We start from the raw sequence: 93,455 nt of genomic DNA on the forward strand, positions 1-93,455 counted from the left end.
GAACGCGAGGCGATCATGACCGAGATCCTGCGCGAGCTGATGGCCGACCCCGAGGCCCGCTCGCGGCAGGTCGCCGTGCTCTATCAGGACTTCACCGTGCGCTGCCGTATGCGGCGCCTCGGCCGCACCCATCTCAGCCTCGACGAGTTCCGCCGCCGGCTCGCGGTGGCCAAGGCCGGCGCAAGCGACGAGCTCCTCGAATCCGAGACCTGGCAGGCAGCTGTCGAGGCCTCGCTCGCCCTGCCGGACGATCTGCACGGGCTCTTCCTGTTCATCGCCCGCGCGGCAATGGAAGGCGCACCCTGCCCCGGCGATGCCGAACTCGCCTCGGTCTATGGCACACATTCGCCCAGCCGCGCCCGGCGGCTCCTCGCCTATATCGAGGAACGCGGGCTCCTGGTCTGCCATGTCGATTTTCGCGGCCAGCGTACGCTCGCTTTGCCGACGCTCGGCATCGAGACGGCGCCCGGCCAGGGCAGCGTCCGCACCGCCGGCATGCCCCGCGGCGCGCGGGGTTGAGGGGCCAGCCGCGTGACGACCGCTGCGCCGCACAACATCTCGAAGCCGCCGCGAACTTGACCAGCCGGCCCCGGACCGTGCATGACCGGAGCCCGAAATCCACGGGCTGGCCATGCGCATCCTGCTGATCGACAACTACGACAGCTTCACCTGGAACCTCGTCCACCTCATCGGTGGGCTCGGGGCCGAGGTCGATGTGCGCCGTAACGATGCGCTGACGGTCGCGGAAGCGCTCGACGACGAGCATGACGCGATCGTGCTTTCGCCCGGCCCATGCACCCCGAACGAAGCCGGCATCTGCCTCGATCTCGTGCGCGAGGGCGCCGGCCGGAAGCCGATCTTCGGCGTCTGCCTGGGGCTGCAATCGATCGGTCAAGCTTTTGGCGGCGACGTCGTTCGCGCCCCTTTGCCGATGCACGGCAAGGTCTCGGCGATCCAGCACAAGGCCCGCGGGCTGTTCCGCGGCATCAACGGGCCGCTGCAGGCGACGCGCTACCACTCGCTGGTCGTGGCCCGCGAGACCTGCCCTGCCGATCTCGAGATCGAAGCGGAGTCCGGCGACGGGCTGATAATGGCCTTGTCGCATCGCAGCCTGCCGGTGCATGGCGTGCAGTTCCATCCCGAAAGCATCGCCTCCGAGCACGGCGCGACGATCCTGCGGAACTTTCTCGACATCGCCGAGCGATGGCAGCGCGAACACGGCGGCGCGGCCCTGGCCGGCGCCGTCTGACCGCGAGACGCCCGCTCGAGCCACTTCTTCTTTTCGACCCCGCTAGGTCGCAATCCACGCAGAGATCCCATGGACGATTTCAAGCCCTTCATCGCCAAGGTCGCGACCGGCGCCTCCCTGTCGCGGGAGGAAGCCCGCGACGCCTTTGACACGATCCTCTCGGGCGGCGTCACCAATGCGCAATCCGCCGCCTTCCTGATGGCGCTGCGCGTGCGGGGCGAGACGGTCGAGGAGATCACCGGCGCGGTCGGCGCGATGCGCGGCAAGATGCTGACGGTGCAGGCCCCGACCGACGCGATCGACATCGTCGGCACCGGCGGCGATTCCTCCGGCTCCTACAACGTCTCGACGCTGGCCTCGATCGTCACCGCCGCCTGCGGCGTGCCGGTCGCCAAGCATGGCAACCGCGCCGCCTCTTCCAAGACCGGCACGGCCGACGTGCTGATGGCGCTCGGCGTCAAGGTGGGGCTCGATCCGGCCGCGACCGAGCGCTGCCTCGCGCAGGCCGGACTCTGCTTCATGTTCGCGCCGACGCATCATGCCTCGATGCGCCATGTCGCGCCGGTGCGCGTCGAGCTCGGCACCCGGACGATCTTCAACCTGCTCGGCCCGCTCTCGAACCCGGCCGGCGTCAAACGCCAGCTGATCGGCGCCTTCTCCGAGACCTGGCTCGAGCCGATGGTGCGCGTGCTGCAGACGCTGGGCTCGACCCGGATCTGGGCAGCGCATGGCTCGGACGGCCTCGACGAGATCACCACCACCGGGCCGACGCGGATCTTCTCGCTGGAGAACGGCAAGATCGAGAGCTTCACGATCAATCCCGAGGATGTCGGGTTGGCCCGCGCCAAGCCGGAGGATTTGCGTGGCGGGGAGCCGGCGCAGAACGCAGCGGCGCTGAGCGCCGTGCTCGCTGGCGAGAAGACGGCCTTCCGCGACATCGCCTTGTTCAACGCGGCAGCCGCGCTTCTCGTCGCCGGCCAGGCCGGCGACCTGCGCGACGGCTTCGCCCGCGCGACCGAAGCGCTCGATTCCGGCAAGGCCAAGGCCAAGCTGGCAGCCCTCGTCGCCAGCTCGAACACGTGAGGCGGCCGTGACCGACATTCTCGCGAAGATCGAGGCCTATAAGCGCCAGGAGATCGCCGCCGCGAAGGCAGCCGTCCCGCAGGCCGAGATCGAGCGCCGGGCGCAGGCCGCCGATCCGGTGCGCGGCTTTGCCGCTGCGTTGGCTGCCAGGCATGAAGCGGGCAAGCCGGCCCTGATCGCCGAGATCAAGAAGGCGAGCCCGTCCAAAGGCCTGATCCGCGCGGATTTCGACCCGCCGGCACTGGCCCGCGCCTATGCGCAGGGCGGCGCCGCCTGCCTCTCGGTGCTGACCGATGGGCCGTCCTTCCAGGGCAAGCCCGAATTCCTGATGCAGGCACGCGACGCCTCCGGCCTGCCGGCGCTGCGCAAGGACTTCCTCTACGAACCCTATCAGGTCTACGAGGCGCGGGCCTGGGGCGCCGACTGCATCCTGATCATCATGGCCGGCGTCGATGACGCGACCGCGCGCGATCTGGAGGAAACCGCCATGGGTCTCGGCATGGACGTACTCGTCGAGGTCCATGACGAGGCCGAGCTCGACCGCGCGCTCGCCCTTAAGAGCCGGCTGGTCGGCATCAACAACCGCGACCTGCGCAGCTTCCATGTCGATCTCGCGGTGACGGAGCGTCTCGCTCCGCGCATTCCCGCGGACCGGATCATCGTCGGCGAGAGCGGCATCTTCACCCATGACGACGTCACCCGCTTGAACCGTGTCCGCGTCGAGACCTTCCTCGTCGGCGAGAGCCTGATGCGGCAGGCGGACGTGGCCAAGGCGACGCGCGATCTCCTAGAAGGCGAAGCCGAGGCCGTCGCGTGAGCAAGCTCAGCCATCTCGACGCGCGCGGGCAGGCCCATATGGTCGATGTCGGCGACAAGGCCGAGACCTCGCGCATCGCGATCGCCGAAGGCTGCGTCGTGATGCAGCCGCAGACGCTGGCGATCGTGCGCGACGGCGATGCGAAGAAGGGGGACGTGCTCGGCACGGCGCGGCTCGCCGGCATCATGGCCGCCAAGCGCACCCATGAGCTGATTCCGCTCTGCCACCCGCTGCTGATCAGCAAGGTCGCAGTCGATCTCCAACTGGACGAGGCCCTGCCCGGCGTGCGCGTACGCGCCGAGGTCAAGATGAAGGGCCAGACCGGCGTCGAGATGGAGGCGCTGACCGCCGTCAGCGTCGCCTGCCTGACCGTCTACGACATGGTCAAGGCGGCCGATCGCGCCATGCGGATCGAGAACATCCGGCTCGTCCATAAATCCGGCGGCAAATCCGGCACGTTCGAGGCCGAGACCTCCGAGGCGGAGACCACCTGATGGCCCTGACTCCGGTTCCGGTCGCACTCAAGGCGCTGCTGGACAGCGTTCCCGCCACGACCGAAGCCGAGTCACTGCCGCTCGCCCAATGCGCCTGGCGCGTGCTGGCGGCGGATGTCGCGGCGCTGCGGACGCAGCCGCCCTTCGCCAATTCCGCGATGGACGGCTATGCCGTGCGCGCCGAGGATCTCGCGCCGGGCAGCGAATTGCACGTGATCGGCGAATCCGCCGCGGGGCGTTCCTTTGCGGGCGCGATTGGGCCGGGTCAGGCCGTGCGGATCTTCACCGGCGCGCCGATCCCCGAGGGCGCCGACACCATCCTGATCCAGGAGAATGCCGACGGCGTCGGCTCGGCCTCGATCCGCGTGCGCGAGGGCGCGCCGAAGGGCAAGTTCATCCGCTCGGCCGGGCTCGACTTCGCGCAGGGCGACGTGCTGCTGCGCGCCGGCCGCCGGCTCGACAGCGCGGCGCTTGGCCTTGCCGCAGCGGCGGGGCATCCGGTTCTGCCCGTGCGCCGCAAGCCGCTCGTCGCGATCCTCGCCACCGGCGACGAACTCGTCCTACCGGGAGAGACGGTAGGGCCGGACCAGATCGTCGCCTCGAACAGTTTTTCGCTCGCGGCGCTGGTCGAGCAGGCTGGCGGCATGGTGCTCGATCTCGGCATCGCGCGCGACAATCATCCCGATCTCGCCGCGCGGATCGAGCAGGCCAAGGCCGCCGGCGCCGATGTGCTCGTAACCCTCGGCGGCGCCTCGGTCGGGGCACATGACCTCGTCCAGGAAGCCCTCACCCGCCAAGGCATGACGCTCGGCTTCTGGAAGATCGCGATGCGACCGGGCAAGCCGATGATGATGGGCCGGCTCGGCCGCATGGTCGCGGTCGGCCTGCCCGGCAATCCGGTCTCGTCCATCGTCTGCGGCCATCTCTTCGTCGTGCCGCTGATCGAGGCCCTGCTCGGCATGCCTGCGCCAGAGCGCGACCGCAGCGAGCCGGGCATCCTCGGTCGTGATATGCCGGCTAACGACGAGCGCGAAGACTATCTGCGCTCCGACCTTGCCTTGACCGCCGCGGGCTTGGAAGCGACGCCGTTCGACCGCCAGGACTCGTCGATGCTCGGCCTGCTGGCGCGCGCCCAAACGCTGGCGATCCGCCCGGCTTTCGCCGAGCCGGCTAAGAAGGGCGATCCCTGCCGCATCATCCGGCTGCGCTGACGAAGCGCAGCCGTTTCGATCGTGGCGTTCTGACCTTGCGCGAGCCCCGGCTTGCGGAACACAACACGAACGTGTAGGGTGTTCGTGATTTGTTTCGAATCTGCGCTATCCGGCGCCGGCGGGGATCATGCTGACACGCAAACAGTTCGAACTGCTTCGCTTCATCCAGGAACGCCTGCGCGAGACCGGCGTTCCCCCCTCCTTCGACGAGATGAAGGATGCGCTCGACCTGCGCTCCAAGTCCGGTATCCACCGCCTGATCATGGCGCTCGAGGAGCGTGGCTTCATCCGGCGCCTGCCGAACCGGGCGCGCGCGCTTGAGATCATCAAGTTTCCCGAGAATACCGGCGGCCAGCCGGCGGCGCGCGGGCGGTTCAACCCCTCGGTGGTCCAAGGCGGGCTGGCCAAGCCGAAGCCCGTCGAGGCCGTTCCCGAGGATGCGCGCGGCACCGTCGCGATCCCGGTCATGGGCCGGATCGCGGCCGGTACACCGATCTCGGCCATCCAGAGCCGCAGCCACAGCGTCGCCCTGCCCGCCGACATGCTGGGATCTGGCGAGCACTACGCGCTCGAGGTCCGCGGCGATTCGATGGTCGAGGCCGGCATCCTGGACGGTGACACCGTCGTCATCCGCAGGCAGGACACCGCCAATACCGGCGACATCATCGTGGCCCTGATCGACGACGAGGAAGCGACCCTCAAGCGGCTGCGCAAGCGCGGCTCCTCGATCGCGCTGGAGGCAGCCAATCCCGCCTATGAGACACGGGTACTCGGCCCGGACCGGGTCAAGATCCAGGGCCGTCTCGTCAACCTGATGCGGCGCTACTGAAGCCGCTCGGCTTCCGCCGGATCGTCGGCGGTCGGCTGGGTCGCAGGTCTGGCCGGCGTTGCCGGCACCGCGTCTAGCTTGCGGTTCCAGGGCCGATCGCTGCCGCTCTGCTCGGCAGCCAAACTGCGCCAACCGCCTCCGCGACGGATGAGTGAGGTCGCGCCGTCGCGGATGAGCGCCATGCGGTCGATCAGCATCGCCTTGCAGGGCGCCGTCCAGGGTATCGACGTGACGACGAGGTCGGCGCGACGGCAATCCTCGATGATGGCGAGGCGATCGCGGGCATAAGCGACGCTGCGCCCCTGCTTGGTCGTGAGCACGCAGCCCTGCGCATCGCAGGCCGCGCCATGGCGAAGCGCCGCGTCATCCGGGTTGCGGCCATCGCCATCGGCGGTGAGCCATTGCTGCAGCACGAAGCGACTCGGCCGCCCGGCAACGATCAGGGTGCCGTCCTTGCCGCGCACGGCTATGCCTGAACCGTCGCGCTCGATCAGGACCTCGGGCTTTTCAGGCTTGGCGGCGACGGCGACGCCAGCCATCAGCGGCAGGATCGCGAGGAAACGCAGCTTCGTCGTCCAGAGCGTAATCCAGAGCAGCGCCGCGGCGAAGCAGGCGAGCGCGGCCGGGCCGAAGGCTGCGACCACCACCGTCGAGTGATCCAGCGTCGCGACCCAATGCGCGAGCTTCAGAACGATTTCGGAGGCCGCACCCATCAGCCACCAGGCCGGCCAGTCCAGCCCGAACGGATAGGCGAGCACGCCGAAGACCGCCGCCGGCATGACGAAAAGCGAGACGAAGGGGAGCGCCAGCGCGTTGCCGAGTAGGCCGAACGGGTTGAAGGTCTGGAAATGATAGGCGCCGAAGGGCGCAGTCGCAGCCGTCGCCAGCAGCGTGGTGACGACGATGCCGATCCCTGCGATCCAGAGCGGACGAAGCGGCCAGGGCAGGACCGGCGGCGGCCGGGAGCGGTCGCGGCTCTCCCAGCGCTCCGCGAAGGCGATCAGCGCCGCCACCGCCCCGAACGACATCTGGAAGCTCGGGCCGAGCAGGGCCTCGGGCTCGCGCAGCAGGACGATGATCGCAGCCAGAGCGAGGTTGCGCATGCTCAGCGCCGGCCGGTCGACGAGGATCGCACCGAGCATGACGAGCGTCATGATGAGCGAGCGCACGGTCGCAACCTCGCTGCCCGAGAACAGGCAATAGGCGGTCGCGCCGATCATCGCCGCAACCGCCGCGATCTTCTTGATTGGCCAGCGCAGGGCGAGGGTCCGCGACAGCGCCAGCAGCGCCCGGACCAGCCAGAAGATCGTGCCGGCGGCGAGCACCATGTGCAGGCCCGAGATCGAGACGATGTGGTAGATGCCGGCCGCGCGCAGGTCGGTATTGGTCGTTTCGGTGATGAGGCCGCGCTTGCCGGTGACGAGGGCTGCGGCCATCGCGCCGGCCTGCCCTCCGCCGCTTTCGGCGATGCGCTGCGTCAGGGCGTTGCGGGCCTGGTCGATGGTCGCGGCCAGCCGCAGTTCGGCCGGTGGCGGGCGCGGCGGCGGCGCCAGCACGATCTTGCCAGGAATGTTGCCGACGGCGCCGAGCCCGCGGAAGAAGGCGTCGCGGCCGAAATCGTAGCCGCCGGGTCGCGCCGGGCCGGGCGGCGGCAGCAGCCGCGCCACGGCGGCGATGTGGTCGCCGGGAGACACCGAGCCGCCGCGGATATTGACGCGAACGCGCTTCGGCCAGCGCTCGGGCTCCAGGCCGGCAATCCCCGTCACCAGAATGACGAGCCGGGCCCCAGCATCCCGCGCCTCGACCGTTTCGACGAAGCCGGTCAACTGGCCAATGCGTGGCCGGTCGAGCATCGGCGCCGCAACGGATGCAGTGCGCCAGGCCGCAGCCGCGAAGCCGGCGAAGGCGGCGGCGACGGCAAGACAGACGAGCGGCGCGAGGCGTCGCTGTCGAAGGCCGAGCGCAGCCGCCGCGGCGAGCGCGAGGCCGATCAGCGGAGCCCAGAGCGCCGGCTCGCGGTCGGCAGCGAAATAGAGGAGGATACCGGCCCCCATCATCGCCGGCAGCCAGAGGAAGAGCCGGCGGCGTTCTGCCTCCAGCGTCAGTGCGTTGAGCGCTCGGCGACGTGATTCTGACAGGGCAAGGCCGAGGACGGGCGGGCGCGACGCAAAGGCCGGCAGCCGCGCCGGCAGGATGCTGGCCCGCGCACCGCGCGCGCCAGCTAAGCCCCCCTGCCCTCGCGGCGCAGACGGCATCGGCCGTTCCCCCATCCCCTGCCGGCTGCGATGTTGCCCTTAACGCAGGCGGCCGGAGCATGTTACAGGGGCCGCGCCGGATGTCATGTCGCCTTCGGCGCGAACCTGCTTTCGGTCCGCGATTTTCCTTTCCCATCTCGTTTCGGGCTCCCAATACGCCCGGCCGGAGCTTTGCTTCATGAGCGACGCCGTCGTCACGCGCTTTGCGCCCTCGCCCACCGGCTTCCTGCATATCGGCGGCGCGCGCACAGCCCTGTTCAACTGGCTCTATGCGCGCCGGCACGGCGGCAAGATGCTTCTGCGCATCGAGGACACGGATCGCGAACGCTCGACGGATGCCGCCATCGCCGCGATCCTCGACGGGCTGTCATGGCTCGGCCTCGATTGGGACGGCGACACGGTCTACCAGTTCGCGCGCGCCGAGCGGCACCGGGAGGTCGCCAACCAAATGCTCGCCGCCGGCACCGCCTATCATTGCTACGCCACGCCCGCCGAGCTCGACGAGATGCGCGAGAAGGCCAAGGCCGAGGGCCGGCCGCTACGCTATGACGGGCGCTGGCGCGATCGCGATCCGGCGACGGCGCCGGCGGGGGTGAAGCCGGTCATCCGGCTGCGCGCGCCCCAGACCGGCGAGACCGTTGTCGAGGACGAGGTCCAGGGCCGCGTCGTCTGGCAGAACGAGAACCTCGACGATCTCGTGCTGCTGCGTTCGGACGGCAATCCGACTTATATGCTCGCCGTCGTGGTCGACGACCATGACATGGGCGTGACCCATGTGATCCGCGGCGACGACCATCTGACCAATGCCGCGCGGCAGACGCAGATCTACCAGGCGATGGGCTGGAAGGTGCCCAGCATGTCGCATATCCCGCTGATCCACGGTGCCGACGGCGCCAAGCTCTCGAAGCGCCATGGCGCGCTCGGCGTCGATGCCTATCGCTCGATGGGCTACCTGCCGGTCGCCCTGCGCAACTACCTGCTCCGCCTCGGCTGGAGCCATGGCGACCAGGAGATCTTCTCGACCGAGGAGATGATCGCGCTGTTCAACCTGTCCTCGATCGGGCGTTCGCCGGCCCGCTTCGACTACGCCAAGCTGGAGAGCCTGAACGGGCTCTACATGCGCCAGTCGCTGGATCGCGACCTGCTCGAAGCGCTGAAGGTGATCCTGCCCGAGATCGGTCCGGCGCGCGGGGCACCTGCGACATTGTCGCCAGAGCTCGAGGCGAAATTCCTCGCCGCCATGCCGGGGCTGAAGGAGCGTGCGAAGACCTTGGTCGAGCTGCTCGAGAGCGCCTACTACCTTTATGCGGCACGCCCCCTCCAGCTCGACGCCAAGGCACAAGGCCTGCTCGATCCGGCCGCGAAGCAACGGCTGACGGGGCTTTCGGAGGCGCTCGGCGCCGTCAACGACTGGTCCGTCGCGGTTCTGGAGGCGGCCGTGCGCGGCTATGCCGAGGCCAACGGGCTGAAGCTCGGACAGGCGGCGCAGCCGCTGCGGGCCGCCCTGACGGGGCGGGCGATGTCGCCGGGGCTGTTCGACGTGATGGCCGTGCTCGGCCGCGAGGAGACCCTGGCGCGGCTCGCCGACCAGGGCTGAGCGGCAAGCTGCACCTCCCGCCCTTCGGCTCGGTTGAACAGCTTTGGCAAATGGTCTAGTGACGCGGCGTGTGGCCCGCGCCGGCTTCCGCCGGCACGGACGCAATATTGCTTGAAAATCAGACGGATGAACCGCTCTTCCACCCTGCCCGCCCCGGAACCGACACGACGTTGTCGTGCCGGTTTGTTCTGAAGTCGGAGAGGCCTCGTGGACAACCGTGGACGGGACGAGCGCGACGACGCCTGAAAGCAGCGAGCCTTGAAAGGATCGGTATCGATGAGCGGAACCAGCAGCCAGCTTCAGGTCGACGGCAAGACCGTCGACATGGCGATCAAGACGGGTTCGATCGGCCCGTCCGTCATCGACATCGGCAAGCTCTACGCCCAGACGGGCATGTTCACCTATGACCCCGGCTTCACCTCGACGGCGAGCTGCGAGTCGAAGATCACCTATATCGACGGCGACGAGGGCGTCCTGCTCTATCGCGGCTACCCGATCGAGCAGCTCGCCGAGCATGGCGACTTCCTCGAGACCTGCTACCTGCTGCTGGAAGGCGAACTGCCGACCGCCGCGCAGAAGGCCGATTTCGACTATCGCGTGACGCGCCACACCATGGTGCACGAGCAGATGGCCCGCTTCTTCCAGGGCTTCCGCCGCGACGCGCATCCGATGGCGGTCATGGTCGGGTCGATCGGCGCGATGTCGGCCTTCTACCATGACTCGACCGACATCTCGGACCCGCATCAGCGCATGGTCGCCTCGATGCGCATGATCGCGAAGATGCCGACGCTGGCGGCGATGGCCTTCAAATACACGGTCGGCCAGCCCTTCGTGTATCCGCTGAACTCGCTCGACTACACCTCGAACTTCCTGCGGATGTGCTTCGCGGTTCCGGCCGAGGAGTACAAGGTCAACCCGGTGCTCGCACGCGCGCTGGACCGGATCTTCATCCTCCACGCCGACCATGAGCAGAACGCCTCGACCTCGACGGTGCGCCTTGCCGGCTCGTCGGGCGCCAATCCGTTCGCCTGCATCGCTGCCGGTACGGCCTGCCTCTGGGGGCCCGCCCATGGCGGCGCCAACGAGGCGGCGCTTAAGATGCTCGAGGAGATCGGCTCCGTCGACAACATCCCGAAATACATCGCCAAGGCGAAGGACAAGAACGATCCCTTCCGCTTGATGGGCTTCGGGCATCGCGTCTACAAGAACTACGATCCGCGCGCCAAGATCATGCAGAAGACCACGCATGAGGTGCTGAACGAGCTCGGCATCAAGGACGATCCGCTGCTCGATGTCGCGATCGAGCTCGAGCGCATCGCCCTCTCGGACAGCTATTTCATCGAGAAGAAGCTCTATCCGAACATCGATTTCTATTCGGGCATCACGCTCAAGGCGATGGGCTTCCCGACCTCGATGTTCACCGCCCTGTTCGCGCTGGCCCGCACCGTCGGCTGGATCGCGCAGTGGAAGGAGATGATCGAGGATCCGTCCCAGCGCATCGGCCGTCCGCGCCAGCTCTATACCGGCGCCGCGTCGCGCGACTACACCCCGATCGGCCGGCGCTGAGCGCGACTGTATCGGCTCAATGAAAGGGGCGCGATGGCTTGCCGTCGCGCCCTCTTTGTTTCGAACGATTTATACGATTGGCGGTGGTGACGCCACGGCCGGCCACGCTAAACTCCGCCACCAATTCAGGGAGGAAGAAGCGTGTCGCAGTTCCACGATCTCAATCGTCGTCATTTCCTTGCAGGCGGCGCGGCTGCGCTGACACTGGCCGGTGGCCAGTCCCAGGCTCAGGCCGCCTTCCCGACCCGCCCCGTCACCATGATCGTTCCCTTCGCCGCCGGCGGCTCGACCGACATCGTCGCCCGCCTCGTCGGCCAGAAGATGAGCGAACTGCTCGGGCAGTCGGTCGTGATCGAGAACCGTGGCGGAGCCGGCGGCAATGTCGGCTCGACTGCGGTCGCACGCGCGACCCCCGATGGCTACACCATCCTGATGGGCACGATCTCGACCCATGCGCTCAACCCGGCGATCCTCAAAAACGTGACGTTCGACGCGGTGAAGGACTTCACGCCGATCTCACTGCTGGCGCTGGTCCCGAACGTCATGGTCGTGAATCCGAGCTTCCCGGCCAAGACGGTCAAGGAGGTGCTCGAGGTGCTGAAGGCCAATCCGGGCAAGTACTCCTACGCCTCGTCCGGCGTCGGCACGCCGCTGCATCTCTCGGGCGAGCTGTTCAAGTCGCTCGGCAAGGTCGAGATGAACCATGTGCCGTATCGCGGCGCGGGCCCGGCGCTGAACGATGTGGTGTCGGGTGCCGTGCCGATCATGTTCGACAACCTGCCCTCCTCCGCACAGTTCATCCGCAGCGGCCAGCTGCGCGCGATCGGCATCACCACCAAGGACCGGGTGCCATCCTTCCCTGATCTGCCGACGATCGCCGAGGGCGGGCTCGAAGGCTACGAGACCTATACCTGGAACGCTCTGTTCGGCCCGGCCAAGATGCCGGCGGACATCGTCGCCAAGCTGAACAAGGCGGCCAACGACGCACTCAAGGACGAGACCGTGAAGAAGCGGCTCGAAGATGTCAGCGCGGTGATCGTCGGCTCGACGCCGGAGGCGCTGGGCGAGCATGTCAAGGTCGAGCTCGCCAAATGGGCGCCGATCGCCAAGGCCTCGGGCGCCGTGGTGGAGTGAGGCGGTCGCCGTTCGCGGGCCGGCCGGCTATGCCGGCTCGCCCGCGAGCAACGCCAGCGCGGCCTCGACCGCGTTGGCGGCGGGGCTCGGCCCGGCGGAGCGCATGATCGTCTCGACCTCGGCGAAGCCCTCGAGCTGCCCGTCGCGATCCGGCCCTTCGTCCAGGGCCGCGAGGATATGCCGGCTCAACGCCTCGGGCGTGACGTCGTCCTGGATGAATTCCGGCACGACACTGCGGCCAAGGATCAGATTGGGCAGAATCACGCTCGGAAGCTTGATCAGACGGCGAGCGATCGCGGCTTCCCAGCCGGCGCCGCGATAGGCCGCGACCGTCGGCACCTGGGCCAAGGCCAGTTCGAGCGTGACCGTTCCCGACGCCGCCAGTGCTGCGCGTGCCGAGCGGATCGCCGCGAGTTTTTCGGCTTCGCCGAGGACGATCTCCGGGCGGATTGCCCAGGCCGACGCCGCTTGGCCGATCTCCTCGCGCAGATGCGCAACCGCCGGCAGCACGAAGCGAACGCCGGGACTTGCGGCCGCGATGCGGGCGACTGCCTCGCCGAAGACAGGCATGAGATGGCGGATTTCCGAACGCCGGCTGCCGGGCAGGATGAGCACCAGCGGCGCCACAATGTCCGCGCGCGCCGCCACCTCCTCGTTGCCTCCGGGCCGGAGCTCGGACAGGCGCTCGATCAGCGGATGGCCGACATAGATCGTCTTCGGCCCATGCAGGCGCTCCAGCGCGGCAGGCTCGAAGGGCAGCAACGCGAGGATGCGATCGATATGGGGGGTCATCCGCCTGGCGCGACCGGAGCGCCAGGCCCAGACGCTCGGGCAGACCCAGTGGGCGATCGGGATGGCGGGCGCGCGGGCGCGGACCTTCTTTGCCACGCGCAGGCAGAAATCGGGAGCGTCGATCGTCAGGAGAAGGTCGGGTTCGAAGGCAGCAATGCCGCGGGCAGCATCCTCCATGCGGCGCAGCAGCAGCGGCAGCCGCGCGATCACCGGGCCGAAGCCCATCACCGCAATATCGGCCTGCGGAAAGAGCGGCACCATGCCCACGTCTATCAGCGCCTCGCCGCCCACGCCTGTGACGACCAGTTCCCGATCGTCGAGGCGCTGCCGGAGGCTTTCGAGGAAACGCAGCGCGAGCGCGTCGCCCGAGGCCTCGCCCGCCACCAGCGCGAGGCGAAAGGGCGGGCTCACGGCGCGACGCCTTCGACGAAGAGGCCGGCCTTGTCCGCCAGCGTGCCGAGCGAAGCTGCATCGCCGATCAGGACGCGTCCGGCCCGCAAGCCGATCCCCGACAAACCGGCGGCCGCGACGTTGCGCAGGGTCTCCGGGCCGATCGCGGGCATGTCCACCCGCAGATCCTGATCCTCCTTCGGCGCCTTGACCAGGACGCCGTCGCCCTTGGCGATCCGCAGCCGCCCGGAGGCGACCAGATCGCCGACGCGGCGGATCATCGCGTCCGTGCCCTCGGCCGCCTCGATCGCGATCACCCGATGGTCGGCCAGGATAGCCGACTGGCCGACGTCGAAGGGCGAGAGCGCGGCCAGGAGCCGGAAGCCCTCGGCAATAATGTCCTTCTGGGCCGCCGAGGCCGCCTTGCGACCGAGAGCCCCGGCAGGAGCCGTGATGCGCGGTGCGATCTCGGCCGGGCCGTGGACGGCAAAACCCTGGCCCTCGAAGAACGCGACGACGCCGCGCAGCAAATGGTCGTCGCCGCCGCGGAAGGCCTTGGCAAAATGCGGCAGGTATTTCAGCGTCGATGCCTCGGGACGCAGCGCGGCGAAGCTCGGCCGCGGCAGGCTGCCGATCAGAACAAGATCGGTGATCTCGCGCCGGCGCAGCTCCTCCAGGAGGCGTCCGAGCTGGCCGAGGCGGTAGCTGCGCAGATCGAGAGCGCCGAAGGCGGCGGGGTCAGCCGCGCCCTCAAGCGCGGCGACGAAGACCTGCCTCCCGCCATCGGCTGCGAGGCCCGCAAGCTGCGGCGGGAAATCGCCGGCTCCCGCGATGATCGCGAGAGGGCCGCGCAGCGCAGGCGAGACTGGCCCTGCGGCTCTCACCGATCGGGCGCGTTGACGTCGCGCGGGATGACGATCGCGCGCTCGCCGCCGACGCGGATGAAATCGAGGATTTCGTGGATCAGCGGGTGGGCGGCGAACTCGGCCGCGACATCCTCGACGCGCTCCGACAGCGTTCCCTCATCGGCGAAGATCAGGCGATAGGCGCGCCGCAGCTCGTTGATCTGCTCGCGCGAGAAGCCGCGGCGCTTCAGCCCGACGAGATTGAGCCCGGCGAGATGAGCCGGATTGTCTCGCACCATGCCGAAGGGGATGACGTCGTTCAGCACGCCTGCGCCACCGCCGATGAAGGCGTGATCGCCAATGCGGATGAACTGCTGCAGGCCCGCGCCGCCGCTGACGATGACGAAGTTTCCGACCGTGACATGGCCGGCGCACATCACATTGTTGGAGAAGATGACGTTGTCGCCGATGCGGGAATCGTGGCCGACATGGGAACCGGCCAGGAACAGGCCGCGATTGCCGATCGTCGTCTCCATCCCGCCGCCCTCGGTGCCGGGATTCATGGTGACGCCTTCGCGGATCGTGCAATCGCTGCCGATCGTCAGGGTCGATGGCTCGCCGTGATATTTGAGATCCTGCGGCGGGTGCCCGATCGAGGCGAAGGGATAGACCTTCGTGCGCGCGCCGACCGTGGTCCGCCCGGCCACCGCGACATGGCTGAGGAGCTCGACGCCTTCATCGAGCACCACCTCCGGGCCGACGGTGCAGAAGGGCCCGATCCTGACGCCCTCGCCGATGCGCGCGGCCGGATCGACGACCGACATGGGGTGAATGCTGGAACTCATCGGGGAACTCTCTCGGAAAGGGCCGACGTGGTCTTGCGGAGCCTCATCGGGCTCAGATGACCATTGCCGAAAGATCCGCCTCGGCGACCAGGGTGCCCTCGACGCGAGCCTCGCCGCGGTAGAACCAGATGTTGCGCTTGCGCGCCATCTTGGTCAGGTGGAAGCGTAGCGTATCGCCAGGCCCCACCGGCTTGCGGAACTTGGCATTGTCGATGGTGGTGAAGAGCACGCTGCGGACCGGCTCGTCACTGCCGCGCGAATTGACCACGAGCACTCCAGCCGTCTGCGCCATCGCCTCGATCATCAGCACGCCCGGAAAGACCGGCCGGTCAGGGAAATGGCCGGTGAACTGCGGCTCGTTGATGGTGACGTTCTTGATGCCGATGCCGGACTCGTCACCATTGATTTCAACGACGCGGTCGACCAACAGGAAGGGATAGCGGTGCGGAATGCAGGCCATGATCCTCTGGATGTCTGCCACACCCAGCGTCGCCGTCACCTCGGTCATCTCTTCATATCTCCCCGCGGACCGTCCGTGCGGCCGCATCTTCGATCCGTTCCGGCCCGCAGGCCAGCGAATCCTGCCGGCAGACAGGCTCAGCCCTCGCCGCGCCCCTCGGTGCGGCCCTTGCCGCGATTGGCGACCAGCGTCTTCAACAGCGCGCTCTCGCGCGCCCAGCTCAGCGCGGGCTGGGCCGGGTAGCCGCCATAGCGGGCACCGCGCGGAATGTCGCCCGCGACGCCGCTCTGGGCCGCAACCTGCGCGCCCATGCCGACGGTCAGATGGCCGGCAAGGCCGACCTGGCCACCGAGCACGACGAAATCCTCTAGCGTCGACGAACCAGCAATGCCGACCTGCGAGACGATGACGCAATGCCGCCCGATCACCACGTTGTGGCCGATCTGGACGAGGTTATCGATCTTGGTGCCTTCGCCGATCACGGTGTCACGGCTGGCGCCACGGTCGATGCAGGTGTTGGCGCCGATCTCGACATCGTCCTGGATGATGACGCGCCCGATCTGCGGCACCTTCATATGGCCGCGAGGGCTCATCGCGAAGCCAAATCCGTCCTGGCCGATGCGGGCGCCGGGATGAATGATGACCCGGTTTCCGATCAGCGTCGCCTGCAGCGAGCAGCCCGGGCCGATCGAGCAATTGCGGCCGATCCGAACCTGCGGGCCGACGACGGCATGCGACCCAACCACGGTCCCGGCGCCAATCTCGGCTCCCGGGCCGATGACCGCACCCGGATCTACCGTCACGCCGGCTTCCAGCACTGCCGTGGCGTGAACGAAGGCCCCGGGCGCGACGCCCTGCGAGCCGAAGACGGAACCGGGTTTCAGCGCCGAGGGGAAGAAGCGGGCCAGCACCTTGGCGAAGGCATGATAGGGTGCCGGCGAGACCAGTGCCGTCGTGCCAGCCGGCACGCGCTCGGCGAAGCGCGCCGAGACCAGACACAGGCCCGCTGCCGTCGCGGCGAGCGCGTCGGTATATTTCGGGTTGTCCATATAGGCGAGGTCGGCCGGGCCGGCATTCTCCAGCGCCGCGGCGCCAGTGACCTTGCGAGCCGGATCGACGCCCTCTGGTAGCGTCACGCCCGAAATGGCAGCGACCTCGCCGAAGTTGAGCGAGGTCGCGAGCGGAAAGAATTGCGGTTCTGACATTGAAAAGATCCGGTGCGGGGCGCCGAGGCGCCCCGCCTCGTCAGAAGCGGGTTCCGCCGGAGAAGCGGAAGGCCTGGGTCCGGTCGCCGCCGTACTTGGCGGTAATACCATTGAGGGTGCCGATCTGCCCGTCATCCTTCGTCAGAGCGTAGGCGTAGTCGAAGCGGATCGGGCCGAGCGGCGACTGCCAGAGCAAGCTGACACCAACCGAAGAGCGGATCATGTTCTTGTCGCGCACGCAGGCAACGTTGCTCTGGTACTGCGAATTCGCCACCACATTGAACTGACGCGCCGCCGAACCGGCCGGGCAGCTCCCAAAAGCGGGGTTGGTAATCGAGCTGGAACCACCGTCGTAATTGAACAGCGTACCGGCATCGGCGAAGACCGCGCCGCGCAGGCCGAGATCGCGCGGCAGGCCCCAGATCGGGAACTGAACCTCAAGCGAACCGCCGAAATAGGTGGTGCCGCCGAGCGCGTTGGCCGTCGGGTCGTTCGTCACGTCGCGCGGGCCGATACCGGACGGCGCGAAACCACGCACCAGCGACGGTCCAAGGAAATAGTGGTCGATCATGCGCAGATCGCCGCTGGTCGCCTGGACGTGACCGCCCTGGACACGGACGAAGCCGACGACGTCGTCGAAGATCTCCTTGTAGTAGCGCGCATCGGCCGAGACGCGCAGGAACTTCGAGTCGCCGCCCACGCCGGCAAATTCAGGCTTCAGCTCGGCGACGAAGCCGTTGCGCGGATTGATGGTGTTGTCGAGCGAGTTGTAGTTGAAGCTCAGGCCCACCAGCGACGTCAGCGTCGAGCCCGCCGCTTCCTTCACCGCGATCGTCGCCTCGCCGTTGGTCAGGCAGTTGTAGATGCCGTCAGCGGGGATAGAACCAGGGAAAGGTCCCGGGGTAATACCGGCGATCGGGTAGCTACAATCGTTATAGGGACGACTGGTCGTATTCGGGATGTCGATCTCGGTGCTGTAGATCGAGTAGCGCGGCGTGATCGAGAGTTCTTCCGTGATCGGGAAAGTCAGGCGGACGGTACCGCCGGTGACACGGCTCTCGAAGCGGCCGGTGTTGTAGTTGTCGCTGAACTTCGAGAACAGGTCGAAGCCCGCGGCGATGCGGTACCCGAGGAAATACGGCTCGGTGAAGGAGAAGTCGACGCCCTGCGTGCGCTGGCCCAGCGTGCCCGCGATGCGGACGAACTGGCCGCGGCCGAGGAAGTTCGACTCCGAGAGCGAGATTTCGCCGATGATGCCGTCCGAGGTCGAGTAACCGCCGGCGATCGAGAACGAGCCGGTCGCCTTGTCCTCGACGTCGATGTTGACCACGACGCGATCCGGAGCGGAGCCGGGCTCGTTGGTGATGCGAACCTTGTTGAAGAAGCCGAGGTTGTTGAGGCGACGCTCGGCGCGATCGACCATCACCTTGTTGTAGGCATCGCCTTCGCCGAGATCGAGCTCGCGGCGAACGACATAGTCGCGCGTACGGGTATTGCCGCGCACATTGATGCGCTCGACATAAACCCGCGGCCCTTCGTCCACGACATAGGTGATGCCGATCAGGCGGCCGGCCTCGTCGCGATCGCCGCGCGGGCGAACCTGAGCGAAGGCATGGCCGCGGCGGGAAACCTCTGTCGTCAGGTTGACGAGCGACTTCTCCACGGCCTCGGCATTGTAGGTGTCGCCGGCAGAGGTGACGACATAGCCCTGAAGCACGGCGGGATCGATGTCGCGCAGGGCCGAATCGACCGAGACGTTGCCGACCTTGTACTGCGGGCCTTCGGTGACGGCGACGTCGATGACCCAACCGCCGGCCGTCTCATCGAAACGAGCGGTGTTGCTGACGATCTGGAAGTCGGCATAGCCGTTCTTCAGATAGAAGCGGCGGATCAGTTCGAGGTCGGAAGTGATCCGGTCCGGATCATAGACGTCGGAGGTTTTGATGAAGCTGAGGAAATTCGACTCGGTCGAGCTCATCAGCCCGCGCAGGCGGCCGTCTGAATAGACCTGATTGCCTTCGAAATTGATCGACTTGATACCGGTCTTGCCGCTCTCGTTGATGGTGAAGACCACGTCCGAGCGGCCGTTCGGCAGCGGCGCGATGCGACCGCTGACGGAGGACAGGCCGTAGCCGGCCCGGCGGTAGACTTCCCTAAGACGCACAACATCGGAATCGATCAGCGCCTGGCTCATCGGGCCGCCGGCCTTGGACTGCACCTGCTGGAGCAGGATGTCGCTCTTCAGGCGGCGATTGCCCTCGAAAGCGACGCGGTTGATCGTGTCGTTCTCCTGCACGGAGATGACCGTCTGCGCGCCGCGGCGGCTGACCTGAACATTGGTGAACAGACCGGTCGCGAGAAGACTCTGGCGAATCTCCTGGGACGAACCCTGACCTACCGCGTAGGAGCGGATCGTCTCCGCATCGACGCGCCTGTTGCCCTGGACAATCACGGCCTGCGCAAACACCACGCCACCGCTCACGGCCAACATGAAGGCCGAAAGTCCGACCGAACGAGAGAGCCGCATTCTGAAGGACCGGCTCTTTTGGGTCGACGTCATCGGGTCGCCTATTCCATTTCTCAGGTCACCACCCCTGTTACGGGGGCCGCAGCCGACAGGCAACAGCATGGGGACATTGCAGTCGAAACGCTTCTACAAAGTTTCCCGCGGGGTGCAAACCAGCATTGTCGTTAACAAATTATTTTTCGCCGCGTCGTTGCCACGGAGCCACGCGCCACGCCGCGATTTCGCCGCAAAGTCACGAGGGAAAACGCCAAATGCGAGCTTCCGCGCCAAATGCGCGCCCTGTGCATCGCCCGGGCTCATCCGGCCCTTCGGTGCGCGGAAAGCTAAAAAAGACCCCAACCCGTTAACGTCCGAGCTCTTGATCTGACGTAACGGCGCCAGTCGGCTCAGGGCTTCGAGGCGGAGCGTTACGCGGTCAGAGCAGCGAGCGGACGTGGACGATATCGTTCCAGGTGACGAACAGCATCAGCATCAGCACAAGCCCGAGACCGAGGCGGAAGCCGATCTCCTGCGCCCGCTCGCTCAATGGCCGGCCCCGCAGTGCCTCGACCGCATAGAACAGCAGGTGCCCGCCATCCAGCATCGGCACCGGGAACAGATTCATCAGCCCGATCGAGACCGAGAGGATCGCAGCGAGGTTGATCAGGCCGAGAAGCCCGGCGCTGTCGGCGACCAGCCCGGAAACCTGCGCGATTCGGATCGGGCCGGAAAGCTGATCGACCGATTCCCGGCCGGTCACCAGCTTCGCGAGATAGTCATAGGTGCGCTCGACCACGTACCAGGTCTCGCTGACGCCGAGCTTCGCCGATTCGAGCAGGCCGAAATGCTGCGTCTTCCAGTCGCTCGCCTGACGCGAGGCCTGAACGCCGAGAACGCCGATGCGCTGCTTGCCGAGCGGCGAGCTCTGCTCGACAAGCGCGGGCGTGACCGGCAGCGTCAACGTACTCCCGGCCCTGTCGACCACGATCGAGAGTGTCTCGTTCGGGCGGGCGGAAATCGCGCGCTGCATGTCCGCGAAGCCGGCGATCGGCCGGCCGTCGATCGACAGCACAAGATCGCCCGCGAGCAGCCCGCCGCGCTCCGCAGCACTGCCGGCGACGACCTGATCGACGCGCGGCGCCAGCACCGGTTTGCCGAAGATATAGGCCGTCGAAGCGAAGATCAGGATCGCGAGCAGGAAATTGGCGATCGGACCGGCGGCGACGATGGCCGCGCGCTCGCCGACCGATTGGGCCGGGAAGGAGCGCTCCCGCTGGCGCGCGGTCATCGTGGCCAGAGCGGCATCGTCGGTGCCGCTCGAACTCGCCTCAGTGTCGCCCGAGAACTTGACGTAGCCGCCAAGCGGGATCAGCGCGAAGCGCCAGCGCGTGCCGTGCCGGTCGTTGAAGCCGAAGAGTTCGCGGCCGAAACCGATCGAGAACACCTTCACGTCGACGCCGCACCAGCGCCCGACGAGGAAATGCCCGAGTTCGTGGACGAAGACGACCACCGTCAGGACGAACAGGAAAGGCACGAGGTAGCCGAGGAGAAAGGCCCCTGCGTTCCAGAGCGTCGCCACGAAATCCATCAAAATCTCCCGATCCGTCGGCTTAGGTGGCAGTGAAAGGCGGCTGGGACAAGAGCGCGCGCGCGCGGCTTCTCGCCTCTTGGTCAATGGCGACTGCGCCCGCGACGTCGGCTGGCGCCGCGAGCCCCGGTTCGGCTCCGGCGCAGACCGCCTCGACGAGCGCGGCGATGCCGGGGAAAGCGATGCGCTCCTCGAGAAAGGCCGCGACCGCGACCTCGTTGGCGGCGTTCAGGATGACCGGCATCGCGCCGCCCTCCGCGAGCGCTGCCATGGCGAGGCCGAGCGCCGGAAAACGCACGAGATCCGGCCGCTCGAAGGCCAGCGGCGCCGAAGCCGCCAGATCGAGGAAACGCGCTGCCGGCGCATCCAGCCTGCCGTCGACACCGAGGCAATGGGCAGCGGCGACGCGCATGTCGGGCAAGGCCATGCCGGCGCTTACCGACCCGTCGCGGAAGGTGACGAGGCCGTGGACGAGCTGCTGCGGATGCACGAGCACCTCCAACTGGCCATGATCGAGACCGAACAGGAAGCAGGCCTCGATCAGCTCCAGCCCTTTGTTCATCATGCTGGCGGAATCGATCGAAATCTTGGCGCCCATCGCGTAATTCGGATGGGCCAGCGCCTGCGCCGGGCGCGCCGCCGCGATCTCGGCCGCGCTCCAGGTCCGGAAGGGTCCGCCAGACGCCGTCAGCGTCATACTGCGGATCGACGAGACAGGCTCGGAGCCGAGGACCTGGAACAGTGCATTATGCTCGGAATCGAGCGGCAGGATGCGGGCACCCACGGCCTTAGCGCGCGCCATCACGGCGGCGCCGGCGCAGACGAGGCTCTCCTTGTTGGCGAGCGCGATGGCCCGGCCCGGCGTCAGCGCGGCAAAGGTCGCCTCCAGACCGGCGGCACCGGAGATCGCGCTGACGACGATGTCGCTTTCCATCGCTACCGCATCGAGCACCGCCGCCCGCCCTGCCCCGCAGGTGATGCCGCTGCCGGCCAGGGCCCTGGCCAGAGCCGGCCCCGCGGAGGCGTCGGCGAGGGCGGCAAAGCTCGCCCCCGTCTCGACAGCGACCCGCGCCAGAGCTTCCGCGTCGCGCCCGGCGACCACGGCGCCGATCTTCAGGCGCTCGGGGTTTTCCGCCACGACCTCGCGCGTCGATCGGCCGATGGAGCCGGTAGCCCCCAGAATCGTGACTGTACGAAGCATGCGATGTTTCAGAACTGGAGATGGATCAGGAACAGCGCGATGCCGGCGAAGACGAGCACCGCCCAATAGCCGTCGAGACGATCGAGGAAGCCGCCATGGCCCGGAATGAGGCGGCTGGAATCCTTGGCGCCGAAGCGGCGCTTCAGCGCCGATTCGAAGAGATCACCCATCTGGCTGAACACCGAGGCGGCGAGCGAGCCGAAGATCACCGGCACCGGCCCGACGAGCGCCGCCGCGCCCGGCGTCAGCGCCCAGACGGCATAGCCGCAGAGCGTACCGGCGATCAGACCGCCGATCGCGCCGGACCAGGTCTTGCCGGGGCTGACGCTCGGCATCAGCCTGGGGCCCCCGAAGCGGCGCCCGGTGAAATAGGCTGCGATGTCGGTGAACCAGACCACGCCAAAGCTCCAGATCACGAGCGCGAGCCCGATTTCGGGAAGCGACCGCAAAGCCGGGACGATCAGGGCGAAGGCGAGCGCATAGGCGACGCCGCAAAGCTCCAGCGCGAGCCGGCCCTTGACCAGGGGCGTCAACACGGCGCCGGCCAGCGCTGCGGCCGCTGCGGCGCCCGCGAGCGCCGGCTGGCTGGCCGAAGAGAAGCCGAGCAGGGTTCCAGCGCCGACCACGCCGATCGCGGCGGCAATCGCATGGTCCCGCCGGACCATGGCGAGCCATTCATAGGCGACGAGCCCGGCGACCAGGATCCAGACGATCCGGAACGGCCAGCCGCCCCAGGCCGTGGCCGCCAGGATCGCGGCAGCCAGCACCAGGGCCGAGACGACCCTGAGGCGCAGTTCGCTGGAACCGGCCTTCCTCCCGCCGGGGGGCGCCTCGCTCATGCGGCGCCTGCGGCGCGGTCGGATGGTTCCGAGAGGCCACCGAAGCGCCGCTCGCGCCGGCCATATTCGGCCAGCGCATCCTCGAAGGCCGCGCGGTCGAAATCGGGCCAGAGCACCGGCGTGAAAACGAATTCGGAATAGGCTGCCTGCCAGAGCAGGAAGTTCGAGACACGCGTCTCGCCGGAGGTGCGGATCACCAGCTCGGGATCGGGAATATCGACGGTGTCGAGGCGCGCTGCAAGCACTCCCTCGTCGATTGCCGCCGGGTCGATCCGCCCTGCCGCCGCGTCGGCCGCGAGCTGCCGCGCCGCCCTGACGATCTCATCGCGCGAGCCGTAGTTGAAGGCGACGACCAGCGTCATGTGGGTGTTGTCGCGCGTCACCGCCTCGGCATGCTCGACCAGCCGGCGCAGATCGGGCGCGAGGTCGTCCCGGCCGCCGATGATGCGCACGCGCACGCCGGCTGAATGAAGCTCGCCGAGGTCCTTCTCGACGAAGCGCTTCAGCAGGCCGAGCAGAAACGAGACCTCGGTCGCGGGCCTGCGCCAGTTCTCGGTCGAGAAGCTGTAGAGGGTGAGAATCCGCACACCAAGGTCGCCGGCGTTTCGAACCGCGCAGCGCAGCGCCTCAAGTCCGCGCCGATGGCCTTCCTGGCGCGGCAGGCCACGCATCTGCGCCCAGCGGCCATTGCCGTCCATGATAATGGCGACATGGCCGGGAATAACGGGGCGTCCCGGGCGCTGGCCTGCTGACATTCTCGATATGCCTCGTTCGGCCTCTTGCCGGGAGATTCTTGCCGGGGACCCTGGCGCGGCGTCCGGCGCGGCGCCGGCGACGTCAGACGCTCAGGATTTCCTTTTCCTTCGTCGCCAGCGCCTGGTCGATCTCGGCGATGTACTGGTCGGTGACCTTCTGCACCTGATCGGACTGGCGCGTCACGTCGTCCTTGGTGAAGGCGCCATCCTTCTCGACCTTCTTGATGATGTCGATGGCATCGCGGCGGACATGGCGCACGGCGATCTTCGACTCTTCGGCGTATTTATGCGCGACCTTGACCATCTCCTTGCGGCGCTGCTCGTTCAGCTCCGGAATCCGGATGCGCAGGACCTGCCCTTCCGTCTGCGGATTGAGGCCGAGATCGGATTCCCGGATCGCCTTGTCCACCGCATTGACCATGCTCCGGTCCCAGACCTGGACGCTAAGCAACCGGGCCTCGGGAACACTGACCGTCGCGAGCTGCGAAAGCGGCTGGCGGGCGCCGTAGGCCTCGACCTGGATGGGGTCGAGCATGTTGGCGGAGGCGCGGCCTGAACGCAGGGAGGCCAGGTCGCCCTTGAAGGACTGGACCGCGCCCTGCATGCGGCGCTTCACGTCGGCGAGATCGAACGTCGTCTGGGCCATCGTCATCTAGACCTTGAACTGGAGCACCGCGCGAAAAGCGAAACCCGGCTTTCCGCCCGCTGCGATGCCACATCGGTGTTGTCATGCCGGGAGTAGCTTAATCGGGCGCGACCATGGCGGCGAGGCCGCGCAGGGTCAAGAATTACATGCTGGAACAGCATTTTCAGGCGCCGGGAGCAAGAGAAAAGCAGCCAATGCGGGTATCCCGCACCGGCTGCGGACCACAAGCCGCCGCCGCCGGGCGGCATCCCTTCACGTCACGGGCGTCCCAAGGGTAGTCTCACCCCCTTGGCAAACCTTGGAGGACCGCCGTGCCGCGCCTGCACCGCATCGTCGAGACCGCGCTCTATGTCGACGATCTCGAACGAGCCCGGACCTTCTACGAAGACCAGCTTGGGCTGGAGCCCCTCATCAAGACCGGGACGCTTTTCGCATTCGACGTCGGGGCTGCAAGCGTGCTGCTGCTGTTCCAGCGCGGAGCCTCGCTTGCCACCCAGAACTCCGCCGGCGGCAGCATACCACCGCATGACGGCAGCGGACCGCTGCACATCGCCTTTGCGATCGACGCGGAAGAGTTCGATGCCTGGGAATCCAGGCTCGACCAGTTCGGCATCGCCGTGGAAGGCCGCATGGAATGGCCCCGCGGCGGCAGGAGCCTCTATTTCCGCGATCCGGACGGGCATCTGCTCGAACTGGTCACGCCCGGCGTCTGGCGCAACTATTGAGGAAGGGCCTCAGGGCGTCACATAGGTTGCCCTGCCCTCGCCGCGCAGAACGGCGGCGAGCGCGCCCTGCTCCGCGATCGAGAACACGACGATGGTCAGGCCGGCGTCGCGGGCGAGCGCGAAGGCGGCGGTGTCCATCACCTTGAGGTCGCGCGTGATCGCCTCGGCATGAGTCAGCGTATCGTAGCGAATCGCGTCCGGGTCCTTTTTCGGATCGGCCGAATAGACGCCATCGACCTGCGTCGCCTTCAGCAGATGGCTGCAGCCGAGCTCGGCGGCCCGCAGGGCCGCACCGGTATCGGTAGTGAAATAGGGATTGCCGGTGCCGCCGCCCAGGACGACGACCTTGCCGTTGGTCATGTGGTCGAGGGCGCGCTTGCGAGCATAGCTCTCGCAAAGAGAAGGCATCGGCACGGCCGACATGGCGCGCGCGGGCGCACCCGCGCTCTCGATCGCGTGCTCCAGCGCCAGCGCGTTCATCACCGTCCCGAGCATGCCGATCGAATCGGCGCTGGTGCGGTCGAGCCCCTTGTTCAGGCCCTGGACGCCGCGGAAGAAATTGCCGCCGCCGACCACGATGCCGATTTCGACGCCCTCGCGCGAAGCATTCGCGATGTCGGCTGCGAGCGCGGTCAGCGTCGCGCCGTCGAGGCCGGATCCCGCCTTGCCGGCAAGGGCTTCACCGGAGAGCTTAACGAGAACGCGCTTGGGCCTCATCAGATCGTCTCCGTGTTGCTGTGCATGGTCGCATCATCCTTGGCGGGACAGGCGAAGCCGCATTGGCTTGGATGTCTTCGGGGCGCCTGCGAATCGCAGCCACCCTCCTTCTACAAAAAAGGCCGCGCAGAGCGCGGCCTTTTTCGTCGATGCGTTGAGGTTGGATCAGCCCGTCGTGCCGCCAGCGGCAGCGACCTCGGCCGCGAAGTCCTGCTCTTCCTTCTCGATGCCCTCGCCGAGCGCGAAGCGGGCGAAGCCCGTCAGCGCCACAGGAGCGCCGACCTTGCCCTCGATCTCCTTGAGCACCTGGCCGACCGACTTCGAGCCGTCATGGATGTAGGCCTGCTCAAGCAGGCAGTATTCCTTGGCATAGCTCTTCAGGCCGCTCTCGGTGATCTTCTCGAGCACATGGGCGGGCTTGCCGGCGTTCTTCTCGGCCAGGATCGCCTTCTCGCGAGCCAGGATCTCCGGGTCGATCGAAGCGAGATCGAGCGCGACCGGGTTGGTGGCGGCCACGTGCATGGCGAGCTGACGGCCGAGCGCGGCCAACTCATCCTGCTTGCCGGTCGACTCCAGCGCAACGATCACGCCGATCTTGCCGAGGCCATCGGCGACGGCGCCGTGGACATAGGAGCCGATGAGGCCGGCCGAGACCTTGAGCTGGGCGACGCGGCGCAGCGTCATGTTCTCGCCGATCGTGGCGATGGCATTGGCGACCGCCTCGTCCACCGTGCTGCCGGTCGGATAGGTGGCGGCCTTCAGCGCCTCGACATCGTCGCCCTTCTCGAGCGCGACCTTGGCGATGTTGGAAGCCAGCGCCTGGAAATCGGTGTTGCGGGCAACGAAATCCGTCTCGGAGTTGAGCTCGGCGACCACGCCCGTGGTGCCCGACAGCGCAACGGCGACGAGTCCCTCGGCGGCGACGCGGCCGGCCTTCTTGGCGGCCTTGGCGAGGCCCTTGGTGCGCAGCCAGTCGATCGCGGCCTCGATGTCGCCATCGACGGCCGAAAGCGCGGTCTTGCAGTCCATCATGCCCGCGCCGGTCTTGTCGCGGAGTTCCTTCACCATCGCGGCGGTGATCGCAGCCATCTTTGTCGTCCTTGTCTGTCAGGCGGCGCCGGATGCCGGCTGGCCGCGGGATCAGGCCGGCCGGTCCCCTATGGGGAAACGCCGACGCTCCGTTTCCGGTCGTCGGCGCTGGTCGGCGTCAATCTAGGTCTTGCAGTGCAGCAACCGGAATGCGACGCGCCGATGACGCGCCGCATTCCGCAGCGATGGATCAGGCGTCGGCGAGTTCGCGAGCCTGGGCGACCCAGCCCTCACGGTCGATCTTGCCGCCGAGCTTCAGGTCGTGGTCGAGCTTGGTGACGTCGGCCGGGGTGGCCGCGGCGATCTGCCAGAAGTGGAAGATGCCGCCGTCGTTGAGCTTCTGGACCGCGTCCGGGCCAGCGCCCGAGAGCTTGGTCAGATCGTCCGGCGCGCCGCGCGGCGCGGTCAGCAGCTCGAAGGCCAGGCCGGTATCGGCCGCGGCCGGCTCGGCGAGAGCATCCTCGACGATCACCGGGCTCTCGGCGGCGCCGAGATCGATGCCATGGTCGCCCGAGGCGCGCGAGATGCCGTCGATGGCCGAGCGCGCGACGAGATCGCAATACAGCGCGATGGCGCGGCCGGCGTCGTCATTGGCGGGAACCGGGAAGGTGATGCCATCCGGATCCGAGTTCGAGTCGATGATCGCGGCGACCGGGATGCCGAGGCGCTGGGCCTCCTTGATCGCGAGCGCTTCCTTGTTGGTGTCGATCACGAAGATCATGTCGGGCGTGCCGCCCATGTCCTTGATGCCGCCGAGCGCCTTCTCGAGCTTATCGCGCTCGCGGGCGAGCATCAGGCGCTCCTTCTTGGTCAGGCCGGTGCCGCCGCCGTTCAGCAGCTCGTCGACCTTGCGCAGGCGCTGGATGGAGGCCGAAATGGTCTTCCAGTTGGTCAGCATGCCGCCGAGCCAACGCGAGTTTACGTAATACTGCGCCGAGCGCTTGGCCGCATCGGCAATGGAGTCCTGCGCCTGGCGCTTGGTGCCGACGAAGAGGACGCGGCCGCCGCGGGCGACGGTGTCCGACACCGCCTGCAGGGCGCGCGAGAGCATCGGCACCGACTGCGACAGGTCGAGGATATGGATGTTGTTGCGCGTGCCGAAGATGTAGGGCGACATCTTCGGGTTCCAGCGATGCGACTGGTGGCCGAAATGGGCGCCGGCCTCGAGGAGTTGGCGCATGGAGAAATCTGGCAGAGCCATGGTCTGTATCGTCCTTCCGGTTGAGCCTCTGGGGTGCGAATGAACCGAGCATGGACTGCAAGGTCACCGGAGCGCCTCGGGAATGAGGCGGTGCTCCCCATGTGGGATGGGCTGCGCCTTACAGGTAAAAACTAGGGAACGCAAGTTAGGTTCGGGTAAGTCCGATGTCGTATCCTCGCCACGATTCGCAAGGCGCCGCATGCCATCCGGGCGCCGACGTCTCTCCTTCATGCTCGTCCGCCAAGGGCCGACGAACAGAAACCGGTAATTGAGACAGTCAGCGCGTGATCCTCGACCTGAAAACCATCTTCGTCACCGGAGCAGTGACCTGTCTGGTCATGGCGATGATGCAACTGCTGGCCTTCGCTACCGGGCGCTTCACGCACTGGCCGGTTTGGTGGGGCCTGAGCAGCCTCGCCATCGGCCTCGGCCTGCTCGGCGGCGCCCTGCGCGGCACGATCCCGAACGTGCTCTCGATCGAACTCGCCAACACGCTGCTTGTCGGGGGCAGCATGCTGGCGGTGCTCGGCGTCCGCAGCTTCGCCGGCCGCGAAATGCCCTGGCTGGCCTGCGCGATGGTCCTGGCCGTGACCTGGACCCTGCTTGCCCTCCTGCCCGGTTCGGAGGGCTTTGCGGCCCGCACGGCCGTGATGGCCTTCGTGATGGCCGCCTGCGATCTCGCCGCGATCCGGGAAGCGGCGCGGCTGGCGCAGCGGGAGAATCTCCGCTCCGCCTGGATCCTGGTCGGGCTGTTCGTGCCGACCGCGATGTTCTTCATGCTGCGTGGCGCGCTCGCCGTCAGGGACAGTGTGGGCACGGTCATGTTTCCGCCGGACCCCGGCATTCAGGGCTGGGGTTCCGTGATCGCCATCGCATTTTTCGTCTTGCGCAGCAGCGCCCTGCTGTTGATGCCGGCGGAGAGGAGCAACAACCTGCTCGCAGCGCTGGCCCAGCGAGATCCGCTTACGGGCGCGATGAACCGCAGTGGGCTGGAGCAAGCGGTCGCGCGGATGGCGACGAAGTCCGCCGGGATGTCGGCACGGGTCTCGCTTCTGCTCCTCGACATCGATCACTTCAAGCTGCTCAACGACACGCTGGGCCATGGCGCCGGCGACGAGGTGCTGCGGGTGCTGTCGCGCACCGTCCACAGCCAGATTCGCGCCACCGATATCCTGACCCGGCAAGGTGGAGACGAGTTTGCGGTCGTGCTGCCCGAGATCGGCGCCCGAGAGGCCGTGCGCATCGCCGACCGCATCCGCATCGCTTTCGATGCGGCCATGTCGAACCTGGAAGGTGCCCCTCGACCGCCTACGCTCAGCATCGGAATCGCGGAGGGGGACTTGGCATCGCATCCCTTCGACGAACTGCTCAGCCGGGCCGATGAAGCGCTCTATCGTTCGAAGCGCCTCGGCCGCAACCGGGTTCAAGCTCAGCTTGTACCGGACGATCTAGTGCTTTGATCCTGCGCCATCTTTTTTCAGCAACCGCATGTCGTGCGGGTCGATGCAGCACGCCGGTCAGCGCAACTCGACGCTTACCACGCCGGGCGCGGCCCTGACCGCATTGGCGATCTGCTGGTTGACGGGATATTTGCCCGGCAACTCGATCTCGACCTCCTGGGCGCCATCGTCGAGGATCATCACGAGCGAGACCTTGCCGTCGGCCTTGGCGCCGTCCGTGCGCGGACGGACGCGTTCGGCGATCGAGGCCAGCGCCTTGTCGTCGCGCAGATAGACCAGGAGATCCTGCTTCTGGCGCGAGGCGAGATCGTCCAGCACCTCGACATCCTCGATGCGCGGGCGGACATCCTCGCCGTCGAGCACCGCCGAGAGGCGCAGCACCAGTGCCCTGCCCGGCTCCAGCAGGTCGCGGTAGCGCTGCAGCCCCTCCGAGAACAGCACCGCTTCGAACTGGCCGCTCGGGTCGGACAGGTTGACGATGCCCATCTTGTTGCCCGACTTGGTGCGGCGCTCCGACTTGTCGATGACCGAGACGGCGACCTTGGCGACACCGGTGCCGTTGACCCGTACCGTCTGCGCGAAATCGGCGAAGCGCTGGACGCGCAACCGCTTCAGCACATGCTCGTACTCGTCGAGCGGATGGCCCGACAGGAAGAAGCCAACAGCATCGTGCTCGCGCTTCAGCCGCTCCGCCGGCGCCCAGGGCTCGACCGGCGGGATGCGGAAGGCCTCCTGCACCATGCCGCCGCCGAAGAAGTCGGATTGACCGGCCGCCGCCTCGTCGCGGGTGCGGTTCGAAAGCGCCAGCATGCCGTCGATCGCGGCCATGGCGCGGGCGCGCTCCGGCTCGAGCGTGTCCATCGCGCCGGCCGCGATCAGCGCCTCGACTGTGCGGCGGTTGACCAGCTTGGTATCGATGCGGCGGGCGAAATCGGCGAGGTCGCGGAAGTGGCCGCCAGAGCGGCGGGCTGCGACGATTGCTTCCACCGCAGCCGTGCCGACGCCCTTGATAGCTCCCAGCGCATAATGGATCGCGCCTTCATGGACATCGAACTCGACGCCTGAGCGGTTGATCGCCGGCGGCAGCACCTTGATGCCCAGGCGCTCGGCATCGCGCCGGAATTCCGAGAGCTTGTCGGTATTGCCCATGTCGAGCGTCATCGACGCCGCCAGAAACTCGACCGGAAAGTTCGCCTTGAGATAGGCCGTCTGGAAGGCGACGACAGCGTAGGCTGCAGCGTGGCTCTTGTTGAAGCCGTAATCCGCGAACTTCGCCAGCAGGTCGAAGATCTCGGAAGCCGTCTCCTTCTTGATCTTGTTATCGATCGCGCCCTTCACGAAACGGTCGCGCTGGGCGTCCATCTCCGCCTTGATCTTCTTGCCCATGGCGCGGCGCAGCAGGTCCGCCTCGCCGAGCGAATAGCCAGAGAGCGCCTGCGCCACCTGCATAACCTGCTCCTGGTAGACGATGATGCCATGCGTCTCAGACAGATAGGGCTCCATGCCCGGGTGAAGATAGGTCGGGTCCTCGAGGCCGAGCTTCCGGCGGCAATAGGTGGGAATATTGTCCATCGGGCCCGGGCGGTAGAGCGCCACCAGCGCGATCAGGTCCTCGATCCGGTCGGCCTTCATCTCGACCAGCGCCTTGCGCATGCCCGCACTTTCCACCTGGAATACGCCGACGGTCTCGCCGCGGGCCAGCATGGCGTAGGTTGTCGGGTCGTCGAAGGGCAGTTGGGCGAGGTCGATCTGGATGTCGCGCTGGGCGATCAGCTTCACCGCGGTGGTCAGGGTCGTCAACGTCTTGAGGCCAAGGAAGTCGAACTTCACCAGCCCCGCCTGCTCGACCCATTTCATGTTGAACTGGGTGACGCGCATGCCGGTGCGCGGATCGACCGAGAGCGCGACGAGCTGTTCGAGCGGCCGGTCGCCGATGACGACGCCGGCGGCGTGGGTCGAGGCGTGGCGGTGCAGCCCCTCGAGCTTCTGGCCGATTTCGAGCAGGCGCGCGACGACCGGCTCCTCCTCGGCGGCGGCCTGCAGCTTCGGCTCGCCCTCGATCGCGTCCTTCAGCGAAATCGGCTTGGCTGGATTCTGCGGGACCAGCTTGGTCAGCCGGTCGACCTGGCCGTAAGGCATCTCCAGCACGCGCCCGACATCGCGCAGCACGCCGCGAGCCAGCAGCGTGCCGAAGGTGATGATCTGCGCGACGCGTTCCTCGCCATAATGGCGCTTGACGTAGTCGATCACCTCTTCGCGGCGGTTCTGGCAGAAGTCGATGTCGAAGTCCGGCATCGAGACACGGTCCGGATTGAGGAAGCGCTCGAACAGCAGGCCGAAGCGCAGCGGATCGACGTCCGTGATCGTCAGCGCATAGGCGACGAGCGAGCCCGCGCCGGAGCCGCGGCCCGGACCGACGGGGATGTCATGGTCCTTGGCCCATTTGATGAAGTCCGCGACGATGAGGAAATAGCCAGGAAACTTCATCCTCGTGATGATCGAAAGCTCGAAATCGAGCCGCTTCTCGTACTCCTCGACCTGATAGCCCTCAGCCGGGCCGTGCTTGGCGAGCCGCGCGGTGAGGCCGGCGCGAGCCTGGGCCGCCAACTCGTCCGCCTCGTCCCGGCCTTCCTCGCCGAAGCGCGGCAGGATCGGATTGCGCTTGCCGACGCGCCAATGGCAGCGCATCGCGATCTCGACAGTGGCCGACAGGGCTTCCGGCAGATCCGAGAAGCGCCGCTGCATCTCGCTGCGGCTGGCGAAGTAATGCTCCGGCGTTACGCGCCGGCGCTCGCCATCCGAGACGAGCCGGCCGGAGGCGACAGCGAGCAGCGCGTCATGGGCATCGTAATCGGCCGGCTTGGCGAAGAAGGGCTCGTTGGTGGCGACGATCGGAAGATCGGCTTCATAGGCCAGCCGCAACAGATGCGCCTCGAGCGCCTTGTCGTCATCGCTGCCATAACGCTGGATCTCGACATAGAGCCGGTCGCCGAAAATCCGTGACAACGCTGCGAGCCGGGTCTGCGCCTGGGCGATCTGGCCGTTGCGCAGCGACAGGTCAACCGGGCCACCATGGCCGCCGGTCAGCGCGATTACCCCGTCATGATGCGAGGCGAGACGCTCCAGATTGGAGATGGGCAGGCCAGCGCCGCCGGTGGCGAGCGCCGCCTCCGTGACCAGCTTCATCAGGTTGCCGTAACCGGCTTCGTTCATCGCCAGCAGCACGAGATGCGGCAACACCTGCTGTACCGGCTTGCGACTACCCTCCGCCTCATCCGCGAAATCGACCGAGAGCTGGACGCCCACGATCGGCTGGACGCCGACACCGACGAGCTTCTCGGAGAATTCGAGCGCGCCGAACAGGTTATTCGTGTCGGTCAGCGCCAGAGCCGGCTGCCCGTCCGCCGCCGCCATCTTGGCCAGCGTGCCGACATTCATCGCGCCTTCGAGCAGCGAATAGCTCGAATGGACATGGAGATGGACGAAGCCGACCTCTGAGAGGGTGCGCGTGTCGCCCGTTTCCCGTGCCATCATCTGCCCTGCGCTGCCATGGCGACTCGATAGCCGCCTTCGAGGGTCTTTATGGAGCCGCGCGGGCGCCTTCGTCCACGCTGCGGATTGTCGCCTTTGTGGATGATCAGACGTTCGGTGCCGAGGCCAGCGCGGCCCAGACCCAGACCATGGCGAAGAACAGTCCGAGTGATGCCAGCTCCGCGATCCCGGCTGCCAATCTGCGCATTACGGTCATGGATGACTCCCTCAGTTCCTGATACGTTCAGATTAATTCATGTTTTGTTCTCGTCAATGCCGAAGCGTAAATTGCGCGGAATGCATGGCACACGCAGTTAACGATCTGTGAATCGATTCCTTATCCGGACAGCACACACAGCGGCAAACCCGCACTAAAGCCGGATTCGCAGGCGGTTGCAGTCCCGGCAGCCTGGCGACCGCGGGCCGTTCGACAAGTCTAGAGAGGCACCACCAGCCCGTCGCGGATCGTCACCTGCCGGTCCATGCGGCGCGCGAGATCGAGGTTGTGGGTCGCAATCAGCGCCGCCAGCCCCGATGCCCGCGCCAGCGCGACCAGCGTCGAGAAGACGTGCAGCGAGGTGTGCGGATCGAGGTTGCCGGTCGGCTCGTCGGCCAGCAGCAGCCGCGGCGTGTTGGCGACGGCACGGCCGATCGCGACGCGCTGCTGCTCGCCGCCGGAGAGTTCGCCCGGGAGATGGTCGAGTCGCTCGCCCAGACCAAGAAAGGTCAGGAGTTCGGCGGCGCGCGCCTCCGCCACCGCCTTGTCGAGACCGCGGATGCGCTGCGGCAGGACGACGTTCTCCAGCGCGGTGAATTCAGGCAGCAGATGGTGGAATTGGTAGACGAAGCCGATCTCGGTGCGGCGCAGGCGGGTGCGCCCCTTGTCGTCGAGCTTCGTCGTTGGCAGGCCGCCGACGAAGACCTCGCCGCCATCGGGCTGCTCCAGCAGGCCAGCGACGTGCAACAGGGTCGATTTCCCGGTGCCGCTCGGCGCGACGAGCGCGACGAGCTCGCCCGGCCAGAGCGCGAAATCGGCCCTGCGCAGCACCTCGAGCGGCGCATCGGTCTGAGGGTAAAAGCGCTCGACCTGCGAAAGGAAAAGCGTCGGGGTCTCGCGTTGCGGTTCGGACATGCGCGTCACCCCATCCTGAGCGCCTGGACGGGGTCGAGTCGCGCCGCCTTCCAGGCCGGATAGAGGGTCGCCAGCAGCGACAGGACAAGCGCCATCAGGACGACGCTGGCGACCTCGCGCCAGTCGATGACGGAGGGGATGTCGCTCAGGAAGCGCACTGTCGGATCCCAGAGATTGGCGCCGGTGACCCAGTTCAGCGCCGCCATGATGGCCTTGATGTTCTTGGCGAAGACGACGCCCAGCGCCAGGCCTGCCATCGTGCCGAAGACGCCGATCGCCGCCCCCGTGATCAGGAAGACGCGCAAGACCGTGCCGCGGGTCGCCCCCATGGTGCGCATGATCGCGATGTCCTCGGTCTTGTCCTTCACCAGCATGATCAGGCCGGAGACGATGTTCAGCGCCGCCACCAGCACGATCAGGGTGAGAATGACGAACATCACGTTGCGCTCGACCTCCAGCGCATTGAAGAAGCTGCGGTTGCGCTGGCGCCAGTCGGACAGGACGAGCGGTCTGGGCGCGTCGGCCTCGATCGCGTCGCGCACGGCCTGCGTGCGGTCCGGGTCATCCACGAAGATCTCGATGACGTTCACGTCTCCTTCGCGGTTGAAATAGGCCTGCGCCTCGGTCAGCGGCATGAAGACGAAGGAGGCGTCGAACTCGGTCATGCCGATCTCGAAGATCGCCTGGATCGGGTAGGCCTTGATGCGCGGCGCCGTGCCGAAGGGTGTCGCGGCGCCCCTCGGCGAGATGATGTTGATCGAGTCGCCGACCTGGAGGCCGAGCGAATCCGCCAGTCGTTTGCCGACGGCGACGCCGGCGGCGGTGTCGAAGCCGTCGAGCGTACCGCGCCGGACATTACCGCCGACGGAGGGCATCGCCTTGATGTCGGCCTCGCGGATGCCGCGGATCAGCACGCCGCCATTGCCCGTCTGCGAGGAAGCCAGCGCCTGGCCCTCGACCAGCGGGATGGCGAACTTGATGCCCGGGATACCCTTCAACCTCATCGAAACGACGTCGTAATCGTCCAGCGGACGATCGATCGGCGTCGCGAAGATGTGGCCGTTCACGCCGACGATCTTCTCCAGCAGCTCCTTGCGGAAGCCGTTCATCACCGACATCACGATGATCAGCGTCGCGACGCCGAGCAGGATGCCGAGGAAGGAGAAACCGGCGATGACCGAGACGAAGCCCTCGCGGCGGCGGGTGCGCAGATAGCGCCCGGCCAGCAGCCATTCGAAGCCGGCGAAGGGGCGCGTCCCCGTCGGGGTTTCGCCTTGGGTTTGCGTCCCGGTCGCGGCGCTCACGCTGCCTTGCCCTTGAAGCGGTCGAGTGCGGCCTCGAGCGAGACCAGCTCGCGCTCGCCATCGGCGCGGCGCTTGATCTCGACCTTGCCTTCGGCCAGCCCCTTGGGGCCGACGATGATCTGCCAGGGCACGCCGATCAGGTCGGCGGTGGCGAACTTGCCGCCAGGGCGGGCATCGGTGTCGTCGTAGAGCGCGTCATAGCCCTTCGCCAGCAGCGATTTGTAGAGCTGCTCGCAGGCGCCGTCCGTCGCGGCATCGCCGGTCTTGAGGTTGAGCACGGCAACGTCGAAGGGCGCGATCTCGTCGGGCCAGACGATGCCGGCATCGTCATGCCCGGCCTCGATCAGCGCCGCTACGAGCCGGCTCGGGCCGATGCCATAGGAGCCCATATGGACGGGCTGGTTCTGACCGTCCGGTCCCTGCACGGTGGCACCCATGGGCTCGGAATACTTCGTGCCGAAGTAGAAGATGTGGCCGACCTCGATGCCGCGCGCCGAAAGCTGCTTGTCGGCGGGAATCTCGCCGTAAGCCGCGGCGTCATGCATCTCCTCGGTGGCGGCGTAGAGGCTCGTCCACTTGTCGACGACGTCCTTCAGCCCCTCGACGCTGTCGAAATCGGTATCGACCGCCGGCGTTTCGAAGTCGAGGTAGTCCTTGTGGCAGAAGACCTCGCTCTCGCCTGTCGAGGCGAGGACGATGAATTCATGGCTGAGATCGCCGCCGATCGGGCCGGTGTCGGCGCGCATCGGGATCGCCTTCAGGCCGAGCCGCGCGAAGGTGCGCAGATAGGCCGTGAACATGCGGTTGTAGGCGTGGCGCGCAGCGTCCTTGTCCACGTCGAAGGAATAGGCGTCCTTCATCAGGAACTCGCGGCCGCGCATCACGCCGAAGCGCGGGCGCACCTCGTCCCGGAACTTCCACTGGATGTGGTAGAGGTTCAGCGGCAGGTCCTTGTAGGACTTGACGTAGGACCGGAAGATCTCGGTGACCATCTCCTCATTGGTCGGCCCGTAGAGCATCTCGCGGTCGTGCCGGTCCTTGATGCGCAGCATCTCCTTGCCATAGGCGTCGTAGCGCCCGCTCTCGCGCCAGAGATCGGCCGACTGGATCGTCGGCATCAGGATCTCGACGGCACCCGAGCGGTTCTGCTCCTCGCGCACGACATTGCTGATTTTGTTCAACACGCGCAGGCCGAGCGGCAGCCAGGAATAGATGCCGGCCGATTGCTGGCGGATCATGCCGGCACGCAGCATCAGGCGGTGCGAGACGATCTCGGCTTCCTTGGGCGTGTCGCGCAGGATCGGCAGGAAATAGCGGGAGAGGCGCATCTGACAAACTCGATGGAGGGCGATGCGCAGCGGATGGCGCATCGAGTCACTTCACCCCAGAGACACCATCGCTCTGCACAAAATGCAAACCAAAATCCGCAGGGCGTGATCGAAGCCGGGACAAAGCGCGGGCACGGCGTCGGAGAGTGCCGGGAAACACCCCGAGCCCTTCCCGAGGAGCCATTTTGGCCGGAATGGCGGTTCGAAGCGGCAACGCAGACCGGCTCCGCGACCGATCAGCGCTGCGCGAAACGCTCCTTCAGAGCGGCAAGCACTGCCTCCGGAACGAAGGGCGCGACATCGCCCCCCATTGCCGCGATCTGCCGGACGAGCGTCGCCGTGATGTAGCGCACGCCGGGCGACGCTGGCAGGAAGACGGTCTGCACCTCGGGCGCCATAACCGCGTTCATGCCGGCCATCTGCATCTCGTAATCGAGGTCGGAGCCGTCGCGCAGCCCGCGGACGATGATACTCGCCCCTGCCCGGCGCGCCGCATCGACGGCGAGGTCGTCGAAGGTCACGACATCAAGCACAGCCCCCCTCGCCGCCAGCAGCGGCGTCGCTACCTCGCGCAGGAGTTCCGCGCGGCGCTCCGCGGTGAGCAGCGGCGTCTTGCCGGGGTGGACACCGATGGCGAGGACCAGCCGGTCGCAGAGGCCAGCGGCCGCCGCGATGACGTCGGCATGGCCGTTGGTCACGGGGTCGAAGGAGCCGGTGTAGAAGGCGGTGCGCGTCATGGACCCAGCGTTAGCTGCTGGGCCCGCGCCCGACAAGCAGGACCGATACGGCCCCGCCGACGCAGGCCAGCCTTCTCTACCGAGACAGCCTCACGACATCGGCATGAGCGCCGCCAGAGCGGCGAGACTGCTGGCCATGACGGAGACGGACACCAGAAGCGAGGCAGCCACCGAATCGCGGCGCCGACCAACAGCACTCAGATCAAACAGCATAGATACCTGCCGAATCAGGGAAATTCTCTCTCAACCTGCCTGATGTCGCGTCTGGGCCGCCAAAGGGCGGGATGATGGCGAAAGCATGGCTTGCGGCCCCTGAGAGGCTTTGACGATTGCCTTCGCGGCGTCTTCACGCCAAAAGCCGGCATGCTCACCATCAACGACATCACCTACCGGCTCGGCGAGCGCCTGCTGCTCGACCATGCCAGTGCCTCGCTTCCGGACGGCTCGCGCGTCGGCCTGGTCGGCCGCAACGGCACCGGCAAGACGACGCTGTTCCGGATGATCACCGGCGACCTGTCGTCGGAAGGCGGCAATATCAGCCTGCCCAAGGGCCGGCGCATCGGCGGCGTCGCGCAAGAGGCGCCGGGCGGGCCTGAATCGCTGATCGAGGTGGTGCTCGCCGCCGATACCGAGCGCGCCGCGCTGATGGCGGAATCGGAGACGGCGACCGATCCGCACCGCATTGCCGAGATCGGGACGCGGCTGGCCGACATCAACGCCCATTCCGCCCCTGCCCGCGCCGCGACCGTTCTGCATGGCCTCGGCTTCGACGAGGCCGCGCAGCAGCGTCCATGCTCGGATTTCTCGGGCGGCTGGCGCATGCGCGTCGCGCTTGCTGCGGTTCTGTTCTCCGAGCCGGACCTGCTGCTGCTCGACGAGCCGACCAACTATCTCGACCTCGAAGGCACGCTCTGGCTCTACGACTATCTCGAGCGCTATCCGCACACCGTCCTCGTGGTCAGCCATGATCGCGAGTTGCTCGATACCTGCGTCGACCACATCCTGCATCTCGATCAAGGCAAGCTGACGATCTATCGCGGCGGCTACACCTCCTTCGCCAAGCAGCGCGCTGAAAAGCAGATGCAGCTCGCCAAGGCCAAGGAGAAGCAGGACGCCGAGCGCAAGCATCTCCAGTCCTTCGTCGATCGCTTCAAGGCCAAGGCCACCAAGGCGCGGCAGGCGCAGTCCCGCGTGAAGCGTCTGGAGAAGATGGAAACGATCGCGACCATCGTCGATCGCGACGTCCAGCCCTTCAGCCTGCCCGGCCCGGAGAAGCCGCTCGCGCCGCCGATGATCGTGCTGAACGATGCCAGCGCCGGCTATGGCGAGCGCAAGGTGCTCTCGAAGCTCAACCTGACGCTGCTACCGGACGACCGCATTGCCCTGCTCGGCTCGAACGGCAACGGAAAGTCGACCTTCTGCAAGCTGATCGGCGGCCGGCTGCCGCCCCTGTCGGGCGAAATGCGCAAATCATCCAAGCTGGAGACGGCCTATTTTGCCCAGCACCAGCTCGACGAATTGCGGCTCGAGGACACGCCGGTCGCGCACCTACGCGACCTGATGCCGGATGCGCCCGAGGCCAAGGTGCGCTCGAAGGCGGCGCAGATCGGTTTTCCCGCCAGCAAGGCCGAGACGCCGGTGAAGAACCTCTCCGGCGGCGAGAAGGCACGGCTGATGCTGGGGCTCGCTGCCTTCGGCGGCCCGCATCTGCTGATCCTCGACGAACCGACCAACCATCTCGACATCGACAGCCGCACCGCGCTGGTCAATGCGATCAACGACTATCCGGGCGCCGTCATCCTCGTCAGCCACGACCGCTTCCTGATCGAATCCTGCGCCGACCGGCTCTGGATCGTCGGCGACGGCACGGTCAGGAATTTCGACGGCGACATGGAGGATTATCGCAGCCTCGTGCTCGGCACGGCGAAGGCCGCCAAGCGCGAGAAGGCGGCGCCAGAGACGGCAGCCGCGGGCGGTAAGTCCGAGGAGCGCAAGGGTGCGGCGGTCAAGCGCGCCGCCCAGGGCCCGCTGCGCCAGAAGCTCAACCTCGCCGAGGCGAAGATCGCCAAGCTGACCGGGCTGATCGAGAAGGTCGACGGGGCGCTGGCGAACGGCGCCTTCGCACGCGAGCCGGAAAAGGCGCTGACCCTGTCGCGGCAGCGGGCGGAGCTGGCGGAAGCGCTCACCGCCGCAGAGGAAGAATGGCTTATGCTGGGCGAGGAGCTGGAGAGCGCGTAAACGAACCTATCGCAGCTTGGCGATCCCGATGCCGTCGAGTTTGGCGCGGTCCTTGATCGATTCCTCGCTGCGCGTCAGGGCCTTCGAGATCGCCTTCAGCGCCATCCCCTTCTTGGCAAGCAGCTTCAGCTTGTCGAGTTCCTCGCCCGTCCAAGGCTGGCGGTGACGTTCAAAACGCTCGGCCACGATCGGCTCCTGCTTGGCCCCAACCAGCCGCCTCAGCCCTGCCCGGGCTTCACGATCCGGCTCAGCCTGTTGTCGGTAAACATATAGATCTCGCGGCCGCCTGGCTCAGCATAGAGCACCTGCGTCTCGCGGTGACCCTTGCCACTCTCGCCGATGAGCACGTCGGTCGGGCGGGTGCCCTTCAGCTTGACCAGCTCGCATTCGGTGATGCCCTCGGCGATGGCCGGCGGCAGCGGGCGGGTCGAGGGATCGAGCGAGACGCCGGCGCTGCACTGTCCGTCCGGCATCAGCGTCGCTTCCTGCGTCGAGGCGCGCGCCGAGACGCTGCTCGTGGTCGTGGTGGTCTGGCCATCGCGCGTATCGGAGGTGAAGGAGAAGCCGCCCATATCGACGGAACATCCGCCGAGAGCGGCGGCACAAACGAGCAGGACAGGCAGTCTCACGCTTTCTTCTCCCAGCGGCCGGTTTCGTCCTGCTGCCAATAGCTGGCGGCAGCGCCCGAGGCCTTGGCCTTCTTCCAATCCTCGCGCGCTGCAGCCAGCGCATCCGGATCGTCGCCGTCGAATATCAATACGACGCGCTCGTAGTCCTGCATTGCGTCGGGAATACGGACACCGTCGGCGCAGATGCGGACCTGGGCCGCGTTAGGATTATGCGCATGCGTCGTCAGGACCACCGCGTTAGTCGCGGCATCGGCCTCCATCGCCGTGACATGGGGCAGGAAGCTCTCGTCCGAATACGTCCAGAGATGGTCGTCGACCGCGCTCAGACGCTCCTGGCTCGCCACCTCGACGACGACCTTCTGGCCGCGCGAAAGCGCCCGGTCGAGAATCGTCGGCAGCACCTGCTCGAGCGGGCGCGACTGGAGGTGGAAGAACAGGATCTCGGCCATCGAAAGCCTTTTCCTTCAGCGACTTGCTGATCTGTCCTGACAGATCGAATCAGCTTTCGTAATGCTCGGCGACGAGGCGGTCGAGCAGGCGCACGCCCCAGCCCGAGCCCCAGGAGCGGTTCGTCTCGGAATTCGGCGAGCCCATGCCGGTGCCGGCGATGTCGAGATGCACCCACGGCGTGTCGTTGACGTGGCGCTGCAGGAATTGTGCGGCGGTGATCGAGCCACCGTGGCGCCCGGCAGCGTTCTTCATGTCGGCGAACTTCGAATCGATCATCTTGTCGTAGGCCTTGCCGAGCGGCAGGCGCCAGACCTTCTCGCCGGTCGCCTCGCCCGCCGCCGAAAGCCGCTCCGCGATCTCGTCGCTGTTGGAAAACAGCCCGGCATGCTCCTGCGCCAGCGCGACCAGGATGGCGCCGGTCAGCGTCGCGAGATCGATCATGAATTTCGGCTTGAAGCGCTCCTGCGTGTACCAGAGCACGTCGGCGAGGACGAGCCGGCCCTCGGCGTCGGTGTTGATGATCTCGATGGTCTGGCCCGACAGCGAGGTGACGATGTCGCCCGGACGCTGGGCATTGCCATCGGGCATGTTCTCGACGAGGCCGATGATGCCGATGGCGTTGACCTTGGCCTTGCGCGCGGCCAGCGCGTGCATCAGCCCGGTGACGCAGGCCGCGCCGGCCATGTCGCCCTTCATGTCCTCCATGCCGGCACCGGGCTTCAGCGAAATGCCGCCGGTATCGAAGGTGACGCCCTTGCCGACGAAGGCGACCGGCTGGGCGCCGCCCTTGGCGCCGTTCCAGCGCATGATCACCACGCGGCTCTCGCGGCGCGAGCCCTGACCGACGCCCAGCAGCGCGCGCATACCGATCTTCTTCAGCTGCTTCTCGTCGAGAATCTCGATCTCGACGCCGAGCTTGTCGAGCTTGGCCGCACGATCGGCGAACTCCTCGGGAAAGAGCACATTGGGCGGCTCGTTGACGAGGTTGCGCGCGATCTCGACGCCGGCGGCGACCGCCTCGCGGGCTTTCAGCGCCTTCTTGACCGGGGCCGGGTCCTCCGCGCGCAGGGTCACCTTGAACGGCTCGGCCTCTTCGGCCTTTCGGCTCTTGGTCTTGTAGAGATCGAAGGCATAAGTGCGCAGGCGCATGCCGAGCGCGATCTCGGCCGCCTGATCGGGCGCGAGCGGCCCTTCCGGTAGCGCCAGGATCACGTCGGCGCTGCGGCCATGACCGAGCCGGCCCGCGATCGCGCCGCCAAGCCTGGCGAAATCGAGCGTGCCGCGCTCCGTTTCCGGACCCACACCGACCACGATGAGCCGCTCATAACCGGCGTCCTGCGGCGCGAGCAGGGTCAGGCCGGCAAGCGCCTTGCCCTTGAAGCGCTCGGCGGCAGCGGCGCGTGCAAGCAGCGCATGGCCACCCTCGCCCAGCCATTCGCCGGCGGCCTCGGGCGGAGTCAGCGTGTCCGACATCAGGATCACCAGGTCCTGCCCGCCGATCGCGTTGAGGGCTTTGATCTCGAGCTTCAGGCGCTGGGACATAATCGGCTCACGATGTTGCGAGGGAGCTTTGGGCGGGGCGAAACAAAGCGGCCGCAAACGATTCCCGTTTGCGCCTTGATTGCGCCTATACCATAGGGTGATTTCCGCGAACCACCAGCGTCGGCCCCTTTCCGCGCTGACCAATCGGAAGCCCAAACGTGCTGCTACAGCGTCTCGACCGCTACATCCTGAAGTCGGCGATGATCGCAACGGTCGTCCTGCTGATCGGGCTGACGAGCGTGATCTGGGTCACGCAGGCGCTGCGCGAGGTCGACCTGATCACCGGCAAGGGCCAGACGGTGGTAATCTTCTTCACCGTCACGCTTCTGTCGCTGCCGGCGCTGCTGGCCGGCATCGCGCCGGTCGCGCTGTTCATGGCGACGCTTTACACGCTGAACCGCCTCAACGGCGATTCGGAGCTGATCGTGATGAATGCCGCCGGCGTGGCGCCGCGGCGGATCGCGCGTCCCTTCATCGTGCTGACGATCGCGGTCTCGCTGTTCGTGGGCTGGATGTCGCTATCGGTGATGCCGGCCGGCTTCCGGATGCTGCGCGACCTGATCACGCTGATCCGTGCCGATTTCGTCGCCAATGTCGTCAAGGAAGGCCAGTTCGTCTCGCTCGATTCCGGCATCACCTTCCATTACCGAGAGCGTTCCGGCGACGCGCTGCTCGGCATCTTCATGCAGGACCGGCGCGACCCGAACCAGCCCTCGATCTATATCGCAGAGCGCGGCCGGACGGCCGAGGTCGAGGGATCGAGCTTCCTGATGCTGGAGAAGGGCACGATCCAGCGCGAAACCAAGAACACCGACACGACCTCGATCATCTCCTTCGAGCGCTATGCGCTGAATCTTTCGGCGCTGTCCGGGGACCCGACCGGCGGTCCGGGCGAAGGCGATGGCGACAAGGTCGTCTACAAGCCGCGCGAACGCTCGACCTGGCAGCTCCTCAACCAGGATCCGAACGAGCAATACTACAAATTCCAGGAGGGGCGTTTCCGGGCCGAGCTGCACAACCGCCTTTCGGCAGCGCTCTATCCGATGGCCTTCATGCTGATCGCCTTCGCCTGCATCGGCGAGGCGCGCACCACGCGCCAGGGCCGCGCCTTTGCGATCCAGGCCGCGATCCTCATCGTCGCGGCGACGCGCATCGGAGCCTACATGGCCTGGACGGCAAGCGTGCGTTCGCCCTTCGCCGCGGCGCTGCTGTACATTCTCCCCGTGGTGGCGATCATTCTTGCCACGGCGGTGATCCTGTATGGCCAGCGCCTGCGGCCGTTCCTCTCCCGGGCGATAGCGCCGTTGGCGGCGCCCTTCAGCGGGCTTGCATCGCGGCTCAGGCGCGCCTGATGCTGCTTACCTCCACCTTCGGCCGCTATCTGACGAAGCAGTTCGCGCGCTCCATCCTGGGCGTGTTCGGCACGTTCTTCTTCCTGATCGGAACGCTCGATTTCGTGGAGTTGATGCGGCGGGCGGGCGATTCGCCGCTGGCCACGACCCCGCTGATCGTCCAGCTCGCCCTGTTTCGCGTGCCGAGCGTGGCCGAGCAAATATTTCCCTTCGCCGTCCTGTTCGGCGGCATGTTCGCGCTGCTGACGCTAAGCCGGAAGCTCGAGCTCGTCGTCGCCCGCTCGGTCGGCATGTCCGCCTGGCAGTTCCTGCAGCCGGCGGCGCTGGTCGCAGGCGTCATCGGTCTGCTCTCGATCCTGGTCTACAACCCAGTGGCGGCCGAGCTGAAAAGCAGGGCGACCGCGCTCGAGACGCGGCTGTTCGTGCGCGCCGCCCAATCCAACAATGCGCCCGATGTCTGGCTGCGCCAGCGGAGCATGGACGGGCAGGCCATCATCCGCGCGGCCGGCTCGCTGCCGGACGGCGACGGGCTGTCGCAGGTCGCGATCTTCAACTTTTCCCCGGGAGGCGGCTTCAGCGAACGGATCGACGCCAAGCAGGCGGTGCTGCATCACGGCTATTGGGAACTGACGGACGCGCGCGTCATCTCGACGACGGACGAGCCGCAGAACTACGGCACCTATCTCTTCGCGACGACACTGGAGCCCGAGCAGGTGCGGCAGAGCTTCACACCGCCCGAGGCCGTCGGGTTCTGGTCGATGCCTGCCGTGATCGATCGGACCCAGCGCGCCGGCCTCGACACGACGCGCTATGAGCTGCGTTATCAGTCACTTATGGCAAGGCCACTGCTGCTGGTCGCCATGGTGCTGGTGGCCGCATCCGTTTCCTTAAGATTTTTCCGGTTTGGTGGCGTGACCAGACTGGTGATAGGTGGCGTCGCGGCCGGGTTCGTGCTCTATGTCGCGACGCAGCTGTCGGAGGAGCTAGGCTCGTCAGGCATCGTCAATCCGGTGGTTGCAGCATGGCTGCCCGCAACCATAGGCTCGATGCTCGGCGCTCTCGCGCTCCTCCATCAGGAAGACGGGTAAATCGTACTGTGCCTATGGTTAATTTTGGATTGAGCGTATGGTTCCCGGCGTAAGGCGCGTGGCTCGATTTGCCGCGGCGACGGCGCTCGCCTCGAGCCTTGCCTATATCCTGGCCATGGCCGGGACAGCTTCGGCGCAGACCCCGCCTGCCCAGCAGGAGCGGATGGTCGTGGATGCGCGCGAGCTCGTCTACGACAATGACAAGAAGACCGTTTCAGCCGTCGGCGATGTGCAGATCCTCTATCAGGGCCGCACCATCGAGGCCGACCGCGTCACCTACGACCAGGCCGGCAAGCGCGTCGTCGCGGTCGGCAACGCCCGCATCACAGAAGCGAACGGCACCGTCATCACCGGCGACCGCTTCAACCTGACGGATGATTTCCGCGACGGCTTCATCGATTCGCTGCGCGTCGTGAACCCGGACAAGACACGCTTCAGCGCGCCCCGCGCTGAGCGCACGGATGGCGAGACCTTCATATTCGAGAAGGGCATCTACACCGCCTGCGAGCCCTGCAAGGACAATCCGGAGAGGCCGCCGCTCTGGCAGGTTCGAGCCGCGCGGATCATCCACAAGAAGGCCGAGCAGACGATCTATTACGAGGAGGCGCGCCTCGAATTCGCCGGCGTGCCGCTGGCCTATGTCCCCTACATGTCGGGACCGGATTCGACGGTGAAGCGGAAGTCGGGTTTCCTGGCGCCGAAATTCCTCAACACAGGCCCACTCGGCTTCGGCGTCGGCCTGCCCTATTTCATCAACCTGGCACCGAACTACGACGTGACCCTGACGCCGACCTATATGACGCGGCAGGGACTGCTCGGCCAGGCCGAATGGCGCCACCGGCTGGCGAACGGCTCCTACTCGATCCGGGCCTCGGGGATCTTCCAGCGGGAAAAGGAAGCATTCCTCGACGCACCGCTCGGAGCCGGTGACGATACCTTCCGCGGCGCGCTGGAGACGAACGGCAAGTTCTTCATCAATCCGCGCTGGTCGTTCGGCTGGAACGCCTCGATGTCGACGGATCGCTGGTTCTACAAGAACTACCGCATCCTCAACCAGGGTCTGAGCGCCACCACCTATCTGCAGGAAGTGATCTCGACCGCCTATCTTAACGGCCAGAGCGCAACGGCCTGGTTCGATGCGCGCGCCTACTACTTCCAGCCGCTGACCTCGACGGACTGGCAAAAGCAGCAGCCGACGGTTCTGCCGGTGATCGACTACAACAAGCGCGTCCACAAGCCGAGTTTCCTCGGCGGCGAGCTGAGCTTCACCGCGAACCTCACGCATCTGACGCGCGATGCGGCTGCGTTCCAGCAGTTGCCGCAGCAGACGAACTATCTGATCAACGGCACCACCAGCAGCGGAACGCCCTATTCCCTGTATGACGGCTGCGCGGTCTACCAGAAAAGCACCTGCCTCATCCGCGGCCTCGCGGGCAATGTTGCGCGGGCTACGGCCGAGGCATCCTGGCGGCGCAACTTCATCGACCCGCTCGGCCAGATGTGGACCCCCTATGCCTCGGTGCGGGCCGACATCTTCTCGATCCGTCCGGACACGACGGGCTACCCGAACGCGAATGTCCGCACGATCGCCGACACCTCGGACGAGGTCTTCGGCCGGGTGATGCCCGCGATCGGCCTGATGTATCGCTATCCTTTCGTCGCCAAGACCTCCTGGGGCACGCATATCATCGAGCCGGTTGCGCAGATCGTGGCGCGCCCGAACGAAACCAATAGTCTGCGCGTCGCCAACGAGGATGCGCAGAGCCTCGTTTTCGACGCCAACAACCTGTTCGAGTGGAGCGGCAAGTTCTCCGGCTACGACCGCGTCGAGGGCGGCACCCGCGCCAATGTCGGCGCGCTCTATACCGGCCGCTTCGGCAAGGAGGGCTTCGCCAACCTGCTGCTCGGCCAATCCTACCATCTCGGCGGGCGCAACTCCTTCGCCAGCGCGGACCTGGTCAATACCGGCCTCGATTCGGGGCTGGATACCGACACCTCGGACATCGTCGCCCGCGCCCAGTACTCGCCCTTCAAGGGGCTGTTCTTCACCGGCGCCACCCGCCTCAACTCGACGACGTTCGAGGCGCAGCGCATCGATGCCGCCGCAACCTATTCGACGAGCGTCATCAGCGCCTCGGTCGGCTATGGCCGCTACGAGCCGCAGCCCAATCTCGGAATCCCACGCCGGCGCGAGGGTCTCTCGCTGAGCGGATCGCTCGCCGTGACGCCGAACTGGCGCCTGCGCGCCGGCGTGCTGTTCGACCTCGACAAGTACAAGCTCGACCGCGAGGTCCGCTACAGCCAGTACACGTCCTGGCTGGCCTCGCCGGGGTCGGCGCTACCGAAATACTCCAATGGCGGCCTGTTCCAGACCGCTTCGACGAGCTTCGGCATCAACTACACCGACGAATGCACGGTGTTCGACGTGAGCTATTCGCAAAGCTATGCCGACCGCCAGTCCGGCGCGACCAAGGACACGCGCACCGTGATGTTCCGGCTCGAACTGAGGACGTTGGGCGAAGTGAGCTACTCGCAGAATCTCGACGCCTCCTCGACCGTCGGCGACGGCGTGTCCTCAAGCAACTGAGCCGAGGCCGGCGGCCGCCCGACAAATGACAAAGGCGGCCACATGACGGCCGACGCAACCATGTCCCTGCCACCGCTCGCCCTGACGCAGGGCGACCCTGCGGGCGTCGGGCCCGAGCTCAGCCTCCTCGCCTGGGCACGCCGGAACGCGCTCGGGCTGCCGCCCTTCGCCTGCATTGCGGATATCGACCATCTGGCGCGGTTGTCGCGCCGGCTCGGGCTGGACGTTCCGCTGGTCGCCTGCGACTGGGATGAGGCCGGCCGTCATTTCGCGACCGCGCTGCCTGTCATCCCGCTCGCCGAGGCGACCGCGGCGGAGCCCGGACGGCCCGCCCCGGCGACGGCACAGGGCACGATCGCCTCGATATCACGGGCGGTAGCCGCGGTGCGGCAGGGTCAGGCCGCAGCGGTCGTTACCAATCCGATCGCCAAATCCGTGCTCTATGCTGCGGGCTTCGCTCATCCCGGCCATACCGAATACCTCGCCCACCTCGCCGGTGACGGCGGCACGCCGCCCATGCCGGTGATGATGCTGTGGTGCGACGAGCTTGCGGTCGTGCCGGTGACGATCCATGTGCCGCTCCGCGCCGTACCGGATTTGCTGACGACCGAATTGATCGTCGAGACCGGCCGCATCGTCGCCGAGGGATTGAAGCGCAGCTTCGGGATCGCGAATCCGCGCCTCGCGCTGAGCGGGCTCAACCCGCATGCGGGCGAGAGCGGGGCCCTCGGCGGCGAGGATGCTGCGGTGGTCGCGCCTGCCGTCACGGCGCTCCGGGCGCTCGGAATCGATGCGCGCGGCCCCTATCCCGCCGACACGATGTTCCATGCGCGGGCCCGGGCCGGATACGACGCGGCGCTCGCGATGTATCACGACCAGGCGCTGATCCCGATCAAGACGATCGCCTTCGACGAAGGTGTCAACGTCACGCTGGGTCTGCCCTTCATCCGTACCTCGCCGGACCATGGCACCGCCTTCGACATTGCCGGCAAGGGGATCGCTCGGCCCGACAGCCTCATAGCGGCACTGAAGCTGGCTGCACGCATGGCCAGGCAACTTGCAAAGGCAGCCGAATGAGCCAGATCGATTCCCTGCCGCCGTTGCGCGAGGTCGTCGAGCGCCACGGGCTGACGGCGCAGAAGTCGCTCGGGCAGAATTTCCTCTACGACCTCAACCTGACCTCGCGGATCGCCCGGGCGGCGGGCCCTCTCGAAGGCGAGGTCATCGTCGAGATCGGTCCCGGCCCGGGCGGGTTGACGCGGGCGCTGCTCGCAAACGGCGCCGGCCGCGTCATCGCAGTCGAGCGCGACCGGCGCTGCCTGCCGGCGCTGGCGGAGATCGCGGCCCATTATCCGGGCCGCCTGGAGGTGGTCGAGGGCGACGCGCTGACGGTCGATCTCGTGGAGCGGCTCGGCGGGAAGCCGGCCCGGATCGTCGCGAACCTGCCCTACAATATCGGCACGCCGCTGCTGGTCGGTTGGCTCAGCCTGGACCCTTGGCCGTCCTGGTGGACGTCGCTGACCCTGATGTTCCAGCGCGAGGTCGCGGAACGCATCGTCGCGACACCTGAGCAGCGCGCCGATTACGGCCGGCTGGCTGTGCTGAGCAACTGGCGCTGCGAGACGAAGATCCTGTTCGACGTACCGCGCAGCGCCTTCGTGCCGCCGCCGAAGATCACCTCGGCGATCGTCCAGCTCCTGCCGCGGCAAGATCCCGAGCCCTGCGATAAACGCCTGCTCGAACGCATCACGCTCGCGGCCTTCGGCCAGCGTCGCAAGATGCTGAGGCAGAGCCTGAAGGCCGTTCTGGCAGAACCTGCCGACTGGATCGAGCAGGCCAGCCTCGCGCCGACGGCCCGTGCCGAAGAAGTGCCGGTCTCGGGCTTCGTCAGGCTCGCCAATACGCTGGCCGAGCGTCTCTGAGGGCGCTGCTCAGGCCAGTTCCTCGGCCAGCAAAGTCGTCACGAAGTCGGACAGCCCGGTGGCGCGCTCGCGCTTCAGACGCTCGGCGGTAAGGATCGACTTGACCGATTCATAGGCGGCCTGGAGGTCGTCATTGACGATGACGTAGTCATACTTGTTCCAGCGCGCGATCTCGTCGCGCGCATTGTCGAGCCGCTTGGCGATGACCTCGGGCGCGTCCTCGGCGCGACGCACCAGGCGCGAGCGCAGCTCTGCCATCGACGGCGGCAAGATGAAGATCGTCACGACATCGGCACGGGCCTTTGTCACGATCTGCTGCGTTCCCTGCCAGTCGATGTCGAAAAGGACGTCGCGCCCGGCGGCCAGCGAGGCCTCGACCTCTTTGCGCGGCGTGCCGTAGCCATTGCCGTGGACCTCGGCCCATTCCAGCAGTTCATTGTGCTGCTTCATCTGGTCGAAGGCGGGCCGCTCGATGAAGCGGTAGTGTACCCCGTCGATCTCGGAAGGCCGCTTGGCGCGGGTCGTCACGGAAACCGAAAGATCGAGATTGTTCTCGGATTTGAGGTTGCGGGTCAGGGTCGACTTGCCCGCCCCCGAAGGCGAGGACAGAATCAGCATCAGCCCGCGGCGGGCCGGGCGCGCGACATCGGCCATCAGCATTCACTCCACATTCTGAACCTGCTCGCGCATCTGGTCGACGACGGTCCGCAATTCGAGGCCGATGCGCGAGAGTCCGGCGTCGCCAGCCTTGGCGCACAGTGTCGAAGCCTCGCGGCCGAATTCCTGCGACAGGAAATCGAGCTTGCGGCCGATCGGCCCGCCCTGGTCGAGCAGCAGGCGCAGCGCGGCGACATGGGCGTGAAGCCGGTCGATCTCCTCGCGGATGTCTGCCCTCACCGCGAGCAGCGCCGCCTCCTGGTGCAATCGCTGCGGATCCAGCGCCTGACTCGCCTCGAGCAGAGCCGCGACCTGCGCCGCGATGCGTTCGCGGATCGCCTCGACGCCCCGCGCCGGATGCTGCTCGGCCTGCGTCGTCAGGCGGGCGATGGTCTCGAGATGACCGGCGAGCACGGTGTCGAGCGCCCGCCCCTCGGCGGCGCGCGCTTCCTTGAGGCCGAGCACGACCGCATCAAGACCCGCCAGGACCGGTGCTTCGATGGCGGTCAGCGCATCCTCGCTTTCGTCGGCGAGTTCGACGACGCCACGTATGCCGAGCAGCCCGTCATAGGATGGCGGACGCACTGCGTCCGAGGCCGGAAGTCGGGCGATCGCCTGCAGCAGCCCCGCCAGCGCCGCCTCGTTGATGCGCGGCCGCGGCGGGCCGGAGTCGCTGGTGATCTGAAGATTGACGTGGAGCGTGCCGCGCGCGAAGGCGCCGGTCAGGCGCTTGCGGGCAGCCTCGGCCAACACTTCGAAGCCGGGCGGCACGCGGACGCGGACATCGAGACCGCGACCGTTGACACTGCGGATTTCCCAGGCCCAGGCGTGGATGCCCACGGTCCCGGCCGTGCGGGCGAAGCCCGTCATGCTCTCGATCGCCATCGCCTCAAGCCTCCGCCGCTTCAATGCGGCGGGACCCTAGTGGCGGGGGCATCGGCGGGCAAGCGCCGCGCCATTCGCCCTCACAGGAAGATGGGGACGACTCCGGACGGGAGTACCGCTCCGGTCAGGGCCGCAGCTCGGGAACCAGCTTCGGCGAATTGAGATCGAAGGTCTTGTTCCGCAGCGGATCGCGTTCCGTGCCCTCCGAGGCGTCGAAGGCGCGGGACGTGCTGGCGCGGCGGATCGCCTCGCCTTCGGCCGGCTGCGGCCCTTCCGAACGGGTATCGGGAGCCGGCGGCGGCTCGACCTTGTCGACCGCGCCGTCCGGCGCAGGCTTGCCCGCCTCGCGACGCCCGGCCTCGATCTGGCGCCAGCGGCCGACATTGCGGTTGTGCTGCTCCAGGCTCTCACCGAAGGCATGGCCACCGGTGCCGTCCGCGACGAAGTAGAGCTCCTTGGTGCGCGAATGATTGACCACGGCCTCCATCGCGGCGCGGCCGGGATTGGCGATCGGGCCCGGCGGCAAGCCGTCGATGACATAGGTGTTGTAGGGCGTCGCCTGGGTGATCTCGTTGCGCTGGATCGGACGGCCGAGCGTGCCCTTGCCGCCGACGATGCCGTAGACGATCGTCGGGTCAGACTGGAGCCGCATCTTGCGGTTCAGGCGGTTGATGAAGACGCCGGCGACGCGCGGGCGCTCATCGGCACGACCGGTCTCCTTCTCCACGATCGAGGCCAGCACGACCAGTTCCTGCGGCGTCTTGATCGGCAGATCGGTGGGCCGGCGCTCCCAGATACGGGCGAGGATCGTGCGCTGGTCTCGCGCCATGCGGTCGATGATCGCCTGTCGGGTGAAGCCGCGCGGGAAGCGGTAGGTGTCGGGCAGGATCGTGCCTTCGCGCGGAACCTGGACGATATCGCCGGTCAGGAGATCGTTCTCGCGCAGGCGGGCGACGATCTGCTCGCTGGTGAGCCCTTCGGGGATGGTGATCGCGTGCTCGACGACCTTGCCGTCGGCGATGATGTCGAGAATCTCGGTCTGGCTGACACGCGCCTTGAACAGGTATTCGCCGGCCTTGAGCTTGGTCCAGTTGCCGCTGGCCAGAGCCGAGAGCCGGAAGGACCAAGGATGCTCGATCATGCCTTCGCGCTGAAGCAGATCGGCAATTTCGGTCAACCCGCTATCCCTCGGGATGATCAGGACGCGATCGTTCGCGAGCGGTCCGGGGGCACGGCTCTGGCTGCCGACCATGGCGATCCCCGCCCCGACCAGCCCCGCGATCACGAGCAGCGCTGTGAACAGCCCGCTCATCATGGCGACGAAAGGGCTGCTGCGGCGGCGGCGACGCGCCTTTGGCGGCGGCGCCGGCGGGGCGACCGGCTTCAGCGCCTCGCTGGGACTCTTCGGGGCAACGCGTGGCGAATCGTTCACAGGTGTAGCGCTCGCACTTCGGACATCGTCAGGGCACACGGTTTCAGCCAGCCAGGCAGCCCCGTAAATTGGCGGCAATCGGCCGATTGCCGATGCAATTGAACCGGATTCACGGCGCCCGTGAAAGCAGATTCGTGCTCCCGCAGGAGCTTGCGCACTCTACTGAACATTATGGCGAAAGCGCGCTGGCAGGAGCGCCTCACGCGCTCCCGGCATAGCGCCGCATCACGAGCGACGCATTGGTGCCGCCAAAACCGAAGGAGTTCGACAGGACGACGTCGATCTCGCGCTTGCGTGCGACATGCGGAACGAGATCGAGATCGGTCTCGACGGAGGGATTGTCGAGATTGATCGTCGGCGGGGCGATCTGGTCGCGGATCGCCAGCACGGAGAAGATCGCCTCGATGGCCCCTGCGGCGCCGAGCAAATGGCCTGTCGCCGATTTGGTCGAGGACATGGAAGGTTTCCTTGCCGCGCCGGCCAGGAGCCGCTCGACGGCTCGCAACTCGATCTCGTCGCCCAGCGGTGTGGAGGTGCCGTGCGCGTTGACGTAGTCGACGTCGCCGGCGGACAGACCGGCCCGGTCGAGCGCCATGGACATACAGCGATAGGCGCCGTCGCCGTCCTCGGCCGGCGAGGTGATGTGGTAGGCGTCGCCCGACAGGCCGTAGCCGAGGACCTCGGCATAGATCCGGGCGCCACGGGCCAGCGCGTGGTCGAGTTCCTCGAGCACGAGGACACCCGCGCCCTCGCCCATCACGAAACCGTCGCGGTCCTTGTCATAGGGGCGCGAGGCCTTCTCGGGTGTGTCGTTGAAATTCGTGGAGAGGGCGCGGCAGGCACAGAAACCTGCAATGCCTATGCGATTGATGCCCGATTCGGCACCGCCCGCCACCATGACATCGGCATCGCCGAGCGCAATCATGCGCGCTGCATCGCCGACCGCATGGGCACCGGTCGAACAGGCCGTAACGGCCGAATGGTTTGGCCCCTTGAGACCGTGCTCGATCGAGACATAGCCCGCGGCAAGATTGATCAGGCGACCGGGAATGAAGAAGGGCGAGAGCCGGCGCGGGCCGCGCTCCTTGACGAGCAGCGCGGCGTCATAAATGCCGCCCAGGCCGCCGATGCCGGAGCCGATGGCTACGCCAGTGCGGATCTGATCCTCATAGGATTCCGGCGCCCAGCCGGCATCGTTCAGCGCCTGGCGGGCAGCCGCCATTGCGTAGACGATGAAATCGTCGACCTTGCGCTGCTCCTTCGGCTCCATCCACTGGTCGGGATCGAAGGTGCCGTCGCTGCCGTCCCCACGGGGAATATGGCAGGCGATGCGTGCAGGCAGATCGTCCACCTGGAAGCCGGTTATCGGGCCGGCGCCGCTCTGGCCGGCGATCAGGCGGGCCCAGGTCGGTTCGACGCCGCATCCGAGCGGCGTCACCATGCCCAGCCCGGTGACGACCACGCGGCGCAACGTAAGAGTGCGAGAAGCCATGTTTCCTCGGCTGAAGGCCGCCCCGGACGGGGCGGCGCTGGCGTTGGATTCGGGCGAAAGCCCGAACGCCCGATCAGGCGCTCTTGGACAGGAACTTGACGGCGTCGCCGACGGTCACGATCGTCTCGGCCGCATCGTCCGGGATCTCGACGCCGAACTCTTCCTCGAACGCCATCACGAGTTCAACCGTGTCGAGGCTGTCCGCCCCCAGGTCCTCGATGAAGTTGGCGCCTTCCACGACCTTCTCAGGCTCGACGCCGAGATGCTCGACCACGATCTTCTTCACGCGCTCGGCGACATCGCTCATGGGTCTCTTCCTTAACGATTGAAAACACGCAGCGCTGGATCGCGCCGCGTATAGGGATCTTCACTCCTGAATCCCACCGCACCAAGTCGGCCTCGGCGGGTCGGAACTCGAAGCCTGCACAAACGCAACAACCGGGTTCCCGTCAAGTCCCCCGCTCCTGCAACGCAGCCCGATGGCGCTAGTTAACACACAGGATAATGGCTGGCGAGAGCATCCGCGCAAGCCTTGGAGCTTGCCAAGAAACCCCAGGAAGCGCCTCAGATCATTGCCATTCCGCCGTTGACATGCAGCGTCTGGCCCGTCACGTACCCGGCTTCTGTGCTGGCGAGAAAGGCGACGGCGGCCGCGACATCGCCGCCTGAGCCGAGGCGTCCCATCGGAACGTCGGCGAGGATACCCTCGCGCTGCTTCTCGTTCAGCGCCTGCGTCATGGGTGACTCGATGAAGCCCGGCGCGACGACATTGACCGTGATGTTGCGGCTGGCGACCTCGGCGGCGAGCGCCTTCGACATGCCGATCAGGCCGGCCTTCGAGGCGGCATAGTTGCCCTGCCCCGGATTCCCCATCGTACCGACCACGGAGCCGATCGAGATGATGCGGCCATAGCGCCGGCGCATCATCGATTTCACGGCCGCACGCGAGAGCCGGAAGGCGGCCGTCAGGTTGACGGCGATGACGCTGTCCCAGTCCTCGTCCTTGAGACGCATGAACAGGTTGTCCTTCGTCACGCCGGCATTGTTCACCAGAATGTCGAGGCCGCCGAGCTTCTCCTCGGCGGAGGGCACCAGCGCCTCGACCGAATCCTTGTCAGCGAGATTGCAGGGGGCGATCTCGACGCGCTCGCCAAGTTCGGCAGCGAAGGCCTCGAGCGCCTCGACACGGGTGCCGGACAGCGCGACGCTCGCGCCCTGTGCGTGGAGCAAGCGTGCGATCGCGCCCCCCAGCCCTCCGGTCGCGCCGGTGACCAGGGCTCTCTTGCCGGTCAGATCAAGCATCGTCTCTCCCTTTCGGCGTTCTGCCGTTGTTTCACCCGTTCAGGGCCTTGTAGCCTGCGATGTCGTCGGCCGTTCCGACCGATACCGACGTTGCGCCCGCGGCGATGCGCTTGATCAGCCCGGCCAACACCTTGCCGCTGCCGACCTCGACGAAGCGCGTCACGCCCGCTGCAACCATCGTCTCGACGCATTCGCGCCAGCGCACCGTTCCCGTGACCTGCGCCACCAGCGAGGCGCAGATCGCGTCCGGGTCGGTGAGCGGCGCCGCACCGACATTCGCCATGACCGGCACGATGGGAGCCTTCATCGTGACCTGCGCCAGCGCGGCCTGCATGGCCTCGGCCGCCGGCTGCATCAGCGCACAATGGAAAGGAGCCGAAACCGGCAGCAGCATGGCGCGCCGGACGCCGCGCTCGCCAGAGAGAGCGATGGCCCGATCGATCGCCGCCTTGGCGCCCGAGAGCACGACCTGGCCGCCGCCATTGTCGTTGGCCACCTCGCAGACCTGGCCATGCGCCGCGTCAGCAGCGATCAACTGTGCCAGCTCGAACTCGGCGCCGAGCAGGGCCGCCATGGCGCCCTCGCCCGCCGGCACCGCCTTCTGCATGGCGTCGCCACGGATGCGCAGCAGGCGCGCGGCGTCGGCGATGCTGAAGGTGCCCGCCGCAGCCAGTGCGGAATATTCGCCGAGCGAGTGGCCGGCGACGAAGGCAGCGTCGCGGGAAAGGTCGAACCCAGCCTCCGATTCGAGCACGCGAACGACGGCGAGGCTGACCGCCATGAGCGCCGGCTGGGCGTTGGCGGTAAGGGTCAGCTCTTCGCTCGGCCCTTCCCACATCAGCGCAGACAGCTTTTGCGACAATGCGGCATCGACCTCGTCGAACACGGCCTTCGCCACCGGGAACGTCTCGGCGAGGGTCTTGCCCATGCCGACGGCCTGTGAGCCCTGGCCGGGGAAGAGGAACGCGGTCGTCATTCGGCAAGCCTCTCGTTCTGGCGCCTTGCGCAGATTCACGGCGCTGTCACACTGCCTTGGACGCCAAGTCAAGCACGGCGCCTGATTATTAGCCGCAGAACCGCTCCGTGCGCACCGATTTAGGTTGCATGATGGCGCCCGAGCCTGTAACGACCGCCTCCTGTTTGTTCGGCCGGAGGCTGAACGGATGGCGCGTGCGTTCTCGCCCAGGCGAGGCCGCGGCGCAGGCTCCCCTCCAGGAAGCCGCCATCCCGTGTCTCCGCCTTCGATGAAATCCTGTCGGGCCTTATCCAGGGCTCGGAGGGCTCCGCGCCGAGCGAAACAGGGTGAAACAAGGAAGGCCAATCATGGCGAAATACGAGCATGTTCTGCTCGCGCGACAAGATGTCAGCGCGCAGCAGGTCGACACTCTTGTCGAGACGTTCAAGGGGATCATCGAGGCGAATGGCGGCTCGGTGCCCAAGGTCGAGTACTGGGGCGTCAAGTCCCTCGGCTACCGCATCAAGAAGAACCGCAAGGCGCATTACTCGCTGCTGAACATCGACGCTCCCGCTGCCGCTGTGGCGGAGATGGAGCGCCAGATGCGCATCAACGAGGACGTGCTGCGCTTCCTCACCATCCGCGTGGAAGAGTTCGAGGAAGGCCAGTCGGCCATGCTTCAGAAGCGCGACCGCGATGACCGCGGCGATCGGGGCGACCGCTTCGACCGTCCCGGCGGCGGCGACCGCTTCGACCGTGGCCCGCGTCGTGACCGTCCGCGTCGCGAAGACGAAGCCACCGAAACCCCTGCCGCGGAGGCCTGATCCATGTCGACTGCATCCGCTGGCGCCCGCCGCCCCTTCTTCCGCCGCCGCAAGTCCTGCCCCTTCTCGGGTGAGGGCGCTCCGAAGATCGACTACAAGGACGTGCGCCTGCTCTCGCGCTACATCTCCGAGCGCGGCAAGATCGTGCCGTCGCGCATCACGGCGGTCTCCGCCAAGAAGCAGCGCGAGCTCGCCCAGGCGATCAAGCGCGCCCGCTTCCTCGGCCTGCTGCCTTACGTGATCCGCTGAGCGGTTCCTGAATACCCGGCGGCGAGCGATCGCCGCCGGTTCCTGATCTGAATTCCACCAGTCGCCCTGTGGTGAAACTCCACCGGGTTCGTTGAGGCGAGATGCCTCTCACCCTGCCCGGCCGATCTGGCCCGGGAGCAGCGGGACAGCAGGACGAAGCATGATACCGGTTGTCGGCATCGGCGCGGGCCTTGTAGCGGCCTTGCTTTTCTCAGTGGTGATCACCGGATCGCCGCTGGCCGTGCTGCTGTATTCGGCCGCCCCCCTCCCGATCCTGATTGCCGCCCTGGGCTGGAACCACCGCGCCGGCCTGTTCGCCTGCGCCGCGGGAGCCGTTGCCGTTGCAGTCGCGCTGAGCGTGCCGGCGGGCTTCGCCTTCGCGCTTATCATCGCCGTGCCGGCCTGGTGGATCGCCTATCTCGTGCTGCTGGCGCGGACGGATGGCGCCGGCACGACCGAATGGTATCCGCTCGGCAACCTGATGGTCTGGATCGCGGCGACCGCGACGATGGCGACCGTCGCCAGCGCGCTCGTCATGACGACCGACTACGAGGCCTATCGCGCAGTCATCGCCCGCATCGTCGAGAACCTGCTGGCCGAGATGGTGCGCAGCAAGATGATCGTCCTGCCGGAAGGCACCACGCAGGCCGAACTCGCTGCCAGCTTCACGCCGCTGCTGGTGCGCGCCGTGCCGCTCGGCATCGGCGCCTCCGTCGTCACGACGATCACCGCCAATCTCTGGATCGCCGCCAAGGCGGTGCAGCTTTCGGGCCGCCTGCCGCGGCCCTGGCCCTTCATTCCCTCGACAACCCTGCCTCGCCAAGCACTGGCGCTTCTGGCGGCCGGCTTCGTCGCTGCGACGCTGGACGGCTTCATCGGCCTGGCCGGCGTCGCCCTGGTCGGCTCGCTTGCCGCCGCCTTCATGTTCAGCGGCCTCGCCATGCTGCACGATCTTTCGCGCGGCCAAGCCTGGCGCACGCCGATGCTGATCAGCGTCTATGTCTCGCTCATCGTGATGCAGGCCGTTCTGACACCGCTGCTGGCGCTCGCCGGCGTGATCGACAGCCTTCTCGGCCTGCGCAAGCGGGCCGCGCTGCCTCCACCGCCTTCCAACACCTGACCAACAAAACAACAGATCCTAAGGAGACATCATCATGGAAGTGATCCTGCTCGAACGCGTCGCCAAGCTTGGCCAGATGGGCGAAGTCGTCCGCGTCCGCGACGGCTTCGGCCGCAACTACCTTCTCGCCCGCGGCAAGGCGCTGCGCGCCACCGAGGAGAACAAGAAGCGGTTCGAAAGCCAGAAGATCGAACTCGAGACCCGCAATCTCGAGCTCAAGTCGGAAGCCGAGGCCGTTGCCGAGTCGCTGGACGGCCTCACCGTCGTGATGCTGCGCCAGTCGGGCGAGTCCGGCGTGCTCTACGGCTCGGTCTCGACCCGCGACATCGCCGAGTCGCTGACCGCCGAGGGCTTCAACGTCGCTCGCAGCCAGGTCACGCTCAACGCCCCGATCAAGACGCTCGGCCTGCACACCGTCCCGGTCGTGCTGCATCCTGAGGTTTCGGTCACGGTCACCGTGAACATCGCCCGCTCGGCCCAGGAAGCCCAGCGCCAGGCCGCCGGCGAGAACGTCACGGCCCGCGAGGAGTTCGACCTCGACGATCTCGGCCTCGAGGTCGGTGCGGCGCTGGCGGAAGCCGGCGACGACGATCGCTGAGCCTTTCAGGTCACGCCATCGAGTCAAGGGCGCCGCGGCAACGCGGCGCCCTTTTTTGTTCTGGCCTGTGAAGTACCGTGGATGGTGAACTTGCTGCTGGCGCAGACTGTCGGAGTGCGGGATTAGAAGGCTCTCCCGACTCGGCCGGCTGACATTTCTCCCACGTGGCCGTTTGTCGGCTTGAAATGTAAGTAACCACTTACTTATCAAGGCAGCCATGGCCACCGCGACCGCCCTCGTCACCCGCCTCGAAAACCGCGAGGCCGAATTCCGCGTTCAGCCTCACAACATCGAGGCTGAGCAGGCGCTGCTGGGCGCGATGCTGGTCAACAACGACGCGTTCTATCGCGTCTCCGACTTCCTGGTGCCCGAGCACTTCTTCGAGCCGATCCACCAACGCGTCTTTGAGCTGGCATCGAGCCTGATCCGGGCCGGCAAGATCGCGACGCCGATCACGCTGAAGACCTTCGTCAATGATCTCGACCTCGGCGAAATCACGCCGAGCCAATATCTCGCGCGCCTCGCCGCCGAGGCGACGACCGTCATCAATGCCGGCGATTACGGCCGCACCATCTATGAGCTCGCGGTGCGCCGGCAGCTCATCGGCGTCGGCGAGGACCTGGTGAACGTCGCCTATGACGCGCCGGTCGACATGGCGCCGCGCGAGCAGATCGAGGAAGCCGAGCGCAAGCTCTACGAACTCGCGGAAAAAGGCCGCTACGAGGGCGGCTTCCAGAAGTTCGACGGGGCGCTCAGGCTCGCCATCGACATGGCGGCGAGCGCCTATCAACGCGCCGGCGGCCTCTCGGGCATTTCCTCCGGCCTGCGGGACCTCGACCAGCGCATGGGCGGCCTGCAGCCCTCGGACCTGATCGTGCTCGCCGGCCGCCCGGCAATGGGCAAGACCTCGCTCGCCACCAACATCGCCTTCAACATCGCGAAGGCCTGGCGCGGCGAACGCCAGACCGACGGCTCGATCAAGACGGTCGATGGTGGCATCGTTGCCTTCTTCTCACTGGAAATGTCGGCCGACCAGCTCGCGACGCGTATCGTCGCCGAGCAATCGAGCATCTCCTCCTACAAGATCAGGCAGGGCCGCATCACCGAGGGCGATTTCGCCCGGCTGACCGATGTCGCGGCGCAGATCGAGAAGCTGCCTCTCTATATCGACCAGACCGGCGGCATCTCGATCGCCCAGCTCGTTGCCCGCGCGCGCCGGCTGAAGCGCCAGAAGGGTCTCGACGTCCTGTTCATCGACTACCTGCAGTTGCTCTCGGGCTCCTCCAAGAACAACCAGAACCGCGTCCAGGAACTGACCGAGATCACCACCAGCCTGAAGGCGCTGGCGAAGGAGCTCGCCGTGCCGATCATCGCGCTGTCCCAGCTCTCGCGCCAGGTCGAGAGCCGCGACGACAAGCGCCCGCAGCTCTCGGACCTTCGCGAATCGGGCTCGATCGAGCAGGACGCCGACGTGGTGATGTTCGTCTACCGCGACGAGTACTACCTCAAGGGCAAGGAGCCGCGCCCCGGCACCGAAGAACACAACAAGTGGCAGATCGAGATGGAGGCGGCCCATGGCGTGGCCGAGCTCATCATCGGCAAGCAGCGTCACGGCCCGACCGGAGCGATCGCGCTTCAGTTCGACGCCGAGGTGACACGCTTCTCCGATCGTGCAGACGACATGCGACTTCCGGACCGCGAATGATGATTTTCGACACGCCCGCCTCCGGCGCCCATGGCGCCACGCTGACCATCGACCTCGGCGCGCTGGTGGCGAACTGGCGTGCGCTCGGCGAGCGTGCCGGGGCGGGTGCGGAAGCCGGCGCTGTGGTCAAGGCCGACGCCTATGGCATCGGCATCGAGCCGGCCGTGACCGCGCTGTCGCGGGCGGGCTGCCGGAGCTTCTTCGTCGCGCATGTTTCCGAAGGCATCCGGGCGCGCGCCGTCGCTCCCGAGGCGCCGGTCTATGTCCTCAACGGGCTCCTGCCGGGCAGCTGCGACGTCTTTGCCCAGCACGAGCTTTCTCCCGTGCTCGGCTCGCATGAGGAGCTGCTCGAATGGGCGGCCTTCCGGCAGACCGGCGCCAATGCGCGGCCCGCTGCCCTGCATGTCGACACCGCGATGAACCGGCTTGGCCTTTGGGCCGGCGAAGGGTTGAACCTCGCCCGCGAGAAGGCGGGCGCGATCTCGGCAGCCGGCATCGGGCTGGTGATGAGCCATTTCGCCTCTTCCGAGGACGAGACCGACCCGGCCAATGCCCGCCAGATCGCGGCCTTCGCCGAGATCGCCGCCGCATTTCCGGGGCTGCCGGCCTCGCTCAAGAACTCCTCGGGGCATTTCCTGAAGGAATGTCCGTCCTACCAGCTGACCCGGCCGGGATACGGCCTCTATGGCGGCAACCCGACGCCCGGCCTGCCGAACCCGATGCGCCCCGTCGTCGGGCTGGAATCTCGGATTATCCAGGTGCGCGAGGTCGAGCCCGGCACGCAGGTCGGCTATAACGGGCGCTGGACCGCCAAGCGGAAGAGCCGGCTCGCGACGATCTGCCTCGGCTATGCCGACGGCTATCCGCGCAATGCGAGCTGGACCGACAAGAGCACGGGCGGCTCGGCGATCGTCGGCGGCGTCGCCTGCCCCTTCGTCGGCTCCGTTTCGATGGATCTGATCATCGTCGACGTCACGGCGGCACCTGTCGCCGCAGCGAAGCGTGGCGAGCCGGCGACGCTGATCGGTGGTGCGCTCGATCTCGAGACGGTCGGGGCCGGTGCCAAGACGATCGGCTACGAGATCCTGACCAGTCTCGGCCGGCGCCATGCGCGGCGCTATGTGGGGCTTTGACGTGAGCGGCGATAGGCGCGTCGTGCTCGGGCTCGACCCGAGCATCACCTGCGAGAGATTCTCGGGTCTGCGCTTCGCTTCGCCCAGAATGACGCCTGATGGCTAAACGCGGCCCGACCTATACCTGCCAGAACTGCGGCGCTGTCTATCACCGCTGGCAGGGCAAATGCGACGCCTGCGGAACATGGTCCTCGCTCTCCGAAGAGGCGCAGGCCGCGCCCGTTCCCGGCGCGCGCGGTTCGTCGGGCAAGGCGCGCGGTCGGGTCTTCGCGCTGGAGAGCCTGAAGGGCGACACCCAGGACGCACCGCGCATCGTCTCGCGCATCGGCGAGCTCGACCGCGTCACCGGCGGCGGCTTCGTGCCGGGCTCGGTGCTGCTGATCGGCGGCGACCCAGGCATCGGCAAGTCGACGCTGCTGATGCAGGCCTGCGCGGCACTCGCCCTGTCGGGTCGACGCGTCGTCTATGTTTCGGGCGAGGAATCGACCGGGCAGGTCCGGCTGCGCGCCGAGCGCATGGGGCTGGCCGATGCGCCGGTCGATCTCGCTTCCGAGACCAATGTCGAGGATATCATCGCGACGCTGGGGCAAGGCACCCGCCCTGCCCTCGTCGTGATCGACTCGATCCAGACCATGTGGTCGGGCGAGGTCGAGAGCGCGCCGGGCACAGTGACGCAGGTGCGCGGCTCGGCCCAGGCCCTGATCCGCTACGCCAAGACCAGCGGCGCCTGCCTCATCCTGGTCGGACACGTCACCAAGGACGGGCAGATCGCAGGGCCGCGCGTCGTCGAGCACATGGTCGACGCCGTCCTCTCCTTCGAGGGAGAAGGTGCCCATGCCTTCCGCATCCTGCGCGGGCAGAAGAACCGCTTCGGCGCTACCGACGAGATCGGCGTGTTCGAGATGACCGGGAAGGGCCTGTCGGAAGTCGGCAATCCCTCCGCACTCTTCCTGGCTGGTCGGGATCAAGCTGCGCCGGGCGCCGCGGTGTTCGCGGGTGTCGAGGGCACGCGGCCGGTTCTCGTCGAGATCCAGGCTCTGGTGGCCCCGACCTCGCTCGGTACCCCGCGACGCGCCGTGGTCGGCTGGGAGAACAGCCGTCTCGCGATGGTGCTGGCCGTGCTGGAAACGCATGGCGGCCTGCGGCTCGGCCAGCACGACGTCTATCTCAACGTCGCCGGCGGTCTGCGCGTAAACGAACCCGCCGCCGACCTCGCCGTGGCGGCAGCGCTGGTCTCTTCGCTCACGGGGGCGATTTTGCCGCCGGAATCAGTTTATTTTGGCGAGATCGCGCTATCGGGCGCGATCCGGCCGGTCTCGGTGGCGGCTGCGCGGCTGCGAGAGGCCTCGAAACTGGGCTTCGAGGCGGCGCTGATGCCGTCCGGCGGCGCCGATGCGGGCGACGGCGGCGGGCTGAACCTGAAGCGATTCGGCCATGTCACGGAACTCGTTGCCGATATCGCCGCCCGCGCGCCTCGCAGAGATGTGAAATGAGGGCGTCGCAATAGTGACGCAGCCGGCGCGAGCGCGTATAGCAAAGCCGATACGGCCAGCCCATATGACGCGGGCCATTCCCGGCACCAACGAAGCGGCTCCTCCATGCCTGTGACCATCCTCGATCTCGTCGTCATCGGCGTGGTTCTGATCTCGGCATTGCTGGCAGCCGTCCGCGGACTGACGCGCGAGGTGCTGGCGATTGCCTCCTGGGCGGCGGCGGCAGCCGTCGCCTGGATCTTCCACCCGCAGTTGCTGCCGGTGGTAAAGCAGTACGTTCCCAACGACACCATTGCGCTGATCGCCGCGATCGCCTCGCTGTTCCTCGTGACGCTGATCGTCGTTTCGCTGGTGACGGCGCGGATCTCGGATTTCGTGCTCGATTCGCGCATCGGCGCGCTCGACCGCACGCTGGGCTTCGTCTTCGGCGCGGGCCGCGGGATCCTGCTCGCCGTGATCGGCTACCTCTTCTTCGCCGCCCTGATGGGCGACAAGAACATGCCGGCCTGGGCCAAGGACGCCAAGGCCAAGCCGATGCTGGAGGAAACCGGCCGCTCGCTGCTGGCCATGCTGCCTCAGGACGTGAACGCCGATTTCGTCAAGAAGCTGCTGAAACCCAAGGGCGAGGGCGAGCCGACCGATGCGCCGGCCGAGGAGCCGCGCCAGCCTGCCGGCACCGACCCGCAGCGCCGCAGCGACGTTCCCAACACCACCGACCGGCAGGCACTGCAGCGCACCATCGACGCCACCCGCCCGACGACGCCTGCCCCAACCCGTCCGTAATTCGAGCGTAGAGCAGCGGCCGTCAACGCCGCATGGAGCCTTGAGAATGATCTCGCAGTCCGGGACTAAGGCCGCCAAAACCGACACCGCTTTCGATCCTTACGCCGACCGCCTGCGCGAGGAATGCGGCGTGTTCGGCATCTTCGGCCATGCCGACGCCGCGGCGCTGACCGCGCTCGGCCTGCATGCGCTGCAGCATCGCGGACAGGAAGCAGCCGGCATCGTCTCCTTCGACGGCACGCGCTTCCAGTCGGAGCGTCGCCTCGGCCTCGTCGGCGATGCCTTCTCGGAAGCCTCGGTGATCGACAAGCTCAAGGGTATGCAGGCGATCGGCCATGTGCGCTACTCGACCACCGGCGAAACGATCCTGCGCAACGTGCAGCCGCTTTTCGCGGAGCTGCATGGCGGCGGCTTCGCTGTTGCCCATAACGGCAACCTGACGAACGGGCTGACGCTGCGCCGCAATCTCGTCCGCGACGGCGCCATCTATCAGTCGACCTCCGACACCGAGGTGCTGCTGCACCTCGTCGCGCGCAGCCGCAAGCCGCAGTTCATCGAGCGCTTCGTCGAGGCGATCCGCCAGATCGAAGGTGCCTATGCCTTCGTCGGCATCACCAACAAGAAGCTGATCGGCGCCCGCGATCCGCTTGGCATTCGCCCGCTGGTGCTGGGCGAGTTGGACGGCGCGCCCATCCTGACCTCGGAGACCTGCGCGCTTGACATCATCGGCGCCAAGTTCATCCGGGAAATCGAGAACGGCGAGGTCGTCGTAATCTCGGAGAGCGGGATCGAGAGCCACAAGCCCTTCCCGGCCATGCCCGAGCGACCCTGCATCTTCGAGTACATCTATTTCGCGCGCCCGGATTCGATCGTGAAGGGCCGCAGCATCTATGAGCATCGCAAGGCAATGGGAGCCCAGCTGGCGATGGAATCGCCGGCGAACGCCGACGTGATCGTGCCGGTGCCGGATTCCGGTGTGCCTGCGGCGCTGGGCTATGCGCAGGCCAGCGGCATCCCGTTCGAGCTCGGGATCATCCGCAACCACTATGTCGGCCGCACCTTTATCGAGCCGACCCAGAAGGTCCGCGAGCTCGGCGTGAAGCTGAAGCATTCGGCCAACCGCTCGGTCGTCGAGGGCAAGAGCATCGTGCTCGTCGACGATTCGATCGTGCGCGGCACGACCTCGTTCAAGATCGTCAAGATGATGCGCGAGGCCGGCGCCCGCGAGGTGCATTTCCGCATCTCCTCGCCGCCGATCACCCATCCCGACTATTACGGCATCGACACGCCGGACCGCGAGAAGCTGCTCGCCGCGACGCATTCGCTCGAGGAGATGCGGCAGTTCGTCGGTGCCGATTCGCTCGCCTTCATCTCGGTCGACGGGCTCTATCGGGCGATGGGCCATGAGCGGCGCGACCCCACCCGGCCGCAATTCACCGATCATTGCTTCACCGGCGACTATCCGACCTCGCTCACCGATGTGATCGGCGAGAGCGCCAAGCAGACGATTTCGCTGCTCGCAGAAGCCGGCTGAGCCCGCGACACGACAATCTCAGCTTCAGCCTTTATCGTGAGAGGGCGCTGAATGCGGCGTCTCGCCGGATGCTCCCGCCGCCGCCGCGGCGAGCTGGAGCATCCGGCGAGACACGCCTGAGGTGCTCCCCAGGATGAGGGCTGAGGATCGGTCCAGGGGGACGAACGAATGACCAAGCCTCTCGAAGGGCGCATCGCGCTCGTCACCGGCGCCTCGCGCGGTATCGGGCGCGCTGCCGCCTTGGCTTTCGCCGCAGCGGGGGCCCATGTCGTCGCGCTCGCCCGCACGACCGGGGCGCTCGAGGAACTCGACGACGAGATTGGCGCGCTCAGGGGCACCGCGACGCTGGTTCCGGTCGATCTCGGCGATGCGCCGGCGATCGAAAAGCTCGGCGCCGCATTGCTTCAGCGCTGGGGCAGGCTCGACATCCTGCTCGCCAATGCCGGCATCCTCGGCCCGCTCTCGCCGCTGACCCACGCCTCGCCGAAGGAATGGGCCAAGGTGTTCGACACCAACGTCACCGCCAACTGGCGGCTGCTGAAGTCGGTCGAGCCCGCGCTGCAGGCCTCCGACGCCGCCCGTGTGATCCTGATGTCCTCGGGCGCGGCCCATAAATGCCTCGCCTATTGGGGGCCGTACTCGATCTCGAAGGCGGCGGTCGAGGCGATGGGGCGGACCTATGCGGCCGAGACCGTGACGACGCCTATGAAGGTGATGATGGTCAATCCTGGGCCGCTGCGCACGCGCATGCGGGCCGACGCGATGCCGGGTGAAGACCCGATGACGCTGAGGACACCGGAAGATCTCGCCCCGCATCTCGTCGCGATCGCCTCGCCTGATTGGGCCGAGACCGGCAAGATCTACGACTTCCCGCAGGGCAAGGTGCTCACCCCGCAGCTGCCGGCCTGATCTTCCTTCTTCCCTCGGCGGGAGAGGATGTCTGCGGAGTAGACGAATAAGGGAAGGGTCGCGCCAGCGGCCCTTTTTCTATTTCGGAGAGGTTCCGCCCTCATCGGTCGGCGCTTCTCGCTGCCACCTTCTCCCCCGAGAAGAGAAGGAAAGGCCTGCTTCAGCGCTTCCCCTTGTCGTAGGGGTTTTCGCCACCGCGCGTGTGCAGCCGGATCGGCGTTCCCGGCAGGTCGAAGCCTTCGCGCAGGTTGTTGACCAGGTAGCGGGTGTAGGACACCGGCAAATGGTCAAGCTGGTTGCCGAAGAGCGCAAAGGTCGGCGGGCGGGCCTTGGCCTGGGTCATGTAGCGGATCTTGATGCGCCGGCCCGCGACCGCCGGGGGCGGATGCGCCGACAACACGCCTTCAAGCCAGCGATTGATCCGGGCCGTCGAGATGCGGCGATTCCAGACGTCATAGGCGGAGAACACCGCCTGCATCAGCCGGTCGATGCCCTCGCCGGCAAGCCCTGAGAGCGGAACGATCGGCACGCCACGCACCTGCGCCAGCAGGTAGCCCGCCTTTTCCTTGAGCTCGGCCAGCAGGCCGTTCTTGTCAGCAACCAGGTCCCATTTGTTCAGGCCTATGACGACGGCCCTGCCCTCTCGCTCGATCAGATCGACCAGGGTCAGGTCCTGCTTCTCGAAGGGAATCGTCGAATCCAGCAGCACGACGACGACCTCGGCGAAGCGGATCGCGCGCAGCGAATCCTGCACCGACATCTTCTCGAGCTTCTCTTCGATACGGGCGCGCTTGCGCATGCCGGCCGTGTCGAAGAGCTTCACCGGCTTGCCGCGCCATTCGTAGTCGACGGAGATGGTGTCGCGGGTGATGCCGGCCTCCGGGCCGACGAGCAGGCGCTCTTCGCCGATCATGCGGTTGACCAGCGTCGACTTGCCCGCATTCGGCCGGCCGATGATGGTGACGCGCAGCGGCTTGCTGGGATCGCTATACGCACCCTCGTCCTCGCTCTCGTCGCGAGCGGCCGGCGCATCGACCCATCTCTTGTCGCCATAGCTCTCGTCGAAGGGCTCCTCTTCCTCAGGCTCGACGTCGACGAAGGGGGCGAGCGCCTCGAGCAGGTCGGAGGTGCCTTCGCCATGCTCGGCCGAGAACGGCACGGGATCGCCCAGCCCCAGCGCATAGGATTCGAAGATGCCGTCCAGACCCTTCTTTCCCTCGGCCTTGTTGGCGAGCAGGATCACCGGCTTGCCGGATTTGCGCACCAGATCGGCAAAGGGCTGGTCCATCGGCGTCAGCCCGAGCCTGGCGTCGATCATGAAGAGGATGACATCGGCCTGGGCGATCGCGGTCTCGGTCTGGGCCCTCATCCGGCCGGCCAGCGAGGCCGGATCGGCCTCCTCGAGGCCGGCCGTGTCGATGATGTTGAAACGCAGATGGCCGAGCGCGGCCTCGCCCTCGCGGCGGTCACGGGTCACGCCCGGCCGGTCGTCGACCAGCGCGAGCTTCTTGCCGACGAGGCGGTTGAACAGCGTCGACTTGCCGACATTGGGCCGGCCGATGATGGCGACGGTGGCGGTCATGGTGTTGTCCAGTCTCAACAGCGTCGTTCCGGGGCACGGGGCCGTTCCGGACATCCATGAATACAGGTCGACGCAAAAAGGAAAGGCCGATCGCCGCTCGACGCGGCTTCGGCCTCTGTTTGCAGGCTGCGAGCTCGACCTCCGGCCGGGCCCTGTTAGATCGAGCTAGTCCTTGATCTGGACGGGGCCGCCGCGCACCAGAGCAAGGTAGAGCTCGGTGCGCTGGCGTAGCACGGCCGGCGACTGCGGATCGGTGACGATGGCATCGAACCAGCGGCCGGCATCCTCGAAGAGATTGGCCTTGAGCGCGGCGATGCCGAGGAATTCGCGGGTCGAATGGCGCCAGACCCCCTGTGGCGTCGCGAGCGGCTCCAGGGCCGTCTTGAGTTCGGCATAGGGCACGAGGTCGACACGCAGCATGCCGGCACGCAGACGCGCGAGGTCGCGATAGAGCGGCAGCAGCGTCGTGTCGTTCGCGAGCCCGTCGAATGCGGTCGCGCCGGCCGCGGCATCGCGCTTGGCCGTCTCGGCGGCGAGGCGGAAGCGGGCGATCTGGCGGTAGCCGGCGGGCGCGCTGGCTGCGAGTTCACCCAGGATCGTTTCAGCTTCCGCGCCGTTGTTGTCCCGCGAGGCCTTCAGCGCCGCTTCCAGCTGCGCGCCGACGGCCTGCGAGGCCTGCTGCTCGCGATAGAGCCAGAACTGCCAGCCGGCCACGGCCAGCACCGCCAGCACAGCGAGGCCGGTGAAGAGCCAGCCATATTTCTTCCAGAGCTGAGCCGCCTTGTCCCGGCGGACTTCCTCATCGATCTCGCGAAAAATATCGGCCATGGTCCGTCACATTCCTTCTTGCCATGCCGGGTAGCATTTTCGCCGGGCGATGGCGAGCCGGAACAGGACTTTCCTTGCGGCCGGTCCGAACTCAGCCGATCTGTGCCCGGTGCAGCAGGCTGCCATCGCCATAGGAATAGAAGCGATAGCCCTGCGCGATCGCATGGGCATAGCCCCGCTTCATCAGGTCGAGGCCGGAAAAGGCCGAGACGAGCATGAACAGCGTCGAGCGCGGCAGGTGGAAATTCGTCAGCAGCAGGTCAACGGCGCGGAAACGGTAGCCCGGCGTAATGAAGATCGCCGTGTCACCGGAGAAGGGCTCGATGACGCCGTCCTCACGCGCCGCGCTTTCGAGCAGGCGCAGCGAGGTGGTGCCGACGGCGACGATCCGCCCGCCCTGCGCCCGCACCGCGTTCAGCGCAGCGGCGGTCTCAGGCGAGACGCTGCCCCATTCGGCATGCATGCGATGCTCGTCGGTGTCTTCCGCTTTGACCGGCAGGAAGGTGCCAGCACCGACATGGAGCGTGACCAGATGGCGCGTCACGCCGCGCGCCTCGAGTGCGCCGACGAGTTCGGGGGTGAAGTGCAGGCCTGCGGTCGGCGCGGCGACGGCCCCGTCGGCGCTCGCATGCATCGTCTGGTAGTCCTGCACATCCGCGGCATCGGTCGGGCGCTTGCCCGCGATATAGGGTGGCAGCGGCAATTCACCGAACCGGGCGATAGCCTCGTCGAGGAAGGCCCCGGCGAAAGCAAAGCGCAGCTCCACCTCCCCGCCTTCGCCCTTGGCGACAACTTCCGCCTGCAAACGGCCGAGCTCACAGGCGATTCCCTCGGAATCGTCTCCGAAAGTGATGGTTTCGCCGAGGCTGAGTTTCTTCGCCGGCCGGGCGAAGGCCAGCCAGCGGTCCTCGCTCTCGCGCTTGTGCAGCATGATCTCGATGCGCGCCGAGGTTTCGCCACGATAGCGCCGGCCATGCAGCCGTGACGGGACCACCCGCGTATCGTTGAGGACCAGCGCATCGCCCGGCCGCAACAGCGAGACGAGGTCGCGGATGCCGCGATCCTCGAAGGGCTCGTCCGCGCCGGGCCTGACGACGAGCAGGCGTGCCGCATCGCGCGGGCTGGCGGGCCTCAGCGCGATGCGGTCTTCGGGTAAGTCGAAATCGAAGAGCCCGACATCCACGATGGCGATCAGGCCAGGTCGGCCATCACCTTCATCGAAACGATCGAGTCGGGATCGCGCACGGGCTCGCCGCGCTTGATGATGTCGACATTCTCCATGCCTTCCACGACCTGGCCCCAGACCGTGTACTGCTTGTCGAGGAAGCGGGAGTCATCGAACACGATGAAGAACTGGCTGTTGGCCGAGTTCGGGTTCTGGGAGCGCGCCATCGAGCAGATGCCGCGGACATGCGGCTCGGCATTGAACTCCTGCGCCAGGTCGGGAAGGTCCGAGCCGCCAGTTCCGGTGCCGTGCGGGCAGCCGACCTGGGCCATGAATCCGTCGATGACGCGGTGGAAGACGATGCCGTCATAGAAGCCCTGACGCGACAGGGCCTTCAGGCGCTCGACATGGTTGGGGGCGAGATCGGGGCGCAGCTTGATAACCACCTTGCCCTTGGTGGTTTCCATGACGAGGGTGTTCTCTGGATCGAGCGACATCAGATCGGCCTTTCGTTGGACGGCACGCGGCCGTGGAAGCGGATGGTCAATGGTCGCCCCGCGATAGCCGCTCCCAGCCCCGGGGACAACCTCATTGGTGTGCAGCCATGCACTGCGGCGACGACCGAATCGGTGAAGCGCTGGCGCAGGCCGGGCTCCGTCCGTTTCGTTTCCCAGGTCACGCGCGGCTGGCCGAAGAGCGTGCCGTCGCGACGCAGGCTGAACCGGACCGTCGCCATAACGCCCGTATCGGGGCCATCGAGGGATGGCGGCATCCAGCAGCGGCGCAGCGCCAGGGCGACGTCGCCGAGGCGGTCGATGACATCGCCATCGAAGGACTTCGTCGTCGGCGCGAGCGCCCCGATGATGCCGGTCTCGCCCGTCCCCGCCGGTGGGCGGGGAGGCCGGACCCGGCGCTCGCCTGAGCCGGGAATATCGTCACTGCCGCCGAAGCGCCCGCCCACGCCCGGCAGGTAGCGCTGCCCGCTCTGCGGCGGCAGCACCGGCTCCTGCGATCCCGATGGCGGCGGCAGGACCGGGTTCTGCGAGCCGGAAGGCGGCGGCAGGCCGAGATCGATGGTGCCCTGCGCGCGGGCACCCGTCTGGACGACGGCGAGCGTGGCTAGCATCACGGCCAGGAAGCCACTCCGCATCGCCCCGCCCTCCGAAGTCCTGGCTTCCTGCCCGGCGCCTTACTTCGCGTCCGCCTGCAGCCGCATGCGGACGATCTTGTCGGGGCCGGTGACCTGGCCGCTGCCGGGGGCGCCCTTCTTGATCTTGCGGACAGCGTCCATGCCCGACACGACCTCGCCGAACAGGGTGTACTGGCCGGTCAGCGAGCCGCACCCCTCAAAACAGATGAAGAACTGCGAATTGGCGGAGTTCGGCGACTGCGAACGCGCCATGCCGACCGAGCCAACCTTGTAGGGCGTCGGCGTGAATTCGGCCGGAATGTTCGGCAGGTCGGAGCCGCCGGTACCGGTGCCGGTCGGATCGCCGGTCTGGGCCATGAAGCCTTCGATGACGCGGTGGAAGACGATGCCGTCGTAAAAGCCCTTCTTCGTGAGCGCCTTGATCTGCGCGACATGCTTGGGCGCGAGATCGGGCCGCAGCCGGATCGTCACCGGGCCGTCCTTGGTCTCCAGGACCAGCGTATTGTTCGGATCGGGTGCCTGCGCCTGGGCAAAGCCGAGCGACGCCAGGACGGCGAGGGTAGCGAGCGAGCTGCGCAGCATGTTCATCTCCGTGGCCGCCGATGGACCCGGCGGGTGTCCTTATCCCAGCGGGTCGTAACGACATCCTTTGGCCGGAACAAGGCGCTACTTGCCGGCGAATGGACCAATGCTGCACCGCACAAGAACGAATGAGAATAATTATGCAAAAAGATGAGGCTAGACGTGCCCAAACTGATGACAGGGCTGCGACGATCGGTTATCACATTCTCGCTGGACACGCTTTGCTTGGTCGAAGCGCCGCGGACCAGGTCTCGGGAGGACAAACGCCCGCCTAGTATACGAGCCGCACGCAAGCAGACGCGCGCCGTTACTGCGGTAAAAACAGACTAGAAAAGGCAAGGCAGCGGCCTTGCCTTTTTTGTTTTTCAGCGATGACTGTAATCCACGATCCGGAAAGCCCGATCCTACAGGTCCAAATTCGCCCAGCCATACCAGACCAGGACGAAAATCGCTGCGGCGATGGCAGTGGTAATCCATGCCTTACGCAACAGCCCGGGCAGGACCGGTGCGCCGGGCTCTGTCCCTTCCGTTACGTCGCCCGCCTCGACCTGGCTGCGCACGCCAAAGGGCAGGACGACGAACAGCACGATCCACCAGATCACGAAATAGACCGCGAGCGCGGCAGCGATCGTCATGGCTTGCCCCCCTGATCGCCATCGCCTGCAAGCGCGATGCAGGAAAAGGCGACGCGCGCCTGCGTCGGAACCCCGAAGCGCGCGGTATGGCGGGCCGGCAGCCCGCCGGGAAAATGCTTTACATACTCGGCGTTGCAGGCGGCATAGTCGGCGGGGTCGGTGATCAGCATCGTCATCTGGACCACGCGGTCGAGCGCGCTGCCCGCCTCGGTGAGAATGCCGCGGATGTGGGCGAGCGCGTTGCGGACCTCGTCGGCCGGCGTTTCGCCGCGATCGATTCCGCGGGCCGGATCATGCGGAGCGGAGTGTCCCGATACGAAGACGAGCCCCCCTGCCCGTGTCGCTGCGCTAAACGGGCGAGGCGAACCTGCTTCCGGCCGGCCGAAAAAATCGATCGGTTCTTGATCCATGTGCATCAGGCCTGCTCGAGTTCGACCAGTGTGCCGGTGAAGTCCTTCGGGTGCAGGAACAAAACCGGCTTGCCATGCGCTCCGATGCGCGGCTCGCCTGTGCCGAGCACCCTGGCACCCGTCGCCTTCAGGCGATCGCGCGCGACGATGATGTCGTCGACCTCGTAGCAGATGTGGTGAATGCCGCCGTCAGGATTGCGTTCGATGAACTTCGCCACCGGCGAGTCGGCGCCGAGCGGCTCGAGCAGCTCGACCTTGGTGTTCGGCAACTCGACAAAGACGACGGTAACGCCGTGCTCCGGCTGCGGAAGGGGTTGCGAGACGCGGGCGCCGAGCGTGTCGCGATAAAGCGCGGTCGCGCCGGCGAGGTCCTTCACCGCGATGGCGACGTGATTGAGGCGTCCGATCATGCTTGCGCTCCCTTGCGGCCGGCTGTCGAGCAGGTCGCTGCCGGTTCTACACCTCGATCACGAGGGCATGCACCAGCGGCTTCTTGCCCCACTCCTCGTTGACGGCACTGCGCAGGCCGCGCTCCAGCGCGTTGCGAAGCGCCTCCGGGTCGCGGCGGCGCGCCTTCGGGATGCCGTCGATCAGTTCCGAGACGGCCTCGGCGACATATTCGTCGAAGGCGGTGCCGTCGCGCGTATAGGGCGGCAGTCCGAGGACGGCGATCTCGGGATCGCCGGCGAGCCCGCCCTTCTCGTCGATTGCGACCGCGACCGAGATCATGCCGACATAGGAGAGCCGGCGGCGCTCGGGAATCGTCTTCTCCAGCGCATTCACCAGCAGGTTGCCGTCCTGGTACAGCCGGCCATGGCTGACCTCGTCGACCTTTCTGGCGCCATCGGCCGAGATCGCGACAACGTCGCCATTGCCGGCGCGCACCACCGATTTGACGCCAAGCTCGCGGGCGAAATGGGCATGCTCGGAGAGATGCAGATCCTCGCCATGGGCAGGGATCACGATCTTCGGCTTCAGCCAGCCATAGAGCCTTGCCATCTCCTCGCGGCGCGGATGGCCGGAGACATGGACCAGATGGGCACGGTCGGTGATGATCTCGATGTTGTCGCGGGCGAGCGCGTTCTGGATCGCGCCGACGGCCTTCTCGTTGCCGGGGATGGTCCGGGACGAGAAGATCACCCGGTCGCCCGGCGAGAGCGTGATCTCGGGGTGGTCGTCGGAGGCGATGCGCGAGAGCGCCGCCCGCGGTTCGCCCTGGCTGCCGGTCAGCAGCGCCACGACCTTGTCGCGCGGCAGGTAGCCATAAGTGTCGGCCGAGCGGAAGGCCGGGATGCCTTCGAGAAAGCCGCATTCGCGCGCGACATCGATTACGCGGTCCATCGCGCGGCCGACGACCACGACCTCGCGCTGGTCGGCCATCGCGGCCTCGGCGACGGCGCGCAGCCTCGCGACGTTCGAGGCGAAGGTGGTGACCGCGACACGCCCCGTGGCGGAATGGATCAGTTCCTTGAGCTTGGCCGCGACATCGGCCTCGCTCGGGCTGATGCCGTCGCGCATGACATTGGTCGAATCGCAGACGAGGGCCAGCACGCCCTCCTCGCCGAGCTCGCGCAGGCGCTTCTCGTCCGTCGGCAAACCGACCTGCGGCGTGGGGTCGATCTTCCAGTCGCCGGTATGGACGACGAGGCCGGCCGGCGTGCGGATCGCGAGCGCGTTCGATTCGGGGATCGAATGGGCCACGGGCACGAACTCGATGTCGAAGGGGCCGAGTGTCACGCGCCCACCCTGGGCAACGACGTTCATCGGCACCTGCGGCGCGCCGGGCTCGGACAGGCGGCGGGTCGCAAGCAGGCCGGCGGCGAAGCGCGTGCAGTAGACCGGCGCGCGTAAGGACGGCCAGAGCGCTGCGAGCGCGCCGATATGGTCCTCATGGGCGTGGGTGATGACGATGCCGAGGAGGTTCGCGCGTTCCTCGATGATGTAGCGCAGGTCCGGCAGCACGATATCGACGCCCGGAACCTCCGGGCCGGCGAAGGAGAGCCCGCAATCGACCAGTATCCATTTCCGCCGCCCCTCCGGCCCGAAGCCGTAGAGCGCGGCATTCATGCCGATCTCGCCGAGGCCGCCGAGGGGAACGAAGACGAGCTGGTCCTGGGAACGAGGCACGGGCAATCCTGACTGGGACGAGGCGCAACGCGGCGCCGGACATTGAGCGGGAGCCCTAACACGCTACGGGGCATGGCTCCATAGCGTCGGCGACGCCGGCAACCACGATGCGGTCAGCGCGGCTCCGCCCCGGCGTTGGGCTGCCCGAAGTAGAGGTCGCCGGCGTCGATGAGGCGACGGCCACCCGCGATGTCGAGTTCAAGGCGCCCGCTCGCATCGATCCCGGCGAAGCGCCCTGTGAACGGCCCCTCGGCCAGCCTGATCGTGATCTCCTCGCCGAGGAAGGCGGCGCGCTCGAGCCAGGCGGCACGGGTCGGGCCGAAGCCGCCGGGCTGAGACCACGCCGCGAAGCGCGCGACCCAGGCATCGCTCAGCGCCGCGAGCACGGCCTCGATGCCGGCCTGCTCCCGATGCTGCTTGAGGAAAGTCGCGGGATAGGGCGTATCGGCCGGGCAGGAGGCGATGTTGACTCCGAGCCCGATAACGACGTCGAGCCGCCCTGCCCGGCTTTCGCCTTCGAGCAGCAGGCCCGAGACCTTGGCGCGGTCGACCAGCAGGTCGTTCGGCCATTTCAGGGCGAGGCGCGGCGCCGAGAGTCCGGTGACCCGCGCCACGGCATCATGAAGCGCGAGCCCGGCAACGAAGCCCAGTTGTGGGGCGAGCGCCGATTCGCAGGGCGCGACAAGCAGGAGGCTGGCGTAGAGATTGCCGGAGGGAGAGCCCCATTTCCGGCCATGGCGCCCACGCCCGGCATTCTGGCTGCGCGCGACGATCCAGAGATTGCCGGCGTCGCCCTGGCCGAGCGCGCGGCGCGCCTCCTCCATGGTGGAGCCGACCTCGTCGCGGACGACCAGCCGGTAGCCAGCGGCGCGGGCCGCTTCACCGAGCATGGACGCGGTCCGCTATTGCTCGCAATGGCGGAGGATCAAAACAGCGACTTCGCCGCCGCATCCGCGGAGTTGAACAGCGGCGCGGGCAGCAGCGACAGCGCCAGCACGAAGAGCGCCGACACCAGCAGGACCGCACGCACGCCGATATCCGCCTTCTCGAAGGCCGGCTTCGGATCGTCGAAATAGATCACCTTGACGAGGCGCAGATAGTAGTAGGCGCCGACGACGCTGGTGACCACGCCGATGACCGCCAGCACATAGAGCTTGGCATCGATGGCGGCGAGGAAGACGTAGAACTTCGCCCAGAATCCGGCGAGCGGCGGGATGCCGGCCAGCGAGAACATCATCATCGACAGCGCGAAGGCCATCCACGGATTGGTGCGCGAGAGACCGGCGAGTTCGGAGATGTCCTCGACGCCCTTGCCGTCCCGGCGCATCATCAGCACGCAGGCGAAGGCGCCGAGCGTCGTGGCGAGATAGATCGCCATGTAGACGAGCACGCCCTGCACACCGCCCGCCGTGCCGGCCGCGAGGCCGACAAGGGCGTAGCCCATATTGGCGATCGAGGAATAGGCGAGCAGGCGCTTGATGTTGCTCTGGCCGATCGCGGCGAAGGCGCCGAGCGCCATCGAGGCGATCGAGATGAAGATGACGATCTGCTGCCACTCATGCAGCGCGCCGGGGAAGGCGCCGACGAAGATGCGCACCACCATGGCCATCGCCGCCATCTTCGGCGCGGAAGCGAAGAAGGCCGCGACCGGGCTCGGGGCTCCCTCATAGACGTCAGGCGTCCACATGTGGAAGGGAACGGCCGAGATCTTGAAGGCGACGCCGGCGGCGATGAAGACGATGCCGAAGATCAGGCCGAGGCCGGGATGGCCGTGCGAGACGGCGGCCGCGATGCCCGAATAGGTCACCGTACCCGTGAAGCCGTAGACCAGCGAGCCGCCATAGAGCAGCATGCCAGAGGACAGCGCGCCGAGGACGAAGTACTTCAGGCCGGCCTCGGTCGACTTCGCGTTGTCGCGGTCGAAGGCGGCGACGACGTAGAGCGCGAGCGACTGCAGTTCGAGGCCGACATAGAGGCTGATGAGATCGTTGGCCGAGATCATCATCATCATGCCCACGGTGGCGAGGACGACGAGGACCGGGAACTCGAAGCGCATCGAGCCGTCGCGCCGCAGCGTCTCCGAGGAGAGCAGGATCGCGGCGGCGGCGCCGAACAGCGTCAGGACCTTGAAGAAGCGAGCGAAGCTGTCGACGATGAAGCCGTCGTTGAAGGTCAGTTCCCTGCCCTCACCGGAGAGCACGAGGACGAGCGACAGCGCAAACAGCGCCAGCGCGATGCCTTCGAGCAGCCGGGTCGAGCGCTCGCCGCGGATCGCGCCGATCAGCACCATCGCGATGGCGCCGATGGCGAGGACGATTTCCGGGAGTGCCGGGCCGAGAGCGGGCAGAGCCATCCTGCGAGACCTTACTGAATGACCAGCATCGCCGTTTTCGCGGCGGTGAGTGCGGCCTGATAATTCTTGATGAGGGCTTCGGTCGGCGCGGCGAAGGCGTCGAGGATCGTGCCAGGACGGATGCCATACCAGATCGTCAGCAGGACGAGCGGCGCCAGGATCGCCATCTCGCGGCGGTCGAGATCGGCGATGTCCTTGAGCTCGGGCTTCACCAGCTCGCCGAAGACGACGCGGCGATAAAGCCAGAGCGCGTAAGCCGCCGAAAGGATCACGCCCGAGCAGGCGATGAAGGCGACCCAAGGGTTGGCCTTGAAGGCGCCCATCAGCGTCAGGAACTCGCCGACGAATCCGGCCGTGCCCGGCAGGCCGACATTGGCCATGGTGAAGACCATGAAGATGACAGCATAGACCGGCATCCGGTTCACCAGCCCGCCATAGGCGGAGATCTCGCGGGTGTGCATTCGGTCATAGATCACGCCGACGCAGAGGAAGAGCGCGCCCGAGACCAGCCCGTGGCTGACCATCTGGAACATGGCGCCCTGGATGCCCTGGCTGGTCATCGTGAACAGACCCATCGTCACGAAGCCCATATGGGCGACCGACGAGTAGGCGATCAGCTTCTTGATGTCCTCCTGCATCAGCGCCACCAGCGAGGTGTAGACGATGGCGATGACCGAGAGCGCGAAGACGAAGGAGGCGAAGTATTCCGACGCCTCGGGGAACATCGGAATCGAGAAGCGGATGAAGCCGTAGCCGCCCATCTTCAGCATGATCGCGGCGAGCACGACGGAGCCGGCCGTCGGCGCCTCGACGTGGGCGTCGGGCAGCCAGGTGTGGACCGGCCACATCGGCATCTTCACCGCGAAGGAGGCGAAGAAGGCGAGCCACAGCCAGGTCTGCATGTTCGCCGGGAACTTGTGCGCCAGCAGCGTCGGGATGTCGGTGGTGCCGGCATTCCAGTACATCGCCATCAGCGCGAGCAGCAGCAGCACCGAGCCGAGGAGCGTGTAGAGGAAGAACTTGTAGGAGGCATAGACGCGCCGCTTGCCGCCCCAGATGCCGATGATTAGGAACATCGGGATCAGGCCGCCCTCGAAGAAGAGGTAGAACAGCACGAGGTCCAGCGCCACGAAGACGCCGATCATCAGCGTCTCGAGGATCAGGAACGCGACCATGTATTCGCGCACCCGCTTCGTGATCGAGTGCCAGGACGCCAGGATGCAGAACGGCATCAGGAAGGCGGTCAGCACCACGAAGGGGAAGGAGAAGCCGTCGACGCCGAGCTTGAACTGGATCGCGTCCGAGACCCAGGCATGGGTCTCGACCATCTGGAAGCCGGGATTGGCCGGGTCGAACTGCGCCCAGGCGACGCAGGCGAGCACGAAGGTCGCGACGGTCGCCGCCAGCGCGGCATAGCGCGCATTGGAGTCGACCGAGGCCTCGTCGCCGCGCTGCGCCAGGATGAAGGCGGCGCCAACCAGCGGGAGGACCAGGAGACCGGTGAGGATACCGAAACCGAACATCATCTCACCCGCGAGCCACGAGATACCAGGTCACGAGCCCAGCGACGCCGATCAGCATGGCGAAGGCATAGTGATAGACATAGCCGGTCTGGAGCCGGACGACGCGGTTGGTGACGTCCACGACGCGGGCGGAGACGCCGTCAGGGCCCATGCCGTCGATGACGAAGCCATCGCCCTTCTTCCAGAGGAACTTGCCGATCCACATCGACGGCTTCACGAACAGGAAGTCGTAGATCTCATCGAAATACCACTTGTTGAGCAGGAAGCGGTACAAGACCGGGTTCGCCGCGGCGAGCTTGGCCGGAACGTCCGTGCGCAGCACATACATATAGAGCGCCAGCGCGAAGCCGATCAGCATCGCGACGAAGGGCGACCAGATCACCCATTTCGGCACTTCGTGCATCTCGTGCAGGATATGGTTGTCCTTGCCCGTGAAGAGCGCGCCCTTCCAGAAGGCGTCATAGGCGTCGCCGATGAAGGCGCCCTTGAACGCGAAGCCGGCGACGACGGCGCCGAGCGACAGCACGGCGAGCGGGATCAGCATCACCAGCGGGCTCTCATGCGGCTTGTGGTCATGGCCGTGGCCGTGATCGTCATGCGCATGATGGTCGCCGACGGCGGGGGCGTGGGCAGCGTGCGCATGCGCGCCGCGCCCGGTCTCCTGCGCCGGGGCCTGATGGTCCGGATGCCCCGGATCGCCGTGCGAACCGATGGCGCGGCCATGGGCGTCCTGGGCATCGCTGTGCTGCGCGGCGTGATCGTCATGGCCGTGGCCGGCCCAGCGCGGCTTGCCCTCGAAGGTCATGAAATAGAGCCGCCAGGAATAGAACGAGGTCATGCAGGCGGCGACGACGAGCAGCACGAAGGCGTAGGAAGCGGCAAAGCCCTTATGCGCGACGGCGGCATAGGCGCTCTCGATGATCGCGTCCTTCGAGAAATAGCCGGCGAGCAGCGGGAAGCCCGTCAGCGCCAGCGTGCCGATGGTCATGGCGGCGGCCGTCAGCGGGATGTGCTTGCGCAACCCCCCCATGTTCCGCATGTCCTGCTCGTGATGCATCGCATGGATGACCGAGCCGGCGCCGAGGAACAGCAGCGCCTTGAAGAAGGCGTGGGTGAAGAGGTGGAAGACGCCGGCCGAATAGGCGCCGACGCCGAGCGCGACGAACATGTAGCCGAGCTGCGAGCAGGTCGAATAGGCGATGACGCGCTTGATGTCGTTCTGCACCAGGCCGACCGTGGCAGCGAAGAAGGCGGTCGTCGCGCCGATCACGATGATGACCGTCAGGGCGACGGGCGCATATTCGAAGATCGGCGACAGGCGGGCGACCATGAAGACGCCGGCGGTGACCATGGTCGCAGCGTGGATCAGCGCCGAGACCGGGGTCGGGCCTTCCATCGCGTCCGGCAGCCAGGTGTGGAGCAGGAACTGCGCCGACTTGCCCATAGCGCCCATGAACAGCAGCAGCGCGGTCAGCGTGAGCGCGTTCCAGTCATAGCCGAGGAAGCGGAAGCTGCGCTCGGTCAGCCCGCCGATCTGCGGGAAGATACTCTCGAAGGCGACCGAGCCCGTCAGCACGAACACCATGAAGATGCCAAGCAAGAAGCCGAAATCGCCGACGCGGTTGACGATGAAGGCCTTCATCGCCGCGGCGTTGGCCGAGGGCTTCTGGTACCAGAAGCCGATCAGCAGATAGGAGGCGAGGCCGACGCCCTCCCAGCCGAAGAACATCTGCAGCAGGTTGTCGGCCGTCACCAGCATCAGCATCGCGAAGGTGAAGAGCGACAGATAGGCGAAGAAACGCGGCCGGTGCGGGTCCTCGTGCATGTAGCCGATCGAGTACAGGTGCACGAGCGACGACACGGTGTTGACGACGACCAGCATCACCACAGTCAGCGTGTCGATGCGGAAGGCCCAGTCGACCTGCAGATTGCCGGAGGACAGCCAGGTCGCGACCTGGACGCGGGTGGTGTCCGCACCGAAGCCGACCTGGAAGAAGGCGACCCAGGACAACACCGCCGAAACCATCAGCAGCGAGGTGGTGACGATCTCCGAGCCGCGCGCGCCGATCAGCCGGCCGAAGAGGCCGGCGATCAGGAAGCCGATCAGAGGGAGGAAGACGATCGCGTGATACATCGGGCGATTCCGGGCGACTTACGCCTCAGCCTTTCATCATGTTGATGTCTTCCACCGCGATCGTGCCGCGGTTGCGGAAGTAGACGACGAGAATGGCAAGGCCGATGGCGGCCTCGGCCGCGGCGACCGTCAGCACCAGCAGGGCAAAGACCTGGCCGACGATGTCGTTCAGGAAGGCCGAGAAGGCGACGAAGTTCAGGTTCACCGAGAGCAGGATCAGCTCGATCGACATCAGGATGACGATGACGTTCTTGCGGTTGATGAAGATGCCGAGCACGCCCAGCGTGAACAGGATCGCGCCGACCGCGAGGTAATGGCCAAGTCCGATCATCAGACCGTCTCCTCCGGAAGAGCGGCGCCAGAGGCGACCTTGCGGACCTCCATGGCGGCCTCTTTGGTGCGCGCGTTCTGCGTCGGGATATCCTGGCGCTTGACGCCGGGGCGCTCGCGCAGCGTCAGCACGATCGCGCCGATCATGGCGACGAGAAGCACAAGGCCGGCCGCCTGGAAGTAGTAGACATACTGCGTGTAGAGCACGCGCCCGAGCGCCTCGGTGTTGGTGATGTCCGCCGGGATCGCCGCGACCGGCGCCTTGATGATCTGCGGGTCGATGACCCAGGCGCCGACGACGAGCAGCAGTTCGACCGCGAAGATGAGGCCGATCAGCGCGCCGATCGGCAGGTAGTTCAGGAAACCCTGGCGGAACTCGGCGAAATCGACGTCGAGCATCATCACCACGAAGAGGAAGAGCACCGCGACCGCGCCGACGTAGACCACGATCAGGAGCATCGCCAGGAACTCGGCCCCGAGCAGCAGGAACAGCCCGGCCGCATTGACGAAGGTCAGGATCAGGAAGAGCACCGAGTGAACGGGGTTGCGCGAGGCCACCACCATGAACGCCGAAGCGACGGTGATGCCTCCGAACAGATAGAAGAAAGCCGCTGCGGCATTCATCTCGGTCAGCCTTTCCGCCCCTGCGGGCGGCTCTCGTTTTCAATCACGCCCGACTCTCGCCGGACGCAGTTTGGAGCGTCTATAGTCAGGCCCGGCAGGCGCGACAACCGCGCGACGGGTCTGGCTCAACCGCGTCATGGTGGGCCCTGAGCCGACCATCTCCTGTCGGAGATTCTCGGGTCTGCGCTACGCATCGCCCGAGAATGACGCCTCATCTCACCGATAGGGTGCGTCCATCGCGATATTGCGCGCGATCTCGCGTTCCCAGCGGGCGCCGTTCGCGAGCAGCTTGTCCTTGTCGTAGAACAGCTCCTCGCGGGTCTCGGTGGCGAATTCGAAGTTCGGCCCCTCGACGATGGCATCGACCGGGCAGGCCTCCTGGCAGAAGCCGCAATAGATGCACTTCGTCATGTCGATGTCGTAGCGCGTCGTGCGGCGCGTGCCGTCGTTGCGGCGCGGCCCGGCCTCGATGGTGATGGCCTGCGCGGGGCAGATCGCCTCGCAGAGCTTGCAGGCGATGCAGCGCTCCTCGCCGTTGGGATAGCGGCGCAACGCATGCTCGCCGCGGAAGCGCGGGCTCTGCGGGTTCTTCTCGAAGGGGTAGTTGATCGTCGCCTTCGGCTTGAAGAAATAGCGCATCGACAGCGCGAACGCGCCGACGAACTCCTTCAGCAGCAGGCCCTTGGCGGCTTGCGCGAGTGACATGCCTCAGTCCTTCCAAACTCAGCCGAGAAGCATCCGGCCGATCAGGTAACCCATTATCGTGGTGGAGCCGACGATCACGACGGCCAGCACCACCTTCATCCGTTCGATGCGCCGCGCGTAGTCGGCGCGCTCCGGCTCCGTCTGCGAGCGGTCGGTGCGCCTGAGCGCACCGACGACCACCCCGGAGACGATCCGGTATTGCAGCATTCCCACCACCAACCCGATCAGCGCGCCGATCGGGCCGGCGAAAGCACTCACTTCACCGGGCCCCAGCCCGTGATCTGGAGCACCAGCGCGACGATCACGACCGAGGCGAGCGAGAGCGGCAGGAAGACCTTCCAGCCCAGGCGCATCAGCTGGTCGTAGCGGTAGCGCGGCACGAAGGCCTTCACCATCGCGAACATGAAGAAGACCAGGCACATCTTGAGCGCGAACCAGAACACGCCCGGAAGCCAGGTGAAGGGCGCGATCGGGAACGGCGGCAGCCAGCCTCCGAGGAAGAGGATGGTCGTCAGCGCGCACATGGTCATGATCGCCACGTACTCGCCGAGCATGAACAGCAGGTACGGCGTGGACGAATACTCGACCATGTAGCCGGCGACGAGCTCCGATTCCGCTTCCGGCAGATCGAAGGGCGGCCGGTTCGTCTCGGCCAGCGCCGAAATGAAGAAGATCACGAACATCGGGAAGAGCGGCAGCCAGTACCAGCCGAACATGCCGGCAGCCCCGTCCTGCGCCCTGACGATCTCGGTCAGGTTCAGCGAGCCGACGCAGAGCAGCACGGTGACGATGACGAAGCCGATCGAGACCTCGTAGGACACCATCTGCGCGGCCGAGCGCAGCGCGCCCATGAAGGGATATTTCGAGTTCGAGGCCCAGCCGGCCATGATCACGCCGTATACGCCGAGCGACGAGATCGCGAGGATGTAGAGCACGCCGACATTGATGTCGGCGATCGCCCAGCCTTCCGCCACCGGGATCACCGCCCAGGCGCCGAGCGCCAGCAGGCAGGAGATGAAGGGCGCCAGCAGGAACACGCCCTTATTGGAGCCCGACGGGATGATCGGCTCCTTGAAGGCGAATTTCAGCAGGTCGGCGAAGCTCTGGAACAGGCCGAAGGGGCCGACGACGTTCGGGCCGCGGCGAAGCTGCACCGCCGCCCAGATCTTGCGATCGGCCAGCAGGATATAGGCGATGAAGACCAGCAGGCAGACCAGCAGCAGCAGGCTCTTGCCGAGGATGATGGCGAGGTCGAGGACGAGGTCCCAGTTCATGGCCGCTTACTCCGCCGCCTGCCGCAGCCGGCCCGAAGCCAGCGCCGAGCACTCCGCCATGATGGCGGAAGCGCGCGCGATCGGGTTGGTCTGATAGAAATCGGTGACCGGCGAGACGAGGCCCGCCTTGTCGGTGCCGCCGCCGAGGCCGGCAAGCGCATCGAGCGTCGCGGCCTCCGCCGGCAGCGCGTCGATCGCCGCGAAATGCGGATGGGCCTCGTAGAGCGCCTTGCGCAACAGGCTGAGCGAGTCGAAGGGCAGCGTCTTGCCGAGCGCAGCCGAAAGGGCACGCAGGATTGCCCAATCCTCGCGGGCATCGCCCGGCGGGAACGTGGCGCGATCGGTCATCTGCACACGGCCTTCGGTGTTCACGAAGGTGCCTGACTTCTCGGTATAGGCCGAGCCCGGCAGGATGACGTCGGCGCGGTGCGCACCCGCGTCGCCATGGGTGCCCTGGTAGATCACGAAGGCGCCGGCCGGCACCTCGATCTCGTCGGCCCCGAGCAGGAACAGCACGTCGAGCGCGCCCGGCGCGGTCATGCCGGCGACGTCGAGGCCACCTTCCCCCGGCACGAAGCCGAGATCGAGCGCACCGACCCGGCCCGCCGCGGTGTGCAGCACGCCAAAACCGTTCCAGCCCTCGGACACGGCGCCGAGCGCCTGTGCCGCTTTTGCTGCGAGCGAAAGCATGGCCTCGCCGTCGGCGCGGGCGAGAGCGCCCTGCCCCACCAGTACCATCGGCCGCTCGCCGGCCTTCTCCGCCTTGGCGGCGAAATCGGCCAGGGTCTCGGCGCCGGCGCCGAGATAGTCGTAGGTGTAGGTGAGATCGGCGCGCTCGCCGATCATCTGGACCTTGAAGTCGCCGCGCAGCCAACGCTTGCGGATGCGCGCGTTCAGGATCGGGGCCTCGCGGCGCGGATTGGCGCCGACGATCAACAGCGAGGTCGCGTTGTCGATCCCCGCGATGCCGGCGTTCAGCAGGTAGGAGGCCCGGCCGAGCTTCGGATGCAGCTTCGTGCCGTCCTGGCGCGCGTCAAGGTTGGCACTGCCGAGCGAGGCGACCAGGCTCTTCAGCGCGAACATCTCCTCGACCGCCGCGAGATCGCCGGCGATGGCGCCGATCTTCTCAGGTGCCGCAGCCTTAACCTTGCCCGCGATCAGCGCGAAGGCCTCGTTCCAGCTGGCCGGGCGCAGCGCGCCGTTCTCGCGGACGTAAGGCCGGTCGAGCCGCTGGGTGCGCAGGCCGTCGACGACATGGCGCGTCTTGTCGGAGATCCACTCCTCGTTCACCGCTTCGTTAAGGCGGGGCAGGATGCGCATCACCTCCTTGCCGCGCGAGTCGACGCGGATGGCCGAGCCCAGCGCATCCATCACGTCGATGGATTCGGTCTTGGTCAGCTCCCAGGGACGGGCCTTGTTTTGATATGGCTTGGAGGTCAGCGCGCCGACCGGGCAGAGGTCGACGACATTGCCCTGCAGCTCCGACGACATCGCCTGCTCGAGATAGGTCGTGATCTCCATGTCCTCGCCGCGACCGATCGCGCCGAGATCGGAGGCGCCGGCGACCTCGGTGGTGAAGCGGACACAGCGCGTGCACTGGATGCAGCGCGTCATCGAGGTCTTGACCAGCGGGCCGATATACTTGTCCTCGACCGCTCGCTTATTCTCGGCGTAGCGGGAAGTGTCCACGCCATAGGCCATGGCTTGGTCCTGCAGGTCGCATTCGCCGCCCTGGTCGCAGATCGGGCAATCCAGCGGGTGGTTGATGAGCAGGAACTCCATCACCCCTTCGCGCGCCTTCTTGACCATCGGCGACTTGGTCAGGACGACCGGCGGCTCGCCGTTCGGGCCGGGGCGCAGGTCGCGCACGCCGATGGCACAGGAGGCCTGCGGCTTCGGCGGGCCGCCCTTCACCTCGACGAGGCACATGCGGCAGTTGCCGGCGATCGAGAGCCGCTCGTGGAAGCAGAAGCGCGGCACCTCGACACCCGCCGCCTCGCAGGCCTGAAGCACCGTATATTCGGCCGGAACGTCGACCTCGATGCCGTCGATGAGGAGTTTGGTCATGGTCTCACTCCGCCGCCATCAGGCGCACGGGCTCGCCGTGCGGGTTGGCGGCATAGTCGTCGATGCGCTGCTCGATCTCGTGACGGAAATGCGCGATCAGGCCCTGGATCGGCCAGGCCGCGGCGTCGCCGAGCGCGCAGATCGTGTGGCCCTCGATCTGCTTGGTAACGTCGAGCAGCATGTCGATCTCGCGCTTCTGGGCGCGGCCCTCGGCCATGCGCTCCATCACGCGCCACATCCAGCCCGTGCCCTCGCGGCACGGCGTGCACTGGCCGCAGCTCTCATGCTTGTAGAAATGGCTGATGCGGGCGATCGCGCGGACGATGTCGGTCGACTTGTCCATGACGATGACAGCTGCTGTGCCGAGGCCCGACTTCAGCTTCGAAAGCGAGTCGAAATCCATCGGCGTGTCGATGATCTGCTCGGCCGGGACCATGCGCACCGAAGAGCCGCCGGGGATCACGGCCTTGAGATTGTCCCAGCCGCCGCGGATGCCGCCGCAATGCCGGTCGATCAGTTCGCGGAAGGTGATGCCCATCACCTCCTCGACGTTGCAGGGCTTGTTCACATGGCCGGAGACGCAGAACAGCTTGGTGCCGACATTGTTCGGGTTGCCGAGCGAGGAGAACCAGGCCGCGCCGCGGCGCAGGATGGTCGGCGCCACCGCGATGGATTCGACGTTGTTCACCGTGGTCGGGCAGCCATAGAGGCCGACATTCGCCGGGAAAGGCGGCTTCAGGCGGGGCATGCCCTTCTTGCCCTCGAGGCTTTCGAGCAGCGCCGTCTCCTCGCCGCAGATATAGGCGCCGGCGCCATGAGCGACATAGAGATCGAAGGGATAGCCGTGGACGTTGTCCTTGCCGATGAGCTTGGCCTCATAGGCCTCGTCGACCGCGCGCTGCAGCGCCTCGCGCTCGCGGATATATTCGCCGCGGATGTAGATGTAGGCCGCATGCGCGCCCATCGCGAAGGAGGCGATCAGGCAGCCCTCGACCAGCGTATGCGGGTCGTTGCGCATGATCTCGCGATCCTTGCAGGTGCCGGGCTCCGACTCGTCGGCATTGACGACGAGGTAATGCGGCCGCCCGTCATTGACCTTGGGCATGAACGACCATTTCAGCCCGGTCGGGAAGCCGGCGCCGCCGCGCCCGCGCAGGCCCGACTGCTTCATCTCGTCGATGATCCAGTCCCGCCCCTGCTCGAGGATGAACTTGGTGCCGTCCCAATGGCCGCGCTTGATCGCCCCCTTCAGGGTGCGGTCGTGCAGGCCGTAGAGATTGGTGAAAATCCGGTCGCGATCTGCGAGCATGATCTGATCCTCACTCCGCCGGCTTGTCGCCGCTCTTGGCGGACTTGGCACGCGAACGGGGCGTCTTAGCTTTAGTCGATTCGGGCTGGCCTTCTGCGGCCGGCGTATCATGGGCCGCGCCGGTCGGCTGCGCAGGAGCGGAAGGCTTCGGCCGGCCGGCAGCAGCGGTATCGGTCGCAGGCTTGGTCGCGGCGGCAGGGGTCGCATCCACCTTGGCAACATCCGCGCCCTTGGCGTCCGTTGCGATGGTCGCTGCCTTCTTGGCCTCGGCCTCGGCGGCAGCCTTGGCGGCAGCAGCTTCCGCCGCGGCCTTGCGCTGGTTCGTGACGCGCTTCTGCCAATCGCCGGCGCCGATCGCCGAGCCGTCGTAGAGCGCCTGGTCCTTCAGGGTCTCGCCGCCGCCTTCGGGCTCCGAGCCGGTGCGCGCATTCTGCGGACCGGGCTTGACCGGGCGACCATGGCGGAGATCCTCCAGCAGCGCCTTGAAGTTCTCCGGCGTCAGATCCTCGTAGTAATCGAAATTGATCTGCGCCATCGGGGCGTTGCAGCAGGCGCCGAGGCACTCGACCTCGAGCCAGGAGAGCTTGCCGTCGGCGGTCACGGTCGATTGCGGGCCGATGACGTCCTGGCAGACCTTCTTCAGCGCCTCCGCGCCTCGCAACGCGCACGGCGTGGTGCCGCAGAGCTGGACGAAGTGCTCGCCCACGGGCTGCAAGTTGAACATCGTGTAGAAGGTCGCGACCTCCATGACCCGCATCGGCGCCATGCCGAGCTTGCGGGCGACCTCCTCGATGGCGGCGCGCGGCACCCAGCCGTGATGCTGCTCCTGGGCCTTCCAGAGCAGCGGGATCACGGCCGAGGCCTGGCGGCCCTCGGGGTACTTGGCGATCTGCTGTGCGATCCAGTTCTCGTTCGCCGCATCGAAGGCGAAGGAGGCGGGCTGGACATGATCGGGGGCGAGACGACGGACGGACATCAGCGGTCTACTTCACCAAAGACGATATCGAGAGAGCCCAGGATCGCGGAGACGTCCGCCAGCATGTGCTTGCGGCACATGAAATCCATGGCCTGGAGATGGGCGAAGCCCGGAGCCTTGATCTTGCAGCGATAGGGCTTGTTGGTGCCGTCGGAGACGAGATAGACGCCGAACTCGCCCTTCGGGGCCTCGACCGCGGCATAGACCTCGCCTTCCGGAACCCGGAAGCCTTCGGTGTAGAGCTTGAAGTGGTGGATCAGCGCTTCCATGGAGCGCTTCATTTCGCCGCGCTTCGGCGGCACCATCTTGCCGTCGAGCGACGAAATCGGCCCGCCGCCATCGGCGGAAAGCAGCTTCTCGCAGCACTGCTTCATGATCGCGACCGACTGGCGCATCTCTTCCATGCGGATGCAGTAGCGGTCGTAGCAGTCGCCATTCTTGCCGATCGGGATGTCGAATTCCATCTCGTCATAGCATTCATAGGGCTGCGACTTGCGCAGGTCCCAGGCGGCGCCGGAGCCGCGCACCATCACGCCCGAGAAGCCCCATTTCCAGCAGGTCTCGAGATCGACGACGCCGATGTCGACGTTGCGCTGCTTGAAGATGCGGTTGTCGGTGAGCAGCCCTTCGAGGTCGTCACAGACCTGCAGGAACGGGTCGCACCATTCCGCGATGTCGTGGATCAGCGAAGTCGGCAGGTCCTGATGGACGCCGCCGGGCCGGAAATAGGCGGCGTGCATGCGCGCGCCGCAGGCCCGCTCGTAGAACACCATCAGCTTCTCGCGCTCCTCGAAGCCCCAGAGCGGCGGCGTCAGCGCGCCGACGTCCATGGCCTGCGTGGTGACGTTGAGGATGTGCGAAAGGATGCGGCCGATCTCAGAAAATAGCACGCGGATGAGCTGGCCGCGGCGCGGCACCGTCACGCCCATCAGCTTCTCGACCGCCAGGCAGTAGGCATGCTCTTGGTTCATCGGCGCGACATAGTCGAGCCGGTCGAAATAGGGCATCGCCTGGAGGAAGGTCTTCGCTTCGATCAGCTTCTCGGTGCCGCGATGCAGCAGGCCGATATGCGGATCGACGCGCTCGACGATCTCGCCGTCGAGCTCAAGCACGAGGCGCAGCACGCCGTGGGCCGCAGGGTGCTGCGGGCCGAAGTTGATCGAGAAGTTGCGGATGTTGTGCTCGGTCATTGCCGGCCTTCCTGCGCAGCGTGAAACTCTGCGATCACCTGCTCGCCCGTCTTGCGCCGACGCTCGCCGACGAATGCATAGAGCTCGGGCTTTTCATCGATGAAGATTTCTTCAGCAAAAGCGAGGCCCACGGCATTGTCGAGGCTGGGGAAAGCCACCGCGACATGCCCCTCGCCGGAACGCTGCCGCCAGAACAGGCTGGTGCCACAGGCGCGACAGAAGACGCGCTCGCCCCATTCCGAAGACGGATAGACACCCAACTGCGTGTCGTCTGCGACCTCGACGTCCGTGCAGGGCACGGTCATCAGCACGCCGCCGCTCCAGCGCCGGCACATGTTGCAGTGACAGACATCCATTTCGCGCTTCTCGGCGACGGCGGCGAAGCGCACCGCGCCGCAGAGGCAGCCGCCCGAGAGTTTTTCCGCCGCGGCCGTCATCACGCCCCCTTCGCTTTTTCATCGCCCGGGAGCACATAGTCCGTGCCTTCCCAGGGCGAGAGGAAGTCGAAGTTGCGGAATTCCTGGTTGAGCTTCACGGGCTCGTAGACGACGCGCTTCTGCTCGTCGTCATAGCGGACCTCGACGAAGCCGGTCAGCGGGAAGTCCTTGCGCAGCGGGTGACCCTCGAAGCCGTAATCGGTGAGGATGCGGCGCAGGTCCGGATGGCCGGAGAACAGGATGCCGTAGAAATCATAGGCCTCGCGCTCGAACCAGTTCGCGGCCGGAAAGACCTCGATCACGGATGGAACCGGCGTCGCCTCGTCGGTCTGGACCTTCACGCGGATACGGTGGTTCGAATAGGGCGCGAGCAGGTGGTAGACCACGTCGAAGCGCTTCTCTCGGCCGGGATAGTCGGCGCCGGCGATGTCGGTGAAGTTGACGAAGCGGAAGCGCCGGTCGCTGTAGAGCGTCCGCATCACCTCCAGGATCGAGGCGGCCTCGGCGTGAACCGTCAGCTCGCCGAAGGCGACCACCGCCTCCGTCACGGCGCCGGGCAGCGCCGCCTTAATCTCTTCGCCGAGTTGTACGAGCGCTTCGCTCATCGTCTCACCTTCGTTGCCCGGCTCCGCGTCATGGTCGGGCTTGACCCAACCATCTCAAGCGGAACTGAGCTCAGCCTTGCCTTGCGAAACCAACCGCGCCTCTCCTGCGAGGAGATGTTCGGGTCAAGCCCGACCATGACGCCGTTGCCTTACCTCTCGATCGTACCGGTGCGCCGGATCTTCTTCTGCAGCAGCAGCACGCCGTAGAGCAGCGCCTCCGCCGTGGGCGGGCAGCCCGGCACATAGATGTCGATCGGCACGACGCGGTCGCAGCCGCGCACCACCGAGTAGCTGTAATGGTAATAGCCGCCGCCATTGGCGCAGGAGCCCATCGAGATGACGTAGCGCGGCTCGGGCATCTGGTCGTAGACCTTGCGGAGCGCGGGAGCCATCTTGTTGGTCAGCGTGCCGGCGACGATCATCACGTCCGACTGGCGCGGGCTGGCGCGGGGCGCGAAGCCGAAGCGCTCGACATCGTAGCGCGGCATCGAGAGCTGCATCATCTCCACAGCGCAGCAGGCGAGACCGAAGGTCATCCACATCAGCGAGCCGGTGCGCGACCAGTTGATCAGGTCGTCCGTAGCCGTGACGATGAAACCCTTATCGGCGAGCTCGCTGTTGATCTCGGTGAAGAAGGGGTCGCGGTGGCCGACCGGCCGCCCGTCGGGCCCGAGGAGGCCTTTCGGCGCGGGCGCAACGAGCGGATCACCGCGGTCGATCGCTGTTGTTGCCATAACTCTTGTCCTCGTGAACCGTAACCGTCAGATCATTCGCGCGCTTCTGGCGTGCGAGGCGACAGTTAGTCCCACTCCAGCGCACCCTTGCGCCACTCGTAGACGAAGCCGACCGTGAGCACCGCCAGGAAGACCATCATCGACCAGAAGCCATACCAGCCGAGCTCTCCGAAGGCGACCGCCCAGGGAAACAGGAAGGCGACTTCCAGATCGAAAATGATGAACAGGATGGCGACCAGGTAAAAGCGGACGTCGAACTTCATGCGGGCATCGTCAAAGGCGTTGAAGCCGCACTCATAGGCCGAGAGCTTTTCCGGATCGGGATTCGAATAGGCGATCAGGAAGGGAGCGACCAGAAGGGCGATGCCGATCACTCCGGCCACGGCCAAAAACAGCACGAGCGGCAGGTAGTCGTTCAGCAGGGACGGCACTTGAAGAGCTTGCATGGACGATCACGCTTCAAAACGGACGGCGGCGGCGCGCCGCGGGTGTCGATTAGACCTTGGATTAGAATGAAGCAAGACTTCGCCGCAGTGCATCACCGCGCGACGGGGTTGAATCTGACGCACACGAAGGTTCCGGACAGAGGACTTGCGGGGTCTGGGCCGCGCCCGCGGCGGATTTTTCGCCATAAGGACCGCTCACGGCTGGCCTAGGTCGGCGCGAGGCGACACACTCGCGACGAATCGATTCCCGCCGCGGCGCCCGCCGCGCTTTCTTGTGAAAGGCGCGCTCATGATCCTGCTTGCCAGGCCCCTTTTCGCCGCGGCATTGCTGATCGCGCCGTTCGCCGCTCCCGTCGATGCCCATGCCGAGTCTCTCGACCTCACACAGGCGAGTTGCGCCGATTTCGCGGCGATGAGCGAGAGCGACCGCACGCAGCTTTCCCTCTGGCTGGCTGGCTACTTCGCCGGAAACGCCATGCGCCCCCTGCTCGACTTGGAGAAGATCGTGGCCGCTCCCGCGGCGCTCGGCGCCCTCTGCGACAAGAGCCCGCAGGCACCCCTGATCGGGCCGGAAACGCGCTCCATCTTCATCACCGCCCCCTGAGCCCATGCCTGTCTTGCGTAACGCCTGCTCTGCCTTCGCACTCGTCTGCGCGCTGCATGTCATCGACGCCGCAGCCCAGGAAGGGCAGATGATGCGGGCGCCGCTGCCGCCGCAGCGCCCCTTCGACCTCGAGCTGCCGGGCAGCCTCGTCCTGCCGCCGATCGTGGTTCCGCCGCCGGCCCCAGCGACCGTCGACCCTCCCCCTCTCAGCCCGACCTCGCCCGCAAGCTCGGAGCCGGATGAAGGCGAGGGACCGGAATGGCCGCAGCTGACGCCAGGCCAAAAGGCCGGCGCCGAACCCGCCTTCGACCCGAACGAAAAGCCGGAAGCGCCGGGTATCTCGACCGACCCGGGAACCTCGATCGAATGCCTGCCGCCACGCTTGAAGGCGATCCTGACCAAGGTCGTCGACAAATACGGAGCAGTTAAGGTGACCTCGACCTTCAGGCCGCCCTTGCGGGCGCGGCGCGGATCCTATCACAGGCGCTGCGAGGCGATGGATTTCCGCGTGCCGGGCGTGCGCCCGCGCAGCGTGATCGAATGGGCGCGCACGCTGCCCGAGGTCGGCGGCCACAAGGTCTACTGGAACGGCATCCTGCACATCGACACCGGGCCACGCCGGCCCTGGTGACACACGGCCGAGATGCCGGGCCTCTGGCGCAGCTGCCGCTAGTCCTCTTCCTCTCGCGGCCGGGCTAAATCGCCGAGGATTTCGCGTTTGCCGGCGTGGTTTGCGGGGCCGACGATGCCCTCGTTCTCCATCCGCTCCATGATCGAGGCGGCGCGGTTGTAGCCGATCTGGAGCCTGCGCTGGATGTAGGAGGTCGAGGCCTTCTTGTCGCGCAGCACCACGGCGACCGCCTGCTCATAGGGGTCGTCGCTCTCGGCCTGACCCATGCCGCTCTTGTCGAAGACGGCGCCGTCCTCGCCCTCACCCCCCTCTTCCTCCTCGGAGGTGACGGCGTCGAGATATTGCGGCCGGCCTTGCGTCTTGAGATGCGCCACGACCTTCTCGACCTCGGCATCCGAGACGAAGGGGCCGTGCACGCGGGTGATCCGCCCGCCGCCGGCCATGTAGAGCATGTCACCCTGGCCGAGCAGCTGCTCGGCACCCATCTCGCCGAGGATCGTGCGCGAGTCGATTTTCGAGGTGACCTGGAAGGAGATGCGCGTCGGGAAGTTCGCCTTGATCGTGCCGGTGATGACGTCGACCGACGGCCGCTGGGTCGCGAGAACCACATGGATGCCGGCGGCG

The 93,455-nt window shown here is 66.7% G+C and carries 89 protein-coding genes (1 of these 89 only partly in view); 30 read left to right on the plus strand and 59 right to left on the minus strand.

The genetic code is table 11. The features are described from left to right. From ASE63_RS05660 to lexA, 7 genes are all read left to right on the plus strand, one after another. Window positions 1-519: the final stretch of an ATP-binding protein gene (locus ASE63_RS05660; protein WP_056797846.1), read on the plus strand. The gene continues 993 nt to the left of window position 1, outside the view; the window shows 519 of its 1,512 coding nt (coding positions 994-1,512); its start codon lies off the left edge, out of view; it ends in the stop codon at window positions 517-519. Between the two features lie 112 nt (window positions 520-631). Then, window positions 632-1,249, plus strand: coding sequence for an aminodeoxychorismate/anthranilate synthase component II (locus tag ASE63_RS05665; protein ID WP_056797849.1), 618 nt, complete (start codon window positions 632-634; stop codon window positions 1,247-1,249). A gap of 69 nt (window positions 1,250-1,318) precedes the next feature. Beyond that, a complete protein-coding gene (gene trpD, locus ASE63_RS05670; RefSeq protein WP_056797852.1) occupies window positions 1,319-2,332 on the plus strand; it encodes an anthranilate phosphoribosyltransferase in 1,014 nt (337 codons plus the stop codon). 7 nt (window positions 2,333-2,339) lie between these two features. Next, on the plus strand, window positions 2,340-3,149 hold the full coding sequence (gene trpC / locus ASE63_RS05675) for an indole-3-glycerol phosphate synthase TrpC (RefSeq protein ID WP_056797854.1): 810 nt from the start codon (window positions 2,340-2,342) through the stop codon (window positions 3,147-3,149). Next, a complete protein-coding gene (gene moaC / locus ASE63_RS05680) occupies window positions 3,146-3,643 on the plus strand; it encodes a cyclic pyranopterin monophosphate synthase MoaC (RefSeq protein ID WP_056797857.1) in 498 nt (165 codons plus the stop codon). The genes trpC and moaC overlap by 4 nt, the downstream gene beginning before the upstream one ends. Next, window positions 3,643-4,854 (plus strand): gephyrin-like molybdotransferase Glp, encoded by a 1,212-nt coding sequence (gene glp, locus ASE63_RS05685; RefSeq protein ID WP_056797861.1) that lies wholly within the window; start codon window positions 3,643-3,645, stop codon window positions 4,852-4,854. The genes moaC and glp overlap by 1 nt, the downstream gene beginning before the upstream one ends. Before the next feature lie 127 nt (window positions 4,855-4,981). Next, a complete protein-coding gene (lexA, locus tag ASE63_RS05690; RefSeq protein WP_056797865.1) occupies window positions 4,982-5,683 on the plus strand; it encodes a transcriptional repressor LexA in 702 nt (233 codons plus the stop codon). On the opposite strand, the gene ASE63_RS05695 is transcribed toward lexA, so the two are convergent. After that, window positions 5,677-7,938 (minus strand): ComEC/Rec2 family competence protein, encoded by a 2,262-nt coding sequence (locus tag ASE63_RS05695; protein WP_056797867.1) that lies wholly within the window; start codon window positions 7,936-7,938, stop codon window positions 5,677-5,679. The two genes, lexA and ASE63_RS05695, sit on opposite strands and share 7 nt — an antisense overlap. A gap of 178 nt (window positions 7,939-8,116) precedes the next feature. On the opposite strand from ASE63_RS05695, the gene gltX reads away from it, so the two are divergent. From gltX to ASE63_RS05710, 3 genes are all read left to right on the plus strand, one after another. Further along, window positions 8,117-9,535 carry a glutamate--tRNA ligase gene (gene gltX / locus ASE63_RS05700; protein WP_056797870.1) on the plus strand — a complete coding sequence of 473 codons (1,419 nt, stop codon included), beginning with the start codon at window positions 8,117-8,119 and terminating at the stop codon, window positions 9,533-9,535. A 276-nt stretch (window positions 9,536-9,811) separates the two neighbouring features. Then, window positions 9,812-11,101, plus strand: coding sequence for a citrate synthase (gltA, locus tag ASE63_RS05705; protein WP_056797872.1), 1,290 nt, complete (start codon window positions 9,812-9,814; stop codon window positions 11,099-11,101). 198 nt (window positions 11,102-11,299) lie between these two features. Continuing rightward, window positions 11,300-12,235 (plus strand): tripartite tricarboxylate transporter substrate binding protein, encoded by a 936-nt coding sequence (locus tag ASE63_RS05710; RefSeq protein ID WP_244491301.1) that lies wholly within the window; start codon window positions 11,300-11,302, stop codon window positions 12,233-12,235. A 27-nt stretch (window positions 12,236-12,262) separates the two neighbouring features. Here ASE63_RS05710 and lpxB read toward each other — a convergent pair whose 3' ends face one another. From lpxB to frr, 11 genes are all read right to left on the minus strand, one after another. Then, the gene (gene lpxB / locus ASE63_RS05715) at window positions 12,263-13,438 is read right to left on the minus strand and encodes a lipid-A-disaccharide synthase (protein ID WP_056797877.1); all 1,176 of its coding nucleotides are present in this window, start codon (window positions 13,436-13,438) and stop codon (window positions 12,263-12,265) included. Further along, window positions 13,435-14,301 (minus strand): UDP-2,3-diacylglucosamine diphosphatase LpxI, encoded by an 867-nt coding sequence (gene lpxI, locus ASE63_RS05720; protein ID WP_056797881.1) that lies wholly within the window; start codon window positions 14,299-14,301, stop codon window positions 13,435-13,437. Before lpxI ends, lpxB begins: the two co-directional genes overlap by 4 nt. Continuing rightward, window positions 14,298-15,107, minus strand: a complete 810-nt coding sequence (gene lpxA / locus ASE63_RS05725) for an acyl-ACP--UDP-N-acetylglucosamine O-acyltransferase (protein WP_056797882.1) — start codon at window positions 15,105-15,107, stop codon at window positions 14,298-14,300. The genes lpxI and lpxA overlap by 4 nt, the downstream gene beginning before the upstream one ends. Before the next feature lie 52 nt (window positions 15,108-15,159). Further along, on the minus strand, window positions 15,160-15,615 hold the full coding sequence (gene fabZ / locus ASE63_RS05730; protein ID WP_056797885.1) for a 3-hydroxyacyl-ACP dehydratase FabZ: 456 nt from the start codon (window positions 15,613-15,615) through the stop codon (window positions 15,160-15,162). Between the two features lie 89 nt (window positions 15,616-15,704). Next, complete coding sequence (lpxD, locus tag ASE63_RS05735) at window positions 15,705-16,772, minus strand: UDP-3-O-(3-hydroxymyristoyl)glucosamine N-acyltransferase (protein WP_056797888.1); 1,068 nt, start codon at window positions 16,770-16,772, stop codon at window positions 15,705-15,707. Between the two features lie 40 nt (window positions 16,773-16,812). Continuing rightward, window positions 16,813-19,263, minus strand: coding sequence for an outer membrane protein assembly factor BamA (gene bamA / locus ASE63_RS05740; protein WP_244491302.1), 2,451 nt, complete (start codon window positions 19,261-19,263; stop codon window positions 16,813-16,815). Window positions 19,264-19,714: 451 nt separating this feature from the next. Then, window positions 19,715-20,866: an RIP metalloprotease RseP gene (rseP, locus tag ASE63_RS05745; protein ID WP_056797895.1), complete on the minus strand. Its 1,152-nt coding sequence runs from the start codon at window positions 20,864-20,866 to the stop codon at window positions 19,715-19,717. Between the two features lie 22 nt (window positions 20,867-20,888). Next, complete coding sequence (dxr, locus tag ASE63_RS05750; protein WP_056797901.1) at window positions 20,889-22,067, minus strand: 1-deoxy-D-xylulose-5-phosphate reductoisomerase; 1,179 nt, start codon at window positions 22,065-22,067, stop codon at window positions 20,889-20,891. Window positions 22,068-22,075: 8 nt separating this feature from the next. Further along, the gene (locus ASE63_RS05755) at window positions 22,076-22,906 is read right to left on the minus strand and encodes a phosphatidate cytidylyltransferase (protein WP_056797903.1); all 831 of its coding nucleotides are present in this window, start codon (window positions 22,904-22,906) and stop codon (window positions 22,076-22,078) included. Further along, entirely contained in the window at window positions 22,903-23,661 is a 759-nt protein-coding gene (locus ASE63_RS05760; RefSeq protein WP_056797906.1) for an isoprenyl transferase, read from the minus strand. The genes ASE63_RS05755 and ASE63_RS05760 overlap by 4 nt, the downstream gene beginning before the upstream one ends. Before the next feature lie 82 nt (window positions 23,662-23,743). Further along, entirely contained in the window at window positions 23,744-24,307 is a 564-nt protein-coding gene (gene frr, locus ASE63_RS05765) for a ribosome recycling factor (RefSeq protein ID WP_056798112.1), read from the minus strand. A 311-nt stretch (window positions 24,308-24,618) separates the two neighbouring features. Here frr and ASE63_RS05770 point away from each other — a divergent pair, with 311 nt between their 5' ends. After that, window positions 24,619-25,032: a VOC family protein gene (locus ASE63_RS05770; RefSeq protein WP_056797909.1), complete on the plus strand. Its 414-nt coding sequence runs from the start codon at window positions 24,619-24,621 to the stop codon at window positions 25,030-25,032. A gap of 9 nt (window positions 25,033-25,041) precedes the next feature. Here the strand turns inward: ASE63_RS05770 and pyrH are convergent, their stop codons facing one another. From pyrH to ASE63_RS05785, 3 genes are all read right to left on the minus strand, one after another. After that, window positions 25,042-25,749 carry a UMP kinase gene (gene pyrH / locus ASE63_RS05775; RefSeq protein WP_056797913.1) on the minus strand — a complete coding sequence of 236 codons (708 nt, stop codon included), beginning with the start codon at window positions 25,747-25,749 and terminating at the stop codon, window positions 25,042-25,044. A 165-nt stretch (window positions 25,750-25,914) separates the two neighbouring features. Continuing rightward, entirely contained in the window at window positions 25,915-26,838 is a 924-nt protein-coding gene (tsf, locus tag ASE63_RS05780; protein WP_056797916.1) for a translation elongation factor Ts, read from the minus strand. A 190-nt stretch (window positions 26,839-27,028) separates the two neighbouring features. Next, the gene (locus ASE63_RS05785; RefSeq protein ID WP_056797919.1) at window positions 27,029-28,039 is read right to left on the minus strand and encodes a 30S ribosomal protein S2; all 1,011 of its coding nucleotides are present in this window, start codon (window positions 28,037-28,039) and stop codon (window positions 27,029-27,031) included. Window positions 28,040-28,323: 284 nt separating this feature from the next. Between ASE63_RS05785 and ASE63_RS05790 the strand changes: the two genes are divergently transcribed. Further along, entirely contained in the window at window positions 28,324-29,499 is a 1,176-nt protein-coding gene (locus ASE63_RS05790; RefSeq protein ID WP_056797924.1) for a GGDEF domain-containing protein, read from the plus strand. Between the two features lie 57 nt (window positions 29,500-29,556). Here ASE63_RS05790 and dnaE read toward each other — a convergent pair whose 3' ends face one another. From dnaE to coaD, 5 genes are all read right to left on the minus strand, one after another. Continuing rightward, entirely contained in the window at window positions 29,557-33,030 is a 3,474-nt protein-coding gene (gene dnaE / locus ASE63_RS05795) for a DNA polymerase III subunit alpha (protein ID WP_056798115.1), read from the minus strand. 436 nt (window positions 33,031-33,466) lie between these two features. Beyond that, window positions 33,467-34,162, minus strand: coding sequence for an ABC transporter ATP-binding protein (locus ASE63_RS05800; protein WP_056797926.1), 696 nt, complete (start codon window positions 34,160-34,162; stop codon window positions 33,467-33,469). Between the two features lie 5 nt (window positions 34,163-34,167). Continuing rightward, window positions 34,168-35,466: a lipoprotein-releasing ABC transporter permease subunit gene (locus tag ASE63_RS05805; protein ID WP_056797930.1), complete on the minus strand. Its 1,299-nt coding sequence runs from the start codon at window positions 35,464-35,466 to the stop codon at window positions 34,168-34,170. After that, window positions 35,463-36,794 carry a proline--tRNA ligase gene (gene proS, locus ASE63_RS05810; RefSeq protein ID WP_056797933.1) on the minus strand — a complete coding sequence of 444 codons (1,332 nt, stop codon included), beginning with the start codon at window positions 36,792-36,794 and terminating at the stop codon, window positions 35,463-35,465. Before proS ends, ASE63_RS05805 begins: the two co-directional genes overlap by 4 nt. 236 nt (window positions 36,795-37,030) lie before the next feature. After that, the gene (gene coaD, locus ASE63_RS05815; protein ID WP_056797936.1) at window positions 37,031-37,531 is read right to left on the minus strand and encodes a pantetheine-phosphate adenylyltransferase; all 501 of its coding nucleotides are present in this window, start codon (window positions 37,529-37,531) and stop codon (window positions 37,031-37,033) included. A 363-nt stretch (window positions 37,532-37,894) separates the two neighbouring features. Here coaD and ASE63_RS05820 point away from each other — a divergent pair, with 363 nt between their 5' ends. Next, on the plus strand, window positions 37,895-39,769 hold the full coding sequence (locus ASE63_RS05820; protein ID WP_056797941.1) for an ABC-F family ATP-binding cassette domain-containing protein: 1,875 nt from the start codon (window positions 37,895-37,897) through the stop codon (window positions 39,767-39,769). Between the two features lie 6 nt (window positions 39,770-39,775). Here the strand turns inward: ASE63_RS05820 and ASE63_RS05825 are convergent, their stop codons facing one another. From ASE63_RS05825 to ASE63_RS05840, 4 genes are read right to left on the minus strand one after another with little or no spacing between them, the layout of a single operon-like run. Then, window positions 39,776-39,955, minus strand: a complete 180-nt coding sequence (locus ASE63_RS05825; RefSeq protein ID WP_056797943.1) for a hypothetical protein — start codon at window positions 39,953-39,955, stop codon at window positions 39,776-39,778. 32 nt (window positions 39,956-39,987) lie between these two features. After that, complete coding sequence (locus tag ASE63_RS28255; RefSeq protein WP_244491296.1) at window positions 39,988-40,398, minus strand: hypothetical protein; 411 nt, start codon at window positions 40,396-40,398, stop codon at window positions 39,988-39,990. Beyond that, complete coding sequence (locus ASE63_RS05835; protein WP_056797946.1) at window positions 40,395-40,847, minus strand: DNA polymerase III subunit chi; 453 nt, start codon at window positions 40,845-40,847, stop codon at window positions 40,395-40,397. The genes ASE63_RS28255 and ASE63_RS05835 overlap by 4 nt, the downstream gene beginning before the upstream one ends. Before the next feature lie 49 nt (window positions 40,848-40,896). After that, window positions 40,897-42,390 carry a leucyl aminopeptidase gene (locus ASE63_RS05840; RefSeq protein WP_056797950.1) on the minus strand — a complete coding sequence of 498 codons (1,494 nt, stop codon included), beginning with the start codon at window positions 42,388-42,390 and terminating at the stop codon, window positions 40,897-40,899. Window positions 42,391-42,548: 158 nt separating this feature from the next. Here ASE63_RS05840 and lptF point away from each other — a divergent pair, with 158 nt between their 5' ends. From lptF to rsmA, 5 genes are read left to right on the plus strand one after another with little or no spacing between them, the layout of a single operon-like run. Beyond that, complete coding sequence (lptF, locus tag ASE63_RS05845; protein WP_244491297.1) at window positions 42,549-43,742, plus strand: LPS export ABC transporter permease LptF; 1,194 nt, start codon at window positions 42,549-42,551, stop codon at window positions 43,740-43,742. Continuing rightward, complete coding sequence (gene lptG / locus ASE63_RS05850) at window positions 43,742-44,830, plus strand: LPS export ABC transporter permease LptG (RefSeq protein ID WP_056797951.1); 1,089 nt, start codon at window positions 43,742-43,744, stop codon at window positions 44,828-44,830. The genes lptF and lptG overlap by 1 nt, the downstream gene beginning before the upstream one ends. A gap of 58 nt (window positions 44,831-44,888) precedes the next feature. Beyond that, a complete protein-coding gene (locus tag ASE63_RS05855) occupies window positions 44,889-47,417 on the plus strand; it encodes an LPS-assembly protein LptD (protein ID WP_056797954.1) in 2,529 nt (842 codons plus the stop codon). Between the two features lie 60 nt (window positions 47,418-47,477). After that, on the plus strand, window positions 47,478-48,494 hold the full coding sequence (gene pdxA / locus ASE63_RS05860) for a 4-hydroxythreonine-4-phosphate dehydrogenase PdxA (RefSeq protein WP_056798121.1): 1,017 nt from the start codon (window positions 47,478-47,480) through the stop codon (window positions 48,492-48,494). After that, a complete protein-coding gene (rsmA, locus tag ASE63_RS05865) occupies window positions 48,491-49,339 on the plus strand; it encodes a 16S rRNA (adenine(1518)-N(6)/adenine(1519)-N(6))-dimethyltransferase RsmA (RefSeq protein ID WP_056797956.1) in 849 nt (282 codons plus the stop codon). The genes pdxA and rsmA overlap by 4 nt, the downstream gene beginning before the upstream one ends. A gap of 9 nt (window positions 49,340-49,348) precedes the next feature. Here the strand turns inward: rsmA and gmk are convergent, their stop codons facing one another. From gmk to fabD, 7 genes are all read right to left on the minus strand, one after another. Continuing rightward, window positions 49,349-49,993, minus strand: coding sequence for a guanylate kinase (gmk, locus tag ASE63_RS05870; RefSeq protein WP_244491298.1), 645 nt, complete (start codon window positions 49,991-49,993; stop codon window positions 49,349-49,351). Between the two features lie 6 nt (window positions 49,994-49,999). Then, the gene (locus ASE63_RS05875; protein ID WP_056797961.1) at window positions 50,000-50,881 is read right to left on the minus strand and encodes a YicC/YloC family endoribonuclease; all 882 of its coding nucleotides are present in this window, start codon (window positions 50,879-50,881) and stop codon (window positions 50,000-50,002) included. A gap of 124 nt (window positions 50,882-51,005) precedes the next feature. Next, window positions 51,006-52,313, minus strand: coding sequence for an endolytic transglycosylase MltG (gene mltG / locus ASE63_RS05880; protein ID WP_244491299.1), 1,308 nt, complete (start codon window positions 52,311-52,313; stop codon window positions 51,006-51,008). A gap of 199 nt (window positions 52,314-52,512) precedes the next feature. After that, on the minus strand, window positions 52,513-53,784 hold the full coding sequence (gene fabF / locus ASE63_RS05885; protein ID WP_056797967.1) for a beta-ketoacyl-ACP synthase II: 1,272 nt from the start codon (window positions 53,782-53,784) through the stop codon (window positions 52,513-52,515). A gap of 94 nt (window positions 53,785-53,878) precedes the next feature. After that, the gene (locus ASE63_RS05890; protein ID WP_056797969.1) at window positions 53,879-54,112 is read right to left on the minus strand and encodes an acyl carrier protein; all 234 of its coding nucleotides are present in this window, start codon (window positions 54,110-54,112) and stop codon (window positions 53,879-53,881) included. A gap of 257 nt (window positions 54,113-54,369) precedes the next feature. After that, window positions 54,370-55,107, minus strand: coding sequence for a 3-oxoacyl-[acyl-carrier-protein] reductase (gene fabG / locus ASE63_RS05895; RefSeq protein WP_056797972.1), 738 nt, complete (start codon window positions 55,105-55,107; stop codon window positions 54,370-54,372). A gap of 31 nt (window positions 55,108-55,138) precedes the next feature. Next, the gene (gene fabD, locus ASE63_RS05900) at window positions 55,139-56,083 is read right to left on the minus strand and encodes an ACP S-malonyltransferase (protein WP_056797975.1); all 945 of its coding nucleotides are present in this window, start codon (window positions 56,081-56,083) and stop codon (window positions 55,139-55,141) included. A 347-nt stretch (window positions 56,084-56,430) separates the two neighbouring features. On the opposite strand from fabD, the gene rpsF reads away from it, so the two are divergent. From rpsF to ASE63_RS05950, 10 genes are all read left to right on the plus strand, one after another. After that, window positions 56,431-56,886: a 30S ribosomal protein S6 gene (gene rpsF / locus ASE63_RS05905; RefSeq protein WP_056797977.1), complete on the plus strand. Its 456-nt coding sequence runs from the start codon at window positions 56,431-56,433 to the stop codon at window positions 56,884-56,886. A 3-nt stretch (window positions 56,887-56,889) separates the two neighbouring features. Further along, entirely contained in the window at window positions 56,890-57,135 is a 246-nt protein-coding gene (gene rpsR / locus ASE63_RS05910; RefSeq protein ID WP_038367644.1) for a 30S ribosomal protein S18, read from the plus strand. A 160-nt stretch (window positions 57,136-57,295) separates the two neighbouring features. Next, window positions 57,296-58,255 carry a DUF2232 domain-containing protein gene (locus tag ASE63_RS05915; protein ID WP_056797981.1) on the plus strand — a complete coding sequence of 320 codons (960 nt, stop codon included), beginning with the start codon at window positions 57,296-57,298 and terminating at the stop codon, window positions 58,253-58,255. A 34-nt stretch (window positions 58,256-58,289) separates the two neighbouring features. After that, complete coding sequence (rplI, locus tag ASE63_RS05920) at window positions 58,290-58,853, plus strand: 50S ribosomal protein L9 (RefSeq protein ID WP_056797983.1); 564 nt, start codon at window positions 58,290-58,292, stop codon at window positions 58,851-58,853. 217 nt (window positions 58,854-59,070) lie between these two features. Beyond that, the gene (locus ASE63_RS05925) at window positions 59,071-60,558 is read left to right on the plus strand and encodes a replicative DNA helicase (RefSeq protein WP_056797986.1); all 1,488 of its coding nucleotides are present in this window, start codon (window positions 59,071-59,073) and stop codon (window positions 60,556-60,558) included. Further along, the gene (gene alr, locus ASE63_RS05930) at window positions 60,558-61,691 is read left to right on the plus strand and encodes an alanine racemase (RefSeq protein WP_056798123.1); all 1,134 of its coding nucleotides are present in this window, start codon (window positions 60,558-60,560) and stop codon (window positions 61,689-61,691) included. Before ASE63_RS05925 ends, alr begins: the two co-directional genes overlap by 1 nt. A 98-nt stretch (window positions 61,692-61,789) precedes the next feature. After that, window positions 61,790-63,184 carry a DNA repair protein RadA gene (radA, locus tag ASE63_RS05935; RefSeq protein WP_056797989.1) on the plus strand — a complete coding sequence of 465 codons (1,395 nt, stop codon included), beginning with the start codon at window positions 61,790-61,792 and terminating at the stop codon, window positions 63,182-63,184. 105 nt (window positions 63,185-63,289) lie between these two features. After that, entirely contained in the window at window positions 63,290-63,967 is a 678-nt protein-coding gene (locus ASE63_RS05940) for a CvpA family protein (RefSeq protein WP_082609694.1), read from the plus strand. A gap of 46 nt (window positions 63,968-64,013) precedes the next feature. After that, on the plus strand, window positions 64,014-65,501 hold the full coding sequence (gene purF / locus ASE63_RS05945) for an amidophosphoribosyltransferase (protein WP_056797992.1): 1,488 nt from the start codon (window positions 64,014-64,016) through the stop codon (window positions 65,499-65,501). Between the two features lie 168 nt (window positions 65,502-65,669). Further along, window positions 65,670-66,410 carry an SDR family NAD(P)-dependent oxidoreductase gene (locus ASE63_RS05950; protein WP_056797995.1) on the plus strand — a complete coding sequence of 247 codons (741 nt, stop codon included), beginning with the start codon at window positions 65,670-65,672 and terminating at the stop codon, window positions 66,408-66,410. Window positions 66,411-66,570: 160 nt separating this feature from the next. Here the strand turns inward: ASE63_RS05950 and der are convergent, their stop codons facing one another. The 27 genes from der to ASE63_RS06085 form a co-directional block, all read right to left on the minus strand. Next, complete coding sequence (gene der / locus ASE63_RS05955; RefSeq protein ID WP_056797998.1) at window positions 66,571-67,992, minus strand: ribosome biogenesis GTPase Der; 1,422 nt, start codon at window positions 67,990-67,992, stop codon at window positions 66,571-66,573. A 165-nt stretch (window positions 67,993-68,157) separates the two neighbouring features. Continuing rightward, window positions 68,158-68,820, minus strand: coding sequence for a tetratricopeptide repeat protein (locus tag ASE63_RS05960; protein WP_056798001.1), 663 nt, complete (start codon window positions 68,818-68,820; stop codon window positions 68,158-68,160). Between the two features lie 91 nt (window positions 68,821-68,911). Further along, complete coding sequence (gene queA / locus ASE63_RS05965) at window positions 68,912-70,003, minus strand: tRNA preQ1(34) S-adenosylmethionine ribosyltransferase-isomerase QueA (protein ID WP_056798004.1); 1,092 nt, start codon at window positions 70,001-70,003, stop codon at window positions 68,912-68,914. Between the two features lie 8 nt (window positions 70,004-70,011). Then, on the minus strand, window positions 70,012-70,482 hold the full coding sequence (locus tag ASE63_RS05970) for a peptidylprolyl isomerase (RefSeq protein ID WP_056798009.1): 471 nt from the start codon (window positions 70,480-70,482) through the stop codon (window positions 70,012-70,014). After that, the gene (locus ASE63_RS05975; RefSeq protein ID WP_056798012.1) at window positions 70,482-71,135 is read right to left on the minus strand and encodes a hypothetical protein; all 654 of its coding nucleotides are present in this window, start codon (window positions 71,133-71,135) and stop codon (window positions 70,482-70,484) included. Before ASE63_RS05975 ends, ASE63_RS05970 begins: the two co-directional genes overlap by 1 nt. A gap of 39 nt (window positions 71,136-71,174) precedes the next feature. Next, window positions 71,175-71,717, minus strand: coding sequence for a peptidylprolyl isomerase (locus ASE63_RS05980; RefSeq protein WP_056798126.1), 543 nt, complete (start codon window positions 71,715-71,717; stop codon window positions 71,175-71,177). A gap of 404 nt (window positions 71,718-72,121) precedes the next feature. Then, window positions 72,122-72,352 (minus strand): DUF1467 family protein, encoded by a 231-nt coding sequence (locus ASE63_RS05985; protein WP_056798015.1) that lies wholly within the window; start codon window positions 72,350-72,352, stop codon window positions 72,122-72,124. Next, window positions 72,349-72,762, minus strand: a complete 414-nt coding sequence (locus ASE63_RS05990; RefSeq protein ID WP_162261724.1) for a RidA family protein — start codon at window positions 72,760-72,762, stop codon at window positions 72,349-72,351. The genes ASE63_RS05985 and ASE63_RS05990 overlap by 4 nt, the downstream gene beginning before the upstream one ends. 5 nt (window positions 72,763-72,767) lie before the next feature. Continuing rightward, entirely contained in the window at window positions 72,768-73,172 is a 405-nt protein-coding gene (gene mce, locus ASE63_RS05995; RefSeq protein ID WP_056798020.1) for a methylmalonyl-CoA epimerase, read from the minus strand. A gap of 46 nt (window positions 73,173-73,218) precedes the next feature. Further along, window positions 73,219-74,889 carry a ribonuclease J gene (locus ASE63_RS06000; protein ID WP_156410212.1) on the minus strand — a complete coding sequence of 557 codons (1,671 nt, stop codon included), beginning with the start codon at window positions 74,887-74,889 and terminating at the stop codon, window positions 73,219-73,221. Between the two features lie 113 nt (window positions 74,890-75,002). Next, window positions 75,003-75,779, minus strand: coding sequence for a biotin--[acetyl-CoA-carboxylase] ligase (locus tag ASE63_RS06005; RefSeq protein WP_056798023.1), 777 nt, complete (start codon window positions 75,777-75,779; stop codon window positions 75,003-75,005). A 35-nt stretch (window positions 75,780-75,814) separates the two neighbouring features. Then, complete coding sequence (gene nuoN, locus ASE63_RS06010; protein ID WP_056798025.1) at window positions 75,815-77,242, minus strand: NADH-quinone oxidoreductase subunit NuoN; 1,428 nt, start codon at window positions 77,240-77,242, stop codon at window positions 75,815-75,817. An 11-nt stretch (window positions 77,243-77,253) separates the two neighbouring features. Beyond that, a complete protein-coding gene (locus ASE63_RS06015) occupies window positions 77,254-78,765 on the minus strand; it encodes an NADH-quinone oxidoreductase subunit M (RefSeq protein ID WP_056798132.1) in 1,512 nt (503 codons plus the stop codon). 4 nt (window positions 78,766-78,769) lie between these two features. Continuing rightward, on the minus strand, window positions 78,770-80,899 hold the full coding sequence (gene nuoL / locus ASE63_RS06020; RefSeq protein ID WP_056798028.1) for an NADH-quinone oxidoreductase subunit L: 2,130 nt from the start codon (window positions 80,897-80,899) through the stop codon (window positions 78,770-78,772). Between the two features lie 25 nt (window positions 80,900-80,924). After that, entirely contained in the window at window positions 80,925-81,233 is a 309-nt protein-coding gene (nuoK, locus tag ASE63_RS06025; protein ID WP_082609698.1) for an NADH-quinone oxidoreductase subunit NuoK, read from the minus strand. Beyond that, window positions 81,230-81,853: an NADH-quinone oxidoreductase subunit J gene (locus ASE63_RS06030; protein ID WP_056798033.1), complete on the minus strand. Its 624-nt coding sequence runs from the start codon at window positions 81,851-81,853 to the stop codon at window positions 81,230-81,232. Before ASE63_RS06030 ends, nuoK begins: the two co-directional genes overlap by 4 nt. Before the next feature lie 216 nt (window positions 81,854-82,069). Beyond that, window positions 82,070-82,558, minus strand: coding sequence for an NADH-quinone oxidoreductase subunit NuoI (nuoI, locus tag ASE63_RS06035; RefSeq protein ID WP_056798036.1), 489 nt, complete (start codon window positions 82,556-82,558; stop codon window positions 82,070-82,072). A gap of 18 nt (window positions 82,559-82,576) precedes the next feature. Next, window positions 82,577-82,816 carry a hypothetical protein gene (locus ASE63_RS06040; RefSeq protein WP_056798038.1) on the minus strand — a complete coding sequence of 80 codons (240 nt, stop codon included), beginning with the start codon at window positions 82,814-82,816 and terminating at the stop codon, window positions 82,577-82,579. Beyond that, window positions 82,813-83,832: an NADH-quinone oxidoreductase subunit NuoH gene (gene nuoH / locus ASE63_RS27090; RefSeq protein WP_056798040.1), complete on the minus strand. Its 1,020-nt coding sequence runs from the start codon at window positions 83,830-83,832 to the stop codon at window positions 82,813-82,815. Before nuoH ends, ASE63_RS06040 begins: the two co-directional genes overlap by 4 nt. Before the next feature lie 6 nt (window positions 83,833-83,838). Beyond that, window positions 83,839-85,899: an NADH-quinone oxidoreductase subunit NuoG gene (nuoG, locus tag ASE63_RS06050; protein WP_056798043.1), complete on the minus strand. Its 2,061-nt coding sequence runs from the start codon at window positions 85,897-85,899 to the stop codon at window positions 83,839-83,841. Window positions 85,900-85,903: 4 nt separating this feature from the next. Then, the gene (nuoF, locus tag ASE63_RS06055; protein WP_056798046.1) at window positions 85,904-87,208 is read right to left on the minus strand and encodes an NADH-quinone oxidoreductase subunit NuoF; all 1,305 of its coding nucleotides are present in this window, start codon (window positions 87,206-87,208) and stop codon (window positions 85,904-85,906) included. Between the two features lie 10 nt (window positions 87,209-87,218). After that, a complete protein-coding gene (gene nuoE / locus ASE63_RS06060; protein ID WP_056798049.1) occupies window positions 87,219-88,184 on the minus strand; it encodes an NADH-quinone oxidoreductase subunit NuoE in 966 nt (321 codons plus the stop codon). Then, window positions 88,184-89,374, minus strand: coding sequence for an NADH-quinone oxidoreductase subunit D (locus ASE63_RS06065; RefSeq protein WP_056798052.1), 1,191 nt, complete (start codon window positions 89,372-89,374; stop codon window positions 88,184-88,186). Before ASE63_RS06065 ends, nuoE begins: the two co-directional genes overlap by 1 nt. Next, entirely contained in the window at window positions 89,371-89,811 is a 441-nt protein-coding gene (locus tag ASE63_RS06070; RefSeq protein WP_056798055.1) for a GFA family protein, read from the minus strand. Before ASE63_RS06070 ends, ASE63_RS06065 begins: the two co-directional genes overlap by 4 nt. Further along, the gene (locus tag ASE63_RS06075; RefSeq protein WP_056798058.1) at window positions 89,811-90,416 is read right to left on the minus strand and encodes an NADH-quinone oxidoreductase subunit C; all 606 of its coding nucleotides are present in this window, start codon (window positions 90,414-90,416) and stop codon (window positions 89,811-89,813) included. The genes ASE63_RS06070 and ASE63_RS06075 overlap by 1 nt, the downstream gene beginning before the upstream one ends. Window positions 90,417-90,565: 149 nt before the next feature. Then, a complete protein-coding gene (locus tag ASE63_RS06080) occupies window positions 90,566-91,150 on the minus strand; it encodes an NADH-quinone oxidoreductase subunit B (protein ID WP_056798062.1) in 585 nt (194 codons plus the stop codon). A 65-nt stretch (window positions 91,151-91,215) separates the two neighbouring features. Then, complete coding sequence (locus ASE63_RS06085; RefSeq protein WP_156410217.1) at window positions 91,216-91,581, minus strand: NADH-quinone oxidoreductase subunit A; 366 nt, start codon at window positions 91,579-91,581, stop codon at window positions 91,216-91,218. A gap of 304 nt (window positions 91,582-91,885) precedes the next feature. Between ASE63_RS06085 and ASE63_RS06090 the strand changes: the two genes are divergently transcribed. Further along, a complete protein-coding gene (locus tag ASE63_RS06090; RefSeq protein ID WP_156410213.1) occupies window positions 91,886-92,200 on the plus strand; it encodes an HdeA/HdeB family chaperone in 315 nt (104 codons plus the stop codon). A gap of 4 nt (window positions 92,201-92,204) precedes the next feature. Further along, entirely contained in the window at window positions 92,205-92,831 is a 627-nt protein-coding gene (locus tag ASE63_RS06095; RefSeq protein ID WP_056798073.1) for a D-Ala-D-Ala carboxypeptidase family metallohydrolase, read from the plus strand. Window positions 92,832-92,869: 38 nt separating this feature from the next. Here ASE63_RS06095 and ASE63_RS06100 read toward each other — a convergent pair. Then, on the minus strand, window positions 92,870-93,455 hold a 586-nt coding region (locus ASE63_RS06100; protein ID WP_162261725.1), incomplete at its 5' end, for a DNA translocase FtsK.

This window comes from Allobosea sp. Root381 (assembly GCF_001429395.1).
Classification (GTDB): domain Bacteria; phylum Pseudomonadota; class Alphaproteobacteria; order Rhizobiales; family Beijerinckiaceae; genus Allobosea.

What these genes read in the sequence shown, in the direction of transcription:
- ASE63_RS05665 (WP_056797849.1), top strand. Translation starts at nt 632, where the DNA reads ATGCGCATCCTGCTGATCGACAACTACGACAGCTTCACCTGGAACCTC.
- trpD (WP_056797852.1), top strand. Translation starts at nt 1,319, where the DNA reads ATGGACGATTTCAAGCCCTTCATCGCCAAGGTCGCGACCGGCGCCTCC.
- glp (WP_056797861.1), top strand. Translation starts at nt 3,643, where the DNA reads ATGGCCCTGACTCCGGTTCCGGTCGCACTCAAGGCGCTGCTGGACAGC.
- lexA (WP_056797865.1), top strand. Translation starts at nt 4,982, where the DNA reads ATGCTGACACGCAAACAGTTCGAACTGCTTCGCTTCATCCAGGAACGC.
- ASE63_RS05695 (WP_056797867.1), bottom strand. Translation starts at nt 7,938, where the DNA reads ATGCCGTCTGCGCCGCGAGGGCAGGGGGGCTTAGCTGGCGCGCGCGGT.
- gltX (WP_056797870.1), top strand. Translation starts at nt 8,117, where the DNA reads ATGAGCGACGCCGTCGTCACGCGCTTTGCGCCCTCGCCCACCGGCTTC.
- gltA (WP_056797872.1), top strand. Translation starts at nt 9,812, where the DNA reads ATGAGCGGAACCAGCAGCCAGCTTCAGGTCGACGGCAAGACCGTCGAC.
- lpxA (WP_056797882.1), bottom strand. Translation starts at nt 15,107, where the DNA reads ATGAGTTCCAGCATTCACCCCATGTCGGTCGTCGATCCGGCCGCGCGC.
- fabZ (WP_056797885.1), bottom strand. Translation starts at nt 15,615, where the DNA reads ATGACCGAGGTGACGGCGACGCTGGGTGTGGCAGACATCCAGAGGATC.
- lpxD (WP_056797888.1), bottom strand. Translation starts at nt 16,772, where the DNA reads ATGTCAGAACCGCAATTCTTTCCGCTCGCGACCTCGCTCAACTTCGGC.
- bamA (WP_244491302.1), bottom strand. Translation starts at nt 19,263, where the DNA reads ATGTTGGCCGTGAGCGGTGGCGTGGTGTTTGCGCAGGCCGTGATTGTC.
- rseP (WP_056797895.1), bottom strand. Translation starts at nt 20,866, where the DNA reads ATGGATTTCGTGGCGACGCTCTGGAACGCAGGGGCCTTTCTCCTCGGC.
- dxr (WP_056797901.1), bottom strand. Translation starts at nt 22,067, where the DNA reads ATGCTTCGTACAGTCACGATTCTGGGGGCTACCGGCTCCATCGGCCGA.
- ASE63_RS05755 (WP_056797903.1), bottom strand. Translation starts at nt 22,906, where the DNA reads ATGAGCGAGGCGCCCCCCGGCGGGAGGAAGGCCGGTTCCAGCGAACTG.
- ASE63_RS05760 (WP_056797906.1), bottom strand. Translation starts at nt 23,661, where the DNA reads ATGTCAGCAGGCCAGCGCCCGGGACGCCCCGTTATTCCCGGCCATGTC.
- frr (WP_056798112.1), bottom strand. Translation starts at nt 24,307, where the DNA reads ATGGCCCAGACGACGTTCGATCTCGCCGACGTGAAGCGCCGCATGCAG.
- pyrH (WP_056797913.1), bottom strand. Translation starts at nt 25,749, where the DNA reads ATGAGGCCCAAGCGCGTTCTCGTTAAGCTCTCCGGTGAAGCCCTTGCC.
- tsf (WP_056797916.1), bottom strand. Translation starts at nt 26,838, where the DNA reads ATGGCTGCGATCACCGCCGCGATGGTGAAGGAACTCCGCGACAAGACC.
- ASE63_RS05785 (WP_056797919.1), bottom strand. Translation starts at nt 28,039, where the DNA reads ATGGCTCTGCCAGATTTCTCCATGCGCCAACTCCTCGAGGCCGGCGCC.
- dnaE (WP_056798115.1), bottom strand. Translation starts at nt 33,030, where the DNA reads ATGGCACGGGAAACGGGCGACACGCGCACCCTCTCAGAGGTCGGCTTC.
- ASE63_RS05800 (WP_056797926.1), bottom strand. Translation starts at nt 34,162, where the DNA reads ATGTCCGAACCGCAACGCGAGACCCCGACGCTTTTCCTTTCGCAGGTC.
- proS (WP_056797933.1), bottom strand. Translation starts at nt 36,794, where the DNA reads ATGCGCCTCTCCCGCTATTTCCTGCCGATCCTGCGCGACACGCCCAAG.
- coaD (WP_056797936.1), bottom strand. Translation starts at nt 37,531, where the DNA reads ATGACGCGCACCGCCTTCTACACCGGCTCCTTCGACCCCGTGACCAAC.
- ASE63_RS05820 (WP_056797941.1), top strand. Translation starts at nt 37,895, where the DNA reads ATGCTCACCATCAACGACATCACCTACCGGCTCGGCGAGCGCCTGCTG.
- ASE63_RS05835 (WP_056797946.1), bottom strand. Translation starts at nt 40,847, where the DNA reads ATGGCCGAGATCCTGTTCTTCCACCTCCAGTCGCGCCCGCTCGAGCAG.
- ASE63_RS05840 (WP_056797950.1), bottom strand. Translation starts at nt 42,390, where the DNA reads ATGTCCCAGCGCCTGAAGCTCGAGATCAAAGCCCTCAACGCGATCGGC.
- lptG (WP_056797951.1), top strand. Translation starts at nt 43,742, where the DNA reads ATGCTGCTTACCTCCACCTTCGGCCGCTATCTGACGAAGCAGTTCGCG.
- pdxA (WP_056798121.1), top strand. Translation starts at nt 47,478, where the DNA reads ATGTCCCTGCCACCGCTCGCCCTGACGCAGGGCGACCCTGCGGGCGTC.
- rsmA (WP_056797956.1), top strand. Translation starts at nt 48,491, where the DNA reads ATGAGCCAGATCGATTCCCTGCCGCCGTTGCGCGAGGTCGTCGAGCGC.
- gmk (WP_244491298.1), bottom strand. Translation starts at nt 49,993, where the DNA reads ATGGCCGATGTCGCGCGCCCGGCCCGCCGCGGGCTGATGCTGATTCTG.
- ASE63_RS05875 (WP_056797961.1), bottom strand. Translation starts at nt 50,881, where the DNA reads ATGGCGATCGAGAGCATGACGGGCTTCGCCCGCACGGCCGGGACCGTG.
- ASE63_RS05890 (WP_056797969.1), bottom strand. Translation starts at nt 54,112, where the DNA reads ATGAGCGATGTCGCCGAGCGCGTGAAGAAGATCGTGGTCGAGCATCTC.
- fabG (WP_056797972.1), bottom strand. Translation starts at nt 55,107, where the DNA reads ATGCTTGATCTGACCGGCAAGAGAGCCCTGGTCACCGGCGCGACCGGA.
- fabD (WP_056797975.1), bottom strand. Translation starts at nt 56,083, where the DNA reads ATGACGACCGCGTTCCTCTTCCCCGGCCAGGGCTCACAGGCCGTCGGC.
- rpsF (WP_056797977.1), top strand. Translation starts at nt 56,431, where the DNA reads ATGGCGAAATACGAGCATGTTCTGCTCGCGCGACAAGATGTCAGCGCG.
- rpsR (WP_038367644.1), top strand. Translation starts at nt 56,890, where the DNA reads ATGTCGACTGCATCCGCTGGCGCCCGCCGCCCCTTCTTCCGCCGCCGC.
- ASE63_RS05915 (WP_056797981.1), top strand. Translation starts at nt 57,296, where the DNA reads ATGATACCGGTTGTCGGCATCGGCGCGGGCCTTGTAGCGGCCTTGCTT.
- rplI (WP_056797983.1), top strand. Translation starts at nt 58,290, where the DNA reads ATGGAAGTGATCCTGCTCGAACGCGTCGCCAAGCTTGGCCAGATGGGC.
- ASE63_RS05925 (WP_056797986.1), top strand. Translation starts at nt 59,071, where the DNA reads ATGGCCACCGCGACCGCCCTCGTCACCCGCCTCGAAAACCGCGAGGCC.
- alr (WP_056798123.1), top strand. Translation starts at nt 60,558, where the DNA reads ATGATTTTCGACACGCCCGCCTCCGGCGCCCATGGCGCCACGCTGACC.
- radA (WP_056797989.1), top strand. Translation starts at nt 61,790, where the DNA reads ATGGCTAAACGCGGCCCGACCTATACCTGCCAGAACTGCGGCGCTGTC.
- ASE63_RS05940 (WP_082609694.1), top strand. Translation starts at nt 63,290, where the DNA reads ATGCCTGTGACCATCCTCGATCTCGTCGTCATCGGCGTGGTTCTGATC.
- purF (WP_056797992.1), top strand. Translation starts at nt 64,014, where the DNA reads ATGATCTCGCAGTCCGGGACTAAGGCCGCCAAAACCGACACCGCTTTC.
- ASE63_RS05950 (WP_056797995.1), top strand. Translation starts at nt 65,670, where the DNA reads ATGACCAAGCCTCTCGAAGGGCGCATCGCGCTCGTCACCGGCGCCTCG.
- der (WP_056797998.1), bottom strand. Translation starts at nt 67,992, where the DNA reads ATGACCGCCACCGTCGCCATCATCGGCCGGCCCAATGTCGGCAAGTCG.
- ASE63_RS05960 (WP_056798001.1), bottom strand. Translation starts at nt 68,820, where the DNA reads ATGGCCGATATTTTTCGCGAGATCGATGAGGAAGTCCGCCGGGACAAG.
- ASE63_RS05970 (WP_056798009.1), bottom strand. Translation starts at nt 70,482, where the DNA reads ATGTCGCTCGATCCAGAGAACACCCTCGTCATGGAAACCACCAAGGGC.
- ASE63_RS05975 (WP_056798012.1), bottom strand. Translation starts at nt 71,135, where the DNA reads ATGCGGAGTGGCTTCCTGGCCGTGATGCTAGCCACGCTCGCCGTCGTC.
- ASE63_RS05980 (WP_056798126.1), bottom strand. Translation starts at nt 71,717, where the DNA reads ATGCTGCGCAGCTCGCTCGCTACCCTCGCCGTCCTGGCGTCGCTCGGC.
- ASE63_RS05985 (WP_056798015.1), bottom strand. Translation starts at nt 72,352, where the DNA reads ATGACGATCGCTGCCGCGCTCGCGGTCTATTTCGTGATCTGGTGGATC.
- ASE63_RS05990 (WP_162261724.1), bottom strand. Translation starts at nt 72,762, where the DNA reads ATGGATCAAGAACCGATCGATTTTTTCGGCCGGCCGGAAGCAGGTTCG.
- mce (WP_056798020.1), bottom strand. Translation starts at nt 73,172, where the DNA reads ATGATCGGACGCCTCAATCACGTCGCCATCGCGGTGAAGGACCTCGCC.
- ASE63_RS06005 (WP_056798023.1), bottom strand. Translation starts at nt 75,779, where the DNA reads ATGCTCGGTGAAGCGGCCCGCGCCGCTGGCTACCGGCTGGTCGTCCGC.
- nuoN (WP_056798025.1), bottom strand. Translation starts at nt 77,242, where the DNA reads ATGGCTCTGCCCGCTCTCGGCCCGGCACTCCCGGAAATCGTCCTCGCC.
- ASE63_RS06015 (WP_056798132.1), bottom strand. Translation starts at nt 78,765, where the DNA reads ATGTTCGGTTTCGGTATCCTCACCGGTCTCCTGGTCCTCCCGCTGGTT.
- nuoL (WP_056798028.1), bottom strand. Translation starts at nt 80,899, where the DNA reads ATGTATCACGCGATCGTCTTCCTCCCTCTGATCGGCTTCCTGATCGCC.
- ASE63_RS06030 (WP_056798033.1), bottom strand. Translation starts at nt 81,853, where the DNA reads ATGAATGCCGCAGCGGCTTTCTTCTATCTGTTCGGAGGCATCACCGTC.
- nuoI (WP_056798036.1), bottom strand. Translation starts at nt 82,558, where the DNA reads ATGTCACTCGCGCAAGCCGCCAAGGGCCTGCTGCTGAAGGAGTTCGTC.
- nuoH (WP_056798040.1), bottom strand. Translation starts at nt 83,832, where the DNA reads ATGAACTGGGACCTCGTCCTCGACCTCGCCATCATCCTCGGCAAGAGC.
- nuoG (WP_056798043.1), bottom strand. Translation starts at nt 85,899, where the DNA reads ATGACCAAACTCCTCATCGACGGCATCGAGGTCGACGTTCCGGCCGAA.
- nuoF (WP_056798046.1), bottom strand. Translation starts at nt 87,208, where the DNA reads ATGCTCGCAGATCGCGACCGGATTTTCACCAATCTCTACGGCCTGCAC.
- nuoE (WP_056798049.1), bottom strand. Translation starts at nt 88,184, where the DNA reads ATGTCCGTCCGTCGTCTCGCCCCCGATCATGTCCAGCCCGCCTCCTTC.
- ASE63_RS06065 (WP_056798052.1), bottom strand. Translation starts at nt 89,374, where the DNA reads ATGACCGAGCACAACATCCGCAACTTCTCGATCAACTTCGGCCCGCAG.
- ASE63_RS06070 (WP_056798055.1), bottom strand. Translation starts at nt 89,811, where the DNA reads ATGACGGCCGCGGCGGAAAAACTCTCGGGCGGCTGCCTCTGCGGCGCG.
- ASE63_RS06075 (WP_056798058.1), bottom strand. Translation starts at nt 90,416, where the DNA reads ATGAGCGAAGCGCTCGTACAACTCGGCGAAGAGATTAAGGCGGCGCTG.
- ASE63_RS06080 (WP_056798062.1), bottom strand. Translation starts at nt 91,150, where the DNA reads ATGGCAACAACAGCGATCGACCGCGGTGATCCGCTCGTTGCGCCCGCG.
- ASE63_RS06090 (WP_156410213.1), top strand. Translation starts at nt 91,886, where the DNA reads ATGATCCTGCTTGCCAGGCCCCTTTTCGCCGCGGCATTGCTGATCGCG.
- ASE63_RS06095 (WP_056798073.1), top strand. Translation starts at nt 92,205, where the DNA reads ATGCCTGTCTTGCGTAACGCCTGCTCTGCCTTCGCACTCGTCTGCGCG.